This window comes from Streptomyces sp. NRRL F-2580 (genome assembly GCF_000720115.1).
Classification (GTDB): domain Bacteria; phylum Actinomycetota; class Actinomycetes; order Streptomycetales; family Streptomycetaceae; genus Streptomyces.
In genome coordinates, this window is record NZ_JOIR01000007.1 from 55,461 (window position 1) to 168,523 (window position 113,063).

General features: G+C 71.6%; 111 protein-coding genes, 2 tRNA genes and 1 pseudogene (2 of these 114 cut by a window edge). 70 read left to right on the forward strand and 44 right to left on the reverse strand.

The window, feature by feature from the left end:
• The 7 genes from fbaA to IF88_RS45310 all read left to right on the forward strand — a co-directional run.
• Positions 1–123 carry the 3' portion of a class II fructose-bisphosphate aldolase gene (gene fbaA, locus IF88_RS0109460; protein WP_030709236.1) on the forward strand. It extends 900 nt beyond the left edge of the window, so only the last 123 of its 1,023 coding nucleotides appear in the window; its start codon lies off the left edge, out of view; it ends in the stop codon at positions 121–123.
• Between the two features lie 229 nt (positions 124–352).
• Positions 353–766 (forward strand): DUF3151 domain-containing protein, encoded by a 414-nt coding sequence (locus IF88_RS0109465; protein ID WP_030012083.1) that lies wholly within the window; start codon positions 353–355, stop codon positions 764–766.
• Positions 767–932: 166 nt separating this feature from the next.
• Positions 933–1,781 (forward strand): tryptophan 2,3-dioxygenase family protein, encoded by an 849-nt coding sequence (locus IF88_RS0109470; RefSeq protein ID WP_030709238.1) that lies wholly within the window; start codon positions 933–935, stop codon positions 1,779–1,781.
• The gene (kynU, locus tag IF88_RS0109475) at positions 1,774–2,979 is read left to right on the forward strand and encodes a kynureninase (protein ID WP_030709239.1); all 1,206 of its coding nucleotides are present in this window, start codon (positions 1,774–1,776) and stop codon (positions 2,977–2,979) included. Before IF88_RS0109470 ends, kynU begins: the two co-directional genes overlap by 8 nt.
• Before the next feature lie 171 nt (positions 2,980–3,150).
• On the forward strand, positions 3,151–4,032 hold the full coding sequence (locus IF88_RS0109480; RefSeq protein ID WP_030709241.1) for an alpha/beta hydrolase: 882 nt from the start codon (positions 3,151–3,153) through the stop codon (positions 4,030–4,032).
• 186 nt (positions 4,033–4,218) lie between these two features.
• Positions 4,219–4,497 (forward strand): hypothetical protein, encoded by a 279-nt coding sequence (locus IF88_RS0109485; protein WP_199808050.1) that lies wholly within the window; start codon positions 4,219–4,221, stop codon positions 4,495–4,497.
• A 132-nt stretch (positions 4,498–4,629) separates the two neighbouring features.
• Positions 4,630–6,315, forward strand: coding sequence for a PKD domain-containing protein (locus IF88_RS45310; RefSeq protein ID WP_158754339.1), 1,686 nt, complete (start codon positions 4,630–4,632; stop codon positions 6,313–6,315).
• Between the two features lie 46 nt (positions 6,316–6,361).
• Here the strand turns inward: IF88_RS45310 and IF88_RS45315 are convergent, their stop codons facing one another.
• From IF88_RS45315 to IF88_RS0109510, 4 genes are all read right to left on the reverse strand, one after another.
• Positions 6,362–7,318: an MASE1 domain-containing protein gene (locus IF88_RS45315; RefSeq protein WP_030709247.1), complete on the reverse strand. Its 957-nt coding sequence runs from the start codon at positions 7,316–7,318 to the stop codon at positions 6,362–6,364.
• A gap of 4 nt (positions 7,319–7,322) precedes the next feature.
• Entirely contained in the window at positions 7,323–8,171 is an 849-nt protein-coding gene (locus tag IF88_RS0109500) for a PP2C family protein-serine/threonine phosphatase (protein WP_030709250.1), read from the reverse strand.
• 112 nt (positions 8,172–8,283) lie between these two features.
• Complete coding sequence (locus IF88_RS0109505) at positions 8,284–8,826, reverse strand: carboxymuconolactone decarboxylase family protein (RefSeq protein WP_030709252.1); 543 nt, start codon at positions 8,824–8,826, stop codon at positions 8,284–8,286.
• Between the two features lie 159 nt (positions 8,827–8,985).
• Positions 8,986–10,269 (reverse strand): adenylosuccinate synthase, encoded by a 1,284-nt coding sequence (locus tag IF88_RS0109510; RefSeq protein WP_030709254.1) that lies wholly within the window; start codon positions 10,267–10,269, stop codon positions 8,986–8,988.
• Positions 10,270–10,453: 184 nt separating this feature from the next.
• Here IF88_RS0109510 and IF88_RS0109515 point away from each other — a divergent pair, with 184 nt between their 5' ends.
• Both IF88_RS0109515 and IF88_RS0109520 read left to right on the forward strand, forming a co-directional pair.
• Positions 10,454–11,311 carry a hypothetical protein gene (locus IF88_RS0109515; RefSeq protein ID WP_030709256.1) on the forward strand — a complete coding sequence of 286 codons (858 nt, stop codon included), beginning with the start codon at positions 10,454–10,456 and terminating at the stop codon, positions 11,309–11,311.
• Positions 11,308–11,832, forward strand: coding sequence for a hypothetical protein (locus tag IF88_RS0109520; RefSeq protein WP_030709258.1), 525 nt, complete (start codon positions 11,308–11,310; stop codon positions 11,830–11,832). The genes IF88_RS0109515 and IF88_RS0109520 overlap by 4 nt, the downstream gene beginning before the upstream one ends.
• Here the strand turns inward: IF88_RS0109520 and IF88_RS43325 are convergent.
• The 8 genes from IF88_RS43325 to IF88_RS42015 form a co-directional block, all read right to left on the reverse strand.
• Complete coding sequence (locus IF88_RS43325; protein ID WP_078892795.1) at positions 11,829–12,068, reverse strand: hypothetical protein; 240 nt, start codon at positions 12,066–12,068, stop codon at positions 11,829–11,831. The genes IF88_RS0109520 and IF88_RS43325 overlap by 4 nt on opposite strands.
• On the reverse strand, positions 12,014–13,222 hold the full coding sequence (locus IF88_RS0109525; protein WP_030709260.1) for a cytochrome P450: 1,209 nt from the start codon (positions 13,220–13,222) through the stop codon (positions 12,014–12,016). The genes IF88_RS43325 and IF88_RS0109525 overlap by 55 nt, the downstream gene beginning before the upstream one ends.
• 25 nt (positions 13,223–13,247) lie before the next feature.
• A complete protein-coding gene (locus IF88_RS0109530) occupies positions 13,248–13,907 on the reverse strand; it encodes a response regulator (RefSeq protein WP_030709262.1) in 660 nt (219 codons plus the stop codon).
• The gene (locus tag IF88_RS0109535; RefSeq protein ID WP_030709264.1) at positions 13,904–15,235 is read right to left on the reverse strand and encodes a sensor histidine kinase; all 1,332 of its coding nucleotides are present in this window, start codon (positions 15,233–15,235) and stop codon (positions 13,904–13,906) included. The genes IF88_RS0109530 and IF88_RS0109535 overlap by 4 nt, the downstream gene beginning before the upstream one ends.
• Positions 15,236–15,341: 106 nt before the next feature.
• Positions 15,342–16,013, reverse strand: coding sequence for a response regulator (locus tag IF88_RS0109540; protein WP_030709266.1), 672 nt, complete (start codon positions 16,011–16,013; stop codon positions 15,342–15,344).
• Positions 16,010–17,344, reverse strand: coding sequence for a sensor histidine kinase (locus tag IF88_RS0109545; protein ID WP_234323467.1), 1,335 nt, complete (start codon positions 17,342–17,344; stop codon positions 16,010–16,012). Before IF88_RS0109545 ends, IF88_RS0109540 begins: the two co-directional genes overlap by 4 nt.
• Before the next feature lie 10 nt (positions 17,345–17,354).
• Positions 17,355–18,557, reverse strand: coding sequence for an acyltransferase family protein (locus IF88_RS0109550; RefSeq protein ID WP_051836656.1), 1,203 nt, complete (start codon positions 18,555–18,557; stop codon positions 17,355–17,357).
• Positions 18,550–19,605: an alpha/beta hydrolase gene (locus IF88_RS42015; RefSeq protein WP_078892796.1), complete on the reverse strand. Its 1,056-nt coding sequence runs from the start codon at positions 19,603–19,605 to the stop codon at positions 18,550–18,552. Before IF88_RS42015 ends, IF88_RS0109550 begins: the two co-directional genes overlap by 8 nt.
• A gap of 194 nt (positions 19,606–19,799) precedes the next feature.
• On the opposite strand from IF88_RS42015, the gene IF88_RS0109560 reads away from it, so the two are divergent.
• Positions 19,800–20,276, forward strand: coding sequence for an HIT family protein (locus IF88_RS0109560; protein WP_030709273.1), 477 nt, complete (start codon positions 19,800–19,802; stop codon positions 20,274–20,276).
• A gap of 52 nt (positions 20,277–20,328) precedes the next feature.
• Here IF88_RS0109560 and IF88_RS0109565 read toward each other — a convergent pair whose 3' ends face one another.
• The 5 genes from IF88_RS0109565 to IF88_RS0109585 form a co-directional block, all read right to left on the reverse strand.
• Complete coding sequence (locus IF88_RS0109565; RefSeq protein ID WP_030709275.1) at positions 20,329–20,952, reverse strand: LysE family translocator; 624 nt, start codon at positions 20,950–20,952, stop codon at positions 20,329–20,331.
• Positions 20,953–20,957: 5 nt separating this feature from the next.
• Positions 20,958–21,347, reverse strand: coding sequence for a nuclear transport factor 2 family protein (locus IF88_RS0109570; protein WP_030709277.1), 390 nt, complete (start codon positions 21,345–21,347; stop codon positions 20,958–20,960).
• Between the two features lie 80 nt (positions 21,348–21,427).
• Positions 21,428–23,002: a serine/threonine-protein kinase gene (locus tag IF88_RS0109575; RefSeq protein WP_030709279.1), complete on the reverse strand. Its 1,575-nt coding sequence runs from the start codon at positions 23,000–23,002 to the stop codon at positions 21,428–21,430.
• A 326-nt stretch (positions 23,003–23,328) separates the two neighbouring features.
• Positions 23,329–23,853, reverse strand: a complete 525-nt coding sequence (locus IF88_RS0109580; protein WP_030709280.1) for a MarR family winged helix-turn-helix transcriptional regulator — start codon at positions 23,851–23,853, stop codon at positions 23,329–23,331.
• On the reverse strand, positions 23,846–24,475 hold the full coding sequence (locus IF88_RS0109585) for a DJ-1/PfpI family protein (RefSeq protein ID WP_030709282.1): 630 nt from the start codon (positions 24,473–24,475) through the stop codon (positions 23,846–23,848). Before IF88_RS0109585 ends, IF88_RS0109580 begins: the two co-directional genes overlap by 8 nt.
• Before the next feature lie 218 nt (positions 24,476–24,693).
• Here IF88_RS0109585 and IF88_RS0109590 point away from each other — a divergent pair, with 218 nt between their 5' ends.
• The 3 genes from IF88_RS0109590 (at position 24,694) to IF88_RS0109600 (ending at position 27,652) form a co-directional block, all read left to right on the forward strand.
• On the forward strand, positions 24,694–26,055 hold the full coding sequence (locus IF88_RS0109590; protein ID WP_030709284.1) for an aspartate aminotransferase family protein: 1,362 nt from the start codon (positions 24,694–24,696) through the stop codon (positions 26,053–26,055).
• 161 nt (positions 26,056–26,216) lie between these two features.
• Positions 26,217–26,882 carry a GntR family transcriptional regulator gene (locus IF88_RS0109595; protein ID WP_030709286.1) on the forward strand — a complete coding sequence of 222 codons (666 nt, stop codon included), beginning with the start codon at positions 26,217–26,219 and terminating at the stop codon, positions 26,880–26,882.
• Between the two features lie 119 nt (positions 26,883–27,001).
• Positions 27,002–27,652: a hypothetical protein gene (locus tag IF88_RS0109600; protein ID WP_030709288.1), complete on the forward strand. Its 651-nt coding sequence runs from the start codon at positions 27,002–27,004 to the stop codon at positions 27,650–27,652.
• Between the two features lie 213 nt (positions 27,653–27,865).
• Here IF88_RS0109600 and IF88_RS0109610 read toward each other — a convergent pair whose 3' ends face one another.
• On the reverse strand, positions 27,866–28,612 hold the full coding sequence (locus IF88_RS0109610) for an SLATT domain-containing protein (RefSeq protein WP_199808051.1): 747 nt from the start codon (positions 28,610–28,612) through the stop codon (positions 27,866–27,868).
• Positions 28,613–28,891: 279 nt separating this feature from the next.
• Between IF88_RS0109610 and IF88_RS0109615 the strand changes: the two genes are divergently transcribed.
• The 7 genes from IF88_RS0109615 to IF88_RS0109645 all read left to right on the forward strand — a co-directional run bounded on the left by IF88_RS0109615 (position 28,892) and on the right by IF88_RS0109645 (position 35,046).
• Complete coding sequence (locus IF88_RS0109615; RefSeq protein ID WP_078892798.1) at positions 28,892–29,236, forward strand: YbaB/EbfC family nucleoid-associated protein; 345 nt, start codon at positions 28,892–28,894, stop codon at positions 29,234–29,236.
• A 35-nt stretch (positions 29,237–29,271) separates the two neighbouring features.
• Positions 29,272–29,871, forward strand: coding sequence for a recombination mediator RecR (gene recR / locus IF88_RS0109620; RefSeq protein ID WP_030709293.1), 600 nt, complete (start codon positions 29,272–29,274; stop codon positions 29,869–29,871).
• Positions 29,864–30,511, forward strand: a complete 648-nt coding sequence (locus IF88_RS0109625) for a DUF5063 domain-containing protein (protein WP_030709295.1) — start codon at positions 29,864–29,866, stop codon at positions 30,509–30,511. The genes recR and IF88_RS0109625 overlap by 8 nt, the downstream gene beginning before the upstream one ends.
• 157 nt (positions 30,512–30,668) lie before the next feature.
• A complete protein-coding gene (locus tag IF88_RS0109630; protein WP_030709298.1) occupies positions 30,669–31,943 on the forward strand; it encodes an aspartate kinase in 1,275 nt (424 codons plus the stop codon).
• Complete coding sequence (locus IF88_RS0109635; protein WP_030709300.1) at positions 31,940–33,013, forward strand: aspartate-semialdehyde dehydrogenase; 1,074 nt, start codon at positions 31,940–31,942, stop codon at positions 33,011–33,013. Before IF88_RS0109630 ends, IF88_RS0109635 begins: the two co-directional genes overlap by 4 nt.
• A gap of 171 nt (positions 33,014–33,184) precedes the next feature.
• Positions 33,185–33,967, forward strand: coding sequence for a SigE family RNA polymerase sigma factor (locus IF88_RS40175; protein ID WP_420710928.1), 783 nt, complete (start codon positions 33,185–33,187; stop codon positions 33,965–33,967).
• Complete coding sequence (locus IF88_RS0109645; RefSeq protein WP_051836661.1) at positions 33,964–35,046, forward strand: hypothetical protein; 1,083 nt, start codon at positions 33,964–33,966, stop codon at positions 35,044–35,046. The genes IF88_RS40175 and IF88_RS0109645 overlap by 4 nt, the downstream gene beginning before the upstream one ends.
• A 36-nt stretch (positions 35,047–35,082) precedes the next feature.
• Here IF88_RS0109645 and IF88_RS0109650 read toward each other — a convergent pair whose 3' ends face one another.
• Positions 35,083–35,844: an SURF1 family protein gene (locus IF88_RS0109650; RefSeq protein WP_030709306.1), complete on the reverse strand. Its 762-nt coding sequence runs from the start codon at positions 35,842–35,844 to the stop codon at positions 35,083–35,085.
• A 34-nt stretch (positions 35,845–35,878) separates the two neighbouring features.
• A complete protein-coding gene (locus IF88_RS0109655; protein ID WP_030709308.1) occupies positions 35,879–37,684 on the reverse strand; it encodes a prolyl oligopeptidase family serine peptidase in 1,806 nt (601 codons plus the stop codon).
• 88 nt (positions 37,685–37,772) lie between these two features.
• Here IF88_RS0109655 and IF88_RS46460 point away from each other — a divergent pair, with 88 nt between their 5' ends.
• The 4 genes from IF88_RS46460 (at position 37,773) to IF88_RS0109675 (ending at position 40,472) form a co-directional block, all read left to right on the forward strand.
• The gene (locus IF88_RS46460) at positions 37,773–37,940 is read left to right on the forward strand and encodes a hypothetical protein (RefSeq protein ID WP_158754341.1); all 168 of its coding nucleotides are present in this window, start codon (positions 37,773–37,775) and stop codon (positions 37,938–37,940) included.
• Between the two features lie 35 nt (positions 37,941–37,975).
• Positions 37,976–39,277: a cytosine deaminase gene (gene codA, locus IF88_RS0109665; RefSeq protein WP_324617189.1), complete on the forward strand. Its 1,302-nt coding sequence runs from the start codon at positions 37,976–37,978 to the stop codon at positions 39,275–39,277.
• 6 nt (positions 39,278–39,283) lie between these two features.
• A complete protein-coding gene (locus IF88_RS0109670; RefSeq protein WP_030709312.1) occupies positions 39,284–39,868 on the forward strand; it encodes an HD domain-containing protein in 585 nt (194 codons plus the stop codon).
• A gap of 88 nt (positions 39,869–39,956) precedes the next feature.
• Positions 39,957–40,472 carry a DUF5956 family protein gene (locus IF88_RS0109675; RefSeq protein ID WP_030709314.1) on the forward strand — a complete coding sequence of 172 codons (516 nt, stop codon included), beginning with the start codon at positions 39,957–39,959 and terminating at the stop codon, positions 40,470–40,472.
• Between the two features lie 48 nt (positions 40,473–40,520).
• On the opposite strand, the gene IF88_RS0109680 is transcribed toward IF88_RS0109675, so the two are convergent.
• Positions 40,521–40,991, reverse strand: a complete 471-nt coding sequence (locus IF88_RS0109680; protein ID WP_030709316.1) for a MarR family winged helix-turn-helix transcriptional regulator — start codon at positions 40,989–40,991, stop codon at positions 40,521–40,523.
• A gap of 127 nt (positions 40,992–41,118) precedes the next feature.
• Here IF88_RS0109680 and IF88_RS0109685 point away from each other — a divergent pair, with 127 nt between their 5' ends.
• Together IF88_RS0109685 and IF88_RS0109690 are read left to right on the forward strand one after the other, a co-directional pair.
• Positions 41,119–41,718 (forward strand): SgcJ/EcaC family oxidoreductase, encoded by a 600-nt coding sequence (locus IF88_RS0109685; RefSeq protein WP_234323468.1) that lies wholly within the window; start codon positions 41,119–41,121, stop codon positions 41,716–41,718.
• Positions 41,715–42,485: an SDR family NAD(P)-dependent oxidoreductase gene (locus IF88_RS0109690; RefSeq protein WP_030709320.1), complete on the forward strand. Its 771-nt coding sequence runs from the start codon at positions 41,715–41,717 to the stop codon at positions 42,483–42,485. The genes IF88_RS0109685 and IF88_RS0109690 overlap by 4 nt, the downstream gene beginning before the upstream one ends.
• Here the strand turns inward: IF88_RS0109690 and IF88_RS0109695 are convergent.
• A complete protein-coding gene (locus IF88_RS0109695) occupies positions 42,457–43,971 on the reverse strand; it encodes a SulP family inorganic anion transporter (protein ID WP_030709321.1) in 1,515 nt (504 codons plus the stop codon). The two genes, IF88_RS0109690 and IF88_RS0109695, sit on opposite strands and share 29 nt — an antisense overlap.
• A 2,300-nt stretch (positions 43,972–46,271) precedes the next feature.
• On the opposite strand from IF88_RS0109695, the gene IF88_RS43330 reads away from it, so the two are divergent.
• Positions 46,272–46,673, forward strand: coding sequence for an SPW repeat protein (locus tag IF88_RS43330; RefSeq protein ID WP_234323476.1), 402 nt, complete (start codon positions 46,272–46,274; stop codon positions 46,671–46,673).
• 583 nt (positions 46,674–47,256) lie between these two features.
• On the opposite strand, the gene IF88_RS0109705 is transcribed toward IF88_RS43330, so the two are convergent.
• Both IF88_RS0109705 and IF88_RS0109710 read right to left on the reverse strand, forming a co-directional pair.
• Entirely contained in the window at positions 47,257–47,916 is a 660-nt protein-coding gene (locus tag IF88_RS0109705) for a YdcF family protein (protein ID WP_030709323.1), read from the reverse strand.
• Positions 47,913–48,704: a GntR family transcriptional regulator gene (locus tag IF88_RS0109710; protein WP_030709324.1), complete on the reverse strand. Its 792-nt coding sequence runs from the start codon at positions 48,702–48,704 to the stop codon at positions 47,913–47,915. The genes IF88_RS0109705 and IF88_RS0109710 overlap by 4 nt, the downstream gene beginning before the upstream one ends.
• 200 nt (positions 48,705–48,904) lie before the next feature.
• Here IF88_RS0109710 and IF88_RS0109715 point away from each other — a divergent pair, with 200 nt between their 5' ends.
• From IF88_RS0109715 to IF88_RS0109765, 11 genes are all read left to right on the forward strand, one after another.
• Positions 48,905–49,375 carry a DUF3307 domain-containing protein gene (locus IF88_RS0109715; protein ID WP_030709327.1) on the forward strand — a complete coding sequence of 157 codons (471 nt, stop codon included), beginning with the start codon at positions 48,905–48,907 and terminating at the stop codon, positions 49,373–49,375.
• Between the two features lie 91 nt (positions 49,376–49,466).
• Positions 49,467–49,736 carry a DUF6284 family protein gene (locus tag IF88_RS0109720; protein WP_030709329.1) on the forward strand — a complete coding sequence of 90 codons (270 nt, stop codon included), beginning with the start codon at positions 49,467–49,469 and terminating at the stop codon, positions 49,734–49,736.
• Positions 49,733–50,650 carry a DUF2637 domain-containing protein gene (locus IF88_RS0109725; protein ID WP_030709331.1) on the forward strand — a complete coding sequence of 306 codons (918 nt, stop codon included), beginning with the start codon at positions 49,733–49,735 and terminating at the stop codon, positions 50,648–50,650. The genes IF88_RS0109720 and IF88_RS0109725 overlap by 4 nt, the downstream gene beginning before the upstream one ends.
• Before the next feature lie 14 nt (positions 50,651–50,664).
• Positions 50,665–51,045: a DUF6251 family protein gene (locus IF88_RS0109730; protein ID WP_030709333.1), complete on the forward strand. Its 381-nt coding sequence runs from the start codon at positions 50,665–50,667 to the stop codon at positions 51,043–51,045.
• A 43-nt stretch (positions 51,046–51,088) separates the two neighbouring features.
• A complete protein-coding gene (locus IF88_RS0109735; RefSeq protein ID WP_030709335.1) occupies positions 51,089–51,322 on the forward strand; it encodes a DUF6257 family protein in 234 nt (77 codons plus the stop codon).
• An 89-nt stretch (positions 51,323–51,411) separates the two neighbouring features.
• Positions 51,412–53,535 (forward strand): FtsK/SpoIIIE domain-containing protein, encoded by a 2,124-nt coding sequence (locus IF88_RS0109740; protein WP_030709337.1) that lies wholly within the window; start codon positions 51,412–51,414, stop codon positions 53,533–53,535.
• Positions 53,536–53,735: 200 nt separating this feature from the next.
• Positions 53,736–54,002 (forward strand): hypothetical protein, encoded by a 267-nt coding sequence (locus IF88_RS0109745; protein WP_030709340.1) that lies wholly within the window; start codon positions 53,736–53,738, stop codon positions 54,000–54,002.
• 82 nt (positions 54,003–54,084) lie between these two features.
• Positions 54,085–54,969, forward strand: coding sequence for a DNA primase (locus IF88_RS0109750; RefSeq protein ID WP_030709346.1), 885 nt, complete (start codon positions 54,085–54,087; stop codon positions 54,967–54,969).
• Between the two features lie 2 nt (positions 54,970–54,971).
• Positions 54,972–56,447 carry a hypothetical protein gene (locus IF88_RS0109755; RefSeq protein WP_030709348.1) on the forward strand — a complete coding sequence of 492 codons (1,476 nt, stop codon included), beginning with the start codon at positions 54,972–54,974 and terminating at the stop codon, positions 56,445–56,447.
• Positions 56,448–56,952: 505 nt separating this feature from the next.
• The gene (locus IF88_RS0109760) at positions 56,953–57,165 is read left to right on the forward strand and encodes a helix-turn-helix domain-containing protein (protein WP_030709350.1); all 213 of its coding nucleotides are present in this window, start codon (positions 56,953–56,955) and stop codon (positions 57,163–57,165) included.
• A complete protein-coding gene (locus tag IF88_RS0109765) occupies positions 57,162–58,328 on the forward strand; it encodes a tyrosine-type recombinase/integrase (RefSeq protein WP_030709352.1) in 1,167 nt (388 codons plus the stop codon). Before IF88_RS0109760 ends, IF88_RS0109765 begins: the two co-directional genes overlap by 4 nt.
• A 77-nt stretch (positions 58,329–58,405) precedes the next feature.
• Here IF88_RS0109765 and IF88_RS0109770 read toward each other — a convergent pair.
• Both IF88_RS0109770 and IF88_RS0109775 read right to left on the reverse strand, forming a co-directional pair.
• Positions 58,406–58,479: transfer RNA gene (locus tag IF88_RS0109770), tRNA-Pro, on the reverse strand.
• Positions 58,480–58,580: 101 nt separating this feature from the next.
• Complete coding sequence (locus IF88_RS0109775) at positions 58,581–59,519, reverse strand: metallophosphoesterase (RefSeq protein WP_030709354.1); 939 nt, start codon at positions 59,517–59,519, stop codon at positions 58,581–58,583.
• A gap of 68 nt (positions 59,520–59,587) precedes the next feature.
• Here IF88_RS0109775 and IF88_RS0109780 point away from each other — a divergent pair, with 68 nt between their 5' ends.
• The gene (locus IF88_RS0109780; protein WP_030709355.1) at positions 59,588–60,049 is read left to right on the forward strand and encodes a GatB/YqeY domain-containing protein; all 462 of its coding nucleotides are present in this window, start codon (positions 59,588–59,590) and stop codon (positions 60,047–60,049) included.
• 91 nt (positions 60,050–60,140) lie between these two features.
• Here IF88_RS0109780 and IF88_RS0109785 read toward each other — a convergent pair whose 3' ends face one another.
• Entirely contained in the window at positions 60,141–62,426 is a 2,286-nt protein-coding gene (locus IF88_RS0109785) for a transglycosylase domain-containing protein (RefSeq protein ID WP_030709357.1), read from the reverse strand.
• Positions 62,427–62,811: 385 nt separating this feature from the next.
• On the opposite strand from IF88_RS0109785, the gene IF88_RS0109790 reads away from it, so the two are divergent.
• Entirely contained in the window at positions 62,812–63,162 is a 351-nt protein-coding gene (locus IF88_RS0109790) for a WhiB family transcriptional regulator (RefSeq protein WP_030709359.1), read from the forward strand.
• Between the two features lie 28 nt (positions 63,163–63,190).
• On the opposite strand, the gene IF88_RS0109795 is transcribed toward IF88_RS0109790, so the two are convergent.
• Entirely contained in the window at positions 63,191–64,456 is a 1,266-nt protein-coding gene (locus IF88_RS0109795) for an ArsA family ATPase (RefSeq protein ID WP_051836668.1), read from the reverse strand.
• Entirely contained in the window at positions 64,453–65,436 is a 984-nt protein-coding gene (locus IF88_RS0109800; protein ID WP_030709363.1) for an ArsA family ATPase, read from the reverse strand. The genes IF88_RS0109795 and IF88_RS0109800 overlap by 4 nt, the downstream gene beginning before the upstream one ends.
• Positions 65,437–65,535: 99 nt before the next feature.
• Between IF88_RS0109800 and IF88_RS45320 the strand changes: the two genes are divergently transcribed.
• The 5 genes from IF88_RS45320 to IF88_RS0109825 all read left to right on the forward strand — a co-directional run bounded on the left by IF88_RS45320 (position 65,536) and on the right by IF88_RS0109825 (position 68,446).
• Positions 65,536–65,697 (forward strand): DUF4177 domain-containing protein, encoded by a 162-nt coding sequence (locus IF88_RS45320; RefSeq protein WP_007264966.1) that lies wholly within the window; start codon positions 65,536–65,538, stop codon positions 65,695–65,697.
• Complete coding sequence (locus IF88_RS0109810; RefSeq protein ID WP_030709364.1) at positions 65,694–66,167, forward strand: RidA family protein; 474 nt, start codon at positions 65,694–65,696, stop codon at positions 66,165–66,167. The genes IF88_RS45320 and IF88_RS0109810 overlap by 4 nt, the downstream gene beginning before the upstream one ends.
• 232 nt (positions 66,168–66,399) lie before the next feature.
• On the forward strand, positions 66,400–67,308 hold the full coding sequence (locus IF88_RS0109815; RefSeq protein ID WP_030709366.1) for an NUDIX hydrolase: 909 nt from the start codon (positions 66,400–66,402) through the stop codon (positions 67,306–67,308).
• A complete protein-coding gene (locus IF88_RS0109820) occupies positions 67,305–68,150 on the forward strand; it encodes an MBL fold metallo-hydrolase (RefSeq protein WP_030709368.1) in 846 nt (281 codons plus the stop codon). Before IF88_RS0109815 ends, IF88_RS0109820 begins: the two co-directional genes overlap by 4 nt.
• Positions 68,147–68,446 carry a hypothetical protein gene (locus IF88_RS0109825; protein ID WP_030709369.1) on the forward strand — a complete coding sequence of 100 codons (300 nt, stop codon included), beginning with the start codon at positions 68,147–68,149 and terminating at the stop codon, positions 68,444–68,446. Before IF88_RS0109820 ends, IF88_RS0109825 begins: the two co-directional genes overlap by 4 nt.
• Here the strand turns inward: IF88_RS0109825 and IF88_RS0109830 are convergent.
• On the reverse strand, positions 68,443–69,264 hold the full coding sequence (locus IF88_RS0109830) for a nucleotidyltransferase (RefSeq protein WP_030709370.1): 822 nt from the start codon (positions 69,262–69,264) through the stop codon (positions 68,443–68,445). The two genes, IF88_RS0109825 and IF88_RS0109830, sit on opposite strands and share 4 nt — an antisense overlap.
• A 117-nt stretch (positions 69,265–69,381) precedes the next feature.
• Complete coding sequence (locus IF88_RS0109835) at positions 69,382–70,056, reverse strand: Crp/Fnr family transcriptional regulator (RefSeq protein WP_003981529.1); 675 nt, start codon at positions 70,054–70,056, stop codon at positions 69,382–69,384.
• A gap of 253 nt (positions 70,057–70,309) precedes the next feature.
• Between IF88_RS0109835 and nth the strand changes: the two genes are divergently transcribed.
• The 3 genes from nth (at position 70,310) to IF88_RS0109850 (ending at position 73,211) form a co-directional block, all read left to right on the forward strand.
• Positions 70,310–71,176, forward strand: a complete 867-nt coding sequence (nth, locus tag IF88_RS0109840; protein WP_037805624.1) for an endonuclease III — start codon at positions 70,310–70,312, stop codon at positions 71,174–71,176.
• Between the two features lie 90 nt (positions 71,177–71,266).
• Positions 71,267–71,995 (forward strand): NUDIX hydrolase, encoded by a 729-nt coding sequence (locus IF88_RS0109845; RefSeq protein WP_107050505.1) that lies wholly within the window; start codon positions 71,267–71,269, stop codon positions 71,993–71,995.
• A 13-nt stretch (positions 71,996–72,008) separates the two neighbouring features.
• Positions 72,009–73,211 (forward strand): MarP family serine protease, encoded by a 1,203-nt coding sequence (locus IF88_RS0109850; RefSeq protein WP_030709374.1) that lies wholly within the window; start codon positions 72,009–72,011, stop codon positions 73,209–73,211.
• Between the two features lie 21 nt (positions 73,212–73,232).
• Here the strand turns inward: IF88_RS0109850 and IF88_RS47210 are convergent, their stop codons facing one another.
• The 6 genes from IF88_RS47210 to IF88_RS0109875 all read right to left on the reverse strand — a co-directional run bounded on the left by IF88_RS47210 (position 73,233) and on the right by IF88_RS0109875 (position 81,338).
• On the reverse strand, positions 73,233–73,406 hold the full coding sequence (locus tag IF88_RS47210; protein ID WP_199808052.1) for a hypothetical protein: 174 nt from the start codon (positions 73,404–73,406) through the stop codon (positions 73,233–73,235).
• Between the two features lie 199 nt (positions 73,407–73,605).
• The gene (locus tag IF88_RS0109855; RefSeq protein ID WP_030709376.1) at positions 73,606–74,565 is read right to left on the reverse strand and encodes an alpha/beta fold hydrolase; all 960 of its coding nucleotides are present in this window, start codon (positions 74,563–74,565) and stop codon (positions 73,606–73,608) included.
• Entirely contained in the window at positions 74,562–75,020 is a 459-nt protein-coding gene (locus IF88_RS0109860; RefSeq protein ID WP_030709377.1) for a phage holin family protein, read from the reverse strand. The genes IF88_RS0109855 and IF88_RS0109860 overlap by 4 nt, the downstream gene beginning before the upstream one ends.
• 55 nt (positions 75,021–75,075) lie before the next feature.
• Complete coding sequence (gene nhaA / locus IF88_RS0109865; RefSeq protein WP_234323470.1) at positions 75,076–76,509, reverse strand: Na+/H+ antiporter NhaA; 1,434 nt, start codon at positions 76,507–76,509, stop codon at positions 75,076–75,078.
• 200 nt (positions 76,510–76,709) lie between these two features.
• A complete protein-coding gene (gene acs, locus IF88_RS0109870) occupies positions 76,710–78,710 on the reverse strand; it encodes an acetate--CoA ligase (RefSeq protein WP_078892801.1) in 2,001 nt (666 codons plus the stop codon).
• A gap of 159 nt (positions 78,711–78,869) precedes the next feature.
• Entirely contained in the window at positions 78,870–81,338 is a 2,469-nt protein-coding gene (locus tag IF88_RS0109875; protein ID WP_063754772.1) for a SulP family inorganic anion transporter, read from the reverse strand.
• A 235-nt stretch (positions 81,339–81,573) separates the two neighbouring features.
• On the opposite strand from IF88_RS0109875, the gene IF88_RS0109880 reads away from it, so the two are divergent.
• Positions 81,574–82,878 carry a hypothetical protein gene (locus IF88_RS0109880; protein ID WP_030709385.1) on the forward strand — a complete coding sequence of 435 codons (1,305 nt, stop codon included), beginning with the start codon at positions 81,574–81,576 and terminating at the stop codon, positions 82,876–82,878.
• Here IF88_RS0109880 and IF88_RS0109885 read toward each other — a convergent pair.
• Positions 82,832–83,872, reverse strand: a complete 1,041-nt coding sequence (locus IF88_RS0109885; protein WP_051836670.1) for a carbon monoxide dehydrogenase accessory protein CooC — start codon at positions 83,870–83,872, stop codon at positions 82,832–82,834. The two genes, IF88_RS0109880 and IF88_RS0109885, sit on opposite strands and share 47 nt — an antisense overlap.
• A gap of 109 nt (positions 83,873–83,981) precedes the next feature.
• Between IF88_RS0109885 and IF88_RS0109890 the strand changes: the two genes are divergently transcribed.
• Positions 83,982–84,803 (forward strand): hypothetical protein, encoded by an 822-nt coding sequence (locus tag IF88_RS0109890; RefSeq protein WP_030709389.1) that lies wholly within the window; start codon positions 83,982–83,984, stop codon positions 84,801–84,803.
• Between the two features lie 405 nt (positions 84,804–85,208).
• On the opposite strand, the gene IF88_RS0109895 is transcribed toward IF88_RS0109890, so the two are convergent.
• Complete coding sequence (locus tag IF88_RS0109895) at positions 85,209–86,084, reverse strand: HAD family hydrolase (RefSeq protein WP_051836673.1); 876 nt, start codon at positions 86,082–86,084, stop codon at positions 85,209–85,211.
• Between the two features lie 491 nt (positions 86,085–86,575).
• Here IF88_RS0109895 and ssd point away from each other — a divergent pair, with 491 nt between their 5' ends.
• From ssd to IF88_RS43340, 7 genes are read left to right on the forward strand one after another with little or no spacing between them, the layout of a single operon-like run.
• Complete coding sequence (gene ssd / locus IF88_RS0109900) at positions 86,576–87,721, forward strand: septum site-determining protein Ssd (protein WP_078892802.1); 1,146 nt, start codon at positions 86,576–86,578, stop codon at positions 87,719–87,721.
• Entirely contained in the window at positions 87,718–88,866 is a 1,149-nt protein-coding gene (locus IF88_RS0109905; protein ID WP_030709395.1) for a TadA family conjugal transfer-associated ATPase, read from the forward strand. The genes ssd and IF88_RS0109905 overlap by 4 nt, the downstream gene beginning before the upstream one ends.
• Positions 88,863–89,747 carry a type II secretion system F family protein gene (locus IF88_RS0109910; RefSeq protein WP_234323471.1) on the forward strand — a complete coding sequence of 295 codons (885 nt, stop codon included), beginning with the start codon at positions 88,863–88,865 and terminating at the stop codon, positions 89,745–89,747. Before IF88_RS0109905 ends, IF88_RS0109910 begins: the two co-directional genes overlap by 4 nt.
• Complete coding sequence (locus tag IF88_RS0109915; RefSeq protein WP_030709399.1) at positions 89,747–90,526, forward strand: type II secretion system F family protein; 780 nt, start codon at positions 89,747–89,749, stop codon at positions 90,524–90,526. Before IF88_RS0109910 ends, IF88_RS0109915 begins: the two co-directional genes overlap by 1 nt.
• 52 nt (positions 90,527–90,578) lie before the next feature.
• Positions 90,579–90,776: a DUF4244 domain-containing protein gene (locus tag IF88_RS0109920; RefSeq protein ID WP_030709401.1), complete on the forward strand. Its 198-nt coding sequence runs from the start codon at positions 90,579–90,581 to the stop codon at positions 90,774–90,776.
• Positions 90,777–90,819: 43 nt separating this feature from the next.
• Positions 90,820–91,149 (forward strand): TadE family type IV pilus minor pilin, encoded by a 330-nt coding sequence (locus IF88_RS45325; protein ID WP_030709403.1) that lies wholly within the window; start codon positions 90,820–90,822, stop codon positions 91,147–91,149.
• A complete protein-coding gene (locus tag IF88_RS43340; protein WP_030709405.1) occupies positions 91,146–91,487 on the forward strand; it encodes an Rv3654c family TadE-like protein in 342 nt (113 codons plus the stop codon). The genes IF88_RS45325 and IF88_RS43340 overlap by 4 nt, the downstream gene beginning before the upstream one ends.
• A gap of 61 nt (positions 91,488–91,548) precedes the next feature.
• Here IF88_RS43340 and IF88_RS0109935 read toward each other — a convergent pair whose 3' ends face one another.
• Positions 91,549–94,044, reverse strand: coding sequence for a DEAD/DEAH box helicase (locus IF88_RS0109935; protein ID WP_051836674.1), 2,496 nt, complete (start codon positions 94,042–94,044; stop codon positions 91,549–91,551).
• A gap of 81 nt (positions 94,045–94,125) precedes the next feature.
• Between IF88_RS0109935 and bldG the strand changes: the two genes are divergently transcribed.
• From bldG to IF88_RS0109990, 11 genes are all read left to right on the forward strand, one after another.
• The gene (bldG, locus tag IF88_RS0109940) at positions 94,126–94,467 is read left to right on the forward strand and encodes an anti-sigma factor antagonist BldG (RefSeq protein ID WP_008743037.1); all 342 of its coding nucleotides are present in this window, start codon (positions 94,126–94,128) and stop codon (positions 94,465–94,467) included.
• Between the two features lie 122 nt (positions 94,468–94,589).
• Positions 94,590–95,030, forward strand: a complete 441-nt coding sequence (locus IF88_RS0109945; protein WP_030709408.1) for an ATP-binding protein — start codon at positions 94,590–94,592, stop codon at positions 95,028–95,030.
• 255 nt (positions 95,031–95,285) lie between these two features.
• A complete protein-coding gene (locus IF88_RS0109950) occupies positions 95,286–97,688 on the forward strand; it encodes a sodium-translocating pyrophosphatase (RefSeq protein ID WP_030709409.1) in 2,403 nt (800 codons plus the stop codon).
• Positions 97,689–97,851: 163 nt separating this feature from the next.
• Positions 97,852–98,418 carry a hypothetical protein gene (locus tag IF88_RS0109955; protein ID WP_037805627.1) on the forward strand — a complete coding sequence of 189 codons (567 nt, stop codon included), beginning with the start codon at positions 97,852–97,854 and terminating at the stop codon, positions 98,416–98,418.
• Between the two features lie 108 nt (positions 98,419–98,526).
• Positions 98,527–100,041 carry a DUF7059 domain-containing protein gene (locus IF88_RS0109960; protein WP_030709411.1) on the forward strand — a complete coding sequence of 505 codons (1,515 nt, stop codon included), beginning with the start codon at positions 98,527–98,529 and terminating at the stop codon, positions 100,039–100,041.
• Positions 100,042–100,155: 114 nt separating this feature from the next.
• Positions 100,156–100,353 (forward strand): hypothetical protein, encoded by a 198-nt coding sequence (locus IF88_RS0109965; protein WP_030709413.1) that lies wholly within the window; start codon positions 100,156–100,158, stop codon positions 100,351–100,353.
• A 287-nt stretch (positions 100,354–100,640) separates the two neighbouring features.
• On the forward strand, positions 100,641–103,466 hold the full coding sequence (gene topA, locus IF88_RS0109970) for a type I DNA topoisomerase (RefSeq protein WP_030709415.1): 2,826 nt from the start codon (positions 100,641–100,643) through the stop codon (positions 103,464–103,466).
• A 172-nt stretch (positions 103,467–103,638) separates the two neighbouring features.
• Positions 103,639–106,830 carry a dTMP kinase gene (tmk, locus tag IF88_RS0109975; RefSeq protein WP_030709417.1) on the forward strand — a complete coding sequence of 1,064 codons (3,192 nt, stop codon included), beginning with the start codon at positions 103,639–103,641 and terminating at the stop codon, positions 106,828–106,830.
• A 71-nt stretch (positions 106,831–106,901) separates the two neighbouring features.
• A complete protein-coding gene (locus IF88_RS0109980) occupies positions 106,902–108,113 on the forward strand; it encodes a DNA polymerase III subunit delta' (protein ID WP_030709419.1) in 1,212 nt (403 codons plus the stop codon).
• 269 nt (positions 108,114–108,382) lie between these two features.
• Positions 108,383–109,981, forward strand: coding sequence for an alpha/beta hydrolase (locus IF88_RS0109985; protein WP_030709424.1), 1,599 nt, complete (start codon positions 108,383–108,385; stop codon positions 109,979–109,981).
• Positions 109,982–110,039: 58 nt separating this feature from the next.
• On the forward strand, positions 110,040–110,486 hold the full coding sequence (locus IF88_RS0109990) for a hypothetical protein (RefSeq protein ID WP_030709427.1): 447 nt from the start codon (positions 110,040–110,042) through the stop codon (positions 110,484–110,486).
• 106 nt (positions 110,487–110,592) lie between these two features.
• On the opposite strand, the pseudogene IF88_RS47720 reads toward IF88_RS0109990, so the two are convergent.
• A pseudogene (locus IF88_RS47720) lies at positions 110,593–110,967 on the reverse strand (MFS transporter); the annotation flags it as partial.
• Between the two features lie 273 nt (positions 110,968–111,240).
• The gene (locus IF88_RS47725) at positions 111,241–111,531 is read right to left on the reverse strand and encodes an MFS transporter (RefSeq protein ID WP_234323472.1); all 291 of its coding nucleotides are present in this window, start codon (positions 111,529–111,531) and stop codon (positions 111,241–111,243) included.
• 186 nt (positions 111,532–111,717) lie between these two features.
• On the opposite strand from IF88_RS47725, the gene IF88_RS0110000 reads away from it, so the two are divergent.
• Positions 111,718–111,791 (forward strand) — tRNA-Thr (locus IF88_RS0110000).
• Between the two features lie 306 nt (positions 111,792–112,097).
• On the opposite strand, the gene IF88_RS0110005 is transcribed toward IF88_RS0110000, so the two are convergent.
• Together IF88_RS0110005 and IF88_RS0110010 are read right to left on the reverse strand one after the other, a co-directional pair.
• Positions 112,098–112,328 carry a hypothetical protein gene (locus IF88_RS0110005; RefSeq protein WP_030709428.1) on the reverse strand — a complete coding sequence of 77 codons (231 nt, stop codon included), beginning with the start codon at positions 112,326–112,328 and terminating at the stop codon, positions 112,098–112,100.
• Between the two features lie 7 nt (positions 112,329–112,335).
• Entirely contained in the window at positions 112,336–112,800 is a 465-nt protein-coding gene (locus tag IF88_RS0110010; protein ID WP_030709431.1) for a hypothetical protein, read from the reverse strand.
• A gap of 257 nt (positions 112,801–113,057) precedes the next feature.
• On the opposite strand from IF88_RS0110010, the gene IF88_RS0110015 reads away from it, so the two are divergent.
• Positions 113,058–113,063: the 5' portion of an IS630 family transposase gene (locus IF88_RS0110015; RefSeq protein WP_030709433.1), read on the forward strand. 1,080 nt of this gene lie beyond the right edge of the window; only the first 6 of its 1,086 coding nucleotides appear in the window; its start codon is at positions 113,058–113,060; its stop codon lies off the right edge, out of view.

A 113,063-nucleotide genomic window follows, 5' to 3' on the forward strand; every position in this document is an offset into this window, starting at 1 on the left:
GAGGTCGGCACCAAGTCGAAGTACGACCCGCGCACCTGGGGCAAGGCCGCCGAGGCCGGCATGGCCGCGCGTGTCGCCGAGGCGTGCGCGAACCTGCGCTCCACCGGTACCAAGCTGAAGTAGTCGGCCCCAGCGGCCACCCCGCACCACCGAAGGGCCCGGCCCCCGTCCGCGACGGAGGCCGGGCCCTTCGCGTACGTGCCCGGGCGCCGCACGGCTCGAACGAGGCGGGCGTGCGCGACGGTTCGAGGGGGCGCCGGGGGCACCGGCGGGGCCGCGGATCCGCGACTCCCGCACCGGAGCGCGGCCACCACTGCGCCGCCCAGCGGCAGCGGCCCGGCAGACTGGGGGCATGTCCATTCACCAGAACCTGCTCGGGGGCCCCGCCCCCACCCACCTCCCCGACGAGCCGGGCCGCGAGGCCATCGCCGCCGGCACCCCCGCCGTCGAGGTGGCCGCCGCGCACCCGACGTCCTCCCTTGCCTGGGCGATCCTCGCCGACGAGGCCTTCGCCGCCGGCAGCACGGTCGAGTCGTACGCCTACGCCCGCACGGGCTACCACCGCGGCCTCGACGCCCTGCGCCGGGCCGGCTGGAAGGGCCACGGCCCGGTGCCGTGGGAGCACGAGCCGAACCGCGGTTTCCTGCGGGCCCTGCACGCCCTGGCCCGCGCGGCCGAGGCCATCGGCGAGAAGGAGGAGTACGAGCGCTGCTCGACCTTCCTGCGCGACTCGTCCCCGACGGCGGCGGACACGCTGAGCGCCTGATCCCGTACGGCGGGGAGTGACGCGGACCGTATTTGTGTGGTCTGTGTCACTCTCCGCTGGAGCGCCGGCGCGCCGGTGTCCTATGCTGCGGGCAGGGGACCGGGGCTCCACTCACCTCACGGAAGGAGCGGACCGCTACCCGGAAGCACGTGTCGAGGAGACAGAAATGTCGAACACCCTTGATGCCTCCGGAGTCGGCGGGTCGGACACCCCGAACCTCGACTTCGACGGCACCACCCCGTACGAGGACTACGTCCAGGCGGACGTTCTCACCCACCTCCAGCACCTCCGCTCGGACGACCCGGGCGAGATGGTCTTCCTGGTCACGACCCAGGTCATGGAGCTGTGGTTCACGGTCATCGTCCACGAGTGGGAAACCGCCGCGAAGGCCCTGCGCGAGGACCGCATCCCGGTCGCGATGGATGCGCTGAAACGTTCCCTCCGCGAACTCGAAGCCCTCAACGCCTCCTGGCGCCCGCTCGCCCAGCTCACCCCGGGCCAGTTCAACGCCTACCGTTCCGCGCTCGGCGAAGGTTCCGGTTTCCAGTCGGCGATGTACCGCCGGATGGAGTTCCTGCTCGGCGAGAAGTCCTCCTCCATGCTGGTCCCGCACCGCGGCGCCCCGCGCGTCCACGCGGAGCTGGAGAAGGCCCTCCACGAGCCGAGCCTCTACGACGAGGTCCTGCGCCTGCTCGCCCGCCGCGGCTTCCCGGTCCCGGCCGCCGTCCTCGACCGCGACCTCTCGCTGCGCTACGAGCCCTCGGCCGAGGTCGAGGCCGTCTGGACGGGCCTCTACGCCACCCCGGACGCGCACCTGGACCTGCACCGCCTCGGCGAGGTCCTCACCGATGTCGCCGAGCTCGTCTGGCGCTGGCGCAACGACCACCTGGTCGCCACCCGCCGCGCGATGGGCGCGAAGACGGGCACGGGCGGCTCGGCCGGCGTGACCTGGCTGGAGAAGCGCGCCACGAAGAACGTCTTCCCGGAGCTCTGGACGGCCCGCAGCCATGTCTGAGACCTCCGGCCCCGCCGACCTGGCGGCCCGCGCGGCGTCCCTGGACACCGCCGACGAGCTGGCCAAGCTCCGCGGGCGCTTCACCCTCCCCGACGGAGTCGTCTACCTGGACGGCAACTCCCTCGGCGCGCTCCCGGCCGGCGTCGCCGACACGACCGCCGACGTCGTCTCCCGGCAGTGGGGCGAGCTCCTCATCCGGTCCTGGGACGAGAGCGGCTGGTGGACCGCCCCCGAGCGGATCGGCGACAAGATCGCCCCGCTCGTCGGCGCGGCCCCCGGCCAGGTCGTCGTCGGCGACTCCACCAGCGTCAACCTCTTCAAGGCCCTGGTCGGCGCGGCCCGCCTCGCCGCCCCCGGCCGGACCCGGATGCTGGTCGACGCGGCCACCTTCCCGACCGACGGCTACATAGCGGAGTCGGCGGCCCGGATGACGGGCCTGACCGTCACCCCGGTGGACCCTTCGCACGCGGCCGAGGCGATGGACGCGGACACCGCCGTGGTCCTCCTGAACCACGTCGACTACCGCACCGGGCGCCTCCACGACCTGCCCGCCCTCACCGCGGCGGCCCGAGCCGCCGGGGCGGTCACGGTCTGGGACCTCTGCCACTCCGCCGGGGCCCTCCCCGTCGGCCTCGACGCGCACGCCGTCGACCTCGCGGTCGGCTGCACGTACAAGTACCTCAACGGCGGTCCGGGTTCCCCGGCGTACCTGTACATCGCCGCGCGCCACCAGGCCGGCTTCGACTCCCCGCTCCCGGGCTGGAACGGGCACGCGGACCCCTTCGCGATGACCCCGGCCTTCGAGGCGGCCGAGGGCGCGACCCGCGGCCGCGTCGGCACCCCGGACATCCTGTCCATGCTGGCGCTGGAGTCGGCCCTCGACGCCTGGGAGGGCGTCTCCGTCGAGGCCGTACGGGCCAAGTCGCTCGCCCTGACCGATTTCTTCCTCGAATGCGTGGCGGCGTACGTCCCGCAGGGCCGGGTCGAGTCGGTCACCCCGGACGGGCACGGGCAGCGCGGCAGCCAGATCTCGCTGCGCACCGAGAACGCCCGTGAGGTCATGGGGGAACTCATCTCCCGCGGGGTCATCGGCGACTTCCGCGCGCCCGACGTCCTGCGCTTCGGCTTCACCCCGCTCTACGTCGGTTTCGCCGACGCCGAGCGCGCCGCGCGCACACTGGGTCGCATTTTCGGGTGACTCGGTAGCGAAACGTCACATCACCGGGCGGGCGGGGCTACGGCTCCGTCCGCCCGGTCACATCCCGGACCCTGCACGGAACCTCTCGTTCCAGACTGATACGGTCCCGCTCTGCCGGAACACCGGAACATCTGTCCCCGCTGTCCCACGCGTTACCGAGAGGTTGAGCCGATGACGGACCCCGCCGCCGTGGAACGGGACGCCGCCGAGGCCGCCTCGGCCTTCTCCCATCCGGCCGTCGCGCCGGACGCGACCGGCGCGTACGGGGAACACCCCGACCAGGTCGTCGACTTCTACGCCCCGCGAGCCGAGACCCCGGGCGGCCCGGTCCCGCTGGTGGCCGTCCTGCACGGCGGCGCGTGGCGGGCCCCGTACGACAGGCGGCACATCACCCCCTTCGCGGACTTCCTGGCCCGGTGCGGTTTCGCCGTCGCGAACGTCGAGTACCGGCGCGGGAGTTCCCTCCCGCACCAGCACGCCGACGGGCCGGTCGCCGGGCGCTGGCCGGAGACCTTCGACGACGTCGCCGCCGCGATGGACGCCCTCCCGGAGCTGGCCGCCGCCGCGCTCCCGCAGGCCGATGTCCGCCGCCTGGTCGTGACCGGCCACTCGGCGGGCGGGCACCTCGCGCTGTGGGCCGCTGCCCGGCACGTGCTCCCGTACGGCTCCCCGTGGAGGCTGCCCTCCCCGCCGGTGCTGCGCGGCGTGGTGGCGCTGGCGCCGATCGCGGACTTCGAGGTGGCGGAGGAGCTGGGCGTGTGCGGCGGCGCGAGCGCGCAGCTGCTGGGCGGCGAGGCGTACTTCGCGGACCGCCTGCCGTACGCGGACCCGGCGGCCCTGCTGCCGACGGGGATCGCCACGGCGGTGGTGCAGGGACGGGACGACATCGTGGTCCCGCAGCAGGTGGCCGAGGCGTACGTGGCGGCCGCGGCGAAGGCGGGCGAGATGGTGGGGCTGACGCTCCTCGACGGGATCGGGCACTTCCCGCTCATCGACCCGGCGGCGGACGCGTGCGCGGTGGTGTCGGAGGAGATCGCGCAACTGGCCTGGTAGCGGCCGACGGTCAGTGGCCGGCGGCCCGCCGGGGACCGGGGCGGGGTGCCCGTCCCGGCTGTTCCGGCGGTGTGCGAGGATCCGCGCACAGGCACCGAGCCCCGGTGGACCGAGGGCTCTTGGACCGGTCGGCGGGAGGGCGGACATGAGCAGCAGCACCCTGTGGCGGTTCGGGGAGCGCGCGTAATGGCCCGGTGGGGGCTGCTCGTCGAGCAGCACATGGGCAGTGGTGAGGGCCGCGAGTGGTCCATCAAGGTCCTGGGGCACGTCGACGGGACGCGCGAGGAGGCGGTCGCCGCACTGCGGGAACACGCCGAAGACTACAAACCCCAGCACCCGTACAGGCCGAAGCGACGGGTGCTGTACCGGGACGGCGATTCCTTCCTGTTGGTCCTGGACGGACGCTGGCAGGTCTTCCACTGCCGGTTCACGGTGGCGGAGCAGCTGAGCGACAGCGCGGGCTGAGGGGCGGCCCGGCGCGCGGGCAGGATCTCGCCAACTCCCCCTCCCTGCGGTGGTATCGGCTGATCATGCGACGAGGATCTATGTACTGTGGCCCAGACAGTTCCTGAGCATGTTCAAAAAATGGGGGGAACGGTGCGCAGTCGCCGTCTCGTAATTTCCGTTGCCGTCATAGCGGCCACGGTCGGTCTCGTCCCGGGGATGGCCCACGCGGCCGGTCCCGGCGCTCCGGTCGCACCGGTCGCGCAGGGCGCGCAGGGCGTGGCCGCTCCCGCCGTGGATCTGGGGAAGGCCGCGGCGCCGAACTTCAAGACCTTCAAGAGCCCCGCCGAGCGCTCGGTCCGCAAGGACCTGCCCGGCGGGAAGGCCGGGGCCAGCGCCTCGCAGGCCGCCGGCAACCCGGACCTGGCCATCGTGCTGAACGCGGCGAGCACCACCGCGCACGCACTGGACCTGGAGACCACCGTCATCAGCGCGGACTCCACGCTGAAGGTCACCGTCGACTGGGGCGACGGGAACACCGACGGGATGGACGCCTACGGCTCCACCGTCCTCAAGAGCAGCCACACCTACGCCGAACTCGGCGAGTACACCGTCAAGGTCACCGTGACGGACCCGGCGAACCAGGCCGAGGTCGTCAACGAGTTCCAGGTCATGACCGCGGGCTCGGACTTCGTCCCGTACGCGCCCACCCGCCTCCTCGACACCCGTGACGGGACCGGCGCGGCCAAGGGCAAGGTCGCCCCGTACGGCTCCACCCGCGTGAAGGTCGGCGGCAACGGCGCCATCCCCGCCGGGGTCACCGCCGTCGTCCTCAACCTGACCGTCACGAACACCACCGCGGGCGGGCACGTCACGGCGTTCCCCGAGGGCACGGAGCGTCCGACCACGTCGAACGTCAACTTCGAGGCGGGCCAGAGCGTCCCGAACCTGGTGATCGTGCCGGTCGGCAAGAACGGCTACGTGGAGCTCGCCAACCGCGGCGAGGCGTCGGTCGACCTGATCGCCGACGTGACCGGCTACTTCACCCGGACCGAGGCGAGCGGCTACGCGCCGATGACCCCGGCCCGTTTCGTCGACACCCGCGAGGGTCTCGGCACGAACAAGGGCCAGCTCGGCGGGCGGAAGACCTTCTCCACCCAGATCGGCGGCCTGCGCGGCGTGCCCGAGGGCATCACCGCCGTGGCGCTCAACGTGACGGTCACCAACCCGAAGGAGGCCGGCCACCTGTCGGTCTTCCCGGGCGGCGGCGCCATCCCGACCGCCTCCAACCTGAACTTCACCCCCGGTCAGACCATCGCCAACTCGGTGATCGTGCCGGTCGGTGCGGACGGCAGGATCAGCGTCTTCAACGGCGCCTGGGCGGGCACCGACGTGATCGTCGATGTCGTCGGCCACTACAGCAAGGACAGCAAGGCGTCCTTCATGCCGCTCCAGCCGGGCCGCATGATCGACACCCGTGACCCCGCCTGGCCCTACGGCCCGTTGCGCGCCCGGAACTACATCTACACCTACAACGGGATCTCGCCCGGCGAGGTGGGCATCGACGGGTACGTGCTGAACACCACCGTGACCAACACGACCGGCACCGGTTTCCTGTCGGTCGCACCGGACCCGAACTCGGTCCAGCAGTACAAGGACAAGACCGCGGTCTTCCCGCCGCGCCCCGGCTCCTCGACCCTGAACTGGACGGCCGGCAAGACCGTCCCGAACCTGGTCCAGGCGAGCTCCGGCAACAACGGAATCGTCGACTACTGGAACCAGGGCTGGGAGGACGTCGACCTCGTCGTCGACATCTTCGGCTACTACGAGTCCAAGTGATCCACCGCTGAGCGCCCCGGGGACGGTCCGCCGTCCCCGCGGCGCCCTAGCGTTCCGGTCTGCCCCGCGCGAGGTGTTCCACCAGTTCGGCGAGGTCCTCGCAGACCTGCTCGATCTTCAGGCGGACGTTGTTCTGTTCGGTGACCATCGCCGACAGGAGCAGCCCGGTCAGGGCCGCCGCCCCGTTGAGGGCCTGGAGGTTGATCATGATGGCCAGCAGGCCCTGCCCGTCGAACGGCCCCGTGCGGTCGCTCGCCGCCGAGATCGCCAGGACGGACACGAGCAGGGTGCACGGCGCGCTGCCGGCCAGCTGGAAGCGTACGGCCGCCCAGATGATCACCGGGAAGACGAGGAACAGCAGGGACAGGGAGCTCCGGGTGGCCACGACGGTGACGACGACGGACGTGAGCACCAGGGCCGACACCTCGGCCACGCGGTAGCCGCCCTCCCCGGGCCGGCGGATGCGGCGCAGGACGAGCAGGAGCGGCGTCACCACGAGCACACCCATCGCGTCCCCGGCCCACCAGGCCGACCACACCGGCCAGAACCGCGCCGAGGGCAGGTCGCCGCTGAGCACCAGCGTCCAGGTCCCGATGGTGGCGCTGATCAGCATCGGCAGCAGACCGCCCAGGAAGACCAGCGCCAGGGCGTCCCGCAGCCGGTCGACCTCGCTGCGGAAGCCCACCCGGCGCAGCATCAGGTACGCGCACACGGGTGCGAGGGTGTTCCCCGCGACGATGCCGAGGCCGGAGAGGTTGAAGTCGCCGATCCGCTCGATGGCGAGGTACGTGCCGAGGGCGATCCCCGGCCAGGTCCGCAGCCCCAGCCAGAGCAGGGCGGCGAGGGCGATGCCGGTGGGCGGCCACAGGGGCGTGACCTCGGCCCCGTTGACGATCACGGACTGGTGCAGGCCGATCCGTCCGCCCACGTAGTAGGCGAGGGCGACGGCGAGGATCAGCAGGACAGCTGTGGACAGACGTCGCCATTCCTCGGTGCGCACCACAGCATCAGACAACAGGCCCGCGCCCCGGCGGGGCGTGACGCGCCGCGTCGTGGGTCAGGACGAGCACTGCGGCGTCATCGGCATGGCCGGTGGAGTCGGCCACCTTCATCACCTCGGCGGCCAGCTCGTCGGGATCGGTGCCCGCCGCCTCCCGCACGACGCGTACGACGCGCTCCAGCCCCACCTCGATCGGGAACCTCGGGCCCTCGACGACGCCGTCGGTGAGCAGGACGATCGATCCCGCCGTCGTCAGACGGCGCCGGGTCACGCCGTACCCCGATCCGGACTGCAGGTTCAGCGGCAGTCCGCCGTCGTCCTCGGTGATCCCGTACTGGCCGTCGACGGTGGCCCAGACCGAGGGCACGTGCCCGGCCCGGGCGCTCTCCAGCTCCCACGTCCGCGGATCGAAGCGGAGCAGGCTGCAGGTCGCGAAGAGATCGCGGTCCATGGAGAGCAGCACCTCGTTGGCCCGGCCGAGCACCTCGCCCGGATCGGCGACCACGGCAGACACGGCCCGCAGACAGATCCGGATCTGCCCCATGAAGGCGGCCGCGTCCACGTCGTGTCCCTGGACGTCGCCGATGCAGAAGGCGAGGGCGCCCTCGGGCAGCTGGAAGCCGTCGTACCAGTCGCCGCCGATGTCCAGGCCGTGCCGGGCGGGCGCGTACCGGGCCGCGGCGCGCAGCCCCGGCAGCACGGGCAGGGCGGTGGGCAGCATCTCGCGCTGCAGCGCCTCGGCCAGCTCGACCCGGGCCTGCTGCAGCTCGACCCCTTGCCGCGCCTGGGCGGTGAGCCGTCCGAGCATGCTGAGGAGGTCGGCGCTCGCCACGCGCGGGGGGCGGCGCGGGCTCATGGAACGCTCCGAGGTGCATCCATTCGTCCCTGCTTCCGCTCCGTTCACGAGCCCGTGCACATCATATTTCCGGGCACCCGGAACGCGCCCCCCGAGACGGCCCCGGGGGGCTTCAGTCCCACTGCGCGTCGGCCAGCGAGGCGACCGGCTGCGGCTTGCCGATGACCGCCAGGGCGATGAAGAAGTTGATCTGGCCGATCGCGATGGTGAGGGTGGCCAGCGCCTTCTCGCCGTAGTGCTCCGCCACCTCGGCGTACAGCTCGTCGCTCACGCGCTCCCGGCCGTGCGGGGCGGGCTGGAGGGTGGCCTCCACCAGGGCGAGCGCGGCGCGCTCGGCCGCGGTGAAGTACGGGGCGTCCTGCCACGAGGAGACGGCGGTGATGCGCTCCTCGGACTCCCCGGCCTTGCGGAGGAAACCGGTGTTCAGGACGGTCAGGTAGGTGTTGTGGACGATCTGCCCGGCCCGCAGGTGGACCAGGCTCATCGTGGTGCGCGGCACCGAACGGTTGCCCGTCGCCCGGAAGAGGGCGGCGCTGATGTCGTTCAGCTCGGGCACGAACTCCGCCGGGTTCGGCATCCGTGAGAGGGAAGCGGAGGTGGTGGCGGTGGTGGCGGTGGTGGCGGTGGTGTTCGAGGTGTTCGAGGTGGTCGTCATGACTGCTCTCCTTCAGGCCGCGTCGGCGTCTACACAGCACTGACGGACGGGCCCGCCCGGATGTGACCGGATGCGGAAGGATTCTTTTCCCGAAAACGCGGAGGGTCCTGCCCGGACTTCCGTCCGGGCAGGACCCTCGCTCGGTGGTGCGTCTCCTGCCTACAGGAAGGAGTTGATCTCGATCGTCTCGGTGCGGCCGGGGCCGACGCCGATCGCGGAGATCGGGGCGCCCGACATCTCCTCCAGGGCCTTGACGTAGGCCTGGGCGTTCGCCGGCAGGTCCTCGAAGGTCTTGGCCTTGGTGATGTCCTCGGACCAGCCGGGGAGGTATTCGTAGATCGGCTTCGCGTGGTGGAAGTCGGTCTGCGAGTAGGGGAGCTCCTCGACGCGCTTGCCGTCGATCTCGTACGCGACGCACACCGGGATCTGCTCCCAGCCGGTCAGCACGTCCAGCTTGGTGAGGAAGAAGTCGGTCAGACCGTTCACCCGGGTGGCGTACCGTGCGATCGGCGCGTCGAACCAGCCGCAGCGACGGTCACGGCCGGTGGTCACACCGCGCTCGCCGCCGATGCGGCGCAGGTCCTCGCCGTCCTGGTCGAACAGCTCGGTCGGGAACGGGCCGGCGCCGACGCGGGTCGTGTAGGCCTTGAGGATGCCGATGACACGGCTGATCTTCGTCGGGCCCACGCCGGTGCCGGTGCAGGCGCCGCCCGCGGTCGGGTTCGACGAGGTGACGAAGGGGTAGGTGCCGTGGTCGACGTCGAGCAGGGTGCCCTGGCCGCCCTCGAACAGCACGACCTTGTCCTCGTCCAGCGCGTCGTTGAGGATCAGGGTGGTGTCGGCGACGTACGGCTTGATCTGCTCCGCGTACTGGAGCATCTCCTCGACGATCTGCGCGGCGTCGATCGCGCGACGGTTGTAGAGCTTCGCCAGCAGCTGGTTCTTGCCCTCCAGCGCCGCTTCGACCTTCTGGATGAGGATCGACTCGTCGTAGAGGTCCTGGACGCGGATGCCGATGCGGTTGATCTTGTCCGCGTAGGTCGGTCCGATGCCGCGGCCGGTCGTACCGATCTTGCGCTTGCCGAGGAAGCGCTCGCCGACCTTGTCGAGGGTGACGTTGTACGGCGTGATCAGGTGCGCGTTGCCGCTGATGAGCAGCTTGGAGGTGTCGATGCCGCGCTCGTTCAGGCCGCGCAGCTCGGAGAGCAGGACGGCCGGGTCGACGACGACGCCGTTACCGATGACAGGGGTGCATCCGGGGGAGAGGATGCCGGACGGGAGAAGGTGCAGCGCGTACTTCTGGTCGCCGACGACGACCGTGTGGCCGGCGTTGTTGCCACCCTGGTAGCGCACTACATAGTCAACGGATCCACCGAGCAGGTCGGTGGCCTTTCCCTTGCCCTCGTCACCCCACTGAGCTCCGAGCAGCACAAGAGCGGGCACAGGCGTACACCTCTTCCGGATGGGGCATGTCCAAGGTCAGGGGGCGTACGACGATGTACACCGCAGGCTGAGCCGTCGGACCGGTACCCCGGAATAGACGAAGGCCCTGGCGCAATAGCGCAAGGGCCTCTTGCACAAAGATGCTACCCGAGGAAGGACCGAGGTGTCGGCTCCAGAGCCCACCATGAGCCATGCGGGCGCGCCGGTAGGCGGCCTGCTCGTGCTCGTCGACCCGGTCGCCCGCCGTCTTGACGGCGAGTCCGTGCGGATCGCGAAGGATGTGTTGTCAGCGGGCGCGGCGGCGAAAATCTGCCTCCCGGAGTCGCAGGAGGAATTTGCGCGGGCTCTCGCCCGCCGGGGTCATCGGCAGCCGGTGATCGTGGGCGACGACCGGGCGCTGGTCCGGGCCGTGGGGCTGCTGTACCGGGAGCGGGCGCTGGGCGAGGGCGCCCTCGCGCTGGTTCCGGTGGGACCTGTGGAGTCCCTCGGGCTGGCGGGTTCCCTCGGCGTTCCGCTTTCGGCCGTGTCCGCGGCCCGGGCGGTGCTCGACGGGGCGGTGCGGACGTGCGACCTCCTGGTCGACGACAGCGACGGGGTGGTGCTGGGCGCGCTGCGGATCCCGCCGGTGCGCGGGATTCCGCGGCCGGCCGGGCCGTCGGTGTGGAGCGCGTACCGCTCGCTGGTCCGGACGCTGGTCCGCCCGGTGGCGGCGGGCGGCGGCGGGAGCGGTGGCGTGGGCGGGGGGTACCACCGGCTGCGGGTCGAGGCCGACGGGCTGCTCCTGGCGGACGTGGACCAGCCCGTGGAGGACGTGTCGGTGCGCACGTGCGACGACGGAGGTCCGGCGGAGGTCGTGGTCCGCACGGCCGGCGGCGGCCCGGCCGGCTCCGGCTCCGGCTCCACGGTGACGGCCCGGGCCAAGACGGTGACGGTGTCGGGCGCGGACTTCCGCTACCGCGCCGACGCGGCGATGACCGGGCCGGTCCGCCGCCGTACGTGGACTCTGCGGCCCGGGGCATGGACGCTCACTCTGCCCCGGTGACGGAGGCGGGGGCGGGGGCGGGGGCGGCGACGGAGGCGCTGGGTGACGCGCTGGGCGACTGGCGGCGGGAGGGGCTGCTGCTCTGCCTGCTGCCGGTGTTCTGGTGGCCGGCGGTGGTCGCGGCCGTGCTCACCCGGCCGCCGGTGCTGGTGGTGCTGCTGAGCCCGGTGGTGCTGGGGGTGCGGGAGCTCCGCGCCGTCCGGCGGGCCCGGTGCGCGCTGCGGGACCCGGCGGTGCGCTGGACCCCGTACGAGGCCGTGGTGGTCCGCGCCCGGTGGCGCCCGCCGGTGCTGGTCCTGGCGGACGGGCGGTACGCGCTCACCTTGGGCGTGCTGGGCCGGCGGGTGTTGCCGCTGTGCCCGTGGCCCCGTACGGCGCCGGAAGAGCCGGCCGCGTCGGCCGCGTCGGGGCTGGTGGTGCGGCTGGCTGGGGATCCGGCCACGGGCGGAATCCTGTGGGCCCCGCACTCCGGCGGCCTGGGCCGCGCCCGTCCCGTACGCCGCCGCGCCAGGCGGCCTTAGCCGAGGCCGAGCTTCTCCCTGTGGTCCCGCCAACGGTCCATCATGGCCAGCATCTCGCCCTGCAGGAACTCGAAGAAGGCCGCCGTCTCGGCGACCCGCGCGCCGGCCGGCGAGTCGGTGCCGAGGGTGGCGGCGCCGTCGCGCAGGGACTTCTCCCACAGACTTACGAGTGGTCTACGGGCTAGAACTCCACGAGCAGCCGCTCCAGCCCTCGGATGACGTACCCGTCCCGCCACCGCGGCTCCTCGACGAGCCGCAGTGGCGGGACCCCGTCCGCCAGCAGCGCGCCGAACGAGGCCTCCAGCTCCCGCCGCGCCAGCGGAGCCCCCAGGCAGTAGTGGATCCCCGCCCCGAAGCTCAGGTGCGGATTGTCGGGCCGTACGAGGTCCAGTGCGTCGGGCTCCGCGAACCGCGCGGGATCCCGGTTCGCGGACCCGAAGAGCAGCGCGACCTCGGCGCCGCGCGGGACGTCGGTGTCCCCGATCCGGATGTCGTCGAGCACCCACCGCTCGAACATCTGCAGAGGTGTGTCGTACCGCATGAGTTCATCCACAGCTGTGGACAACTTTTCGGGATCGCGGCTCTCGCGGAGCGCGGCGAGCTGCGCGGGATTGCGGAACAGCGCCCACCATCCGTTCACGGTGGTGTTGACGGTGGCCTCGTGTCCGGCGTTCAGCAGGAGCACGCAGGTGGAGATCATCTCCTGCTCGCTGAGCCGGCCCTCCTCGTCGTGGGCGGCGATCAGGCCGGAGATCAGATCCTCGCCGGGGCGCGTGCGGCGCTCGGTGATCAGCTCCCGCAGGTAGGCGCTGAACTCGACGCTCGCCCGCACCGCGCGCCGTGCCGTCTCCTCGTCCGGCCGGAGCTCGAACATCCCGCAGATGTCCGCCGACCACGGGCGCAGGAGCCCCCGGTCCGCCTCCGGCACGCCCAGCAGCTCCGCGATCACGGCCACCGGCAGGGGCTCGGCGACGGTCGCGAGCAGATCCCCGCCCCCGTCCGCGAGCAGCCGCCCCACCAGCCCCTCGGCCATCCGCTGCACGGCGGGCACGAGCCGCTCCACCGTCCGCGGGGTGAAGGCCTTCGCCACCAGCCTGCGCACCCGCGCGTGCGCCGGATCCTCCAGGTCCAGCAGGCCGTTGCCGTTGAGCACATGGAAGGGCTCGTGCTCCGGCGGCGGCGCCTCGCGCCCGAACTCCTCGTGCGAGAACCGGTGCAGGTAGGTCCGCCCCAGCCGCCGGTCCCGCAGCAGCGCGCTCACATCGGCGTAGTGCGGCACCAGCCACTGCCCGGTGGCCTCCCACCACACGGCCCGCCCCTGCTCCCGCAACTCCCGGTACGCCGGATACGGATCGGCGACGAACGCGGCATCCCACGGATCAAAGCCCATCCCCGCACCCTAGGGGGTGTCCCGCCTACGCCGGTGTCACCAGCCGGGTCTCGTAGGCGAACACCGCCGCCTGGGTGCGGTCGCGCAGGCCCAGCTTCACCAGGATCCGGCTCACATGGGTCTTGATCGTGGACTCCGCGACGATCAGTCGGGACGCTATCTCCGCATTGGACAGCCCCTGTGCGATCAGCACCAGCACCTCCGTCTCCCGCTCGGTCAGCTCACCCACTCCCGCCGGATCCGCCAGCTTGCGCGTCTCGGAGATCTTCGAGAACTCCGCGATCAACCGCTTGGTCACCGAAGGTGCCAGCAGGGCCTCCCCTGCCGCCACCACCCGTACCCCGTCCGCCAGCTGACGGGCCGACGCGTCCTTCAAGAGGAACCCGGAGGCCCCGGCCCGCAGCGCCTGGTACACGTACTCGTCGAGGTCGAAGGTCGTCAGGACCAGCACCTTCGCGTCCGTGTCCGCGGCGACGATCTCCCGCGTCGCCTCCAGGCCGTTCATCTGCGGCATCCGGATGTCCATCAGCACCACGTCCGGCCGCAACGCCGCCACCTGCGCGATGGCCTCCCGGCCGTCGACCGCCTCGCCCACGACCTCGATGCCGTCCATGGCGTTCAGCAGGACGGAGAACCCCTCTCGCACCATCATCTGGTCGTCGACGATCAGCACCCTGATCGTCATGCCGCCCCCTCCGCCGCCACCGGCTCCGGCGCCTGGCGACTGCGCACCGGTATGAACACCGCCACCTCGTACCCGCCCGCGGCCGTCGGCCCGGCCGTCATCTCCCCCTCCAGCATGGCCACCCGCTCCCGCATTCCGGTGATCCCGTGCCCGGCCCCCGCCGAGGGCCGCACATCGCCGGTCGCCGCCTCATTGACGATCCGTATCCCCAGACCGCCCAGCACGTACGAGACCTCCACCCCGGCCGCCGCACCCGGCGCGTGCCGCAGCGTGTTGCTCAGGGCCTCCTGGATGATCCGGTACGCCGACAGCTCCACGCCCTGCGGCAGCTCCCGCACCGCGCCCGTGATCGTCTTCTCCACGCTCAGCCCGGCCTCCCGCACATTGCCCAGCAGCCCGTCCAGCGAGGCCAGCGTCGGCTGCGGGGCGTCCGGAGCCTCGTAGTCCGCGGAGCGCACCACACCCAGCACCCGCCGCAGCTCCGTCAGGGCCGCCACGGCGTTCTCCCGGATGGTGACGAACGCCGCCTCCAGCTCCGGCGGCGGGTTCTTCACCCGGTACGGCGCGGCCTCCGCCTGGATCGCCACCACCGACATGTGGTGGGCCACCACGTCGTGCAGCTCCCGCGCGATCGTCGTCCGCTCCTCCAGCAGCGTCCGCTTGTCCCGCTCGAAGGCCGTGACCTCCTGCTGCGCCGTGACCTCCTGCCGCGCCTCCTTGCGGGTGTTGCGGACGGTCACCGCGAGGAGGGAGACCGCGGACAGGAAGGCCATCGGTCCGGGTTCGAGGGGCTGGCCTATCAGCGAGGGCAGGAAGGACCCGGTCGCCACGGTGATCAGCCACAACCAGCCGGCCACCCGCGGCCGGCTCCGCAACGCCACGATGGTGATCACGACGAGGTGGGCGAAGAAGGTACCCGGAGACCACGGCCAGGTCATGCCGGTGCTCTCCACCATGGCCAGCGGCAGCGTCACAGCGAGCACCACCCACACGGCGCCGATCGGCCGCACCAGCGTCATCAGCACCGGCGCCGCGGCCAGCAGTCCCAGCAGCAGCGACAGCCCGGAAGGGACCATCCTGTTGTTGATGATGGTGACGAACACCGTGATCACGGACAGCAGGACCACCACGGCATGCGGCAGGAACGCCGCCCTGGGGCGCAGCGCCCGCGGAACCCACCGTGCGAGCCGCCCGTCCGTGCGTATCGGCGGCAGCGGCCGGTAGGCGAACGCATCGGTGATCAGGTCGTCGCGGAGGTTCTTGAAGAGCCCCGAAGCGAGTCGGAACTCAGGCGGCCGGGCTGTCCCCCCGGTGGTCGTCTCGGTCATGCCCCCACCGTAGGGCGGTGGTCCCGTCGTCCGCGTCGCCGCTGAAGGGGATATCCCGGCATCCCCCTCAAGTACTACGAGGGCCGCGAAGACCACCCGGGCCGCCTCAGTACCCCGTCGGCCGGACCAGCCCCGTCTCGTACGCGAACACCGCCGCCTGCGTGCGGTCGCGCAGGCCGAGCTTCACCAGGATCCGTCCGACATGCGTCTTCACCGTCTGCTCCGCCACCGTCAGATGGGACGCGATCTCCGCGTTCGACAGGCCCTGGGCCACGAGCGACAGGACCTCGGTCTCCCGCTCGGTCAGTTCGTCGATCCGGGCCCGCGACGGCGCCCGCGGCGCCCCCAGCCGGGAGAACTCCGTGATCAGCCGCTTGGTGATGTTCGGGGAGAGGAGCGCCTCGCCGGCCGCCACCACCCGCACCGCCTCGGCGAGCTGGTCGGCCGAGGCGTCCTTGAGCAGGAACCCGGAGGCCCCGGCCCGCAGCGCCTCGTACACGTACTCGTCGAGATCGAAGGTGGTCAGCACGAGCACCTTCACGGTGGCGTCCGGGACGCCGGTGATGACGGACGTCGCCTCGATGCCGCCCATCCCGGGCATGCGGATGTCCATCAGCACCACGTCCGGATCCAGCTCGGCGACCTTCGCCACGGCCTCGGCCCCGTCCACCGCCTGTCCCACGACCTCGATGTCGGGCTGCGCGTTGAGGAGCACGGTGAAGCCCTGCCGCACCATCATCTGGTCGTCGGCGATCATCACCTTGATCGGGGTGCTCATGAAGCCTTCTTCGTCTCGGGGGCGGTGCCGGCGGGCGGATGCTGAGGGTCCATCGGCAGTACGGCGCTGACCTCGTACCCGCCGTCGGGACGCGGGCCGGCGGCCAGTTCACCCCCCAGCATGCCTGCCCGCTCCCGCATCCCCAGCAGCCCGTGTCCCGCTCCCTGCGACGGCAGGACCGGCCGGGTCGGCGCGGTGTTGGCGATGCACAGGTGCAGCTCGCGCGGCCCGTACGCTATGCCGACCTCCACCCGCGAACCGGGCGCATGGCGCAGACAGTTGCTCAGCGCCTCCTGCACGATCCGGTACGCGGTGAGCTCCACGCCCGGCGTCAACGGCCGCCGGATGCCCGCCGTCTCGGTGGTGACGTCCAGCCCGGCCCCCCGCACGTTGTCCACGAGGCTGTCCAGCTCGGCCAGGGTGGGCTGCGGATGTTGCAGCGTCGCGGGATCGTCGGGCTGTTCGGAACGCAGGACGCCCAGGACCCGCCGCAGCTCCGTCAGGGCCTCCAGCGCATTGGCCCGGATGCCGGCCAGGTTCTCCTTGAGCTCCTCGGACGGGTTCTCCACCAAGTGCGGGGCGACCTGCGCCTGGATGGAGATCACCGACATGTGGTGCGCCACGACGTCGTGCAGCTCGCGGGCGATCCGGCTGCGCTCCTCCAGCAGGGTGCGCCGGGCCCGCTCCTCCTCGGTGAGGGTCTCCTGCTCGACGAGCTTGCCACGCGCCAGGCGCGTCGCCCGGAGCGCGTAGCCGAGGACGCCGACGAAGGCGAAGAGGATCGCCACGCCCCCGATGATCGTCTGGCTCCCGGGAGGTCTGAGGACGACGTCGGCCAGTCCGGAGAGGGTGAGCGTGATGCCGATGACCCAGACGGTCACCCGCGGCGGCACCCGCAGGGCGACCATCAGGATGAGGGGCGCGAACGTGAACGGCCCGGCGGCCGTCCAGTGCCACGACTGTCCCTGACCGACGTGGTCGTGGATGGCCCATGCGATGAGGCCCGTGGTGAGGAGGCCGAGCCACCAGGCGGCGATCGGCCGGAACATGCTGAGCAGGACGGACGCGGACGTCAGCAGCGACAGTCCCAGCACGGCCGCGCCGAAGACCCCGTAGTGGTCGTTTAGCTGCATCCCGGTCAGGACACCGCAGGGAATCGCCGCGTAGCCGAGGACCACATGCGGCAGCCAGGCCAGCCAGCGAGGCCGGGACATCTTCGGAAGGGGATCCCGCCTGAGGGTGAACAGCTCCTGGGCCAGGCCGCGCTGCGCGGGACGGCCGTCGCCGCCTTTTATGGTGTCGGGTGCCGGGGACTCGCTCGGATCGCTCACGGGCTCCAGCCTAGGCATGGGTGATCTCCTCGCTGGGGGCCGTCGTCCGGTGGGAGCCGACGACAATGCGGGCGGTGCCTTCCCGCCTCGGACGGCGGGAGCCCCGCTCGTACGTGCGGAACGCGGCCCAACACACCGTCAGCGCGGCCGCGAACACCGGCAGCCACAGCAGCCGGGCCGCTATCCAGTCCACGGAGTCGGGCACGGTGTGCAGCCCGGGAAGATCGGCCGAGAGCAGCAGCCCGAGCGCGGTGACGGCCATCATGGCGGTCTGGTGCCACAGGAAGACCGTCATGGCGGACAGGTTCACCAGGGCCACCTTCGCCCAGGCCGAAGGCCGCCGCATGGCCCGGGCCAGCGGTTCGCGCACCAGCAGGGCCAGCCCGCACTGGGCCAGTCCGAACGCGGCCGCGGCCAGGGTCGGCGGGTTCAGGTTCGAGACCGTGGCCCCGGGGACGCCCACCATGGACGCCGGGTACCCGCCCCACAGGACCAGCGCGACCGTGGCCAGGGTCCCCGCCCCGAGCAGGAGCAGCGCCGGCCGGCGCCGGGCGAAGGCCCCGCGGGACCAGGCGGCACCCAGGGTGAAGGGAACGAGCCAGCCCGCGGCCACATTGACCCAGCCGATCCACTCGGGGCCGCCGAGGCCGAAGCGCCAGACGTCGACGCCGGCCACCACGGCCAGCGGCCACAGCGGGTTGAGCCGGGCCACGAGCGGGGTCGCGGCGGTGAGCGCGGCGAACACCAGCAGGAACCACATCGGCGACAGCACCAGCTTGACCAGCGCCCGGACGGTGTCCAGCTCCGCCCCGCCGACCAGCATCCCGCCCGCCACGACGGCCCACAGGACGAGCACCGCGGCCACCGGACGGAACAGCCGGCCCAGCCGCTGCCGGACCCACGTGCCGTACGAGACCTGCCGCTCGCGCGCCGCGGCATACCCGCGGGCGGCGACGTGCCCGCCGACGAGGAAGAAGACGGCGAGGGTCTGGAACAGCCAGGACACCGGGGCCAGCCAGGGCATGTGCGCCAGCGGGCTGGTGGTGCTCAGCCGGCCGTCGGTCGCGGTGAGGGCGGTGACCAGCCAGTGCCCGAGGACCACGCCGAGGATCGCGAAGGCCCGCAGCGCGTCCACGGTCCGGTCCCGGCCGGCCGGAGTGGCCGCGTCGATGCCCGTCGCGAGGGCGGACCAGCGGGCGCGGAGCTTACGCATGAGGGGCCTCCGAGGCGGGGGTGGTGCCGAGGACGATGGCGGCCAGGCTCTTGAGGGACTCGGTGCCGGGCTTGAGGTAGTCGCTGTGGCCGGCGGCGCCGGCGGTGAAGGCACGCGCCCCGAAGGCCGGGTCGACGGGGTCGGTGCCGAAGCCGAGCCCGCCGAGCCGGACATGCGGGACGTTCGCCACCCAGTCGCCGCTTCCCCGGCCCGCCCAGACCCGGGCATTTGTCGGCAGGTCCCGGGCGGCCGAGGCCCCCGTACCGGGGCTGCCGAAGAGGGCCATGTCACTGACCGCGGGCCCGGTCGTGGTCCGGGCGCAGACCACGGAACCGTAGGAGTGGCAGAGGAGGGAGAGCTGGGCGCCGGGCCCCGCCATGGCCCTCAACCGATCCAGGAAGGGCGCCAGTTCGGTGGCGGCCACGTCGGCGCGGGCGGCGGTCAGGACGGTCGTGCTGACCGTGCCGGGCGTGTCGTACCCGAGCCAGGCGACCACGGCGGAGTGCGGATGCTCGGCCTGGAGGCGCTGCTGGAGGGCGACGGCCCCGGCCCGGAACCTCTCGTAGGTGTCGAGCGTGGTGTCGGAGCCGGGCACCAGGACGGCGACGCGGTCGGCAGTCTCCAGCTGGCCGAAGACCTCGACCGCGCGGCCCTTGCCGCGGCCGTCGAAGGCGAGGAACTGTGCGGCCCCGGCCGCCTCCATGGTGCGGAGCCTGGCGGCCCGGCCGGTGCGGTCGCCTTCCTGGGCCATGCGGGCCGCCTCGGCGAGATTGGCGCGGTTGGCGGCATACCGGACCTGGGGCGCGGCGTCCTCCACGAACGTGACGGGCGCGGGGGCGGGGGCCTGGGCGGAGGCGGCGGCGGATATGGGGAACACCACGGCCGCCGCGACCAGGGCCGCCAGCAGGGTGCGGCGCATCCGGCCGCCACCGCCTCGGCCCCCTGTCCCGGCCGACCCGGTGGCGAGAGCCGTCCCCGCCCCGCCGGTCACGCCCGCCGTCCCCCTCGTGCCGCCCGCGCCGGCCGCCCCCGTGGTCCCCGTCTTCATGGTGTGTTCCCCCGATATCCGGAAGAGCCGTCAGCGCTCTTCTCTGTTACCGAAGTTAGAAATCCGACCCCGTGGTCGGCGTCACGCCATGGAGCCGTATCCGCACGTAGCTCTCAGGTATGACATGGGTTACCTGCGAGGCGCGAAGAGCGGTGAACAGCCCTGCAACTGCGCTCGGTTAAGGTCCGTACGTGATCGACGAAGACTGGCGCGACGACCGCATCGGCAGCGCGCACCGCGGGGAGAACCCCACCGTGCTCCGCCGTCTCGACTCCGGCTTCGCCGTCATCGGCGACCGGCAGTTCCTGCCCGGGTACTCGGTGCTCCTGACCGACGACCCGGCCGTGACCCGGCTCTCCGACCTGCCCCGGGCGCGCAGGGCCGCGTACCTCGCGGACATGGAGCGGCTCGCCGAGGCCGTCGAGCGGGCCTGCGCGCGGCTCGACCCGGCCTTCCGGCGCGTGAACATCGAGATCCTCGGCAACACCGACCCGTATCTCCACGCCCACATCTGGCCCCGCTACGACTGGGAGCCCGCCGACCGCGTCCGGCTGCCCGTGTGGCTGTACGAGGAGGAGTACCGGCGCGGTGAGCGGCATGCGCTCGGTCCCCGCCACGACGTCCTGCGGGCCGCCATCGGGGTGGAGCTGGACCGGCTGCGCGAGGTCTGAGGGCCGCCCGGCCGCTGTCGCACGTCACCCGTCACCCGTCACCCGCCACCCGTCAGGTCGTCGCCACCCGCACTCCGAAGCCGATCAGGACGACCCCCGTCGCCCGGTCCAGTGCCCTCCGCACGCGCGGCCGGGCGAAGAACCGCCGGGCGCGCGAGAGGACGTACACGTACGTGCCCAGCCAGGCCAGCGTCAGCAGCACGTGGACCAGGACCAGCAGCGCCATCCCCGCCGCCGGGCGCAGGCCGGGCGGGGCGAGGGCGGGCAGCAGGCCGGTGTAGAAGACGGCGATCTTGGGGTTGAGGACGTTGGCGACGAGGCCGGTCCGCCAGGCCCCTCCGGTGCGACGCGCCCCCGGCCGGTCACCCTCCGGGAGCTCGGCCTCCGGGTCCGCGCCCGGCCGCCACAGGGAGCGGATCCCGAGCCAGCAGAGGTACGCGGCGCCCGCGAGCTTCACCGCCAGGTACACCTCGGCCGAGGCGGCGAGCAGCGCCGCGAGCCCCGCCACGGTCAGGGCGCCCCAGATCAGCAGCCCGACGGCGATGCCGGCGACGGTGCGCAAGCCGTCGCCGCGCCCGCGGGTGACGGCCCGCTTCGTGACGATCGCCATGTCCGGGCCGGGGACGAGGGTGAGGAGCGCCAGTACCCCGGTCGCGCCGAGAAGAGCGGTGAGCACGCGGCTCAGTCTGCCACCAGGGGTTCGACGTAGCCCGCCCGCCAGCGTGGGGCGGGGTCCTGGCCGGGGCTGGTCCAGTACTCCCTCGCCTCCACGATCTCCCCGTCCCGCACGGTCCACAGGGAGACGGCCCGGTAGACGACGTGGTCCTGGGGTATCTCCACCTCGGTGACGACGAGGTCGCCGTCGGCCAGGATCCGGATCAGTTCCACGGATCTCTCGTCCGCGTCGCCGTCGTCGCTGTTCACGGCGATGAAGTTGGCGCGCCCCACGATGCGTTCGCCGCTCACGGGCCACTCGATGACCGCGTCCTCGGCGATGAGCCCGCCCACGCCGTCCCAGTCCCGCGCCTCGATCCGCTCCCACAGCTGTGCCACTACCTTCGACGGCTCCATGTGCCGCAGTGTCCGACAGCGCCGTTACACGCAACAAGCTTTGATTGCAGGCTTATTGACCTCGACACAATCGCTGCCCGTCACTGCCGGCGGTAGCCGAGCGGAGGGTTGTCGCTGCCCGCCAGCTCCCGCTGCAGGGTGCCGTCGGGCAGCAGCCGGAGCCGGCTCCAAGCGCCCGCCGTGCAGGTCGGCGGGGCGCCGGAGGTGACGGTGGAGGCGTCGAGCGCCACGGGATCGGGGGCGTCGCGCAGGGGCGCCGTCCAGGCGCAGGCGAAGCCCGGGTCCTCGACGGAGAGGGACATCACCGGGTCGCCGACCGCGCCGCGGGTGAGGGTGAGCCGCCAGGTCTGGCTGCCGTGGGTGGCGTACCAGGTGCCGAGGTACGCCTCGGGCAGTCCGCCGGCCGCGGAACCGGAACCGGAACCCGAAGCGGAAGCAGGACTGGGAGTGGACGGGGACGGGGTTCCGGGCGTCGACGCGGTCGGCTTACGGGTACTGCCGACGGGCGGTCGGGGATCCTCGGCCCCGCTCATCACCGCGTACACCGTGCCGGCGGACAGGACGGCGACGACCGCCGCCACCGCCAGGAGCAGGGCGGTCGACGCCGTCCAGGGCCGGGGCGTGGGCTCCGCCGCCACCGGTGCGTACGCCGAGTAGGCGGGGGGCATCGGCGGCGCCATCGGCATCCGGGCCGGGGCGGCGGGCGTCGGCCGGTCCGGGCCGGCGTCCTCGCGGTCCAGCAGCTGTACGGCGTGCCGTCCGAGCCGGGCCACCAGCGGGCCGGGAAGCCAGGGCTCCAGGGCCCTGCCGTCGGCTACGGTGTCGCCCGCGCCGACCCTTGCCAGTACCTCGGCGGGCCCCGGCCGCGCCGCGGGATCGCGGTGCAGGCAGTCCCGTACGAGGTCGTGCAGTTCGGCCGGTACGCCGGCCAGGTCGGGCTGCGCCTCGGTGCTGCGGAGCAGCAGCCCCGCAAGGCCGCCGGGCTGCTCCGCGTCGCCGAAGGGCAGCCGGCCGGTGGCCGCGTACGCCAGGACCACGCCGAGGCAGAAGATGTCGCAGGCGGCGGTCACGGGCTCGCCGCGGATCTGCTCGGGCGCCATGAATCCGGGGGAGCCGATGAGTTCGCCGACGCGGGTCAGGCCACCGCCCGCCGCGTCGCCGGGCTCCGCCGGGGCGCGGGCGATGCCGAAGTCGATGACGCGCGGGCCGTCGAGGGTGAGCAGGACGTTCGACGGTTTCAGGTCGCGGTGGACGATGCCGGCGCGGTGGATGTCCTGGAGGGCGTACGCGAGGCCCGCGGCCAGGATCCGTACGGAACGGGCCGGCAGCGGGCCGAAGTCACGGGCCACGACCTCGCGCAGGCTCGGCCCGGCGACGTAGCCGGTGGCGACCCAGGGGGTCGCGGCCTCGGTGTCGGCGTCGAGGACCGGGGCGGTCCATTCGCCGCCGACGCGCCTGGCGGCGGCTACCTCGTGGCGGAACCGGATGCGGAACTCCTCGCGGGTGGCGAGGTCGTGGTGGACCAGCTTCACGGCGACGGTGCGGCCGCGGTCGGAGCGGGCGAGGTAGACCTGGCCCATGCCGCCGGCGCCCAGGCGGGAGAGCAGGCGGTAGGGGCCGATGTGGTGGGGATCGTGCGGATGCAGGTGTTCCATGCCGGGGTCCCTCCCGTGCCGAGCACTGGCCGAACGGCTCCGCAGGGAAGGACGGTTGGGGGTGCCGGGCGGTTGCTCGGGCCCGGGCGCCGCCGCCGCTTGGCTCGGGCCCGGGGTCGCCCCGCGCCTCGGCCGACGCGGCTCAAGGATCGGGGCTCCGCCCCGGACCCCGCGGCTCAGGCGCGCGCGGGGGAGGGTGCGGCGGGGTCGGACCGTGCGGCTGAAGGATCGGGGCTCCGCCCCGGACCCCGCGCCTCAAACGCCGGCGGGGCTGGATTTTCTGCGGCGCCGCTGGATGTGCCCCCTGCGGGGCTGGATGGTGCGGCTCAAAGATCGGGGCTCCGCCCCGGACCCCGCGCCTCAAGCGCCGGCGGGGCTGGATTTTCCGCGGCCAGGGTGTCCAAGGCCTTGGCCAGGCGTTCCAGGACCTGGGCCGTTTCCGCGAAGGCGGTGTCGCCCAGTTCTGCTGCGAGGCGGGTGGCCAGGGAGGCGTGGCCCGGGCCGATGCGGGCGACCGCCGCGTGCCCCTCCTGCGTCGGGCGCAGCAGTTTCGCGCGGCGGTGGGCGGGGTTCGGGGCGTATTCGGCCAGGCCCTTGGCGACGAGCAGGTCCGCGATGCGCTGCACGCTCTGCCGGGTGATCCCCATGGTCCGGGCGATGCCCGCGACGGGCAGCGGCTCCCGCAGCACCGCCCCCAGTACCTGCCACCAGGCGGCGGTCAGCCCGGCCGGCCGGGCCAGTTCCTCCGAGACGGAGAGGAACTGGCCGTTCAGCCGGAACACCCCGAGCGCGGTGCGGCTCAGCAGGTCCTGGCGGGCCCGGGCGGAGCCGGCCGGCTGCGGTTCAGGCATCGCCGGCCTCCGCCGCCGCCATCAGGACCGGGTACGCGCTCGCGTCCGAGTCGTGGAAGAGCCGGTACCACGCGTCCAGGACGTCCGGTTTGTAGACGTCGAGGCGGGCGAAGACCTCACGGGCGAAGGCCACCGGTTCCGTCGGCCCCGCCGTGATCAGGTCGCCGTCGGTGACCGCGTCGGCCTCGACGTAGCTCTCGGCGCCCCCGTAGCCCGGCTGCGAGGCCAGGTAGAACGAGGCTCCGCTGGTATGGGCCCGGCCGTCCAGCAGGCCCGCGCGGGCGAGGCCGGCGGTGGCCCCGCAGATCGCCGCGACCGGTACGCCGGCGGCCAGGAACTCCTTCGCCTTCGCCGCGAAGGGCGCCAGGTCCTCGCTCGTGTCCCACAGTGCGGCGCCGGTGAGGATCAGCAGCGAGGAGTCCTGCGGCCGCAGGTCGGCCAGGACCTGGTCGGGCAGGACGCGGACGCCGCCCATGGTGGTGACCGGCTGGTCGGCGGCGAGGCCGACCGTGCGTACGACGTGGCCGCGCTGGGTGAGGTGCGCGGTGGTGTGTCCGGTCTCCCAGTCCGCGTACGTGTCGTAGACGGCGAGGTGGACGGGCTTGCGCGAGGTCTCGCTCATGGTGGTCGCCTCCAGCGTCGAATCGAATCCGGCTGCTCTGATCGGGCCCGCCCGGCGAGCCCTTATGACAAGAGGCTGTCATGTGGACAGCATGCTGTCAACGATGTGACCGGGGCATCCGCGTGAGCGGAGGGGCCGACAGACTGCCGAGACCGGCCCCCCACCCGCATACAGTCCGCCGATATCCCTCCCCACCTGCGCACTTCTAGCGTGACGCCATGACCCCTCATGTCACCTCGCACACCCTTGCCGCAGTGAAGGACGCAGACCGGAAGCATGTCTTCCACTCCTGGTCCGCCCAGGCCCTGATCGACCCGCTCGCCGTCGCCGGGGCCGAGGGGTCGTACTTCTGGGACTACGACGGCAAGCGCTACCTCGACTTCTCCTCCCAGCTGGTCAACACGAACATCGGCCACCAGCACCCCAAGGTCGTCGCCGCGATCCAGGAGCAGGCCGCCCGGCTCTGCACCCTCGCCCCCGGCTTCGCCGTGGACGTCCGCTCCGAGGCCGCACGCCTCATCGCCGAGCGGACACCCGGCGACCTGGACAAGATCTTCTTCACCAACGGCGGCGCCGAGGCCGTCGAGAACGCCGTCCGCATGGCCCGTCTGCACACGGGCCGGCAGAAGGTGCTGTCCACCTACCGCTCCTACCACGGGGCCACCGCCGCCGCGATCAACCTGACCGGCGACCCGCGCCGCTGGCCCTCCGACACGGCCGCCGCCGGCGTCGTGCACTTCTGGGGCCCGTACCTCTACCGCTCCGCCTTCCACGCCACCACCGAGGCCGAGGAGTGCGCCCGCGCCCTCGCCCACCTCGCCGACACCATCGCCTTCGAGGGACCGCAGACCATCGCGGCGATCATCCTGGAGAGCGTGCCCGGCACCGCCGGGATCATGACCCCGCCGCCCGGCTACCTCGCGGGCGTGCGCGAGCTCTGCGACCGCCACGGCATCGTCTTCATCCTCGACGAGGTGATGGCGGGTTTCGGCCGCACCGGCAAGTGGTTCGCCGCCGAGCACTGGGACGTCACCCCCGACCTGATCACCTTCGCCAAGGGCGTGAACAGCGGCTACGTACCGCTCGGCGGCGTCGCGATCTCGGCCGCCATCGCCGAGACCTTCGCCACCCGCCCCTACCCGGGCGGACTCACGTACTCCGGGCACCCCCTGGCCTGCGCCGCGGCCGTCGCGACGATCAACGCCATGGAGGAGGAGGGCATCGTCGAGCACGCCGCCCACCTCGGCGAGAACGTGATCGGCCCGGCGCTCGCCGAGATCGCCGAGCGGCACCCCTCGGTCGGCGAGGTCCGCGGCCTGGGCGCCTTCTGGGCGCTGGAACTCGTACGGGACAGGGAGACGCGCGAGCCGCTCGTCCCGTACAACGCGGCCGGTGCGGACAACGCGCCGATGGCCGAATTCGCGGCGGCCTGCAAGGCGTCCGGCCTGTGGCCGTTCGTCAACATGAACCGCACCCACGTCGTCCCCCCGTGCACCATCACGGAAGCGGAGGCGAAGGAGGGTCTGGCCCTGCTGGACGAGGCGCTGACGGTCGCCGACCGCCACACCACGGCCGGCTAGGACCGCCGGGGGCGTACGGGGCCCGGCGAACGGGATGACTGGCCGGTTCGCGCTCGTATGACGGGTCGGTGTAGATCCGCATACCGACCGTTAACCGTTCGGTTTCGGCCGCGCTGTCTGGCCTATGGTGTCCGGAGTCCTACGACAGGAGACGGACCCCTATGCCAGGCAGCGGAGCTGTCACCCGCAACACACTTCGCCAGCAGATCGCGGACGCGCTGCGTGACGAGGTGCTCGCGGGACGCCTGCCTCCGGGGACCGAGTTCACCGTCAAGCAGATAGCCGAGCAGTACGAGGTCTCCGCGACCCCGGTGCGCGAGGCGCTCGTGGACCTCTCGGCCCAGGGGCTGCTCGAACTGGTCCAGCACCGGGGCTTCCGGGTCCGGATCTTCTCCGTGGACGACTTCAGGGGAATGATCGAGGCCCGCTCGCTGGTCGTGGACGGGATCTTCCGCCGGCTCGCCGAGCGCGGCACCGTGCCCGGATCCGGCGAGATGCTGGTGTCGGTACGGCGCCGCGGCGAAGAGGCGCGCAGGGCCGCGCAGAGCGGTTCGCTCGAAGTGCTGATCGGCTACGACCTGCGCTTCTGGCGGGAGCTGAGCGAGCTGGTCGCGAACACGTACATCTCCGAGTTCCTGCACCGCATCCGGGTGCAGTGCTGGGTCTTCGCCGTCCCCCACCTCCAGCGCGAGCCGCAGCTGCGGGAGGCGCTGTGGGACGGGCACGGCGATCTGGTCGACGCGGTCACACTGGCGGACGCCGACGCGGTGCGGCGGATCGTGCAGGGCTACAACGAGCACGCGCTGGCCTGGGCGTCCCGCATCTGAGGGTCCCGAGGTGCCCGGATACGCCCGCACCGTGACCGCAGGTTCTGCGCACCCCTTCGCGGAGGGTGTTCGGCGCACTACGCTGGCCGGATCGGCGACAACGACTGATCGGAGGCCGAGTGGCCTGTGACCTGTGGCTGGTCCCCCTTGTCGACGTGCTGTGCCACAGCCCCGACAACCCCTTCGCGGAAGAGATCGCCTCGTACGACAAGGCGCTGAGCGCGGCCGGACTGCCGTCCGTGCCCGTGTTCGCCTACATGCCGGGCCTGAGCGGGGACGTCGCCCCGGTCGCCGGCTTCGACTACGACGCCCTGCATTTCCTGAGGAGGGCGTACCTGCTCCAGCTCTGCGGGCTGCCGGTGACCCCGGTGGACGAGCTGGGCGGGGACTACGAGCAGCTGCTGGAGATGTTCGAGCCCACGGCGCAGCAGTCGCACCTGGTGTGGCACTACGACCACGCGGGCGCGTACGTGCCGGTGGACTTCGCGGCTCCGCTGGCGAACGAGGAGCTGCTGGCCGGGGGCGGTCCGCTGGGGTCCGCGCAGGGGTTGCTGCGGGAGCTGGCGTTCGTGGCTCCTGCCATCGGGATAGACCCGGGGAACCCGCCGGCCGCGCCGGCTCCGCCGGGGCGGCCGACGTTGCTGGAGGAACCGGCGGGGCCGATTCCGTACGACGACAGTCCCTTTGCGCGTGAGCGGCACGTGTGGCTCGGGTTGCACGCGGCGGCGACCCGCAGTCTGGGTCAGGGCTCGATGATCATCTTCAGCTGACGCCGGTGGGTGGGGGCCGGTGCCGGTGCGAGTGCCGCTGCGCGGAGCCGGTCCCCGCCCGTTTCCACGGGGCTCCGCCCCGGACCCCGCGCCTCAAGCGCCGGCGGGGCTGAAGGATCGGGGCTGCGCCCCAAGCCCCGCGCCTCGAACGCCGGCGGGGCTGGAAGAGCGGGGCTGGAAGAGCGGGGCTGGGTTTGTGCCGGCGGGGCCCGGTCAGCGGGGTTGTTCCGGGGGGCGCTGGCGGGGCATGTTCGGTCGGGTGCCCGGGGGGAGGGGGAAGCGGGCCGGGGGGATGTTCGTGTCCGCGCGGCCCCCGGAGGCGCCCAGGGACTGCATCACCAGGGGGGCGGGGCCCGAGCTGAACTCCACCATCCACTCCGCGGTCTCCGAGCGCACCAGCTCCGTCACGTCCTCCGAGAAGCGCCGCAGCACGGTCAGGCACCGCTCGGCGGCCTCGCTGGCCGTGCCCTCGGTGGGCCCGAGCACCTCGCGCACGTTCTCCGACGCCCAGTCGAACTGGAGGGTCTGGAGTCGCCGCTGCACCGCCTGGGCCGTGGCCACGTTCCGCATCCAGCCGGACGTCAGCCCGAAGAACCGGTCGCAGGCCAGCGCGGCCGCGCCCAGCAGCAGCGCCAGGTACCCGTACGTCGAGGCGCCCGGCGCCGAGCCCGTCAGCTCCAGCAGCGGCATCGCGGCGCCCGTGACGGCGCCCACGGCAGCGGCGACGCGCAGCACCCGCGCGCCCCGGCGCTTCCACGCCCGATCGGCCAGGTACCACTCCGCGGTGCGCAGCGCATCGGCCTCGACCCGCCGGTAGAGCTCGTCGAGCCGCTCCGCGGGTTCGCCCCAGTCCCCGAGGGGGAACGGCCGGCCGGTCAGATCGCCCGCCGCCATCGGTCCGCCGCCCTCCTCCCGGGGATCCCGGGGTGGCCCCTCGGGCTGCATCTCCGGCTGGCTCACCCGGCACTCCCTCTGCCTGCGCTGACGTGTGGTGGTGCGCGTGTGCGCAATGATGCGCATGCTCTTCCTACCTTCGAATGACGGGCGATGGGCGCCGAATCCCGGGATTTCCGCCCGCAAGGAGGTCTCCAGCAGGTACGCGTACGCCCCGTCTCTCACTCGAAAGAGTTGGTCCTCACGGCGTAGGGCGCAGCGCGCGGGGAGCACGTAGGCTCGGATTGACCAAGCGTTGCGAGGTCCCGAAGGCCTGATGGTCCCGACGAATGGAGTGAGTGTCCTGTGATTCCCGGTGGTGGCCAGCCCAACATGCAGCAGCTGCTCCAGCAGGCCCAGAAGATGCAGCAGGATCTCGCGGCCGCCCAAGAGGAGCTCGCACAGGCCGAGGTCGAGGGCCAGGCCGGCGGCGGCCTGGTGAAGGCGACCGTCACGGGCTCCGGCGAGCTGCGCGCACTGGTGATCGACCCGAAGGCCGTGGACCCCGAGGACACGGAGACGCTCGCCGACCTGGTGGTGGCGGCGGTCCAGGCGGCCAACGAGAATGCACAGGCGCTCCAGCAGCAGAAGCTGGGCCCCCTGGCCCAGGGACTGGGCGGCGGCAGCGGCATTCCCGGGCTCCCGTTCTAGCACCCGCAGTACCCAGACAGAGAGAAGGCAGTCCGTTGTACGAAGGCGTGGTTCAGGACCTGATCGACGAACTGGGCAGGCTGCCCGGCGTCGGGCCCAAGAGCGCGCAGCGGATCGCCTTCCACATCCTGCAGGCCGAGCCCACCGACGTCCGCCGCCTCGCGCACGCGCTGCTGGAGGTCAAGGACAAGGTCCGGTTCTGCGCGGTGTGCGGGAACGTGGCGCAGGAGGAGCGGTGCAACATCTGCCGCGATCCGCGCCGCGACCTCACGGTCATCTGTGTCGTCGAGGAGCCGAAGGACGTCGTCGCGATCGAGCGGACGCGTGAGTTCCGGGGCAAGTACCACGTCCTCGGCGGCGCGATCAGCCCGATCGAGGGCGTCGGCCCCGACGACCTGCGCATCCGTGAGCTGCTGGCGCGGCTGGCGGACGGCGAGGTGACCGAGCTGATCCTCGCCACCGACCCGAACCTGGAGGGCGAGGCGACCGCCACCTACCTCGCCCGCATGATCAAGCCCATGGGCCTGAAGGTCACCCGCCTGGCCAGCGGGCTCCCCGTCGGGGGAGATCTGGAGTACGCGGACGAGGTCACGCTCGGGCGGGCCTTTGAAGGAAGGCGACTTCTCGATGTCTGACGCAACGCTGCACGCCCTCGGCCAGGATCCGGACGACTTCGCCGCCTCGATCGCGGACCAGATCGAGTCGTTCATCGTTGCGGTCACCGAGGTGGCCAAGGGCGAGGATCCGGACAGTGCGGTGCCGTTCCTCCTGCTGGAGGTCTCGCAGCTGCTGCTCGCGGGCGGCCGGCTGGGCGCGTACCAGGACGTGATGCCGGACGAGCGCTACGAGCCCGACCTCGGTCCGGAGCCGGACGTGGACGACCTGCGCGAGCGGTTCGCGATCATGCTGGAGCCGGTGGACATCTACTCCGAGGTCTTCGACCCGTACGAGCCGCGCAAGACCCCGGTGGCACACCGGATCTCCGACGACCTGGCCGATGTGGTCGCCGACCTGCGGCACGGGCTCATCCACCACCAGTCGGGCCGCATCACGGAGGCCCTGTGGTGGTGGCAGTTCTCGTACTTCACCAACTGGGGCCCGACGGCCTCGGCCACCCTGCGCGCCCTGCAGTCGCTGATCGCGCACGTGCGGCTGAACCAGCCCCTCGCCGCCCTGGACGGCCTGGACACGGACGAGGACCTCACCGAGGAAGACCTCGCGGAGCAGGCCGGGCAGGTCATGGCGGAGGAGCTGGGCGGCTTCAGCCGCAAATGAGGCCGGGCCGGCAAAGCCGCAGGCCCACGGCAAGCAAGGGCTCGGTGCGGGAACCGGTTCTCTGATCTTTTCGTCTCATGATGTGGTACGAAGCGGTCGGATCACGGTCGCTCGTTACACTGCACCAGCAATGAGACGGACTGAGCGAGGAGCGCACGTGGGCCTTGTCGTGCAGAAGTACGGAGGCTCCTCCGTAGCCGATGCCGAAGGCATCAAGCGTGTCGCCAAGCGGATCGTGGACGCCAAGAAGAACGGCCACCAGGTGGTCGTCGTGGTTTCCGCGATGGGCGACACGACGGACGAGCTGATCGATCTCGCCGAGCAGGTTTCGCCGATGCCTGCCGGGCGCGAATTCGACATGCTGCTGACCGCCGGAGAGCGGATCTCCATGGCCCTGCTGGCCATGGCGATCAAAAACCTGGGCCACGAGGCCCAGTCGTTCACCGGTAGCCAGGCAGGCGTGATCACCGACTCGGTCCACAACAAAGCGCGCATCATCGATGTCACGCCGGGCCGTATCCGCACCGCGCTGGACGAGGGCAACATCGCCATCGTCGCCGGCTTCCAGGGCGTGTCCGCGGACTCCAAGGACATCACCACCCTCGGCCGGGGCGGCTCGGACACCACGGCGGTCGCGCTCGCGGCGGCCCTGGACGCCGAGGTCTGCGAGATCTACACCGACGTCGACGGCGTCTTCACCGCGGACCCCCGCGTCGTGAAGAAGGCGAAGAAGATCGACTGGATCTCCTCCGAGGACATGCTGGAGCTCGCCGCCTCCGGTTCCAAGGTGCTGCTGCACCGCTGTGTCGAGTACGCACGCCGATACAACATCCCGATCCACGTCCGCTCGTCCTTCTCAGGACTGCCGGGCACCTGGGTCAGCAACGAGAATCCGCAAGGGGACGAGCAGGTGGAGCACGCCATCATCTCCGGAGTCGCTCACGACGTCTCCGAAGCCAAGATCACGGTCGTCGGCGTCCCGGACAAGCCGGGCGAGGCCGCGGCGATCTTCCGCGCCATCGCGGACGCCGAGATCAACATCGACATGATCGTGCAGAACGTCTCGGCGGCCTCGACGGGCCTCACCGACATCTCCTTCACGCTCCCCAAGACCGAGGGCCACAAGGCCATCGACGCGCTGGAGAAGGCGAAGGGCCAGATCGGCTTCGACTCCCTGCGCTACGACGACCAGATCGGCAAGATCTCCCTGGTCGGCGCCGGCATGAAGACGAACCCGGGCGTGACCGCCTCGTTCTTCCAGGCCCTGTCCGACGCGGGCGTCAACATCGAGCTGATCTCCACCTCCGAGATCCGCATCTCGGTCGTCACCCGCCAGGACGACGTCAACGAGGCCGTCCGCGCCGTGCACACGGCGTTCGGCCTCGACTCCGACAGCGACGAAGCCGTCGTCTACGGAGGCACCGGACGATGACCGCGACCCGGTCCTCCACCCCGGCACTCGCCGTGGTCGGGGCGACCGGAGCAGTCGGTTCGGTCCTGCTCCAGATCCTGTCCCAGCGGGCGGACGTCTGGGGCGACATCCGCCTGATCGCCTCCGCGCGCTCGGCCGGCCGCAGGCTGGCCGTCCGCGCGGAGGAGACCGAGGTGCTCGCCCTCACCGAGGACGCCTTCGACGGCCTCGGTCCGGGCGACGTCGCGCTCTTCCTCACCCCGGCCGAGGTCTCGGCCCGGTGGGCGCCCGTCGTCACCGCGCGCGGCGCGGTCGTCGTCGACCAGTCCGCCGCCTTCCGGGCGGACCCCGAGGTCCCGCTGGTGGCGCCCGAGGTCAACGGGCACGCCGTGCGGAACCGGCCGCGCGGGATCGTCGCCGGGCCGGACTGCGTGACCGCCGCCATGATCGCGGCCCTGGGCGCGCTGCACGCCGCGTACTCCCTCACCGGGCTGGTGGTCTCCTCGTACCAGGCCGCGAGCGCCGCCGGCCGGCCCGGCTCCGAGGCGCTGCGCCGCCAGCTGTCGCTGGTCGCGGGGACCGCCCTCGGGGAGCAGACCGGTGACGTCCGCCGTGCCGTGGGTGAGGACACCGGCCCCTTCGCCGGTCCCCTCGCCCTCAACGTCGTGCCCTGGTCCGGAGACCTGCGCGAGGGCGGCTGGTCCTCGCACGAGCTGGCGGTACGGGCCGAGACGCGCCGGATCCTGCAGCTGGAGCAGCTCCCGGTGTCGGTGACCTGTGTCCAGGTGCCGGTGCTGACCGGGCATTCGCTGACCGTGCGGGCCCGGTTCGCGAACGAGGTGGGGGCCCCGCACGCGCGGGAGATCCTGGAGGCCGCGCCCGGCGTGGTGCTCGTGGACGATCCCGCGGCGGGGGAGTTCCCCACCCCTGCGGACGCCGCCGGAACGGATCCGGCCTGGGTGGGGCGGGTGCGGGCCTCGCTCGACGATCCCTGCGTCCTGGAGTTCTTCGTGTGCGCCGACAATCTCCGCAGGGGCGCCGCGCTGAATGCCACGCTGATCGCGGAACTGATCGCAGGTGAATTTGCGTAATTCGCTTTGTAGGATCGGTGCTGATCCCTTGATCAAGGTGATGGCCCGACTGCCGTCTCGATAAGACGGGGCAAATCGGGAAGAGCGGGTACGCATGAGGGCAATGGGGATATGGCTGGTGAGGCTGCCTCGCGCGTACAACCCTGACGGGGGGACGCGTGTCCTACAGGCGTGGCAGAGGCACTGCTCGAATCGGCCCTCCTCCCGGCGCACCTCGGGATCATCCCGCCGCGCCGGGGTTTCCGTGCGTCCGGCGGCGGTCTCCCCGTGATCGTGCCCGTCCCGCCGGCGGGGCCGTCCGAGGCGCCCGTACTCACTGCCGCACCGATCCCGGGCGGTCTCGTGCCCGCGCCGCGCGACAGCGCTGAGGCGGCGGGGAGCAGCCGGAATGAGCCGTCCGAGGTCACGGCCGAGGCGACGGCTGAGGCGACGGCCGAGCCGACGGTCGAAGTGGTGGCGGGGACCACCGTCGACCACCTCACGGCGACCTACCAGGCGCACTACCGCTCCCTGCTCGGCCTGGCCGCCCTGCTCCTCGACGACACCGCCTCCTGCGAGGACGTGGTCCAGGAGGCGTTCATCCGCGTGCACTCGGCGCGGAACCGGGTGCGCGACCGGGAGAAGACCCTGGCGTACCTGCGCCAGACCGTCGTGAACCTCTCGCGCTCCGCCCTGCGCCGGCGCATCCTCGGCCTCAAGCTGCTGTCGAAGCCGATGCCGGACATGGCGAGCGCCGAAGAGGGCGCGTACGACCAGCTCGAACGGGACGATCTGATCAAGGCGATGCGCGGACTCCAGCGCCGCCAGCGCGAGGTGTTGGTGCTGCGCTACTTCGCGGACATGACGGAGGCCCAGGTCGCCGAGACGCTCGGGGTATCGCTCGGCTCGGTCAAGGCGTACGGATCGCGGGGCATTGCCGCGCTGCGGGTGGCGATGGAGGCTGCGCAGTCATGATGGACGACCACACTCCGCCGGGCGGACCGAGCGAGGAAGAGGCGCTGCGGGGCCTGCTGCACGGCGCCGTCGAGGGCCTGCAGCCCTCCGCGGGAGCCCTGGAGCGGCTGCGGCACGCCGTTCCCGCGCGCCGCGCCCGCAAACGCCGGGCCCTGGTCGGCGCCGCCGCGGTGGCCCTGCTCGCGGGGACCGCCATCCCGGCCCTCATGCACCTGGCGGGCGGCGAGGGCGGGGCCACGGACCACCCGGCCATGGCCGGGCACGGTGAGCGCACCGGCGACAAGCCGGGCGCGGTCGCCTCCGACCCGCACCAGAACGGATACGGGAACCAGCCGAGGTCCACCCGCTCCTCCGGGGGCTCCCCGGCCGGGGGCGGCGCCACCGGGCATCCGGACGCCACGCTGGGCGGTTCCCCGGTGGGCGGTCTGACGGCGGGCCCCACCGGCACCGGGGGCGCGTCCTCCGGTACGGCCGGTTCGGCGCCCGGCTCCGGCCCGATGCCGCCGGTGGCCGCGCCGGGCGTGCCCGGATGCGGCGCGGACCAGCTCGGGGTGGTGGGCTCGGCCCGCGCCCCGGAGACCGACGGCCGGGTCTACGGCAGTTTCCGGGTCACCAACGTCTCCGCGCAGGGCTGCGCCGTCACCGGCCAGGACACCGTCTCGGCGGCCCCGGCGCCCGGGGCGTCGTCCGGCCAGGGCCCCTCGGTCGCGGTGGTCGGCCACACGGCGGGGGACCCGGCGAGCGGGCTGCTGCCGGATCCGTCGGCGGAGGCGCCGGCGCTGGTGCTCCCGCCGAACACGGCGTACGAGGTCCGCTTCGCATGGGTGCCCTCGAAGGAGTCCTGTACGCCGACGAACCCGGACACGGGTGGCAAGCCGCCGCAGACGGACTCCTCGGGCAGCTCGGGCGCTCCGGCGCACGGGGCGGTCACCGAGCCGCAGACGGGTACGCCCCCGGTGACGGCGGGCGTCTCGGTGTCCCACACCCCGCAGCCGGGAGCCGCGACCACGCGGACGACGCTTCCCGAGGCCTGCGGCGGAACGGTCTACCGGACGGGTGCGATCCCGCTCGGCGAGTAGTTCGTCGAGGGTCGAGCGGGGACCGGGGCGCCCGCCCTACGCTGCGGGTTCGAGGAGCCCCGCCTCGGCGTCGCGCAGGCTCTCCACCTCGCGGCGGTAGAGCCGGAACCACATGAAGAGCACGAAGGCGACGAAGACGAACCACTCGCCGGTGTAGCCGAGGTTCTGGAAGGCCTTCAGGTCGAGCCCGGTGTTGGCCGGCGCCTGCGCGGGCACCGGAACCATCCCGTCCGCCGGCGTCTGCACGGTCAGCCAGGCGTCGTACAGGTCGTACGGGACGAGGTTGACCAGCGAGGCCGCCCCGATCACGCCGAGCTGCCCGGCCGGCAGGCCGCCCTGGGAGTGGACCCCCTTCGTGCCGGAGTTCTCCGGGGCCTGCAGGGCGCCGGTGACCTCGACCCGGCCGCTCGGCGGGGCCGGGGCCTTCGCCGGGTCCGCCGCCCCCGGCAGCCAGCCCCGGACCACCGGGACGGTCTTGCCGGAGTCGGTCTTCAGCAGGGTCAGGACGTAGAAGCCGGACTCGCCGTCGAGCCGCCGCTCGGGCACCAGCATCTGATCGGCGTACTCCCCGGCCGTGGAAGCCAGCCTTCCGGAGGTCTTCGTGTCCACCGGAAGCAGCGAGTCCAGGGGCGCGGCCGTCTGGTCGGCGGGCTGCCCGGCCGTCGCCTCCCGGTGGCTGTCGACACGGTCCTCGAACCGGCCGAGCTGCCAGGACCCCATGAACAGACAGAAGGGGACGGCGAGCGCGACGAAGACGTTGATCCCCCACCAGCGCGGGGTCAGGAGAAACCGGTGCACCCCACCACCGTACGGGGGGTGCACCGGAGCGGGACTAGCGGGGCAGGTGCTTCAGCGCGAACTCCAGCTCCATCCGGACCTGCTTGATCCGCTCCTCCACGACCAGCGAGCCGTGCCCGGCGTCGTACCGGTACACCTCGTGCTCCGCGCCGCGCGCCACCAGCCGGTCCACGTAGTTGTCGATCTGCCGGATCGGGCAGCGCGGGTCGTTGACGCCCGCCGCGATGTGGACGGGTGCCTTCACCGCGTCGACGTAGGTGAGCGGCGAGGAGACCTCGAACCGGTCCGGGACCTCCTCCGGAGTGCCGCCGAAGAGGGTGCGGTCCAGGGCCTTCAGCGCCTCCATCTCGTCGTGGTACGCCGTCACGTAGTCCGCGACCGGTACGGCGGCCAGGCCCACCGCCCAGGCGTCGGGCTGCATGCCCAGGCCCAGCAGCGTCAGGTACCCGCCCCAGGAGCCGCCCGACAGCACGAGGCGTGCCGGGTCCGCGAGGCCGGAGGCCACCGCCCACTCCCGGACCGCCGCGATGTCCTCCAGCTCGATCAGACCGACCCGGTGCTTGAGGGCGTCCGTCCAGGCGCGGCCGTAGCCCGTCGAGCCGCGGTAGTTGACCCGCACGACCGCGAAGCCGTGGTCCAGCCAGGCCGCCGGGGTCGCCGCGAAGGCGTCGCTGTCGTGCCAGGTGGGCCCGCCGTGGATCTCGAAGATCGTCGGGAAGGGGCCCTCGCCGTGGCCGGCCGGGCGCTGGGCGAGCGCGTGGATCCGCCCGCCCGGACCCTCCACCCACACGTCCTCCACCGGCACCGACCCGGGTGCCTTGAAGCCGGGCGGGTCCAGGACGACCCCGCCCGCCGTGGACCGTACGGTCGAGGGCTCGGCCGCCGAGGACCACAGGTACTCCACGGTCCCGTCGGGCCGCGCCCCGGCCCCCGACACCGTCCCCGGCGGCGTGTCCACCCGTACGAGCTCCCGCGCGGCCAGGTCGTAGCGCCACAGCTCGCTGCGCGCCTCGAAGCTGTGCGCGACGAGCAGCGCGGTTCCGTCCGGGTACCACTCGGCGCTGACGTCGCCCGGCAGGTCGATCGCGAGCTCCTCCTCGGCGCCGGTGGCCACGTCCCACACCATCGGCTCCCAGCGGCCGCGCCGCTGGTGGCCGACGAGGAGGCGGGTGTCGCCCGCGACCGGAGCGAAGCCGAGGACCTCCAGGCCGAGCTCCTCGGTGCCGCCGCGGGAGTCGTCCAGCTCGGCGATGGTGGACCCGTCGAGGGTCAGCACGCGCAGGGAGGAGTGCATCGCGTCGCCGTGCTCGGTGTGCTCGACGGCCACGAGCGTCCCGTCGTGGGACAGGTCGCCGACGCCCGCCGACTCCCGGTGCCGGTAGATCACGGTGGGCGCGGAACCGTCCGGGCGGACCACGTGGACCGTCGAGCCCTCCTCGTCCGTGGAGCGCCCGACGACGGCGGTGCCGTCGCGGCCGATGGCCAGACCGGCGGGGTACGAGGGCTCCAGGCCGGGGGTGGCCGGCTCGTCCGGGCCGCCCCCGAAGGGCTGGCGCACCCAGGTGCCGAACTCGTCGCCGTCCGTGTCGGAGAACCACCAGATCCACGCCCCGTCGGGGGAGAGGGCGCCGTCGGTGGTGCCGTTCGGGCGGTCGGTGGCCTGCCGCTGGACGCCGGTGGTGCGGTCCCAGGCGTAGAGCTCGAAGGTTCCGGTCGCGTTGGAGACGAAGAGCGAACGGTCCGGGGCGTCCTCGGCCCAGTCGGGCAGTCCGACGCGCGGTGCCCGGAACCGCTTCTCCCAGTCGGGCGTCTCGGGGGTGATCTCGCTGTCGCTGGTCATGCGCCCCATTGTGGCCGCAGGGGTCCCCCAGATGCCGACTGCTCCGAACGGGCGCAGAGTGGAACCCGTAGCCCAAGGAGGAACGATCATGGCCAAGAAGGCGCACACCGGCCACCACATCCACCAGGACTCCGAGCGCGCGCTGGCGAAGAACACGGCCGCCGAGGCCCGGGCCAAGGCCGCGACCAGGGACGTGCAGTCGTCCGCCGCGAAGACGCGGGGCATGCAGCAGAAGGCCCAGGCCAAGCGCGGTTGAGCCCGGGGGCCTGCGGAGGTCCGTAGGCTGGCGCCATGCGGATGATCGTCCGGGGCGCCCGGCTGCTGCACACCTCAGGCCTGTCCGACGTCGAGGTCGCGGAGGACGGCCGGATCGCGCGCGTGATCCCGCACGACGACCAGAAGGAACCGCCGGCCACCGGCATCCTCGTCGAGGCCCACGGCGCCCTGCTGACCGCGCCCTTCGTGGAGCCGCACATCCACCTCGACACGGCGCTGACCGCCGGGGAGCCGCGTCCCAACGTCTCCGGCACGCTGTGGGAGGGCATCGCCTGCTGGAGCGAGCGCAAGCGGACCCTGACCCGTGAGGACGTGATCGCGCGGGCCACCGAGGTGCTGCGGTGGCAGGCGGCCCAAGGGGTGCTGCACGTGCGCACCCACTGCGACATCACCGACCCGGCCCTCACCGCCCTGGACGCGCTGCTCGAAGTGCGCGACCGGGTGCGGGACGTCATGACCCTGCAGATCGTGGCCTTCCCGCAGGAGGGCATCGCCTCCTTCCCGGACGGCGAGGCGCTGTTGCGGGAGGCGATCGCCCGCGGGGCCGACGTCGTCGGCGCGATCCCGCACTTCGAGGACACCCGCGAGGACGGGGTCGCGTCCTTGAGGACGGCCTTCGCGCTGGCCGAGGAGCACGGGCTGCGGGTGGACGCGCACTGCGACGAGATCGACGACGAGCAGTCCCGGTTCGTGGAGGTGCTGGCCACGCTGGCCCTGCGCTCGGGCCTGCGCGAACGCGCCACCGCCTCGCACACGACGGCCATGGGCTCCTACAACGGCGCGTACAGCTTCAAACTCCAGCGGCTGCTGTCCCGTTCGGGCATCAACCTGGTCGCCAACCCCTTCGCCAACCTCAACCTCCAGGGCCGCTTCGACGCCTACCCCAGGCGCCGCGGCCTCACCCAGGTCAAGGAGATGCTGGCGGCCGGGGTCAACGTGGCCTTCGGCCACGACGACGTGATGGACCCCTGGAACGCCCTCGGCACCGCCAACCCCCTCCAGACCGCCCTCGTCGGGCTGTACGCCGCCCAGCTCACCGGCGCGGACGAGATCCCGGTGGCCTTCTCGATGGTGACGGACCGTGCGGCGCGCGTCCTGGGCCTGTCGGACGCCGAGTACGGCATCACGGAGGGCGCCCCCGCCTCCTTCGTCCTGCTCCCGGCCCCGTCGCCCGAGGAGGCGATCCGCCGTCAGGTCCGCCCCCGGTACGTCGTCTCGCGCGGCGCCGTCCTCGCCGAGACCCCGCCCGCCCCGGCCCGGCTGAACTGGCCGGGGGAGGCCCCCTCGGAGGTGGACTTCAGCCGCCGCCTACGCTGACGACCCATGACGTGGACACTTGACACCAACTCGGCCCGCACCGCCCTTCAGATCGCGTCGGAGTACGCGGACCCGGCGCTGCTGAACCACTCCGTACGCTCCTACGCCTTCGGCGCGCAGTACGCGGACCAGCACGGCCTGGCGTACGACGAGGAGCTCTTCTACGTGGCGGCCCTCCTCCACGACCTGGGCCTGACCGCGCCCTTCGACAGCCACACCCTCCCCTTCGAGGAGGCCGGCGGTCATGTCGCGCGCGTCCTGACGGCGGGCCTGGGCTGGCCGGCCGCCCGCCGGGCCCGCGCCGAGGAGGTCATCGTCCTGCACATGCGGGACGACGTGACGGCGGCCGAGGACGTCGAGAGCCACCTCCTGCAGGTCGGCACGAGCGCCGACGTCTCGGGCCTGCGCCTGTCCGAGTTCGACCCGGCCTTCACGGCCGCCTTGCTCGCCGCCCACCCGCGGGCCGGCTTCGGCGCCGCCTTCACCGCCCTGGTCGAGGACCAGGCGAAGCGCAAGCCCGACTGCGCGGCCGCCGCCTACGTCGCCGGCGGCGCGGCGACCCGCATCGCGGCCAACCCTTTGGGGGCGTGAAGGCCGGTGCCTGAGCCGTGACCGCGGCCGCCCTTCCGGGGCGGCCGAGGTCACGCACATCCGCCACCGCGTCGGATAGCGTGCCCGCATGTCGTGGGACGAGGACGGAACGCCGCACCCGCTCGCACTGCGCCGCACCGGCCGCAGCGAACTGGAGCCGGACCGGCTGCCCGAGATCCGGGAGCTGGAGGTGCTCGGTTGGGAGCCCGCGCCCGAGGACCTGCGCTGGGTGTTCCTCCCGTACGTATGGCCCCCGGCGGCCCGGACCTGGATCCCCGACCGCTCCACCCACTGGGCGGTGGACACCTCGCTCGACGGGCACGGCCACATCACCGGCGTGGAGTGCGCCGCGCTCACCGAGCCGGACCTGCACGGCCTCGACCAAGAGGCCGACGCCGCCCTCGCCGGCCTCGGCCTCCCGCCCCGCCCCGGGGGACGCCTCTGGCTGCTCCGCCCGGTCGGCCCCTTCACCACCGTCGGCTCGGTCCTCGACCACCTCGACACCCTGGCCGCGCAGCGCGCCGTGGAGGCCCTGCCCTCCGCGGCCTTCCTCGCCCTCGTGCGCACCGAACTCTCGGCACTCTCCGCACCCGACGCTCCCTAGCCCCGTGACCGGAAAGGCCCACCGGCACGCGGCGCCGGGGTCACCGGCCTACCGGCCGCCCTTGCGCTCCTGCGTCGTGGCCCGGATCTCCTCCGTGGCCTCACGGAACGCGGGGGCCGCGCGGGAGAAGTAGTCGAAGAGCAGCTCCAGTTGGTCCGGGGCGTATCCGGCGAGCACCTCGCCGATCCGCTTGCGGGCCGGCCCCACGGCCGCCTCGACCCCGGCCAGCGCGTCCGGCACCGCCTCGACCACGACCTTGCGCCGGTCGGCCGGGTCGGCGGTACGGCGTACGTACCCCGCGCGCTCCAGCCGGTCGATCAGCCGCGTCGTCGCCCCGGTCGTGAGCCCCGTCCCGGCCGCGAGTTCGCCGGAGGTGAGCCCGCCCGCCAGGGTGATGCGGCTGAGGGCGTACCACTCGGACGCCTGGAGGCCCGCGGCCTCCGCGCCCGCCATGCCGTGCAGCCCCACGGCATCGATGTAGTCCCGGAAGACCGCCCGCCGGTCGTCCTGCTCCGTCATCGCGAAACCCTTCCCTTGCCATTTATCTGCACACGTGCAGATAATGCATGCATGCAGTTGTTGCGCCAGTGTAGTCAACGCGGCGGCTGCCGTCATCCGTCCGTTCCGCCGATCGAGAGGCACTCCTGTGAACAAGAAGACCGTCAAGCGCGCCGCCCTCGCCACCGCCGCCGTGCTCGCACTCGGCGCCGTCGGCGCGTACCTCTACCTCGACACCACCTCCGGCATCCGGCGCACCGGCACCGAGAACTGCGCCGACGTGATCCCGGCGGGCGCGGACCGCGCCGACGGCGAGGCCGTCTGCGCCACCCTCGACGCCCTCACCGACGCCTGGGCCCGCGGCGACGCGGACGCGTACGGCCGCCAGTTCACCGAGGACGGCACCTACACCACCTACGTCGGCAGCCACTACGAGGGCCGCGCCGACATCACCGAAGGCCACCGCGCCCTCTTCGAGGACTTCGTCAAGGGCAGCAAGCTCGCCGCGAGCTACCTCGACCTGCGCTTCCTCGGGAAGGACGCCGCCATCCTGACCGGCCGCGGCGACGACTACACGGGCTCCAAGCCCGGCCTCGCCGAGCTGTCCAAGGTCCAGACGTACACCCTGGTCCGCGACACCGACGGCGCCTGGCGCATCGCAGCCTTCCACAACACGCAGCGCCGCAACGTGATGGAGCGCTTCTCCTTCCTCTACTCGCCCGCCACGGCCCCCAAGGCGGAGAAGTGACCGCCCTGATCACCGGCGCCACGGAGGGCATCGGCCGCGCCTTCGCCCGCGCGCTGGCCGCCGAGGGCCGCACCGTGACCGCCGTCGCCCGCACCGAGCGCCATCTACGCGCCCTCATGACCGAACTCGGCCCCGGCGGACCCGGCGGCGAACACGCCTACCTCGTCGCCGACCTCGCCACCCCCGAAGGGGTGCGCACCGTGGCGGACGCGCTGACGGCCGCCCCGTACGAGCTCCTGATCAACAACGCCGGCCTCGCCGGCCCCGGCCCCTTCGCCGACACCCCCCTCGACCAGGCCCTGCCCGCACTCCGCCTGAACTGCGAGGCGGTCGTCACCCTCGCCCACGCCTTCCTCGCCACCGCCGGTCCCGGCGCCGCCCTGATCAACGTCGCCTCCACGCTGGCCTTCGCCCCCCGACCCGGCCAGGCCGTCTACAGCGCGACCAAGGCCTTCGTCGCCTCCTTCTCCGAAGCGCTCTGGTACGAGCAAAGGCCGCGCGGGATCTACGTGATGGCCCTGTGCCCCGGACCGACGGCCACCCGCCCCGGCCTGCACGCCGACACCCCGGCCGTACTGGTCCAGCCGCCCGAGGCGGTCGTCGCCACCGCCCTCACGGCCCTGCGCCGACGCCGCCGCCCCACCGTCGTCCCCGGCCGCGCGAACACCCTCTTCGCCGCGGCGACCCGCATCCTCCCCCGCCCCACCACCCTCACCCTCCTCGCCGGCGGGTCCGGGGTCACTGCCCCGCGGAGAGTTCGCCGCTGAGCGTTCCGTGCAGGCGGGCGCTGGGGCCGTTCAGTCCGGTGATCTCCACGCTCTTGCCGCGCTGGGCGTACCGGTGTTCGATCGCGTCAAGCGCGGCCACGGAGGAGGCGTCCCAGATGTGGGCGGCCGAGAGGTCGATGACCACCCTGTCCGGGTCACCGGCGTAGTCGAACTGCCCGACCAGGTCGTTGGAGGAGGCGAAGAACAGCTCGCCGGTGACGCAGTAGACGACCTGCCCGCCGTCCGGGTCGAGCACGGAGGTGACGTTCGCCAGGTGCGCGACGCGCTTGGCGAAGATGACCGTCGCGCAGAGCGAGCCCACGACGACGCCCACGGCAAGGTTGTGGCTGACGACCACGCAGACGACGGTGACGACCATGACGGCGACCTCACCGGCGGGCATCCGCTTGAGCGTCTTCGGCGCGATGGAGTGCCAGTCGAAGGTCGCGAGGCAGACCATGACCATGACGGCTACGAGCGCGGCCATCGGGATCTCGGAGACGACCGGCCCGAAGGCGATGCACAGCACCATCAGGAAGGCGCCGGCGAGAAAGGTCGACAGCCTCGTCCGGGCCCCCGACACCTTCACATTGATCATCGTCTGGCCGATCATCGCGCAGCCGCCCATGCCGCCGAAGAGACCGGTGACGATGTTCGCGACGCCCTGGCCGATGGACTCCCGGGTCTTGGAGGACCGGGTGTCGGTGATCTCGTCGACCAGCTTCGCGGTCATCAGCGACTCCATCAGCCCGACGAGTGCCATGGCCAGCGCGTACGGCGCGATGAGCGTCAGCGTCTCCAGGGTCAGCGGTACGTCCGGCAGGCCGGGCGCGGGCAGCGCGGCCGGCAGGGCGCCCTTGTCGCCGACGGTCGGGACGGCGATGCCCGCCGCGACGGTGACCGTGGTCAGGATGACGATGGACACGAGCGGTGCCGGGACCGTCTTCGTCACCTTCGGGAAGAACACCATCAGTGCCAGGCCGGCCGCCATCAGCGGGTAGACGGCCCAGGGGACGCCGAGCAGTTCGGGGACCTGGGCCATGAAGACCAGGATGGCCAGCGAGTTGACGAAGCCGACCATCACCGACCTCGGGATGAACCGCATCAGCTTCGCCACGCCGAGTGCGCCGAGCAGGATCTGGAAGACGCCGGCCAGGATCACTGCGGCGACCAGGTGGCCGAGCCCGTGTTCCCGGTTCAGCGGGGCGATCACGAGAGCAACGGCGCCCGTCGCGGCGGAGATCATCGCGGGTCGGCCGCCGACCACGGAGATCACCACGGCCATCGTGAACGAGGCGAACAGCCCGATCGCCGGATCCACTCCGGCGATGATCGAGAACGAGATCGCCTCGGGGATCAGTGCCAGCGCGACGACCAGGCCGGCGAGGACCTCGGTCCGGAACACCTTCGGCGAGAGCCAGACCGGCGGCGTCGGACGAAGGACGTCACGCAGCCGCGCGGATATGGGTGCAGGGGAAGCGGGCACGGGCACGGACCTCGGGCTCGGGCACACCCGAACAGGCCGGCGGGCGTGCGGAGAAGACACGAAGGGCAAGACCGCCCGGACCCCCGGAAAAGCCGGCCAAGCCTTTCTTCCAGGTTCTCCCGAACGATCTCCGGGGACGCAGGAAGGGCCTGATCCACTGAGTGGATCAGGCCCTCGACCTGGTCTTACGAAGTCGGGGTGGCGGGATTTGAACCCACGACCTCTTCGTCCCGAAGCATTCCGGGGCAAGGGGCGAGCTGCCCATTCTACGGTGCTGACCGGCGGCGAAGGTCCGTGATCGTCCGTGGACGTCCGCCAGCCTCCGCCCCGGTTGTCACTCAGTTAGACACCCACCCGCCGGTCCTGACCGGACCAGCTGCGGCACAGGCCAACCCCGCACGTTTCCTCCGCTCGATCCGCCCAAGCGCATCCCTTGTCATGCTGCGCGCCACCGGCGGGCTCACACGACTCCGGAGGCCCCGTGTACGCCACGCGTATAGCGAGGCCAAGGGCTTGGAGGCGACATCCGCCACCTCGCCAGTCCGCGAATAGGCCGCAGAGCTGGGCGGAGTAGGAGTGTTGGCCGCCGGTCTGTACCCCGACCGCCCCACGGCGGCCGGGGAAGTCCCGATTCTGATGTTCGGCTGCACCGGTGGGCCAAGGTTTGATGTGATCTGAGGGTGAGTGGAGTAGTAGAGACCATCATCCCCTCGGCCTCGTCATTTGCGGCTGCCGGCCTTGCCGCCTGGTTGGCTGTGCGAGGGGTACGCCATCAGGCGAACACCCAGCACGCGCTAGCGGCAGGTACCCAAGCCGCGCAACGAGAGTCTGAGGCCCGCGCAGCGAGGCGGGAGGCGTACGCGAAGTTCATTTCCGCTGCTGTGCGCACAGCGGGGCTGCTTGTCCGCGTGAGCGAGGCGGGCATCACCGAGGATGAGTACCGAGATCGCCGTGAGGGTGCGCAACAAGCTCTGCATGAGGTCATCGAGCATGAGGCAATCGTCAGCGTCGAAGGGCCGGCGGGCGTCGCTCTTGCGGCTGCTCAAGCGCGCCGAAGCCTCGACCACGAGCTGGCTGTCATCGTGGCGCACCGTCAGGCTCAGGGATCTCGGGAAGCCGTTGAGCAAGCTGGGAGCGCCCGACTGGAGGCGGTCGGGAGAATGACCACAGCCGCGCGCCGCGTCTTCAACGGGGAGAGCACCTTCGCGGCTCCGGCTCCCTGCAGGGCGGGATAGCCGCTCCCGTTGATGTCAGATTTGGATGCAGAGTCCGCCGGGATCGGCGGGGGCCTTCGTTCTGGTGGGCGCCGACGGTTTCGAACCGCCGACATCTGCTTTGTAAGCTCCCCCAGCCGCCCGATGCGCCACTCGCGGCCGAGGAGCCAGCCACGACCGCCGTGCAGGGTGCTCTGACGACATCCGCCGCCGTTGATGTCAGCGACGGATGTCAGGGGCTGCACAGACCCGCGGTCGTCCTGGCGGAGGGGAGTATCAAGCTCAGGCGACGCTCGCGTCGCCCGTACTGCCTCCAGCGCACGGTTCAAGTACCGGGCTAACCGTAGCCCAAAGGAAGTAACAATTAATGTCGCTTCCGACTCATCGGTTCACCGTGCCTTAGAATCGCATAGGCACTCGATGGTGCGAGAACGTCAAACCTGGCTGGCACAGCGGAGCGCGAATGGGGCAAGCCAAAGACTTCACCGTGACGACATTCGGCCTCGTGATTGCTTTTTTCCTGCCAGGACTACTAGGGCTTTACGGTTTTAGCCTTTGGAACCACCAGGCCGCGGAAACATTCAGGACGTTCAAAACCTCCGGCTCAAATATCGGCCTCTTTCTATTGCTCCTAATGGCTTCACTGGCAGTCGGGCTTACCCTTACCCCAGTCCGAGCCCTGGTATACGAGGAGATCATTTGCAAGAATCATAAACCCCAAGGCAATCTATACAAGAACCTTCCCCGCAATAACCGACACGAAGGTTTTCGCACACTCATTGACGAGCAGTACAGGTATCACCAATTTTGGGGGAACGCATCTCTTGCGGCCACGCCCCTAATCATCCGTGTAACCCTTAACCAATTTTCGGCATCCACACTGTCGGGATGCCTTACGATACTGGCCTTCGCGGCGGCTGAGGCCGTTACGGTCTGGGCCGCCATTGAGGGTTACCTCAGGTACGTAATGAAGGTCAATGCACTTTTGCGGTAGAAATACCGTATCGACGAAGGAGGGCGCAGATGCCGAACGGGATTCCGCATTCTCCGGGCACAGTGTCCGAGCATCACCCCGACCTATTGGAAATGAGAGCACGGTTCGAACGAGCGACCACCAGCCCAGTTTTCCAAGTAACGACATGCCTAGGGCTCATCGCGGGACTGTATCTCGCGGTTTCGCCTTGGGTTGTCGGGTTTCACGATCTCGACACGCTCACCATAAACAACCTTGTACTCGGAATCGGATACGTGTTACCAATGACCGGACTGAGTCCAGCATACGACCGCACACACAGCATGGCGTGGATGCAAGCCATTGTCGGCGTCTGGACAATCGTCGCACCGTGGGTAGTGAGCGGCGAGGTCGCGACCATGGGAACTATCGCCAACAATTCTACTGTCGGAGCAATCGGCCTATTTCTGGCCCTGTCGGTCGCGGCATTAGGAAGGCATGCGTCATATACGCATCCCCACACCTTCCAGCGCTAGGTTTCATCGGCCGCCAGCCCTGCCATTCCGGTCATAGGGTCCACCTTCTCCAGCCGGCCTCTGCTGTCATCCCGTCTGCCGTCGACCCACACGGAGTGATAGCGGGGCAGGCTTCTGGGGCCCAGGTGGAGCGCCCCGCTGGACGAACGACCTGGGCCCCAGAAGCCTGGTCTGCTATGGCTTGCCTGGGTCGACGGCAGACGGGATGACAGCTCCCCACCCCCACCACAAACCGGCCCGCAGTCGCACGGCTGGCCCCGGTCATCCCGGAGCCTGAGCGCCCCCGCCGGAGGCATGTCTTTGAGCGGCTGGTGATGTCGGGCTTTGGGATCCCGCTGCTCGGCTCCTGGTGGCTCGCCGCGTTCCGCTGGGGCCCTGCGTCAGGGGTTGGGCCTGGTGGTTCTGGGCGGAGTCGTGGTTTCGCTCGGCTCGGGTGCTTCGTGGTCAAGGGCTGGCTTCGTGGGCTCGGGTACGTCAGCCGTACCGCGGGTCTCCCTCCATCGAACCCGTGCCGTCTGGCGCGCTCGCCGCGCTGTGCGCGGCGGGTGCCTTGATCGAGTAGGGCAACCCTCGGCGCAGCAGCTTAGGGCGCAGGAGCAGCGACGAGCCTGCTGGTGAAGCCCTTGTCGCGCAGGCGGTGATAGGCGGCGAGCACGGGGGCTGGCACCGGCATTTGAATCATGAAGCCCTGAGCCGGGTAGAGCTGGAGCCGCTGGAGGGCGCCGACGAGCATGTCGATGACGAGCTTTGGATCGCCGATGGAATCGACGTACTCCGTAAACGTCATCGGGGTGGACGCGCTGATTACCTCCACCTGCGGCCACAGCTTCCCCGCTGTGGCGTACGCGCGCCGCTCCTCGTACGGCTTGCTGATCAGCAGTACGGATTCGATGCGGCGTCCGGCGTCCTCCAGCAGGGCCCGGGTAAGTCGGATGTTCTCCCCGGTGTTGCGGGCGTTGGGCTCCACGAGGACGTCCTCAGGCGGGACCCCCAGCTCCAACGCTCGCTCGCGATAGTGCACCGCCTCCCCGCGCGGCATCCGGGCGCGGGTCGTCGGGCTGGTGGCGCCCGTGAACACGATCAAGGGCGCCATGCCCCGCCGGTACAGCTCGACCGTCATGTCAGCCACGCCGAGGTCGTGGCTGCCGAGACCGACCGCGACTGAGCAGGGGCGCGGCTCGTGGTGCATCTGGTGGAAGTCCCAGATGAGTTCCGCGTCCGCCCACGCCTGCTCAGAGATCACTGCTGTTCGCCGCCTTCGGCCGAGTCGGGGACCTTGAACTCATACTCCCAGGCGAACCTCGATGCAGCGTGCACCCCAATGGCGAACTCGACGACAGTCCCATCTGCGGTGAAGGTCGTACGGTGCAGCTCGACTACCGGCTCGCCGGCGGGCAGCTTGAGGAGCTTGACCTCATCGGCTGTTGGGACGCGAGCGAAGATGCGTTCCTTCATGTGGTCGATCTCGTAGCCGGCGTCGTACAGGACCCGGAAGCCGCCGCCGCGTCCTGCTGGCCCTGGCGTGGGGTCCACGATGCGCGTGCCCTCGACGTGTTCAGGCCGGTAGTAGCTGGTCAGGGTGTGCGTAGGCTGCTCGCCCTCTTTGACCAGGCGTGCACGCGCGTACACCTGCGCGCCCGCAGGCAATCCGTGTGCGTCGGCCACTGGCGCGGGCGCCTCGATGAGGCTGACGGACTGGGTCTGCTCCCCGCGCTGGTAGGTGCGGCCGGAGGCGACCCGATCCGCGATGAATGCGACCTCGTCCCCGTCGCGCCACTTCGCCTTGTCGTATCGGCTGATCCCGATGCGCTTGAGGGGTGTCTGGGGGCGGACCATCGTCCCTACGCCGCGCGATGACGTGACGAGCCCTTCGGCCTCAAGGGCCCTGTAGGCGGCGTGGACGGTTGCCTTGGAGCCTTCACCCGCCTCGACGAGGTCGCGGATTTGCGGCAGTAGTTGGCCAGGGGTGTAGTCGCCGTTCTTGATCTGCTCGGCCAGCCTGTCGGCCAGCTCTCGCCACTTCGGTGCCACCGGGCACTCCTCTCGACATGGCCAGTTTCCCACAGTCCTAGGACATTGACAGTCCTAGGACTGGAGTGTCATGGTCTACCTAAGTGGCGAACAGTCCTAGGACAGGACGCCGCTCCTCCGGGGGTCTTGTTTGGCCTGCCCGAGTGATCGACCACCGGCCGGTTTCACGACGCTTTCGACTGCTCTCGTCTGGAGTTCTCGTGCACGCTGCAACATTCGCTGCTGTCTTCGCTGCTCTGTACGTCGCTCACAGCGTGGGTGACCACTGGGTGCAGTCCTCCTGCCAGGCCGCCGACAAGGGCAAGCCCGGTTGGGTCGGCCGCCTGGCCGACACCCGCCACGTCGCCGGACTGACCATCACCAAGCTGGTGGTTCTCCTACCCGTTGCCCTACTGCTCGACCTGCACCTGACCGCCGCCGGCTTGCTGGCCGGTTTGGGCGTGGACGCGCTCACCCACTGGTGGGCGGATCGCCGCAGCACGCTCGCCTGGCTCGCCAAGGTCACCGGCAAGGCCGAGTTCTACGGTCTCGGAACGCCGGCCCACCCGGTGCACCCGGTCACCGCCGCCGGTGCCCCGGCGGCTCACCTCGGCACCGGGGCCTACGCCCTCGACCAGTCCTTCCACCACGTGTGGCTGCTGGTCGCCGCGCTGATCATCGCCACCGTCTGACCCCTTCACCGCCGAACGCAGCGCGGCCCCCGGCGCTGGAACGCCGGGAGCCGCTGTTCGGGCCCGTTCCTCTCTCGAAGGAGCAAGACCTATGAAGTCCATCGCCGCACTTCAGAACCTCGTTACCCCGTGGTCCGACGGCCTTGAGCCGACGGACGCAGAGCTGAACGCGATCGAGATCGAGCTGCCGCTGATCCTGGCGGAACGCGACCTGCTCGATGCGCAGATCATGACGCTGGACCGGATGCCCACCGAGGTGGACGAGCAGCGGCTCCGCCGGGCCCGCCGGCAGGTGCTCGCCGCCCGGACCGCGCTGGAGAACCGGGCAGCCCACCTTCCGTCCTCCGGTGGCGCGGCATGAACCGCAAGGCGAAAGCCGCGCTCGTCCTGGCCCTGGTCGTCGTGGTCGCCATGGCCTTCCGGGTCTCCTGGAACGCCCTGCGGGACGTGGCCAAGGCGATCGGCGCGGACGCGACGGCGGCGACGCTCTACCCGTTCGTGGTCGACGGCCTGATGGCCCTCGCCCTGGTCGCCGCGCTCACCCTGACAGGCGACGCCCGCCGATTCGCCCTGCGGGTGCTGGCCGCGTACACGCTCGCGTCGCTGGTCCTGAACTACGTCCATGGGCTGCTGCCCGAGCTGCACTCCGAGTCGATCGGCTGGACCCGGCTGGCCGACGGGGACGTCACGAACTGGGCGCTCGTGTTGCTGGCGACGTCGCTGCCGGTTGGGTCGATCTACTTCGGCTCCGACCTCGTCGCCAAGGTTCTCCACCACCGACCGACGATCGAGCCGCGCATGCAGGAATCGACTGACATCGTCGTAAATCGGTCGATGCCTGACCTGGGTGAACCGGTGGTCGAGGAGGCGGCACCCGGGACGGAGACGGGCTCTTCCCCCGTGCCGGTGGTCGAGCTGATCGAGGCCGAACCGCTCAAGGTATCGGCAGCCGCGCCTACGCCTCCGGCGACTGCTCGTGAGCGCGTTCTGAAGGGTCTTGGACTCCCCGACTCCCCGTTGCTCGAGGCGAGCCGTCCGTCTCGTCGGCCGACTGGTCGGGTGCCGCAGGCTGCTCGATCGAGTCGACCGACGCGCACGGAAGTCGAGTTGCTGGCGGAGGCGCGGAGCCTGACGGAGTCGTGGCCGATCGAGAAGTTGACCGGTGAGGGGATCCGTAAGGCGCTGCGTACGTCTGCGGCGAAGGCCCGGGTCGTGCGTGAGGCGCTGAAGGCTGAGCGGGAGCGGGACACCGCTGCCGTGGCGGTGGCCGGATGAGCCAGGAGATGACCGTGAACCACCTGCCCGAACCCATCCGACCGTCTGGCGTCGTGCAACTGCCTGATGGCACCTACGTCTACGCCGAGAACGCGCCCGCCACGTACGCCGGGCCGCAGGTCGTGCACCAGCACATCCACCAGGCAGCCCCGGACAAGACCGTGCAGCGCATCGCGCTCGGCTCAGGGGTCGGCGCCGGCGCGGTCGCGGCCGGCGTGTACTTCGGGCCGTTGCTGGTGGCCGCTCTGACCTCCATCGCCGCGAGCTTCGCGTTCCTGGCGTTCCTCGCCCTGGTCCTCGGCTGGGGCGTCCACACAGTCGTGAAGTCGGTCGGCAGCCCGGAAGGTGCGGCGGCCGTGAAGAACGCGCGCAAGACACGCCGCAAGCGCGGCTGACCCCCAAAGCCCTGACATCCCCAGCTATTCGAGGAGTTCTGTGATGGCGAAGGACCCGAAGTTCACCGCTCGCGAGATCACGCAGATCGGCTGGTACACGGCCCGGATGGCCAAGCGCGGTATCGCTGGGGAGCACGTCCACCTCGGCGACCTGCAGAAGAAGGTCGATCGGATCATCGACGGCGCCCGCGAGCGCGAGAAGCAGCAGGCCGCCGACGCGGCGGAGGCCGAGAAGGCCGCCCGCAAGGCCAGGGCCAAGAACCTCAAGACGAAGTAGCTGTGCCCCGGGGCGGCCTTCCCGGCCAAGGAATCAGGCCGCCCCGGGCCCTACCCACCCGCTTGTCAGCGAGAGCAGGAGTTCTCAGCATGACCGACAACGTCGTCCCCCTCTTCAAGGACCCCACCACCGGCACCTACGCACTCCCCGGCGACACCCCGACCAGCCCGGCCACCACCGCCCCGGATGCGGTGCGGCCGGTGCGGGTGTGGAAGCGCTCCGCACGCGGCCTGCGTGCGGCCGTCACCCACGAGCGGACCCGTACGGCGGTGCGGGTGGTGGCCCGCCACGGCATGTACGTCATCGGCGGGACCCGGATCACGGCCAAGCGGGCGTGGGACGGGCGGACCGGATCCCGATACGAGCGGATGATCCGGGCGGCTGAAGCCGCGGGGAACTTCGAGGAGGCCAAGGAGTGGGAGGACCGCCTCACCCGCTTCCGGGCAGCCCGCCACCACCGCCGCATGGACCTCCTCAAAGCCCCCCAGGACGCGGTGAAGAGCGCCGCCTACGGGATCGGCCTCACGGTTGGTGGGCTGCTCCTGCTGGGGATCGTGCTGGCCATAGCCAACAAGGACGCGAGCTGGATCCTCGCCCCGATCGCCGCCGTCATCGACGCGATCGGAGCAGTCGTCCACGTCGCCACCGTCGTATGGGGACCGGCCGTCACGGTCGGTCCGTGGCTCGCCTTACTCGCCCTGTGGGGAGTCGGCCGCCAACGGCAGACCGCACCTCAGTGGGCCCTTCCCGCGCAGCAGCGCGACGACGCCGGCGCGCCGATCACCCCGTCGATCGTCGTCACCGCCCTGCGCGACCTCGGTATCGCGCCGATGCGCAAGGCCATCAAGGAGATGGGCGACGCCGGCGCCGCGATGCTCGGCCCGATCAGGATCGCCGGATGCGGCGTAGAGGTCGACGCCACCCTCCCCTCGGGGGTCTCGACCAAGGAAGTCCAGGAGCGTCGCCGCAAGCTCGCCGAGAACCTGGGCCGGCACGAACACGAGGTGTTCATCACCCTCCCGGCCGCCGCGCGCACGGTGCGGCTGTGGATCGCCGATTCCGGCGCGCTCGACGAGCCGATCGGTCCCTCCCCGCTGGTCACGGACCAGAAGGCGGCCGCGAACTACAAGACGGGCAAGGCGCCGTGGGGCCAGGACCTGCGCGGCGACGCTGCCGCCCTGAGCCTCTACCAGCGCCACATCCTCGCCACCGGGCTCTCGAACCAGGGCAAGACCGCCGCACTGAGGGCTCTGGCTTTGTGGCTGGCCCTGGACAAGACGGTGGAGTTCCGGATCGCCGACCTCAAGGGCGTGGGCGACTGGGGCATGTTCGACGGCCTGGCCACGACCCTGATCCAGGGCCCGACCGACGAGCACGTCATCCAGGCGACCGAGATGGTCGAAGAGCTGGTCGCCGAGATGGAACGCCGCATCCAGATGCCGCCCGGGACCGTGTTCACCCCGCTGATCGGCATCGTCGACGAAGCGCAGGTCGCGTTCATGTGCCCGGCCGTCGGCGACGACAAGCGCCCCTACGGCGGATCCAAGGCCACCAGCCGGTACTTCATGGCCGTCCGGAAGATCCACAACCAGGGGCGCGCTGTGGACGTGCTGCTGTGGGAGGGCACGCAGGACCCCACCGACCAGAACCTTCCCAAGCTCGTCCGCGAAGGCGCCCACACCCGCATCTCCCTGGTACTGGGCACCGAATCCCAGGCCCGCATGGCCCTGGGCGACAAGGCCGTCGACGGCGGCGCCGCACCCCACCTGCTGCGCCAGGACCTCGACAAGGGAACCCTCGTCGTCGCCTCCGGCGGCATCACCATCCCCGCCGGCCAGACATCCATCACGGTACGGACGCACTACATCGACGACGCACAGGCCGCCGAAGTCGCCGACCGCGCCAAGGCCCTCCGCGACGGCATCACCACCGTGCACACCGTCGCGGCGGCGGAGGAGCACGACCCGCTCGCGGACATCCTCACCGTCCTCGGCACCGAGACCCGCGTCCTCACCCAGGACGTCCTCAAGCGGCTCGCCACGCTGAACGGCAAGGCCTACGGGCGCTGGTCGTTCATCGACCTCAAGCGCGTCCTCGACGGCACCGGCGCCGAACCGTACAAGTCCGACGGCCGCATGGTCATCGGCCGCGACCGCATCACCCGCGCCCTCACCAACCGCCCCGACGAGGGTTCCGCTTCCGCCGCCGAGTAGAGGGAGCCGACCCCACACACGTCAGGGAGGCAGGGAGAACTCCCTGAGCCCCTCCCTCAGCCACCTCCCTGGATCTGACCTGCGGAAATGATGGGCCAGGGAGGCAGGGAGGCTCCGCAGGTCAGCCCCCGAAACCCCCTCCACACGCACCCCGCCAGGGTGCGCCCACGCCTCCCTGACCAGCCCGCTGAAGGAGAACCGTGCGATTCCGCATCCACCACACCACCTGGCCCCGCCCGGCCCTGGTCCTGACCGACACCCCCCGGCCCGACTGCCCCGACTGCGACGGGAACGGCGGCCACAACCACGACTACGGCGACTACGAGACCGGGGAGTACGCCGGCACCGAGTGGGAGCCATGCCACTGCTGGGACGAATCCCGTCGCTGGGTCGTCCTCCCCGTCCCGCGCCTGCACCGGCGCCGCCGTGACAACCCGGACCCGTGGGGCGACGAACCCCCGTTCTAACAAGCCGAAGGCGGCCCCCGTCTCGCCAAAGCCTGGGGCCGCCCTCATCCCAGCACGCTGACAGCAACTGGAGGCATCCAGCATGACCCACTCCACCGACATCCCGCGAGACCACGCCCGAGCGGCCTTACCCACCCACCTCCGTACCGCGCTTCAGCTCGCCGAACTGGGCCTGCCCGCCCTGCCGCTACGGGAGGGCAAGCGACCCTTCGGGAACTGCCGCACCTGCACCCGCTCGGCATGCGGCGACCGCCCCCACATGAAGGCCGCCGGCCCGTGCGAGTGCCCCGCCCCCTGCCACGGCTGGGCCGCCGCCACTACCGACCCGGACATCCTCACCTCGCCCGCGTGGGCCGGAGCCTGGCGGCAGGCTGCGGCCGTCGCCTACCACCCCGGCGGCGGCGCGCTCACCGTCGTGGATCTCGACGACGCGGACGCCATCGGGTGGGCCCGCGAGAACCTCCCCGCCACCAAGACTGTGACCACGACCCGGGGGGAGCACTGGATCTACCTCGGCACCATGACCTCACACAACGGAGTCCGGCCCGGCGTGGACATCAAGTCAGCGTGGTCCTACGCCCGCTGGCTCGGCGCCGGCACCGGACGCATGGCGCTGCTGCCCGATGCCGTGCGCGCGCTCGCCGTGAAGGAGGCACCCGAGGCCGCGCCGGCACCGTCCGCCGTTGTGGTGCCCGCTCGGCCCGGGGATGCGGTGTGTCGCCACCGCTCGGCCGCCTACCTGGAACGCGGCATCGCTATGGCCGAGCAGCGCATCACCGAGGCCGCCAGCGCGGTCCACGCCACCGTGTACCGGACGTTCCTCGCGGTGCTGTCCGCGCACGGCTGGTGCGGCTGCCTCACCGAGACGCACATCATCCGGCTGTTCACCGCCGCGCAGGCCAAGGGCGAGTCCCTGCGGCACTGCGAGATCGCCTGGACCAACGCCCGCATGAAGCTGGGGATGTAGCGATGCCCGAGGACGAGAAGAACCCGGCCCGGCAGATCATCACCGACTACGCGCAGCGGCACTTCCGGTACTTCCGCACCACCGAAGGCACCGTGTACGCGCAGAAGAACGGTCACCCCGTCGCCCGCCCGATCCGCTCCCAGGGCACGACAGGCAGCCACCGGCAGGAACTCATGGTCGGGCTCTTCAACGACGGGCTCGGCGTATTCAACGGCAGTGCGCTCAAGGAGGCGTTGGACTTGATCGAAGCACTCGCGCTCAGCCAGGACGTACAGGCCACCCACATCCGCGTCGCCCCTGGATTCGACGGCGCGACCTGGCTCGACCTGGGCCGCAACGACGGACAGTCGATCCGTATCCACCCCACCGGCTGGGACATCCTCACCCCCGACCCGCGCGAGGTGTGCTGGCGCCGCACCCAGCTCACCGGCGAACTCCCCCTCCCCGAGAAGGACACCGACGGCAAGGGCATCGACGCTCTGCTGCGGCTGTGCAACTTCGCCAACGCCGAAAGCGAATGCCTCGCCGTGGCGTGGCTGATCGGCTGCCTGGAACCGTCCGTCCCCGTCCCCGCTCCGTTCCTGACCGGCCCGCAGGGTGCTGGCAAGTCCACGGCCGGCCGGATGCTCGTGAGGATCATTGAAGGCATGACAGGCGACCTGCGTCGGGCTCCGAAGGACGAGGAGAACCTGATCACGGCCGTGGCCGCCGGATGGGTCACCGCCCTGGACAACCTCTCCCACCTGCCGCCGGACCTGTCCGACCTGATGTGCTGCATCGTCACCGGCGCCGAAAGCATCAAACGCGCCCTGTTCACCGACGGCGACGTCGTCCGCTCCCGCTACCGCCGCCCGCTCCTGCTGACCGGCATCGACGTCGGGGTGATCCGCCCCGACCTCGCCGAACGGCTCCTGCCACTGCGGCTGGTGCGGCCCCGGGTCCGGCGGACGGAGGCGGAGTTGTGGGCGGAGTTCGCTCAGGTGCTGCCGGTCATCCTCGGCTCGCTGCTGGACCTCACGGTAAAGGTGCGGGCCACCGAGGCCGAGATTCCCACGGACCTGCGGATGGCAGACTTCGCCCACCTCTGCGCCCAGTTCGACGCGGCGGACGGGCTCGGCTCGCTGGACGCCTACCGGGCCAGCCTCGACGACCTCAACGACGACGTCATCGAAGGCGACCTGCTGGCCCAAACCGTCCTCAAGCACGCCGCGGGCCTCGAACCCGGCGAGGAAGTGCGGATGACCTCCACCGAGTGGCTGCATGCCCTCACCCAGCTCTACAGCGGTGAGGAGTTCCGTGCCCTGCCCAAGGGGTGGCCCACCACCGGGAAGGTCTTCTCCGACCGCCTCAAGCGGCTCCAGCCGACCCTTGCCGCGCGGGGTGTCCTCGTCGACTGGGGCCGCACCCGGACGGCTCGCTACATCGAGATGATCCGGGCCGCCGGCCCAACGCCCGGCGAGCAGCAGGCCGCGTTTTAACCGGCGCCACCGCTACCGGTACCGGCACAAGCAAGAAGAGCACCCGCCACCCGGGGGTGCGTGCTCCTCTTGCTGTTCCGGCGGCTTGCCGCCGCTGCAAGGGACGCGCCGCGCAGCGGCCCCGCTCTTCGCTCGAAGACGCATCCCACCACAACAGAAACACCCTCTCTTTTTCCTAAGAGAAGAGACCCTGCGTCACCCGTGTCACCACCAGCTACAAACCGCCCCTGAGCTGCGGATACAGCGGTGACGCAGACGGCCCACGGCTGCGTCACCGCGCGTCATCCACGTCACCTACCCACGTCACCCGGGGACGCGGGTGACACAGGCGGGTGACACACCACCACCCGCTACGTCACCGAAAACCGCAGGTCAGACCGGCAAATGACACAGACGACGCGATGACGCAGAAATCCGCGCCTCGGACACGTACGACACCTGCCCCAGCACCGCGACGCCTGCGGCCAGCAGGACACCGCCGCCCGCACGCCTCGGAGGAGAACCAGTGAGCGCCACGACCACGCCGCCCGCAGAACCCGTCCTGCTCAAGGTCGAAGCCGCTGTACACGCCCTGAGCCTAAGCCGCTCCGTCATCTACGAACTGATCCGATCCGGCCGCCTTCGCACCGTCAACGAGGGCCGGGCCCGACGTATCACCCGATCCGCCATCAACGAGTACGTCGCGCTCCTGGAGCGCGAGGCAGGGGAGAGCAAGTGACCAAGCGCCGCAGCAGGGGAGACGGCGGTCTCCACTGGGACGAGAAGCGGCAGCGGTGGATCGCCACCGTGACGCTGGGGTTCGACGCGAGCGGAAAGCGCGTCGTGCGGAAGGGGAGCGGCAAGACCAAGACCGAGGCCAAGGCCAAGCTCAAGGAGGTGCTGCGCGACCATGAGGACGGGTTGGCCGTCGCACCGACCAACTACACCGTGGCGAACGCGGTGGACGACTGGCTCATGTACGGGCTGGCCGGCCGCGACGCGAGGACCGTGGCGACGTGTACGTCGCTCAGCCGGACCCACGTGATCCCCGCGCTCGGCGCCCGGAAGCTTCGGGAGCTGAGCGGCGAGGACGTCGACAAGTGGCTGGGGGAGAAGGCCAGGACGCTCAGCACCCGCACGCTTCAGGCGATCCACTCGTGCCTGAACCGGTCCGTCAAGCGAGCCATGGTCCGGGACAAGGTGAAGCGGAACATCGTGGAGCTGTGCGCCATCCCGACGGGGCAGCCCGGCCGGCCGTCGAAGGCGCTCAGGCTGGCTGAGGCCGAGGCGGTGCTCAAGGCCGCCGAGGGTACGTCCGCGCACGCGTACATCGTCGTCGCCCTGCTCACCGGTGCCCGGACGGAGGAGATGCGGGCGCTCACCTGGGATCACGTCTTCCTGAAGGGGGACCCGGACGCGGTGCCGCCCGTGCCGCCGCACATCGCGGTGTGGCGATCGGTCCGCTCCACCGGGGACACCAAGACCAAGAAGTCACGTCGGACGATCGCCCTGCCGGCCAGATGCGTGGATGCTCTCTGGCAGCAGTTCGAGGAGCAAGGGTGGGACCGGCTCGCCGCCGGTGATCAGTGGCTCGAGAAGGGACTGGTCTTCTCCTCCGCCATCGGGACGGAGCTGGATTCCACCAACGTCCGTCGCGCCTTCCGGCAGGCGATCACCGGTGCGGAGGGGGTCGACGCGAAGGAGTGGACTCCGCGGGAGCTCCGGCACAGCTTTGTCTCGCTGCTCTCCGACAAGGGGGTCCCGCTCGAAGAGATCTCCAGGCTCGTCGGGCACTCCGGGACGGCCGTGACCGAGGCGGTCTACCGGAAGCAGATCCGGCCCGTGATCCAGACCGGGGCGACGGCCATGGACGAGATCTTCAAGGACGCTCGGAAGCCGTAGTCACTCAGTTAGTCACTCAACAGAAACAGGTCAGCAGTCCACTCACGTGAGTGGACTGCTGACCTGGTCTTACGAAGTCGGGGTGGCGGGATTTGAACCCACGACCTCTTCGTCCCGAACGAAGCGCGCTGCCAAGCTGCGCTACACCCCGATCGCCGCCTTGCAGCACTTGCTGTCCTGGCGACATCGATTACTTTAGCGGACCTCACGCCGGAGACGAAATCCGGTTTTCGCGGAGCGGGCCCGCGGGCGCTAGGCCCGCGGGGTCAGCGTCAGGAGCGTCGCCTCCGGCGGGCACGCGAAGCGGACCGGGGTGAAGCGGTTGGTGCCGCAGCCCGCCGAGACGTGCAGGTACGCCTGCTGCCCCGCCGCCTCGTGCGTGGACAGGCCCTTCACCCGCTTGGTGTCGAGGTCGCAGTTGGTGACGAGCGCCCCGTAGAAGGGGATGCACAGCTGCCCGCCGTGGGTGTGTCCGGCGAGGATCAGCGGGTACCGGTCGGCGGTGAAGGACTCCAGGACGCGCAGGTACGGGGCGTGCACCACGGCCATCGAGAAGTCCGCGTCCTTCTCCGGGCCGCCGGCGACCATCTCGTAGCGGTCCCGCTTGATGTGGGGGTCGTCGAGCCCGGTGAAGGCCAGCTCCAGGCCTTCAAGCTTCAGCCGCCCCCGGGTGTTGGTGAGGTTCAGCCAGCCCGCCGCATCGAAGGCGTCCCGCATCTCCTCCCACGGGTTGTGGACGGCGCCGACGACCGGCTTGTTGCCGTTCAGCCCGTGCCGGCCCTGGGCCTTCTCCAGCAGGTAGCGCCCGGGGTTGCGCAGCCGCGGCCCGTAGTAGTCGTTCGACCCGAAGACGTACACGCCCGGGAAGGACATCAGGGGGCCCAGCGCGTCGAGCACCTCGGGGATGCCCTCGGTGTCGGAGAGGTTGTCGCCCGTGTTGACGACGAAGTCGGGGCGCAGGCCCGCGAGGGACTGGAGCCAGGCGCGCTTCTTGCGCTGTCCGCCCACCATGTGGATGTCGGACACCTGGAGTACGCGCAGCGGGCGCATCCCCCGGGGAAGGACCGGCACCGTGACCCGGCGCAGGCGGAAGGACCTCGCCTCGAAACCGGCGGCATAGGCCACACCCGCGGCCCCCACCGCAGCGATTCCGGCAGCCGCTTTCAGGGGTACTCCGTAACGCGCACGCATGGACCCATCGTCGCAGACCCGGAAAACCGGTGAGCGCCACTGCCCCCGTACCTGGCAGACTCACATCCATGACCACGCTCAAGGCCAAGCTCCAGGAAGACCTCACGACCGCCATCAAGGCGCGTGACGAGCTGCACTCGTCCACGCTGCGCCTGACCCTCTCCGCCATCACCAAGGAGGAGGTCGCCGGCAAGGAGGCACGTGTGCTCTCCGACGAGGAAGTCCTCAAGGTGATCGCCAAGGAGGCGAAGAAGCGCCGCGAGGCGGCGGAGGCCTTCGCCCAGGGCGGCCGTGCCGAGCAGGCCGCGCGGGAGACCGCGGAGGGCGAGTTCCTCGACACGTACCTGCCCAAGCAGCTCACCGACGACGAGCTCGTCGCGATCGTGGCGCAGGCCGTCGAGGAGGCCAAGGCCACGGGTGCCGAGGGGCCGCGGGCCATGGGTGCCGTCATGAAGATCGTGAACCCGAAGGTCGCCGGGCTGGCGGAGGGCGGGCGCGTCGCCGCCGTCGTCAAGCAGCAGCTCTCCTAGATCCGGGATCCGGGAACAGAGAAAGAACAGAGAAAAGGGAGGGCCTCAGCCGGTTCCGGCTGGGGCCCTCCCCTGCGTGGCTCGCCGACCGCTACTGGTCGTCGCGGCCGCCGATCACGGCGCCCGGGTCGATCGTGATCCCGGGGAACGGGCGCTGCGGATCGCCGCCCCCCGTGGCTCCCTGGGTGGCTCCGGCGGTCTGACCGCCGGGCCGCCCGCCGGGCTTTCCGTCGCCGCCCGGCTTGCCGTTGCCGGGCCTGCTCGGGGTGGTGCTGGGCGGCTTGTTGCCGCGGGGGCCGCCGGACGGAACATTCGATTCCGGGATGCTGACCGTGACGAAGCGCAGGGCCTCGCGACCGTCCAGCGCGCCCGTGACCGCGTCCTTCCAGATCGGGCCGGGCAGACCGCCGCCGAAGACCTTCAGGTAGGGCTTGCCGCCGATCACGATGTTCTCCATCGTGATCTTCTTCGCTCCGCCCGAGCCGACCCACACCGCGCCGGAGATGTTCGGGGTGTAGCCCACGAACCAGGCGTTGTAGCGGTTGTCCGTCGTACCCGTCTTGCCCGCGCTGTCGCGGTCGGTCAGGCCGGCCCGCTCACCGGTGCCGGAGTCGATCACTCCGCCCAGCAGGGTGTTAATGGTGTCGGCCGTCGACTCCGACATCGCCCGATCACACTTGCTCTTCGGCACCGAGAGGGCCTTGTTGTGCGCGTCGGTGATCGACTCGATGGCGACCGGGGTGCAGTAGACGCCGCGGTTGGCGAAGGTCGCGTACGCGTTGGCCATCGTCAGCGGGGACATCTCCTCCGAGCCGAGCGCGATGGCGGGGCCGTCGGCCAGCTTCGCCCCGCTCGCCGGGACCACACCGAGCTTCGCCGCCATCTCCGACACCGGGCACAGGCCGATCTCGGAGATCATCTCGACGAAGTAGGTGTTGATCGACTTCTCCATCGCCGTACGCAGCGCGTAGGGGCCGATCTCGTCCTCGGTCTCGTTCTCCGCCGATTCGTTCCTGACGTTGACGTACTGGGACCCGTCGCAGCGGGGGATCCCGCTCGGGTAGTCCATCTTGTTCGGCGCCGGGTACACCTTCGTCGGCGGCAGGCCCCGCTCCAGCGCGGCGGCGGCGATGAACGGCTTGAAGGTCGAGCCGACCTGGAAGCCGAAGTTCGAGCCGCCCATCCGCTTGTCCACGGAGTAGTTGATCTGGGTCTCGTTCTTCCCGAAGCCGTACGGCTTGGACTGACCCATCGCCAGCACCCGGCCGGTGCCCGGCTGGACCATGGTCACCGCCGTGGCGATCGAGTCCTCCTGGTAGACGTGGTCCTTGATCGACTCGTTGGCCGCGTCCTGCGACTGCGGGTCCAGGGTCGTGCGCACGGTCAGACCGCCCTGGTTCCAGACCTTCGCGCGCTCCTCGCGCGTCTTGCCGAAGGCGGCGTCGGTCAGGAAGGTGTTGCGCACGTAGTCGCAGAAGAAGCCCGCGCCATTGACCGCGGTGATGCAGCCGTTCTTGGGCCTGGTCACCTTCAGGGTGACCGGCTTCGCCTTCGCCGCGTCCGCCTCGGCCTGCGAGACGTCCTTGGTGTCGGCCATCCGCTGCAGGACGATGTTGCGGCGCTTCGTCGCCTCCTGGGTGTCGTTCACCGGGTCGTACCGGCTCGGCGACTGCACGACGCCCGCGAGCAGCGCGGACTCCTCCAGGGTCAGGTCCTTGGCCGGCTTGCTGAAGTAGCGCTGGGCCGCGGATTCGATTCCGTACGCCTGCTGGCCGAAGTACGTGATGTTGAGGTAGTTCTCGAGGATCTTCTTCTTCCCGAGTTCCTCCTCGACCTGGATCGCGAACTTCAGCTCGCGGATCTTGCGACCGAGGCTCTTCTCCTGGGCCTCGCGCACCTTGGTCTCGTCGTCGCCGGCCTCTTCGACGAACACGTTCTTCACGTACTGCTGGGTGAGCGTGGAGGCGCCCTGCGCCGCGCCGCCCTCCTGCGCGTTGCGGTTGACCGCGCGCAGGATGCCCTTGAGGTCGACGGCTCCGTGTTCGTAGAAACGGGAGTCCTCGATGGCGACGATCGCCTTCTGCATGTACGGGGAGACCGCCGTGAGCGGGACCACTTGACGGTCGCGTGAATAGACGGTGGCGATCAAGCCACCCTCGGCGTCCAGAATCGTGGTCCGCTGGCTCAGCGGCGGGGTCTTGAGATTGGCCGGGATCTCATCGAATCCCTCGACCGTGCCCTTGGCCGCCAGCCCCAGGGCGCCTGCAGCCGGAATCGCCATGCCGGCCAGCACAACTCCGGAGAGAACGGACACCCCGAGGAACTTGGCGGCCTGCTGGCTCCCCGTGAGCCCGCCGCCCGAGCGCTTCTTTCCCATAGAGGGCAGCCTACGTTCTCATTCACCGGACACACGCGAATGCCTTGGCCTAAGCTGTCCCCAACTGTCACAGCAGTGCGGTGCGACATCAACCCCTCGGCTTGATTTTCACCCTTCCCGAATGGGGTGGACACATGTCCGAATCTCGCCCCTCAGCTGAAGCTCATCCGCCGATTCCACCCGAATTGCCGGAATGGTCGGGCATGTCGTCGGATCACTCCGTCGGGTGATCTGCCGCTTACCCATAGTCCGTTCGGACCATTCAAGATTGGGCCCGTCGGGGGTGTTGCACGGTGCCCGCCTTCCGTAACGTCCTCAACTGGCAGCGGTGAATATGCCGCTACCGCCGTGGGGGAGCCTCGATTCGGGAGAGGACGGCGCCGGGATGGGCTGGGTTACCGACTGGAGTGCGCAGGCAGCCTGCCGCACTACCGATCCGGATGAACTGTTCGTTCAAGGAGCGGCACAGAACAGGGCCAAGGCGGTGTGCACCGGATGTCCGGTGCGGACCGAATGCCTTGCCGATGCGCTCGACAATCGCGTCGAGTTCGGCGTGTGGGGCGGAATGACCGAGCGGGAACGACGTGCGCTACTGCGCCGGCGTCCCACCGTCACCTCGTGGCGACGGCTGCTCGAAACCGCCCGTACGGAGTACGAGCGCAGCACGGGCATCCTCACCATGGATGCAGACGCGGAGATCGACGTTCCGTACGAGACATACGCGGCAGTCGGGTAGATCCTCCGACGCCACGACGTACGAACGCCTACGCTCCGGCCGGTACCCCGGCCGCGAGTCGCTCTCCGATGGCCCGAAGCCCGGCGAGGTCGTGCACATCGCCGGGCAGGGCGGCCACTTCGGCCACCGCCACCTCGGGGTGCAGTGAGGTGAAGCGATCGCGTGTCCGCTGTTCACGCGCGATCACCTGCATCCGTTCGGCATGCAGGCGCAGCAGTCCTGCCGTGATCCGGTCGACGACCGCGGTATCGCCTTCGGTGCCGGGGGAGCCTGTCTCGGGAGGGGCGGCCGTGTCACGAAGTCCAGCTTTCCCGGACTCCTGATCGACAATGCCGCCTTCTTCAAGATTCTCTGCGGCGGCCAACGCCCGTTCGGCGGACAGCTGGTCGGCGCCGCTGCCGTGCACCCGGTTCAGTACCAGCCCGGCCAGCGGCATGCTCTCCGCGGCCAGCCGCTCCACGAAGTACGCCGCCTCGCGCAGGGCGTCCGGTTCGGGCGCCGCGACCACCAGGAAGGCCGTACCGGGCGCCTGGAGCAGCCGGAAGGTCGCGTCGGCGCGCGTGCGGAAGCCGCCGAACATCGTGTCCATCGCGGCCACGAAGGTCTGCACGTCCTTCAGCAGCGAGGCCCCCATCAGCTTGCTGAGGGTGCCGGTCATCATCGACATGCCGACATTGAGGAACTTCATCCCCGCCCGGCCGCCCACCTTCGCCGGGGCCATCAGCACCCGGATGAACTTCCCGTCCAGGAAGGACCCGAGGCGCTTCGGCGCGTCAAGGAAGTCCAGCGCGGACCGGCTCGGCGGGGTGTCGACGATGATCAGGTCCCAGTCGTCCCGGGCCCGCAGCTGTCCCAGCTTCTCCATCGCCATGTACTCCTGCGTGCCCGCGAAGCCGGCCGACAGCGACTGGTAGAAGGGGTTGGCGAGGATGGCCCGGGCCCGCTCGCCGTCCGCGTGCGCCTCGACGATCTCGTCGAAGGTCCGCTTCATGTCCAGCATCATCGCGTGCAGTTCGCCGCCGCCGGCGCCCACGCCCGCCACTCTGCGCGGGGTGTTGTCCAGCGAGTCGATCCCCATCGACTGCGCGAGCCGGCGCGCGGGGTCGATGGTGAGCACGACCGCCTTCCGCCCGCGCCCGGCCGCCCGTACGCCCAGTGCCGCGGCCGTGGTGGTCTTGCCGACCCCGCCCGCCCCGCAGCACACGACGATCCGGGTCTCCGGGTCGTCCAGCAGCCGGTCGACCGCCAACCGCGGCGGAGTGTCCAGCCCCACGGTGTCCACCCCCTCGCTCATTCGGCCACCGTCTGCTTCCGCAGTTCCTTGGCCAGCTCGTACAACCCGGCCAGATCCACCCCCGCGCCGAGCAAGGGGAGTTCGTACGTCGGCAGGTCCAGGTCCGTCAGTACGGTGCGCTGCGCGCGCTCCAGCTCCACCCGGCTCGCGTGCTCGGCGGCCTGCGTGAGCAGCGGGTCCACCAGCCGCTCGGCCAGACCACCGCGGCGCGCGCCGCCGAGGCCCGCCCGGGACAGCGCCCTGGCGACCTCGGTGCGGTGGTCGCCGGCCGCGGCGCGCAGGGTGTCCTCGTCCAGGTGATGCGGCCGCACCATGTTGACGACGACGCGGCCGACGGGCAGCCCGGCCTGCCGCAGTTCCTCGATGCCGTCGGCGGTCTCCTGGACGGGCATCTCCTCCAGGAGGGTGACCAGGTGGACGGCCGTCTCGGGGGACTTGAGCACCTTCATGACGGCCTGCGCCTGGTTGTGGATCGGCCCGAACCGGGCCAGGCCCGCCACCTCGTCGTTCACGTTCAGGAACCGGGTGATCCGTCCGGTCGGCGGCGCGTCCATGATCACGTGGTCGTAGACGTACCGTCCGGCCTTGTCCTTCCGCCGTACCGCCTCGCACGCCTTGCCGGTCAGCAGGACGTCGCGCAGTCCGGGGGCGATGGTCGTGGCGAAGTCGATGGCGCCGAGCTTCTTGAGGGCGCGGCCTGCCGAGCCGAGCTTGTAGAACATCTGGAGGTAGTCCAGCAGCGCCCGTTCGGCGTCGATGGCGAGCGCGAAGACCTCACCGCCCCCGCCGGGCGCGACGGCGATCTTCCGCTCCTCGTACGGGAGTGCCTCGGCACCGAAGAGCTGCGCGAGCCCCTGCCTGCCCTCGACCTCCACCAGAAGAGTCCGCTTGCCCTCGCGTGCGAGGGCAAGCGCGAGTGCCGCGGCGACCGTGGTCTTGCCGGTGCCGCCCTTGCCGCTGACCACCTGGAGCCTGCTCACAGCGTCCGAGCCTAACCACTCGCCTCCCGGAACACGCATGAGCCTCCCCCGACCCGGCCCTGGGGGAGGCTCGGCACCGCAGGCACTACCCTCGCTCCCATGACCAAGAAGTTCGAATACGCGACTGTCCCGCTGCTGGTTCACGCCACCAAGCAGATCCTGGACACCTGGGGCGAGGACGGCTGGGAGCTCGTCCAGGTCGTGCCCGGCCCGAACAACCCCGAGCAGCTCGTGGCCTACCTGAAGCGGGAGAAGGCATGAGCGGCGTTGTCGACGCGAAGCTGGCCGAGCTCGGCCTGACCCTGCCCGAGGTCGTCCCGCCGCTGGCCACGTACCAGCCGGCCGTGCGCTCGGGCGTGTACGTCTACACCGCGGGCCAGCTCCCGATGGTGAAGGGCAACCTGCCGGTCACCGGCAAGGTCGGTGCCGAGGTCTCGCCGGAGCAGGCCAAGGAGCTGGCCGCCACGTGCGCGCTGAACGCCCTGGCCGCCGTCAAGTCGGTCGTCGGCGACCTCGACAAGGTCGCGCGTGTCGTGAAGGTCGTCGGCTTCATCGCCTCGGCCCCCGACTTCACGGGCCAGCCGGGCGTGCTGAACGGTGCGAGCGAACTCCTGGGCGCCGTCCTCGGCGAGAAGGGTGTCCACGCCCGCAGTGCGGTCGGCGTGGCGGTCCTGCCGCTGGACGCCCCGGTCGAGATCGAGATCCAGGTCGAACTGGTCGCCGGAGCCTGACCCTCCGGGCCCTCCGGGGAGGGTTCCGCTCTTTCTGCCGGTGCGGCGCCGCTGCCGGGGGCCCTGCCCCCGGGCCCCCTCGCCTCGAACGCCCGCGGCTGGATCTTTCAGCCCCGCCGGCGTTGGAGGCGGGGTACGGGGCGGATCCCCGGAAAGCCGGCCGCAGGCCGGGACGAGGCGTCGGCGACGGGTGACCCTCGAACATCGGGCCGGATGGCCGTAGCATCCGGCCATGCCGAATGGTCAGCACGGTCAGCAGCAGCCTCCCGCCGGAGGCCAGTGGTACCCGCCGGAGTGGCCCGACCGCATCCGCGCGCTCGCGGACGGTTCCCTCATCCCGGTGCCACCACGCCGCGCCGCCACCGTCATGCTCCTGCGCGACACCCCCGCCGGTCCCGCCGTGCACATGCTGCGCAGACGGGCCTCCATGGCCTTCGCCGGGGGCGCGTACGCCTATCCGGGTGGCGGCGTCGACCCCCGCGACGAGGAGCACCAGGTGGGCTGGGCGGGGCCCTCGCAGGAGGACTGGGCGGCCCGGCTCGGAACGGACGTCCTGACCGCCCAGGCCATCGTCTGCGGCGCCGTACGGGAGACCTTCGAGGAGGCGGGCGTCCTGCTCGCCGGGGAGACGCCGGACACCGTCGTCGGCGACACCACCGGTGACGACTGGGAGGCCGACCGGCAGGCCCTGGTCGCCCGTGAGCTGTCCTTCGCGGACTTCCTCGACCGCCGCGGCCTGCGGCTGCGCTCCGACCTGCTCGGGGCGTGGGCGCGCTGGATCACCCCCGAGTTCGAGCCGCGCCGCTACGACACCTGGTTCTTCGTCGCCGCCCTCCCCGAGGGCCAGCGCACCCGCAACGCCTCCACCGAGGCCGACCGGACCGTCTGGATCCGCCCGGCCGACGCGGCCGCCGGCTACGACAAGGGCGAGCTGCTGATGATGCCGCCCACCATTTCCACCCTGCGCTCCCTGGAGCCGTACGGGAGCGCCGCCGACGCGCTCACCGCGGCCGCCGCCCAGGACCTCACCCCGGTGCTGGCCGAGGCCGTGCTGGAGGACGGCGAGGTCGTGCTCAGCTGGCCGGGCCACGACGAGTTCACCAAGCGGGTCCGCCTCGGCCGTCCGGGGGGCACCGCATGAGCGACGCCGTCGCACTGCCCGGACACCCCCGCGGAGTCGTCACCTCGGGGCCGGCGACGGCCCGCGCGGTGAACGTCCTGGCCCCCAACGCCTCCGCGATGACCCTGGACGGCACCAACACCTGGCTCGTGTCCGAGCCCGGCTCCGACCTCGCCGTCGTCATCGATCCCGGCCCGCTGGACGAGGGACACCTGCGGGCGGTCATCGCCGCCGCCGAACAGGCCGGCAAGCGGATCGCCCTCACCCTGCTCACCCACGGCCACCCCGACCACGCCGAGGGCGCGGGGCGCTTCGCCGAGCTCACCCGCACCAAGGTCCGTGCCCTGGACCCGGCCCTGCGGCTCGGCGACGAGGGCCTGGCCGGCGGGAACGTGATCCGCACCGGCGGCCTGGAGCTGCGCGTGGTCCCGACCCCGGGCCACACCAGCGACTCGCTCTGCTTCCACCTGCCCGCCGACCGGGCCGTGCTGACCGGCGACACCATCCTCGGCCGCGGCACGACCGTGGTCGCCCACCCCGACGGGCGCCTCGGCGACTACCTGGACTCCCTGCGCCGGCTGCGCTCGCTCACCGTGGACGACGGGGTGCACACCGTCCTGCCGGGGCACGGACCGGTCCTGGAGGACGCGCAGGGGGCCGTCGAGTACTACCTGGCCCACCGCGCGCACCGGCTCGCCCAGGTCGAGACCGCCGTCGAGAACGGCTTCGTGACCCCCGAGGCGGTCGTGGCCCAGGTCTACGCGGACGTGGACCGCTCCCTGTGGCCGGCGGCGGAATGGTCCGTCCGCGCGCAGCTCGAGTACCTTCAAGATCACGGACTGATCCCTGGAGGGCCCGAATGAACACCGTGTTCCTGCTCGTCATGCTGATAGCCACGGCCGGATGGATCACGTCGACGGTGTCGTTGCGCGTGAAGAGCCTCCAGATGCAGGCGGACCGGGCGGAGCGCCGCCTGGCCCTCGTGCTGGAACACCTCGGCATCGAGGAGCCGGAGCCGGCCGGCATGGACGAGGTGCGCGCCCTGCTCGGGGAGGACCGGCAGATCTCGGCGATCAAGGCCTACCGCCGGATCACCGGCGCGGGCCTGGCCGAGGCCAAGCTGGCCGTCGAGGCCCTGGCCGAAGCCCGGAAGTCCTAGGTCCCTCCCCCTCCGGCCACCCGCGGGGTCTTCGTGCCGTGCCGGGCCGTGTACTCGTCCGCGAGCCAGGGCCCGAGGTCCTCGACGTACGCGCGCAGCACGGCCGGGTCGGCCACCGGGTCCAGTGCCGCGGCGGCCGCGGCGCGCATCTGGTCCGCGCGCTGCGGGTAGTAGCCGCCGAAGACCTCCGCGGACTCGGTGAGGTCGCTGGTCCAGCCGCCCCACCGGGGCATGACCAGCGTGAACCCGGTGCGCACCAGGCGCCGTGAGAAGAGCCGGCACAGCCTCCGGTACTCGTCCGGGGTCGATGCCTCCCGCATCCGCCGGCGCCACCGGGGCAGTACGTCGGCCAGGTCGCCGTTGGTCTCGCGCGCGAGCAGGCTGTCCGGACGGTAGCGCGGCAGGTGCTCGGCCAGGTCCGCGCCGAGCAGCGGCGTGCACAGGCAGGCGAGGAACCAGCCCAGGTCGAATCGTTCCGCCTCGCTCAGCAGGGTGTCCTTGCCGTACAGCAGGATGCCGACGCCGTCGACCTCCGGGAAGTCCTCGTCGAGCCCGCGCGCCAGCACCTCGGCGGCGTCGCGGTCGTCGCCGGCGGGCTCGTGGTGCAGGGCCAGCAGGAGGTCGAGGCCGGAGCGCCCGGGGCGGGCCGTCCCGCGCGGCACGGACCCGTACAGGTAGGCGCTGTGCAGCCGTCGCCCGTACGCGTCGCGGATCCGTCCGCGGGCGGCCGCGACGACGCCCGCGAACGCGCCCGGGACCTGCCCGAGGGAGCCCTCGCGCTCGAAGCAGCCGTCCGTGTCCAGCCCTCTGTGCTCCATACCTCCACTGTGCCTCGTGCGGCCCCGCCGGTGCCCGAGGCGCGGGGGCTCGTCCCGGACACGCGAAAGGGGCCCCGCCCCCTCGGGCAGGACCCCTCCGAACAGCCGGGACCGGCGTCAGCGCGAGCGCTTCGCCAGGCGCTCCACGTCGAGCAGGATCACCGCGCGCGCCTCCAGGCGGAGCCAGCCGCGGCCCGCGAAGTCGGCCAGGGCCTTGTTCACGGTCTCGCGGGAGGCGCCGACGAGCTGCGCGAGCTCCTCCTGCGTGAGGTCGTGCACCACGTGGATGCCCTCCTCCGACTGCACGCCGAAGCGGCGCGACAGGTCGAGGAGCGCCCGCGCCACACGGCCGGGAACGTCGGAGAAGACCAGGTCGGACATCTGGTCGTTGGTCTTGCGCAGGCGCCGGGCGACGGCGCGCAGCAGCGCGGTCGCGACCTCGGGCCGGGCGTTGAGCCAGGGCTGGAGGTCGCCGTGGCCGAGGCCGAGCAGCTTGACCTCGGTCAGGGCGGTGGCGGTGGCGGTGCGCGGGCCGGGGTCGAAGAGCGACAGCTCACCGATCAGCTCGCCGGGGCCGAGGACGGCCAGCATGTTCTCGCGGCCGTCGGGGGAGGTGCGGTGCAGCTTCACCTTGCCCTCGGTCACCACGTACAGCCGGTCGCCGGGGTCGCCCTCGTGGAACAGGGCGTCACCGCGTGCGAGGGTCACCTCGCCCATGGAGGCGCGGAGCTCCGCGGCCTGCTCGTCATCGAGCGCCGCGAAGAGCGGGGCGCGCCGCAGAACGTCGTCCACGAGTCTCTCTCCTATGTCGACCAGCTCACGGGGACCGTGCTCCCCATTTTGCCGGACGGCTCAAACAGTGCGATCAATCACAAGGATGCCGGACGGACGGGCGTGCTGTGCGGCGGGAGGTCAATCGGAGTGGTGTTACCTGAGGTCCGGGCGGGGTGTCAGTCGCCGGCCTTAGGCTGGCCGGGTGTCCAATAAGCCGGTGAGAGCACAGGCCAAGGGGTCCGCAGGAGTGACGGCGCCCCACAATTCAGCCGTGGGCGAACAAGCCTCCGAGGTGGCGTCCACGGAGGGGGCAGGCCCCCCTCAGGGCAAAGTTTCGGCCAAGAAACCGAAGGTGGCCAAGCCGGAATCGCGCCTGGCCATGGTGCGCAGGGCGCGGCGCATCAACCGCGAGCTGGCCGAGATCTATCCGTACGCCCATCCGGAACTCGACTTCCGCAATCCCTTCGAGCTGCTCGTCGCGACGGTGCTCTCCGCGCAGACGACCGACCTGCGGGTGAACCAGACGACCCCGGCCCTCTTCGCCGCCTACCCGACCCCCGAGGACATGGCCGCGGCCGCTCCCGAGCACCTGGAGGAGCTGATCCGGCCGACCGGGTTCTTCCGGATGAAGGCCAAGTCCCTGCTCGGCCTCTCGCAGGCCCTGCGGGACGACTTCGGCGGGGAGGTGCCGGGTCGGCTCGAAGACCTGGTGACCCTGCCCGGAGTGGGCCGCAAGACGGCGAACGTGGTCCTCGGCAACGCGTTCGGCGTCCCCGGGATCACCGTCGACACCCACTTCGGCCGCCTCGTGCGCCGGTGGAAGTGGACCGAGCAGCAGGACCCGGAGAAGGTCGAGGCGGAGATCTGCGCGATCTTCCCGAAGAGCGAGTGGACGATGCTCTCGCACCGCGTCGTCTTCCACGGCCGCCGGATCTGCCACTCGCAGCGGCCGGCCTGCGGGGCCTGCCCGATCGCCCCGCTCTGCCCGGCGTACGGGGAGGGCGAGACGGACCCGGAGAAGGCGCGGAAGCTGCTCAAGTACGAGAAGGGCGGTCAGCCGGGCCAGCGGCTGACCCCGCCCCCGGACTACCCGGGCCTCCCCGCGCCGCCCCTGGGGGGCGCTCCGGCGCCGTCCTGAGCGGTCCGGGCGGACCCGCGGTGGCGCAGCACCTGAGGAACCAATCAGTACCCGCACCGCGTTTGGCGGTGTGGGAGATCACGGACGGGGATGCCTATGACGCGCGGTAGCGGAACACGGGACGAGACGGCGGCGGGAGCCCGCGAGGGCGACGGCATCGCGCTCAGCGCGCAGGGCCTGCCCGCCTGGCTCGACCCCGTCGTCGAGGCCGCCCGGACCGTGCAGCCGCGGCAGCTGAGCCGGTTCCTGCCGCCCGAGGACGGCCGCGGGCGGCAGTCCGCCGTGCTCGTCCTCTTCGGAGAGGGCCCCCGCGGCCCCGAGCTGCTCCTCATGGAGCGCGCCGGCACCCTGCGCTCGCACGCGGGGCAGCCGTCCTTCCCCGGTGGCGCGCTGGATCCGGAGGACGGCGATCCGCACACCACCGGCCCGCTGCGCGCCGCACTGCGCGAGGCCGAGGAGGAGACCGGACTCGATCCTTCCGGTGTCCAGCTCTTCGGGGTGCTGCCCCGGCTCTACATCCCGGTCAGCGAGTTCGTGGTGACCCCGGTCCTCGGCTGGTGGCGCACGCCCAGCCCGTTCGGCGCCGTGGACCCGGCCGAGACGGCCCGCGTCTTCACGGTTCCCGTGGCCGATCTCACGGATCCCGAGAACCGGGTCATGGTCGTCCACCCGGCCGGTCACCGGGGGCCGGGATTCACCGTCGAATCGGCTCTGGTCTGGGGTTTCACGGCCGGGGTGATCGACCGGATCCTGCACTTCGCGGGCTGGGAGCGCCCCTGGGACCGCACGCGCCAGGTCCCGCTCGACTGGCGCGCATGAGACGGTGGCCCACGTGAACGTGCTGGACATCCTGTTGTTGCTCGCCGCGGTGTGGTTCGCGATCGTCGGCTACCGCCAGGGGTTCGTCGTCGGCATCCTGTCGGTGATCGGATTCCTCGGCGGTGGCCTCATCGCCGTGTCCCTGATCCCGCTGCTCTGGGACCGGGTGACGGACAACGGCACCCAGGTGTCCACCACCGTCGTCGTCATCGCCGTCGTCGTGATCATCGTCTGTGCCTCGATCGGCCAGGCCCTGACCACCCACCTGGGCAACCGCGTCCGCCGTCAGATCACCTGGTCACCGGCGCGCGCCCTCGACGCGACCGGCGGCGCCCTGGTCAACGTGGTCGCGATGCTGCTGGTGGCCTGGCTGATCGGCCTGCTGCTCGCCGGGACCTCGCTGCCCACCCTGGGCAAGGAGGTCCGCAACTCCAAGGTGCTCCTCGGCGTGACGCGGGTGCTGCCCGACCAGGCGAACACCTGGTTCATGGACTTCAGCTCCACCCTCGCGCGCAACGGCTTCCCCCAGGTCTTTACCCCGTTCTCCAACGAGCCGATCACCGAGGTCAAGGCGCCCGACCCGGCGCTCGCGATCAGCCCCGTCGCCGAGCAGGCCAAGCGTTCGATCGTGAAGGTCGTCGGCACCGCGCCCAGCTGCAGCAAGGTGCTGGAGGGCACGGGCTTCGTCTTCGCGCCCGGCAAGGTGATGACCAACGCGCACGTCGTCGGCGGGGTCGGCGAGCCGACCGTGCAGGTCGGCGGCGAGGGCAGGCTGTACGACGGCAAGGTCGTGCTCTACGACTGGGAGCGCGACATCGCCGTACTGGACGTGCCCAAGCTGAAGGCGCCGGCGCTGGAGTTCACCGACAAGGACGCGACGAGCGGCGTCGACGCGATCGTCGCCGGCTTCCCGGAGAACGGCGCGTACGACGTGCGCGCGGCCCGCGTCCGCGGCCGGATCAATGCCACCGGACCGGACATCTACCACCGCGGTACTGTCCGACGGGACGTCTACTCCCTGTTCGCGACGGTCCGTCAGGGCAACTCCGGCGGCCCGCTGCTGACCCCCGAGGGCAAGGTGTACGGGGTCGTCTTCGCGAAGTCCCTCGACGACCCGAACACCGGCTACGCGCTGACGGTGGACGAGATCCGCGACGACATCCAGACCGGCAAGGTCGCCGACCAGCGGGTCCCCAGCCAGGGTTGCGCCCTCTGAGCGACCGCGCCCGTCGGGGCCCTACGTCCGTTGATGGCGCAGGCGCGCCGAGACCCAGCGGGCCCGGCGGCGCAGGATGCGCGGAATCCCGAGATGGAGGTCGTGGCCGTGCCGGCCGGCCCTCTCGTGGGTGCCCGGCGTAGCTGCCGAGCGGCGTTCGTGCGCGGTGTCACCGTGGTCGTGCGTCCAGCTCATACTCCGAGCTGTGCCCGTGCCCCAAGGTCGGTAACCCCGTCAGAGGCGGCCAATTGGCCTATGCGCCAGGCAATTGAATGCTCGTAAGACGAGCGTATGAGCGAACTGCCCGACTTTCACAGGGTGATCGGGGGCCGCTCCGGGGGAGGGGCGGCGGCCGTCGGGAGGGCGGCCCGGCCGTCCCGTTCCGTGGTCCGGCTCAGCGGTCCGGCTCGGGGTCCTTGAGCCAGTTCACCAGCTCCGTGGAGAAGGCCACGGGGTCCTCCTCGTGCGGGAAGTGCCCGAGCCCGTCGAACAGCCGCCACCGGTACGGGGCTTCGACGTACTCCCCGGACCCGGCCGCGCTCCGCGTCCGCATCACCGGGTCGAGCGAGCCGTGCAGGTGCAGCGTCGGGACCCGCACCGGGCGCTTCATCCGCCGGTTGAACTGCAGCCCGTCGGGCCGCGCCATGGACCGCATCATCCAGCGGTACGGCTCGATCGAGCAGTGCGCGGTGGACGGGATGCACATGGCCCGCCGGTACACGGCGAGGTCCTCCTCCTCGGGCGGCCGCGGCCCCGACCAGTCCCGGATCAGGTCCCCCACGAGGGCCCCGCCGTCGGCGACGAGCTGACGCTCGGGCACGAACGGCCGCTGGAAGCCCCAGATGTGCGAACTGGCCCGCGCCTGCCCGAAGTCCGACAGCATCGCGGAGCGCCAGCGACGCGGGTGCGGCATGGAGGAGACGACGAGCCGGCGCACCAGCTTGGGGCGCATCACGGCCGCCGTCCAGGCGAGGTACCCGCCCAGGTCGTGCCCGACGAGGGCGGCGTCCGGCTCGCCGAGGGACCGTACGACCCCGGTGATGTCGAGGGCCAGATTGGCCGGGTCGTAGCCGCGCGGGGTGCGGTCGCTGCCGCCGACCCCGCGCAGGTCCATGGCGACCGCCCGGTACCCGGCGTCGGCGAGCGCGGTCAGCTGGTGCCGCCAGGTCCACCAGAACTGCGGGAAGCCGTGGAGCAGCAGCACGAGCGGCCCGTCACCGACCTCGGCGACGTGGAAGCGGGCGCCGTTGGCGGCGACGTCCCGGTGCGTCACCGTCTGCCCGCCGGGGAGGTCGAGCCGTACCGCCGTGGCAGCCGTGGGGGGAACGCTGGAGTCCGGCGTGGGCGCTGTCATGAGGACGAGCGTGCCACACCCACAGCCTTGTCACTCACCGGCCGCGGGTGCGGCTTGACGGTCCCGACCAGCGCGGCGGTCTGCTTGACGGAGGCGATGGACTTCTCCGGCGGCTTGATCTTCTTGAACTTCCGCACCGCGATCAGCACGAGCACACCCGCGATGAGCAGGAACGCACCGCCCACGATGAGGAAGGACCAGGCGAGCCCGAGCCCGAGGTTGTGGATCCCGTACGCCGCGGCGAAGGTCAGCACCGGAAGCGAGAAGACCGCGAACACACCGGCGGCGGCGAGGGAGGCGGAGCCGCTGCCCACGCGCTTGACGTCCTCGCGGAGCTCCGCCTTCGCGAGGGCGATCTCGTCGTGAACCAGGGCGGACATCTCGGCGGTGGCCGAGGCGACCAGCTGGCCGAGTGTGCGCTCGGCTCCCTGCGCCTCTTGGTCCACTGCGCTCATCGCTCTCTCCCTCTGTCGTCTGCTGCCGTGCGGCTGTCCTGCGTCGTCAGTCAGATCATGCCGGACGGTCGCCCTCGGTGGTGGACCCGGCCGCGCTTTGGAGCGCCGCGGCAGCCGCGCTCTCGGCCTTGCGGCGGTGTTCCGCGGCCCGGTCCTCGTAGATCTTCGCCATCCGCAGGTGGTACTCGGGGTTGTGCTCCTCGTAGATGTCCGGGATGCCGTCGAGGTCCTCGTCCCGCTCCTCGGCCTCGGTGAGCGCCAGGTACTTGCGGTTGCGGAGCTTGAGCATGACGCCCGCGATCACGGCGGCGATGAGCGAGCCGATCAGTACGGCCGCCTTGATCTCGTCGGTGAGGACCGGGTCGCCGGCGAACGCGAGCTCACCGATCAGGAGGGAGACGGTGAAGCCGATGCCGGCGAGCGAGGCCACGGCGAGTACGTCGGGCCAGGCGAGGTCGTCGTTCAGTTCGGCCTTGGTGAACCGGGCGGCGAGCCAGGTGCCGCCGAAGATGCCCACGGCCTTGCCGACGACGAGGCCGAGGACGACGCCGAGGGTCTCGGGACGGGTGAACACCTGCGCGATGGCCTCGTCGGAGAGCGAGACCCCGGCGGAGAACAGTGCGAAGAGGGGCACGGCGAGACCGGCCGAGATGGGCCGGACCAGGTGCTCGATGTGCTCGCCGGGGGACTGCTCCTCGCCTTCCCTGCGGGTGCAGCGGAGCATCAGGCCCATGGCGACGCCGGCGATGGTGGAGTGGACGCCGCTGTTGTACATCAGGCCCCAGATGATCAGCGCGAGCGGGACGTAGACGTACCAGCCGCGGACTTCCTGGCGGAGCAGGAACCAGAAGAGAGCCAGGCCCACGAGCGCGCCGCCGAGCGCCAGGAAGTCGATCTCGCTGGTGAAGAACACCGCGATGATCATGATGGCGAAGAGGTCGTCGACGACCGCGAGCGTCAGCAGGAAGGCGCGCAGGGCCGAGGGCAGGGAGGTGCCGAGGACGGCGAGGACGGCGAGCGCGAAGGCGATGTCGGTGGCGGTCGGGACCGCCCAGCCGTCCATCGCGCCGTTGCCGAGGGAATTGACGAGTACGTAGACCAGCGCGGGCACGGCCATGCCGCAGACGGCCGCGATCACCGGGAGGGCGGCGGCCTTGGCTTCGCGCAGGTCGCCCGCGACGAGCTCGCGCTTGAGCTCGATGCCGGCGACGAAGAAGAAGATCGCGAGGAGCCCGTCGGCCGCCCAGTGCTGGATGGACAGGTCCAGACCGAGGGCGCTGGGGCCGATGTGGAAGTCCCGGACCGACTGGTAGCTGTCCGCCAGCGGCGGGGTGTTCGCCCAGATCAGCGCGGCGATGGCGGCCGCGAGCAGGAGCACGCCGCCGACGGTCTCGGTGCGCAGGGCATCGGCGACGAAGCGGCGCTCGGGGAGCGAGAGCCGGCCGAGCAGCTTGCGATTCTGGTGGTCGGTGGGGCTGGGCGCGGCCACGAGGTGACACCTCCGGGGTCGGTTGGACGGCATGGCGAAGCTCATTGCCGACCAGACTTCCCGGCGCACCCTGTGGTGTTTCTTTACGCTCTCAATATTTTACAGGGAGCACGCGAGGGCGAATCCGGTGATCATCACTTTATGTGCGAAACGGGCACCCGGCGCGTCGCGGCCGAGTGCCCGTTTCGGTGAGCCCGGGGTCAGTCCTCGCTGCCGGCGGCGCCCGGGAGCTTGCTCTGGATCAGGTCCATGACCGAGGAGTCGGCGAGCGTGGTGACGTCACCGACCGCGCGGTTCTCCGCCACGTCGCGCAGCAGACGACGCATGATCTTGCCCGAGCGGGTCTTCGGCAGCTCCTGGACCGGCAGGATCCGCTTCGGCTTGGCGATCGGGCCGAGCGTGGCGCCCACGTGGTTGCGCAGGTCCGCGACCAGGCCCTCGGTCTCGGAGGCGCTGCCGCGCAGGATGACGAAGGCCACGATGGCCTGCCCCGTGGTCTCGTCGTTGGCGCCGACCACGGCCGCCTCGGCGACCGAGGGGTGCGAGACGAGCGCCGACTCCACCTCGGTGGTCGAGATGTTGTGGCCGGACACCAGCATCACGTCGTCCACCCGGCCGAGCAGCCAGATGTCGCCGTCGTCGTCCTTCTTGGCGCCGTCGCCCGCGAAGTACCTGCCCTCGAAGCGAGACCAGTAGGTGTCGATGAACCGCTGGTCGTCACCCCAGATGGTGCGCAGCATCGACGGCCACGGCTCGGTGAGGACCAGGTAGCCGCCTCCGCCGTTCGGGACCTCGTGCGCCTCGTCGTCCACGACGGTGGCGGAGATTCCGGGCAGGGCGCGCTGCGCGGAGCCCGGCTTGGTGTGCGTGACGCCCGGCAGCGGGGAGATCATCATGGCGCCGGTCTCGGTCTGCCACCAGGTGTCCACGATCGGGCAGCGGTCGCCGCCGATGTGCTTGCGGTACCAGATCCAGGCCTCGGGGTTGATCGGCTCGCCGACCGAGCCCAGCACGCGCAGGCTCGACAGATCGAACTTCGCGGGGATGTCGTCGCCCCACTTCATGAACGTACGGATGGCCGTCGGCGCCGTGTAGAGGATGGTGACGCCGTACTTCTGCACGACCTCCCAGAACCGGCCCTGGTGCGGGGTGTCCGGCGTGCCCTCGTACATCACCTGGGTGGCGCCGTTGGCGAGCGGCCCGTAGACGATGTAGGAGTGCCCGGTCACCCAGCCGATGTCGGCGGTGCACCAGTAGACGTCGGTCTCGGGCTTCAGGTCGAAGACCGCGTGGTGGGTGTACGCGGTTTGGGTGAGGTAGCCGCCGGAGGTGTGCAGGATGCCCTTCGGCTTACCCGTGGTGCCCGAGGTGTAGAGGATGAAGAGCGGGTGCTCGGCATCGAAGGGCTGCGGGGTGTGCTCGGCGGACTGCCGGCCGACCACCTCGTGCCACCAGACGTCGCGGCCCTCGGTGAAGGCGGTGTCCTGACCGGTGCGGCGCACGACGAGCACGTGCTCGACCTGCGGACACTTGGCGACGGCCTCGTCGATGGCGGGCTTCAGGGCGCTGGGCTTGCCGCGGCGGTAGCCGCCGTCGGCGGTGATGACCAGCTTGGCGTCGGCGTCCTGGATGCGGGAGGCGACGGCGTCGGCGGAGAAGCCGCCGAAGACCACGGAGTGCGCGGCGCCGACGCGGGCGCACGCGAGCATCGCGACGACCGCCTCGGGGATCATCGGCAGGTAGACGGCGACGCGGTCGCCCGCCTCGACGCCCAGCTCGGTCAGGGCGTTCGCGGCCCTGGAGACCTCGTCCTTGAGCTCGGCGTAGGTGATCGCGCGGCTGTCCCCGGGCTCGCCCTCGAAGTGGATGGCGACGCGGTCGCCGTTGCCGGCCTCGACGTGGCGGTCCACGCAGTTGTACGCGACGTTCAGCTTGCCGTCCGCGAACCACTTCGCGAAGGGCGGGTTCGTCCAGTCGAGCGTCTCGGTCGGCTCGGTGGCCCAGCTCAGCCGCCGGGCCTGCTCGGCCCAGAAGCCCAGCCGGTCCGCGTCGGCCTGTGCGTACGCAGCCTCTGTCACATTGGCGGCGGCGGCCAGATCGGCAGGCGGTGCGAACCGCCGCTCCTCCTTGAGCAGATTGGCCAGGCTCTCATTGCTCACGACATCTCCCTTTCCCAGGGTGTCCGTTGTGTCCCCGGGCATAGCTCATCAGTCAGCGGCCCAGGTGACAAGGGGTAGCCGAGAATTGGTTTAGACCTATATCACGATCGGCCCGCACGAGAACGGCGTGCGAATGGCCCCCTCCCGCTGCAGGGTGCGGGAAGGGGCCAAACGATTGCACGGACAGGGGAGGGTATCGGTTCAGGCGTGCTGGCCCACGGTGTCGAAGACCCGGCAGTCGAAGAAGTCCTCGCCCTCGGACAGCAGGTAGGCCTGTGCCTCGCCCACGTGGAAGTACATGCCGTGCAGTTCCAGCGTGCCCTCGGCGAGCCGTCTGGCCACCGATTCGTGTGCCCGCAGGTGCTCCAGCTGCTGGACCACATTGGTCAGGCACAACTGCTCCACCGCGTCCGCCGGGAGCCGGCCGGAGATCCGGGCCCAGCGGTGGTGGCGACTGGCCATCCGCTCCAGGCTCGGCAGCCCGTGCCGCAGCCAGCGGCGCAGCGGGGTCATCGGAAGCCCGGGCGCGGAGCTGAGCAGGGCCTGCATGGCCCCGCAGCCCGAGTGCCCGCACACCGTGATGCTGTCGACCTTCAGCACGTCCACGGCGTACTCGATGGCCGCGGCGACGGAGTCGTCCGTGGACTCCGCGCCGGGCAGCGGGACGAGGTTGCCGACGTTGCGGACCGTGAACAGGTCGCCCGGGCCGCTGGCCGTGATCATGCTGGTCACCAGGCGGGAGTCCGCGCAGGTGAGGAAGAGCTGGGAGGGCCGCTGCCCCTCGCGGGCCAGCCGGGCCAGCTCGTCCCGCACGTGGGGGGCGGTGTCCCGCTGGAAGGCGCTGATCCCGCTCGCCAGTTGGCCGGCGCCGCGCCGCCGGGGCGCCGGCGGGGCCTCGTCTGCGGAGGTCTCGGCCGCGGAGGTCTCGGCCGCTGCCATCGCCGCGGCCGTGGGCGTACGGGTCCCGGCGGGGCGGTGGTCGCAGTGGTTCTGCCAGGGGGTCCAGGGCCGGCAGCACTGGTGGACTCCGCGCTGGGCCGCGCGCCGGGACCGCTCGGCGCCGCGGGCCGCGTGGATCGCTTCCGCGGTCCCGGCGCGGGTGCCGTCGGAGCCCCCGAAGCCGTCGGGACCGTCCGGGTCGTCGCCCGGGTCGGTGCCGGAGCTCAGGGTCGTCGAGCCCGAGCGGCCGGTGACCTCCAGCGAGCCCCCGTGCGCCAGATGGGACTCCTGCCAGTCGTGCAGCGTCTCGTAGGCCGCGTGGTCCATGAAGGAGCCGTCCAGCTCGATCACCACGTGCCCGTCGTGCGGAATCTGGTTCAGCACCCGGCTCAGCCGCGGCACCGCGAGGAAGGTCAACTGCCCGCGAGCCCGCACCCGGTGGACCCCGCTGTCCAGCCGCTCCACGGTGATCCGGGTCCGGGCGAGCCGGTGCAGGGCCAGCGCCACGGCCACGGCGATGCCGACGGCCACGCCCTCCAGGACCCCGCCGAGCACCACGGCCACGATGGTCGTGGCGTAGACCGGGATCTCCCGGTGCCGGGTGACGCTGCGCAGGTGCGTGATGCTGACCATCTGCACGCCCACGGCCATCACCAGCGCGGCCAGTGCGGCCAGCGGGATCAGGTCGAGGACCGGGACCAGCAGCCCGGCGGCCAGTGCCACCCAGAGGCCGTGCAGCATGGTCGATCTCCGGCTGACCGCACCGGACTTGACGTTGGCCACGCTCCGGACGGCCACACCCGAGACGGGCAGTCCTCCGAGCGCACCGGAGACGATGTTCGCCGCACCCTGCCCCCACAGCTCGCGGTTGAGGTCGGTGCGCGGGGGACGGTTGTCCGTACGCCGCTCGGAGGCGATCAGCTTGTCGGTCGCGACCGCGGAGAGCAGGGACTGCACGCTGCCGACCAGGGCGATGGTCAGGACGGCGGCGAGGATGCCGAGGACGGGGCCCTCGGGCAGCTCGGGCAGGGCGTGGCTGCGCCAGGACGGCAGGTCCACCCGGGGCAGGGCGAGCCCGGACAGCGCGGCGGCGGCGGTGGCCGCGGTGACCGCCGCCAGTGCGGCGGGGGCCTTGCGCAGGAACCGGCCGGCCCGTCCGGGCAGCCACGGCCAGGCGAGCAGGACAGTGAGGGTCAGCGCGCTGACGCCGAGTGCCGCAGGATGCAGCGCGGCCAACTGGGCTGGCAGACCGAGGACATTGGCCATGGTGGAGCTCTGCGGGTTGCCGCCGAGCACGATGTGCAGCTGGGCGAGTGCGATCGTCACGCCGATCCCGGCGAGCAGGCCGTGCACGATGGCCGGGCTGACCATGAGCGCCGACCTGGCGGTGCGCAGTGCGGCGAGGCCGAGCTGGCAGACGCCGGCGAGCACGGTGATGGCGCATGTCGTGCGCCACCCGTAGTGCTGGATCAACTCGGCGGTGACCACGGTCAGTCCGGCGGCGGGCCCGCTGACCTGGAGCGGGGCGCCGCCGAGCCACCCGGCGACGATTCCGCCGACCGCTGCGGCGACCAGCCCCGCCTGGAGGGGGGCGCCGGTGGCCAGGGCGATGCCGAGCGAGAGCGGCAGGGCGATCAGGAAGACGGCGATGGAGGCGGAGAGGTCGGCGGGGAGATCTTTGCGGATCTCCCCGATCTCTCGGGTCGGACGCGTGCGGGAGGTGGCTGTCATGGGTTCCCGTCTCCTCTGGGGAGGGATGAAGCGGCGGGAGTCTCAACACTCGGTAAATGGATGGTAATGGAGAGTAAAGGTAAGCGGTGAATAATGCGGGCAAATGGCCTATAAATTACCCCTCAAGAGTGATTAAGCATTTTGTACGGCTTGTCATACCTTCCTCAAAGCTGACTGCGTGGGACGTTGCGGCGCGGAAGTCCTGCGACGGAACTGCGAGGGAGAGGTGGGGCGGATGATCGCCGCCACGAAGAAGATCGCCGGCGGCCTGGTCGCCTCGGCACTGGTCCTGGGAGTTGCCGGGTGCAGCACCTCGGGGCCCGCCAAGTCACCGGCTCCCGGGGCGCCGAACGCACGGAAGGGTGCCGAGGCGGAGGCCCCCGGCAGCGTCAACCGGCCCATCGGCGACGGTTCGACCGCGTACACCGGCCCCCAGCCGAACGTGCAGAAGCCGCAGAAGCTGAAGCCCGGCGAAAAGCCGCCGCAGTTCGTGGTCTTCTCCTGGGACGGGGCCGGCGAGGACAGCCAGAAGCTCTTCTCGCACTTCCGTGAGGTCGGCAAGCAGTACAACGCCCGCATGACGTACTTCCTCAGCGGCGTCTACATGCTCCCGGAGGAGAAACGTTCCCTCTATACGGCGCCGCAGCACTCGCCCGGCCGCTCCGACATCGGCTTCGGCGACCTCCAGGGCATCAAGGACACCGCCACCCAGGTGCGCGCGGCCTGGCTGGAGGGCAACGAGATCGGCACCCACTTCAACGGGCACTTCTGCGGGCCCGACGGCGGCGTCGGCACCTGGTCCGTGGGCGAATGGAAGAGCGAGATCAACCAGGCCAAGTCCTTCGTCAAGAACTGGAAGACCAACGCGGGCCTGAAGACCATGGAGGCGCTCCCCTTCGACTACGACAAGGAGCTCATCGGCGCCCGCACCCCCTGCCTCGAAGGCCAGAAGAACTTCATGCTGGCGGCGAAGGACATGGGCTTCCGCTACGACTCCAGCGGCATCAGCAAGCAGATCTGGCCCAAGAAGACGGACGGGCTCTGGGACGTCCCGCTCCAGCTGGTGCCCATGCCCGGCCGCGCCTTCGACACCCTGAGCATGGACTACAACTACATGGTCAACCAGTCCGGGACGACCTCGCAGGGAGACCCCTCGCAGCACGCGTACTGGGGCGACCAGATGCGCGACGGCCTGCACGAGGCCTTCGACCGCGTCTACCAGGGCAACCGTGCGCCGCTGATCATCGGCAACCACTTCGAGTCCTGGAACGGCGGCACCTACATGCGTGCCGTCGAGGAGTCCATCAAGTCCATGTGCACCAAGCCGGAGGTCCGCTGCGTGCCGTTCCGCGAGCTGGTGGACTGGCTGGACGCCCAGGACCCGAAGGTCCTGGAGTGGATGCGCACCCTCGACGTCGGCGAGGCGCCGAAGCAGGGCTGGGCGAAGTTCCTGACCGCGGGGCCGCCGGCGCGGCCGGCCGCCCCCGCGGGCGTCAAGCCGGCTGCGGAGCCGGCTGATGAGAGTGCGGACGAGGGCTGACGAAGGACTCGCCCGCGGCGGTGCCCGCGACGCCCTCGCGCAGGGTGAAATCGGGGTCGACCTGGTTCGCCAGGTCGACCCCGGTCTTGGCGTTGCCCCAGCTCTCCGCGTTCTTGAGGTGGAAGCGCACCATCTGCTCGGTGTACCGGTCCCAGTCGCGCTGGGCGTATGAGTCGTCGGCCGCGTCCTGGAGCGCCTGGAGCGCGAACCGGTTGGTCGCCTCCAGCAGCTCGAAGGCGGCCGGACGGCCCTTCTCCATCGCCCGTACCCAGTCGGAGTGCCCGACGGTGACCAGCAGGTCCTCGCCCACCTCGTCCTGGAGGAACTCGATGTCCTCGGGGCCCTGCACCTTGTTGCCGATGACCTTCAGCGTGACCCCGAAGTCCCGCGCGTACTCCTTGTACTGGCGGTAGACGGAGACCCCCTTGCGGGTCGGCTCGGCCACCAGGAAGGTCATGTCGAAGCGGGTGAACATGCCCGAGGCGAAGGAGTCGGATCCGGCCGTCATGTCGACGACCACGTACTCGTCCGGGCCGTCGACCAGGTGGTTGAGGCACAGCTCGACCGCCCCGACCTTGGAGTGGTAGCAGGCCACGCCGAGGTCGGCCTCGGTGAACGGCCCGGTGGCCATGAGCCGTACGGGCTCCCCGTCGAGCAGGAGCGTGCGCGCGCAGGCCTCGTACACCGGGTTGTCCTCGGTGACCCGCAGCAGGCGCGAGCCCCGGCCGGGCGGGGTGGTCTTGATCATCGTGTCGGCGGACGCGATGCGCGGGTTGGAGCCCCGCAGGTACTCCTTGATCAGGGGCAGGTGCGCGCCCAGGGCGGGCAGTTCGGCGGCCTCGTCCTCGCCGAGACCGAGCGCGGCGCCCAGGTGCTGGTTGATGTCGGCGTCCACCGCGACGACGGGGGCCTCATTGGCGGCGAGGTGGCGGATGAAGAGGGAGGACAGCGTCGTCTTGCCGCTGCCGCCCTTTCCCACGAAAGCGATCTTCATGTTCACCAAACGTAGTGGGTAAGTAGCACAGTGTTGTCAAGGCGAGTGAAGAAGACCACTCCAAGGAGGGGTCGGTGCTATGGGTGCGCAGTGCGTAGGCTCCCTACTTATGAGTAGCGCTTCTGACCCGTTGGTCGCCCTGGGCGGGCTGCCGGGTGTCGCCGAGTCCGTGGATTCCGTACGCAAGGCCGTGGACCGGGTCTACGGGCACCGGGTGATGCGCCGCCGCGGCGGTGAGATCACCTCGGAAGCCGCCCTGCGCGGGGCCCGCGGGAGCGCGGCGCTCTCCGGTGCGGACTGGGCGCTGGAAGAGGTGCGGCGCCGCACCGACTTCGGATCGGAGCCGGAGGCGCTGACCGTGGGCGCGGCCCTGCGGCTCACCGCGGAGGCCGGGCAGCTGCTGAGCATCTGGCGGCAGTCGCCGCTGAGGGTCCTCGCGCGCCTGCACCTGGTGGCCTCGGGGTCGACGGCCGAGGGTGACGTGGTGGGCCGCCCCCGTCTGGCGGGCGAGCAGGTGGTGGAGCCGCTGGTGGACCTTCCGCTGCCGAGCGCCGAGGAGGTCGCGGGCCGGCTGGACGGCCTGTCCCGCCTGATCATCGCGGGTGGCTCCGCCCCGGCCCTGGTCACGGCGGCGGTGGTGCACGGCGAGCTGCTGGCCCTGCGCCCGTTCGCCTCGTACAACGGGCTGGTCGCGCGGGCGGCCGAGCGCATCGTCCTGATCAACAGCGGTTTGGACCCGAAGGCGATCTGTCCGGCGGAGGTCGGTCACGCGGAGCAGGGGCGCGAGGCGTACCTGGCCGCTTTCGAGGGCTACGTCTCCGGCACCGCGGAGGGGATGTCCGCGTGGATCGCCCACTGCGGCCGGGCGATCGAGCTCGGAGTGCGCGAGTCGACGGCGGTCTGCGAGGCCCTGCAGCGCGGCGCGGCCTGACGCGGGAGGGTGGAAGCGGGGGCCGGGGCGGACGTCGGTGAGGCGGATCGGCCCCGGACATGGGTTGCGGCGACACCGTACTGCTTTGGTGTCGCCGCTGGCATTCACGCCCAGTTACCAAGCGTCCTCGATAGTTGCCCATCAGGTCGGGAACTTTGCCCGTTACCTGGTGCGGCTGGCCCGTAATCGACGGGTCGACGTCGCGTGGGTGCTCGGCGTTCATGCTTCGGTCCGTGGGCCTTACTGCGTTTTAAAGATGATCCTCTCGGATGTTCTTTGGTCTCGCGGGCCGTTGCTTTATTTGTACTCCGCTTGGGAGCCATGCGAAACCCCTGACTCCACTTTTTACTATCCGGGACGAGTGCGGGTGAACCGGACAGCCCGTATCGGCGCAGGTCGGGACATTCAGGCGGACGCGGCGGCGGCGAGCGCATTGGCCCGGCGCCGGCTCGCGTACCAGACCAGCCCCGCCGTGGCGGCTGCCGCGCCCACGGCGGCCGCGGCGACCAGGGCCGGGCGCGCGGGCATCGACAGCCCGGGCAGCCGCTGCTTGAGCCGCACGGGCCGGCTGAACACCAGCACCGGCCACTCGCGGGCCACGGCTTCCCGCCGCAGCGTCCGGTCGGGATTGACCGCGTGCGGGTGTCCCACGGCCTCCAGCATCGGGATGTCGGTGGCCGAGTCGCTGTAGGCGTAGCAGCGGGCGAGGTCGTACCCCTCGGACTCCGCGAGCTCGCGCACGGCCTCCGCCTTGGTGGGCCCGTAGGCGTAGTACTCGATCTCGCCGGTGAAGCAGCCGTCCTCGCCCACGACCATGCGCGTGGCGACGACCCGGTCCGCCCCGAGCATCTCCCCGATGGGCTCGACGACTTCCGCGCCGGAGGTCGACACGATCACCACGTCGCGGCCCGCGGTGTGGTGGGCCTCGATCAACGAGGCGGCCTCGTCGTAGATGATCGGGTCGATGAGGTCGTGGAGGGTCTCCGCGACGATCTCCCGTACCTGCTGCACGTTCCATCCCTTGCAGAGGCCGGACAGGTACTCCCGCATCCGTTCCATCTGGTCGTGGTCGGCGCCGCCGGCCAGGAAGATGAACTGCGTGTACGCGGTGCGCAACACGGCTCGCCGGTTGATCAGGCCGCCTTGGTAGAAGGACTTGCTGAACGTCAGGGTGCTCGACTTCGCAATGACCGTCTTGTCCAGGTCGAAGAAGGCTGCGGTGCGAGGCGAGGAGTGCGGCAAGGGCTGATTTTCCACGCCCCGAGCATATGCGCCCACCATTCGGCGTAAGGTGTGGCGCGTGGGTTTGCCTGAGAGGGCTCTCGGGTACACCATGGAAGTCACGGATCGTTCGCGACCGTGCTAACCCGGTCTGGCTCCTCCCCCCCCCGAGTCGGACCGTGGGGACGACCCCCGCTCTCCCCCCCGGCGGGGGTCGTCGCATGTCCGGACGCGGTTCGCGTCCCTTCCTTCGGCCCCAAGTGACCATCTTCCCGGCCCCCCTTTTCTGCGGGGCCGACGCGGCGAAGGCCCTCACCCCCTCAGACTCGTGACGGTGCGTAGTGGTTCCGGCGCGCTCCGGAACTCACCTGGGAGGGTGACCGGGTTATTCACAACCGATGGGTTGTCCACAGTTATCGAGCAAGATCCACTTGTTTTTCCTGATCGCTGCACGGTGATTCCAGCCGCGAAGTCCGCGGTGCTGGATTTGCAGTGAGAAGGAGGCGGAGATCGTGGCTCGATCTAAGTCGTGTGAAACGCCGGAGTCCGTGGTGGCGGGGGCCGGAGCGGGGGCCGCGGCCGCGCCCGGTGGCGGGCGGCCGCTGATCATCACCGAGGACCCCGTGCTCCTCGACGACCTGCTGAGGCTGTGCGCCGCCGCGGGCGCCGAGCCGCACGTGCACCACGCGGTACCCGAGCACGGCGGTGCGGGCGGTTCGGCCGGCGCAAGTGAAGGGCGCGCCGGGGGTGTTGGCTGGGATACGGCGCCGCTCGTGCTCGTCGGGGACGACGCCGCGGGGCGGGTGCGAGGAGCGCCGCGCAGGACCGGCGTGTTCCTCGTCGGCCGGGACCTCGACGACCCCCTCGTGTGGCAACGCGCGGTGGAGATCGGTGCCGAGGAGGTGCTGCGCCTCCCCGACGCCGAGAGCCTGCTCGTCGACCGCATCGCCGACGTCGTGGAGGGGGCCGGACGGCCCGCCCTCGCCGTCGGGGTGATCGGAGGCGCCGGCGGGGCCGGAGCCTCCACCCTCGCCTGCGCGCTCGCCGTCCGGGCCGCCCGCGCCGGGGAGCGGACCATCCTCATCGACGGCGATCCGCTGGGCGGGGGCATGGACGTGCTGCTCGGCGGCGAGAGCGCCGAGGGGCTGCGCTGGCCGGACTTCGCGGCGTCGCGGGGGCGGGTCGGCGCCGGGGCCCTGGAGGAGTCCCTGCCCGAGCTGCACGCCCTGCGGGTGCTCAGCTGGGACCGCGGGGACCGGGTGGTGGTGCCGCCCGCCGCGATGCGGTCGGTGGTGGCCGCGGCACGCCGCCGGGGCGGGGTCGTCGTGGTCGACCTCCCGCGGCGGGTGGACGAAGCCGTGGCCGAGGTGCTGGCCCAGCTCGACCTGGTGCTGATGGTGGTGCCGGGCGAGCTGCGGTCGGTGGCCGCCGCGGGCCGGGTGGCGGCCGGCGTGCGGATGGTGGCCCGGGACGTGCGCGTCGTCGTACGGGGCCGCTGCCCGGGCGGTCTGGATCCGGAGGCCGTGGCCGGGCTGCTGGGGGCGCCGCTGGCCGGTGAGGTGCCGGTCGAGGTGGGGCTTCCGGGGCGGGTGGCCGAGGGGGAACCGCCGGGGGCGCATGGGCGCGGCGCGTTGGCCCGCTTCTGCGACGGCTTCTGGCAGCGGGCGCTCGGACCGGCCCAGGGGGTGCCGGCATGAGCACGGTACTGCTGGACGCGGTGCGCCGCCGGCTCGCCGAGAGCGGGGCGGAACCGACCCCGGCGCGGGTGGCGGCGGCCCTGCGGGCCCAGGGCCGGCTGCTCGGGGATGCCGAAGTGTTGGGTGTGGCCGCCGAGTTACGGTCCGAGCTGGTCGGCGCCGGCCCGTTGGAGGCGTTGCTGGCCGACCCGGAGGTCACCGATGTGCTGGTGGCGGCCCCTGATCGGGTGTGGGTGGACCGGGGTGGCGGGCTGGAGCTGACCGGGGTGACCTTCGCCGACCCCGAGGCCGTGCGCAGGCTCGCCCAGCGGCTGGCCGCCGTGGCGGGGCGGCGCCTCGACGACGCCCGGCCCTGGGTGGACGCCCGCATGCCGGACGGCACCCGGCTGCATGCCGTGCTGCCGCCGGTGGCGGTCGGCTCGGCCTGCCTCTCCCTGCGGGTGGTGCGGCCCCGGGCGTTCACGCTGGAGGAACTCGTCGTGGCGGGCACGCTGCCGCCCGGCGGCCACCGGCTGCTCCGGGACATGGTCGAGGCCCGGCTGTCGTTCCTCGTCTCCGGGGGCACGGGAACCGGCAAGACCACCCTGCTCAGCGCCCTGTTGGGGCTGGTCGGGCCCGGTGAGCGGATCGTGCTGGCCGAGGATTCGGCCGAGCTGCGCCCCGACCATCCGCACGTGGTGCGGCTGGAGGCCCGGCCGGCCAATCAGGAGGGGGCGGGCCTGGTCACGCTGGCGGATCTGGTCCGGCAGGCGCTGCGGATGCGGCCCGACAGGCTCGTGGTCGGCGAGGTGCGGGGTGCCGAGGTGGCGGATCTGCTCGCCGCGCTGAACACCGGACACGAGGGGGGATGCGGCACGGTCCACGCGAATGCCGCCGCCCATGTCCCGGCCCGGCTGGAGGCGCTCGGGACGGCCGCCGGGCTCGACCGGGCCGCCCTGCACAGCCAGTTGGCCGCCGCGCTGACCCTGGTGCTCCACCTGGTCCGGGACCGTGAGGGGCGCCGCCGGCTGGCCGAGGTGCACGTGCTGGAGCGGGACGCCGCCGGACTGGTGGTCACCGTACCGGCGCTGCGCTGGTCTGCCCGGGGCTTCGTACGGGAGCAGGGCTGGGACCGGCTGCGTCCACTGCTGCGAGGTGTCCGGTGAGCGCCGAGGCGGGGCTGCCGGTGCCGGTGTTCGCCGGGGTGATCTGCGCCGGGGCGGCCGCCTGGGGGCTCTCCGGGGGCGACCGCGTGGCCCGGCGGGTCCGGGTGGTGCTGGCCGGGGGCGCTCCGGCGGTTCCGGGCGGGCCGCTGCACTGGGAGCGGCTGCTGATCGCCGTACGGGTGCGGGCGGCGAGGTGGCGGGAGTGGGCCTGCCTCGGGGCCGGTCTCCTGGTCGCGGTGCTCGGCGGGTCGGTGATCCCGTTGCTGGCGGGCGCGGCGGCGCTGCCGTTGCTGCGGCGCTGGCTGCGGGTACGGGCGCGGGAGCGGGCCCGGGCGGCGCGGGCCGCCGAGGTGGTGGCCCTGTGCGGGGCGGTGGTGGGCGAGCTGCGGGCGGGGGCCCAGCCCGGGCAGGCGCTGACGGCGGCGATGCGGCGCACTGCCGCGGTCCCGGGCGGGCCGGGTGCGGCCGAGGCGGGCGTCCTGGCCGCCGCGGCGTTCGGCGGGGACGTGCCGGGAGCGCTGCGCCAGGCGGCGAAGGAGTCCGGCGCGCAGGGGCTGGCCGGGATGGCCGCCTGTTGGCGGGTGTCCGTGGACGGCGGTGCGGGACTGGCCGCCGGGCTGGACCGGCTGGAGGGGGCCCTGCGGGCGGAGCGGGACCGGCAGGAGTCGCTGCGGGCCCAGTTGGCGGGGGCGCGTTCGACGGTGCTGGTGCTCGCCCTGCTGCCGCTGGTGGGCCTGCTGATCGGCACCGGACTGGGGGCGGATCCGCTGCGGGTGCTGCTGCACACCCCGATGGGCTGGGGGTGCCTGCTGACGGGCGCGCTGCTGGAGGCGCTGGGGCTGCTGTGGTGCCGGCGGATCGTACGGGCGGGGGAGCGGTGATGGGCGGCGTCCTCGTCCACAGGCTGGGGATGGCGCTGTGCGTCGCGGCGGCGGCCCTCTGGGTGGTGGGGTCGGCGGTGGTGGCGCGGGTCCGGGAGCGGGCGGCCCGGCGCAGGATCGCGGCGCTGCTCGGAGTGGAACAGGTTCCGCGCGGGCCGGCGTTCGCTTCCGCGGTGCGGGGTGTTCTGGCGGCGTGGGCCGGGCCGGCCGGGGCGCTGTTGGCGGGCTGGGTGCTCGTCGGCGGGTCTGCGGGTGCGATGGTCGGCGCGCTGGCCGCGCTCGGCGTGTGGCGGTGGCGGGCCAGGGCGCGGCCGCCGGCCGCGGTGGATCCGGGGGAGGCGGAGCGGCAGCTGCCGTTCGCCGCCGATCTGTTGGCCGCGTGTCTGGCGGCCGGGGCGGGACCTGTGGAGGCCGCGGAGGTGGTCGGGGAGTCGCTGGGCGGCCCGGTGGGCGAGCGGCTGGCGAGGGCCGGGGCGGAGCTGCGGCTCGGCGGCGAACCGGGCGCCGGGTGGGGGAGGTTGGCGGAGATACCGGGCGCCCGGGCGCTCGCGGAATGCCTGGAGCGGGCCGCTCGGACGGGGGCGCCCGCGGCCGAACCGGTCTCCCGCCTCGCGTCGGGCCTCCGGGAGGACCGGGCCCGCCGGGCGGGAGCCAGGGCGCAGCGGGCGGCGGTACTCGTCACCGCGCCGGTGGGGCTGTGTTTCCTCCCCGCTTTTCTCGCGATCGGGGTGGCGCCGGTGGTGATCGGAATGGCCTCGGGACTTCTCTCGAACACCTGACGTCGCATTGACCACACACACATCAACAACGGAAATCAACAGGAGGTATGCCATGAGGATCATCTGGTTTCGGCTGCGGACGGCACTGACCCGTCGCGGGGACGACGCGGGGATGTCCACCTCGGAATACGCCATGGGCACGATCGCGGCCTGCGCATTCGCGGCCGTTCTCTACAAGGTGGTGACGAGCGAAGTCGTCGCGACGGCCCTTCAGTCGACCATCGGGAAGGCGCTCGATGTGCCCTTCTGAGGGGAAGTCGTCGGCGCGCCGGAAAATCGGGGACCGGGGATATGTGACGGCCGAGGCCGCCCTCGTGATCCCGGCGCTGGTGCTGTTCGCGGCGCTGCTGGTGTGGGCCCTGATGGCGGCGGCCGCGCAGATCAGGTGTGTGGACGCTGCTCGGGCCGGCGCCCGGGCGGTGTCCCGCTCGGAGCCGGCCGGGGTGGCCGTGGCGGCGGCCAAGGAGGCAGCGCCGCCGGGGGCGCGGGTGGAGCTGGAGCGGGTGGGCGACCTGTGGCGGGTCCGGGTGGCGGCGCCCGCGCCGGGGCCGGGCGGGCTGCCCGTACGGCTCGGGGCGCAGGCGGTGGCCCTGGCCGAGGACAGCGTGGGGCCGCCGCCGTGAGCCGGGACCGGGGCTCCGCCACGGTCTGGGCGGCCCTGGTGGCCACGGTGCTGGGGGCGGTGTTCGGCGGGGTGCTGCTGCTCGGCCAGGCCGTAGTGGCCCGGCACCGGGCGGCTTCGGCCGCGGATCTCGCGGCCCTCGCGGCGGCGGCCACGTGGGCGCACGGACCGGAGACCGCCTGTGCCACGGCGCTGCGGGTGGCCCGGGCTCAGGAGGCGGCGCTCGCCGGCTGCCGTCTCCACGGAGAGGTCGCCGAGGTGACGGCCCGGGTGGCGGCGGGCCCCTTCACCCCCGCCGTCGCGGCCCGTGCGGGCCCGCCTCGGGCGTCGCCGGAGTGAGGCCGGGCCAGGGGCCCGGGCCGGACCCCACGAGGCGCCAGGGCCCGGTTCAGGGCCTGCGTCAGGGCCGATGGGCGGAGTCAGTGGGTGGCTCGGTGGGCGGGGGCGGTGGGGATTCGGCGAGGAGCCGGGTGAGGAGGCGGATGGCACCGCGTTTGTGGAGGGGGTCGTTGCCGTTGCCGCATTTGGGGGACTGGATGCAGGAAGGGCAGCCGGCCTCGCACTCGCAGGCGGCGATCGCGTCACGGGTCGCCGTCAGCCAGGCGGCGGCGGTGTGGAAGGCCCGCTCCGCGAAGCCGGCGCCGCCGGGGTGGCCGTCGTAGACGAAGACCGTGGGGAGGAGGGTGTCGGGATGCAGCGGCACGGAGACGCCGCCGATGTCCCAGCGGTCGCAGGTGGCGAACAGCGGAAGCATGCCGATGGAGGCGTGCTCGGCGGCGTGCAGGGCTCCGCCGAGGATCTCCGGGTTGATCCGGGCCTCGTCGAGCTGGTCCTCGGTCACCGTCCACCACACGGCCCGGGTGCGCAGGATGCGGGGCGGCAGGTCCAGTTTCGCCTCGCCCAGGACCTCGCCGGTGATCAGTTTGCGGCGCAGATAGGAGACGACCTGGTTGGTGACCTCGACGGAGCCGAAGCAGAGCCGGGCCGAGCCCCACGGGATCTCGGTCTCGGTCTCCAGGATGGAGATGGAGGTGGTGTCGCGGGCGGTGGTGGAGAAGGGCGGATCGGCCTCCTCCACGAGGGCCGCCGAACCCTCCAAGTCCAGGTGTTTCACGAGATACGTGCGGCCTTGGTGGAGGTGGACGGCCCCGTCGTGGACGGCGGTGTGGGCGGCGGACTCGTCGACCGTGCCCAGCAGCCGGCCGGTGGCGGCCTCGACGATCTGCACCGGGCGGCCGCCGCCGCCCCGGATGTCGGTCAGGTCCGAGGCCCGTTCCCGGCGGGTCCAGTGCCAGGCGGTCGCCCGGCGGCGCAGCAGCTTCGCCGCTTCCAGCTGGGGGAGGAGTTCTTCGGTCGCCGGGCCGAAGAGGTCCAGGTCGGCTTCCGTCAGCGGCAGCTCGGCCGCCGCAGCGCACAGGTGGGGGGCGAGGACGTACGGGTTGTCGGGGTCCAGGACGGTGGCCTCCACCGGTTGGCGGAACAGCGCCTCGGGATGGTGGACGAGGTAGGTGTCCAGTGGGTCGTCGCGGGCGATCAGCACGGCCAGGGCGCCCTGGCCGGCCCGCCCCGCGCGGCCGGCCTGCTGCCACAGGGAGGCCCTCGTGCCGGGGTACCCGGTGATCAGTACGGCGTCCAGCCCGGAGACGTCCACGCCCAGCTCCAGGGCTGTCGTGGCGGCCAGCCCCAGCAGCTCGCCGGAGTGCAGGGCCCGCTCCAGGGCCCGGCGCTCCTCGGGCAGATAGCCGCCCCGGTAGGCCGCGACCCGCCGGGCCAGGGAGCGGTCCACCTGGGCGAGCCGCTCCTGGGTGATCACCGAGATCAGCTCCGCGCCGCGCCGGGAGCGGACGAAGGCGACCGTGCGAACCCCCTGGACCACCAGGTCGGTCAGCAGGTCGGCGGTCTCCGCGGTGGCCGTACGGCGTACGGGAGCGCCCTTCTCGCCGCGCAGCTCGGTGAGGAGCGGCGGCTCCCACAGGGCGAAGACCACCTCGCCGCGCGGAGAGGCGTCGTCAGTGATCTCGATCACCCGTACGCCGGTCAGCCGGGACGCGGCGGCCGCGGGGTCGCTGGCCGTGGCGGAGGCCAGCAGGAAGACCGGTTCGGAGCCGTAGCGGGCGCACAGCCGCCGCAGCCGGCGCAGGACCTGGGCCACGTGGGAGCCGAATACCCCGCGGTAGGTGTGGCACTCGTCGATCACGACGTAGCGCAGGGCCCGCAGGAAGGAGGACCAGCGCGGGTGGGCCGGGAGGATCCCGCGGTGCAGCATGTCGGGGTTGGTCAGGACGTAGTTCGCGTACTGGCGCACCCACTCGCGTTCCTCGACGGGCGTGTCCCCGTCGTAGACCGCGGGGCGTACGGCGTTGCCCAGTGGGGCGGCCAGTTCCCGTACGGCCCGCCGCTGGTCGGCCGCCAGGGCCTTGGTGGGGGCCAGGTACAGGGCGGTGGCGCCCCTGCCGTTCGGGGCCTCGGCGCCGTCCGCGAGGGCGGAGAGCACGGGCGCGAGGTAGGCCAGGGACTTGCCCGAGGCGGTGCCGGTGGCGACGACCACCGACTCGCCGTCCAGGGCGTGCTCGGCCGCCGCGGCCTGGTGCTCCCACGGATGGTCGATGCCTGCGGCCTGGATCGCGGCTACGACATCCGTTCGGATGCGATCGGGCCAGACTGCATGACGGCCCGCTCGAGGGGGCAAGTGCTCCGTATGGGTGATGCGCGCAGCTCGGGAAGGCCCCCGTGACAGGCGGTCCAGGACCTCGCCGGGAGTGGGTCTTGGGTCCACGGGTGGCTTGGGCCGTCCGGGACCGTGAGTATTGGCCATTGGAACCGAGTGTGTCACCGGCGTGCGGGACAATGGTCCGAAGGCGTCGTGCGCGCCTGCCGGTAAGTGATTGAATGCCATCGCGGCAGCCAATCCCTCGCCTACCTTCGGGTGGGGAGGCCCCTAGGGGGCGCCGCTCGATAGCAAGGTGCTGGAGGATCCGTGGACCTGTCCCTGTCGACTCGCACTGTCGGCGACCGTACGGTCGTGGAGGTCGGTGGCGAGATTGATGTGTATACCGCGCCCAAGCTGCGCGAGCAGTTGGTCGAGTTGGTGAACGACGGCAGCTACCACCTGGTTGTCGACATGGAGCGAGTGGACTTCCTCGACTCCACCGGACTTGGTGTGCTGGTGGGAGGTCTCAAGCGCGTCCGTGCGCACGAGGGTTCGCTGCGCCTGGTGTGCAATCAGGAGCGCATCCTGAAGATCTTCCGCATCACCGGTCTGACCAAGGTGTTCCCGATCCACACCACGGTGGAAGACGCCGTCAACGCCACCGACTGACGTCTCCGGGCGGCTCCCGGCAGCCTTCGGGCGGCCGAGAGCCGGCAAGGAGAGCAGGGGTACCGGGCCATGGATGGCCCGGGCCCCTGTCAAGGCACGCCCGTAGTCCGAGGGGGACGCGCATGGCCACCGTTGAACTGCGCTTCAGCGCCCAGCCCGAACACGTCCGGACGGCCCGCCTCGTCGCGGCCGCCGTGGCGCGCCGGGCCGGTGTGGAGGAAGCCGTCCTCGACGAGGTCCGCCTCGCCGTGGGCGAGGCCTGCTCGCGTGCCGTCGGACTCCATCGCAGTTACGGGCTGACCGGGCCCGTCCGGGTGATCCTGACCGAGGAGGACAAGTCGTTCTCCATCGAGGTCGGTGACGAGGTGCCGGCGCCGGGCGGCGGCTCCGGCGAGGCCGTGTCCGGACTCGACGCCGCCCTGGACCCCGACACCGACACGGAGGACGAGATGGGCCTCGCCGTGATCAGCGGGCTCGTCGACGACGTCGAGGTGACCAGTGGCGAATCGGGCGGGACGATCCGGATGAGCTGGCCCGTCTCCGGGTCCTCCGACCTTCCGTAAGATCCCCGGGCGACGGCCCGTCATATCTTCCGATCTTTATCAAGGCCCTGCTGAGCAGGGCCTTTTTCATTTCGCTGGATCAATGACCGGCCGTCAATGCCTTTGCCCCATTACCACTTTCGAGGGTAATGGAGTGACGCGATCTATTGCTGAGGAGCAAGAGCACGCCAATTGCGTTTCCTGCCCACTGTTTTGATCGGGGTGCGCTCCCTACAATCCGTCCACATCTTGAGCTCATCACGTCAAGGAGGACGAATGACGGGGCTCTTCACCCCTATCGCGCCGGATCGCACCACAGATCTGGCATCCGCAGTACTCACCGATGACAATCGGCTCATCGTGATCGTCATTGCGGCCGTGGCACTCGCCGCACTCGTCGTCGCGCAGATCCTGGTCCGCCAGGTCCTCGCCGCCGACGAGGGAACCGACAGCATGAAGAAGATCGCCGCGGCCGTCCAGGAAGGCGCCAACGCCTACCTCGGCCGGCAGCTGCGCACCCTCGGCGTCTTCGCCGTCGTGGTCTTCTTCCTGCTCTTCCTGCTCCCCGCAGACGACTGGACGCAGCGGGCGGGACGTTCCGCCTTCTTCCTCGTGGGCGCCCTCTTCTCGGCGGCCACCGGCTACATCGGCATGCGTCTCGCGGTCCGCGCCAACGTCCGCGTCGCCGCCGCCGCGCGGGAGGCGACCCCGGCCGAGGGAGAGCCCGCCAAGGACCTGACCGAGGTCTCCCACAAGGCGATGAAGATCGCCTTCCGCACGGGTGGCGTGGTCGGCATGTTCACCGTCGGCCTCGGCCTGCTCGGCGCCTCCTGCGTCGTGCTGGTCTACGCCGCCGACGCCCCGAAGGTCCTGGAGGGCTTCGGTCTCGGCGCCGCCCTGATCGCGATGTTCATGCGCGTGGGCGGCGGCATCTTCACCAAGGCCGCCGACGTCGGCGCCGACCTGGTCGGCAAGGTCGAGCAGGGCATTCCGGAGGACGACCCGCGCAATGCCGCGACCATCGCCGACAACGTGGGCGACAACGTCGGAGACTGCGCCGGAATGGCGGCCGACCTCTTCGAGTCCTACGCCGTCACCCTCGTGGCCGCGCTCATCCTCGGCAAGGCCGCCTTCGGCGACCTGGGTCTCGCCTTCCCGCTGATCGTCCCCGCGATCGGCGTCATCACCGCGATGATCGGCATCTTCGCGGTCTCCCCGCGACGCTCCGACCGCAGCGGCATGACCGCCATCAACCGCGGCTTCTTCATCTCCGCCGTGATCTCCCTGGTGCTGGTCGCGATCGCCGTCTACGCCTACCTGCCGGCCACCTACAAGGAGCTCGTCGGCGTCGAGGACCCGGCGATCTCCAATCACTCCGGTGACCCGCGGATCCTGGCCGTCGTCGCCGTCGCCATCGGCATCGTGCTGGCGGCCCTGATCCAGCAGCTGACCGGCTACTTCACGGAGACCAACCGCCGTCCCGTCCGGGACATCGGCAAGTCCTCCCTGACCGGCGCGGCCACCGTCGTCCTCGCCGGCATCTCCGTCGGCCTGGAGTCCGCCGTCTACACGGCGCTGCTCATCGGTCTCGGCGTCTACGGCGCGTTCCTGCTCGGCGGTACGTCGATCATGCTCGCGCTGTTCGCGGTGGCCCTGGCCGGCACCGGCCTGCTCACCACCGTCGGCGTCATCGTCGCCATGGACACCTTCGGACCCGTCTCCGACAACGCCCAGGGCATCGCCGAGATGTCCGGAGACGTCGAGGGCGCCGGTGCGCAGGTCCTGACCGACCTGGACGCCGTGGGCAACACCACCAAGGCCATCACCAAGGGCATCGCCATCGCCACGGCCGTGCTCGCCGCGGCCGCGCTCTTCGGCTCGTACAACGACGCGATCGCCACCGCGGTCAGGGAAGTCGGGGCCAAGGCCGGGGAGATGAACCTCAGCCTGGACATCGCGCAGCCCAACAACCTGGTCGGGCTGATCCTGGGCGCGGCGGTCGTGTTCCTGTTCTCCGGCCTGGCCATCAACGCGGTCTCCCGCTCCGCGGGCGCCGTGGTCTACGAGGTGCGCCGCCAGTTCCGCGAGCACCCCGGGATCATGGACTACACCGAGAAGCCCGAGTACGGGCGCGTCGTCGACATCTGCACCAAGGACGCGCTGCGCGAGCTCGCCACGCCCGGCCTGCTCGCCGTCCTCACCCCGATCGCCGTGGGCTTCTCCCTCGGCGTGGGCGCGCTCGGCTCCTTCCTCGCCGGCGCCATCGGCACGGGCACGCTGATGGCGGTCTTCCTCGCCAACTCCGGCGGCGCGTGGGACAACGCGAAGAAGCTCGTCGAGGACGGCCACCACGGCGGCAAGGGCAGCGAGGCCCACGCCGCGGTCGTCATCGGCGACACGGTCGGCGACCCGTTCAAGGACACCGCCGGTCCCGCGATCAACCCGCTGCTCAAGGTCATGAACCTGGTGGCGCTGCTGATCGCCCCCGCGGTCGTGCAGTTCAGCTACGGCCCGGACACCAACCCGACCGTGCGGGCGATCGTCGCGGTCCTCGCGATCGCCGTCATCGTCGGCGCGGTGTACGTCTCCAAGCGCCGCGGCATCGCGGTCGGCGACGAGACCGAGGGCGGAGCCGCCGAGCGGGTGGCCCAGCCGGCCGACCCCGCGACGGTCTCCTGACCCGAGGTCCCGGCAGCAGGACGGGCGGGGCCGGGCAGGGCCGGCCGTACGCCCGAAGGGCGGACAGGCAGCGCGGACTGACGCGTCGTCTGTCCGCCTTTGTGCGTGCCCGGATGGCAGACGTGTATCTTCCGGGCCGAGAGCCTTCGAAGGGACCAATCCGGTGAACAAGAAGCTTGCGGCCGCATTGTCGGGCGGTGCGGTGCTGATGCTCGTCCTGTCCGGCTGCGGCGGGGACGAGACCGACGAGAAGGCCAGCGCCTGGGCCAAGAAGGTCTGCGACAAGTGGCAGCCCGAACTCAAGAAGATCGAGACCGCCAACGCCGACATCAAGCGCGTGGCGACGGAGAGCAGCAAGCCCGAGGAGGTCCAGCAGACCGATTCCGCGGCTTTCGCGACCATGTCGGAGTCGTACAAGACCATGGGGGCCGCCCTGCAGTCGGCGGGAGTTCCGCCGGTCAAGGACGGCGCGGCGACCCAGGAGGCGGCCGCCAAGGGCTTCGAGGCGACGTCCAAGGGGTACGCCGACCTGAAGACGAAGATGGACGCCCTCGACCCCAAGGAGCAGACGAAGTTCGCCGACGGCCTGAAGGAGGTCGCCGGCGGCCTCCAGGAGGCGACGAAGGGCGGCCAGGACGCCCTCGCCACGCTCAACGCGGGCGGCCTGGACAAGGCGATCAACGCCCAGAAGGGCTGTCAGGTCGCGGCGCCGTCGCCCACGCCGAAGTAGGGCGTCCGATCAGGGCGGCCGGGGTCCCGGAAGGGGCCGCGGCCGCCCTTTCGTACGTACGGGGCCCGGCTGATCGGCAGGACGGGCCCCAGCGGACACAATGGACGCGTGAGTACCACCAGCCTCCCCACGTCCGCCCATGCCGCCGAACTCCGCAGTGCCCTGCTGGCCGCCGGTTTCACCGCCGACGGACTGCTCGACCTGCTCGGCGCCCCCGCCTACGCCGCCCTGGCCCGCAGTGAGACGGTCCCCGCCCTGCGCGCCACCCGTGGCGCCGGCGACGGCCCGCTCGCGAGCCTGGTCCGGCTGTTCCTGCTCCAGCAGCCCGAGCCGTACGTGCACGCCGCCGCCGCGCTGCCCGTCGACGCGGCCCTGGCCGACGGCTGGCTCCGGCTGGAGGGCGACGAGGTGCACGCGACCGTCGACGTGCGCCCGTACGGCGGCCCGGACGGCGAGGACTGGTTCATCGTGTCCGACCTCGGCTGCGCCGTCGGCGGGGCCGGCGGGATCGGCAGCCGCGAGGAGGGGGTGGTCCTCGGCGTCGGCGGTGCCTCCACGACGCTGGCCGGGATCACCGTCCGCACCCCCGTCGACTCCGCCCTCGACGTCGGCACCGGATCGGGCATCCAGGCGCTGCACGCCTCCCGGCACGCCACCCGGGTCACCGCCACCGACGTCAACCCGCGCGCCCTGGCCTTCACCCGTCTGACGCTGGCCCTGTCGGGCGCCCCGGAGGCCGAGCTGCTCACCGGGTCACTCTTCGAACCTGTCGGCGAGGCGACGTACGACCTGATCGTGTCGAACCCGCCGTTCGTGATCTCCCCGGGCGCCCGGCTGACGTACCGGGACGGCGGAATGGGCGGCGACGACCTGTGCCGGACCTTGGTCCAGGAGGCCGGAGCGCGGCTCAACCCGGGCGGGTACGCGCAGTTCCTCGGCAACTGGCAGCACGTCGAGGGCGAGGACTGGCGCGACCGGCTGCGCTCCTGGGTGCCGCGCGGCTGCGACGCCTGGATCGTGCAGCGTGACGTGCAGGACGTGACGCAGTACGCGGAGCTGTGGCTGCGCGACGCGGGCGACCACCGGACCGACCCCGAGGAGTACGCGCGGCGGTACGAGGACTGGCTGGACGAGTTCGAGGCCCGCAAGACGAAGTCCGTCGGCTTCGGCTGGATCACCTTGCGCCGGTCGGACGCCGCCGAGCCCTCGATCGTGGTCGAGGAGTGGCCGCACACGGTGGAGCAGCCGCTCGGCGAGGCGGTGCTCGCCCACTTCGCCCGCCAGGACTACCTGCGGGAACACGATGACGCGGCTCTGCTGGAGGCGTACTTCGTGCTGGCCGAGGAAGTGGTGCAGGAGCAGGTCGGCGCGCCCGGCGCGGAGGACCCCGAGCACGTCGTGCTCCGGCAGAACCGCGGGATGCGGCGCGCCACCAAGGTCGACACGGTCGGCGCGGGCTTCGCCGGAGTGTGTGACGGCTCACTGACCGCGGGCCGGATCCTGGACGCGATCGCGCAGCTGGTGCAGGAGGACCCGGTGGTGCTGCGGGACCGGACGCCCGGGTCCATCCGGATGCTGGTCGAGCAGGGATTCCTGGAGCCGGGGCGGGGCCCCGCGCGGTAGCGGCACCGGGATGTAACCCGGGGTTCGCCCGCCGTACCCCCGGGGCCGGCAGTCTCCTGCGCAGCGGGGTTCCGGGGGGAATCCCGAGGGTGGCCCAGGGGTAAGGGGAGCGGCGTGGAGAACGGTCCGGCGATCTTCGCGGCGGCCGTGTTCCTGCTGTTCGGGGCCGCTCTGCTGGCCTGGACGGGGGCGCGCGCCCTGCACCGCGAGCCGGTGGCCGAGGGCGTGCGCCCCGTCGTGGCGGTACCGCTGATCCTGCTCGCCGGCGGGGGCTCGCCGGCCCTCGGGGCGTGGTGCCCCGCCCGGCTCTGACACCGGAGTGCGAGGGTCCGTACGAGGGCCCGGTCCAGCCCCGATCCGGCCGGAAAAGCCGACGTGGGAAGGGGTGCGGGAGCGGGGCCAGACGGCCCCGCGGCCACCCGGCCCGGTGATCGGGAACGCCCCGGCGCGGCATCCGGGCGGCAGAAACGGCACTTGTCGGGTTACCGTTCGAGTGGCCGTTGCGGGCTTCTGCCGTTTGACACGGGGGCGGGTTGTACCGTCACACTCCGCAGCGTCGCCGTACTGCGACCGAGTGCCGACCGGAGAGAAGAGCCAAGTTGTCCCCGACTAGCGAGACCGCAAAGGGCGGCCGCCGACTCGTCATCGTCGAGTCCCCAGCCAAGGCGAAGACGATCAAGGGCTACCTCGGCCCGGGATACGTCGTCGAGGCGAGCGTCGGGCACATCCGCGACCTCCCGAACGGCGCGGCCGAGGTTCCCGACAAGTACACCGGCGAGGTCCGCCGTCTCGGCGTGGACGTCGAGCACGACTTCGCGCCCATCTACGTCGTCAACGCCGACAAGAAGGCCCAGGTCAGGAAGCTCAAGGAGCTGCTGGCCGAGTCCGACGAACTCTTCCTCGCCACCGATGAGGACCGCGAGGGCGAAGCCATCGCGTGGCACCTGCAGGAAGTCCTCAAGCCCAAGGTCCCCGTCCACCGGATGGTCTTCCACGAGATCACCAAGGACGCGATCCGCGACGCCGTCGCCAACCCGCGCGAGCTGAACCAGCGCATGGTCGACGCCCAGGAGACCCGCCGCATCCTCGACCGCCTCTACGGCTACGAGGTCTCGCCGGTCCTGTGGAAGAAGGTCATGCCTCGGCTGTCGGCCGGGCGCGTCCAGTCCGTCGCCACCCGCCTCGTCGTCGAGCGGGAGCGCGAGCGCATCGCCTTCCGCTCCGCCGAGTACTGGGACCTGACCGGAACCTTCTCCACCGGGCGCGCCGGTGACGCGTCCGACCCCTCGACGCTGGTCGCCCGCCTGAACACGGTGGACGGCAAGCGCGTGGCGCAGGGCCGCGACTTCGGCTCGAACGGGCAGCTCAAGAGCGAGGTGCTGCACCTCGACGAGGCGAACGCCCGGGCGCTCGCCGCGGCGCTGGCGGACACCTCGTTCGCCGTCCGCTCGGTCGAGTCCAAGCCGTACCGCCGTTCCCCGTACGCCCCCTTCCGTACGACGACGCTCCAGCAGGAGGCCTCGCGCAAGCTGGGCTTCGGTGCGAAGGCGACGATGCAGGTGGCGCAGAAGCTGTACGAGAACGGCTTCATCACCTATATGCGTACCGACTCCACCACGCTGTCCGACACCGCGGTGTCGGCGGCGCGGGCGCAGGTCACCCAGCTGTACGGGGCCGACTACCTGCCGGAGAAGCCGCGCGTCTACGCCGGCAAGGTCAAGAACGCGCAGGAGGCGCACGAGGCGATCCGGCCTTCGGGTGATCGTTTCCGCACGCCGGCCGAGACGGGTCTGACGGGCGACCAGTTCCGCCTGTACGAGCTGATCTGGAAGCGGACCGTCGCCTCCCAGATGAAGGACGCGGTCGGCAACAGCGTCACCGTGAAGATCGGTGGCCGGGCAGCCGACGGCCGGGACGCCGAGTTCACCGCCTCCGGCAAGACGATCACCTTCCACGGCTTCATGAAGGCGTACGTCGAGGGCGCGGACGACCCGAACGCCGAGCTCGACGACCGCGAGAAGCGGCTGCCGCAGGTCGCGGAGGGCGACGCGCTCGCCGCCGAGGAGATCACGGCGGACGGGCACTCGACCAAGCCGCCGGCCCGCTACACCGAGGCCTCGCTGGTCAAGGAGCTCGAAGAGCGCGAGATCGGCCGCCCGTCGACGTACGCGTCGATCATCGGCACGATCCTCGACCGCGGGTACGTCTTCAAGAAGGGCACGGCGCTCGTGCCGTCCTTCCTGTCGTTCGCCGTGGTCAACCTGCTGGAGACGCACTTCGGCCGGCTCGTCGACTACGACTTCACCGCGAAGATGGAGGACGACCTCGACCGCATCGCACGGGGCGAGGCCCAGTCCGTGCCGTGGCTGAAGCGCTTCTACTTCGGCTCGGAGGACGCCACCGAGGTCGTCCCGGCCGACGGTGACGCGCTCGGCGGTCTGAAGGAGCTGGTCACGGACCTGGGCGCGATCGACGCCCGGGAGATCTCCTCCTTCCCGGTCGGCGAGGGCATCGTGCTGCGGGTCGGCCGCTACGGGCCGTACGTGGAGCGGGGCGAGAAGGACGCGGAGGGCCACCAGCGGGCCGACGTGCCGGACGACATGGCTCCGGACGAGCTGACGGTCGAGTACGCGGAGGAGCTGTTCGCGAAGCCGAGCGGCGAGTTCGAGCTCGGCAAGGACCCGGTCAGCGGCAACGAGATCGTGGCCAAGGACGGCCGCTACGGGCCGTACGTGACGGAGATCCTGCCCGAGGGCACCCCGAAGACGGGCAAGAACGCGGTCAAGCCGCGCACGGCCTCGCTCTTCCAGTCGATGTCCCTCGACACGGTGACCCTGGACGAGGCGCTGAAGCTGATGTCGCTGCCGCGCGTCGTCGGCGCGGACGCGGAGGGCGTGGAGATCACGGCCCAGAACGGCCGCTACGGCCCGTACCTGAAGAAGGGCACGGACTCGCGGTCCCTGGAGACCGAGGACCAGCTCTTCTCGATCACGCTCGACGAGGCGCTCGCGATCTACGCGCAGCCGAAGCAGCGGGGCCGCGCCGCGGCCAAGCCGCCGCTGAAGGAACTGGGCACGGACCCGGTCAGCGAGAAGCCGGTGGTCGTCAAGGACGGCCGCTTCGGGCCGTACGTGACGGACGGCGAGACGAACGCGACGCTGAGGCGGGACGACGACGTCGAGACCATCACGCCGGAGCGGGGCTACGAGCTGCTCGCGGAGAAGCGCGCGAAGGGCCCGGCCAAGAAGACGGCGAAGAAGGCCCCCGCCAAGAAGGCCCCGGCGAAGAAGGCGACGGCGACGAAGACCGCCGCGAAGAAGACGACTGCGGCCAAGACGACTGCGGCCAAGAAGACGACCGCGAAGAAGACGACCGCGAAGAAGACGGTGGCCAAGAATGCCGCCGTCGCTCCCGCGGACGAGTAGTCGGTCGCACTGAGCCCCCCGTGCCTGGCACGGGGGGCTCTCGATTTCAGCCCCGCCGGCGTTTGAGGCGCGGGGGCTCGGGGGCAGAGCCCCCGGAAGGTGGGTCCGGAGTCACACCCGGCCTCGTCCACAGGCTTCCGCACCCGCCAAGCGCAGCGGATAGGCTGGGCGGATGACGCGAGCCGAGCAGCCAACGGTCGTGACCGCCCCGGCGAACCCCACCTACGACGAAGCCCTAGCCGCGGATTCCCGCGAGCGTGCGGTGCGCGCACTGCTGCGCACTCCCAGGCTGCGCCGGCTGTGGAGCGCCCAGCTGGTGAGCGGCATCGGAGACGCCCTCGCCCTGCTGGTGCTGGTGCTGCTGGCCCTCCAGGCCGCGGCCACGGAAGGCGCCTTCGGCGGCGGATACCGCGGCGCGGCCCTCGCCGTCGCCGCCGTCTTCGGGGTGCGGATCCTCGCCACCCTGCTCTTCGGCGCAGTCCTCCTCGGCCCCTTCGCCGGACTCCTCGGCTCGGGCGGCAAGCTGGACCGCCGCTGGACGATGATCGGCGCCGACGGAGTCCGCATCGGCCTCTTCGTCGTCGCCCCGCTCTGGCTCGACTGGATCCCCGCCCACGCGCTCACCGCGCTGCTGGCCACCGTCTTCGTCTCCGGCGCCGCCGAGCGGCTGTGGACCCTCGCCAAGGAGAGCGCGGCGCCCGCCCTGCTGCCCGCGCCGCCCCCGGAGGGGGCGAGCGTACGGCCGCTCCCGGACCACCTGGACGCGCTGCGGCGGCTGACCCTGCGTACGGCTTTCGCGGCGCTCCCCGTCGCGGCGGCCGCGCTGCTCGCCGCGACCCTGGTGGGCAAGGCGCTCGGCCTCGGCGTGGACTGGTTCGCCGCGAACCAGGCCGCCCTCGGCTCGTACGTGGCCGCCGGACTGTTCGCCGCGTCGGTCTCACTGCTGCTCCCACTGGTGCTGCCCACCGGGGCGACCCCGCGCCCGCGTTCCCCGCTGGAGGGCCTGCGCGCCCCCAAGGCGGGCGACCGGCCCGACAAGGGCCGTACGGGCGCCGTCCCCCTGCTGGTCCTCAGCTGCGCCGCGGTCGCCGGAGCGGTGTCCTGCGCCGTGGCCGTGGCCGTCCTGCACGCCTTCGACCTGGGCGGCGGCCCGGCCGCCTTCGCGCTGTTCGTGCTCGCGCTGGTCGGTGGCACCGCCGTCGGAATCCGCGCCACCCAGGCCGGCAAGGTGCTGCCCGGCCTGTCCCGGCGCCGGCTGCTGGCCCTCGCCATAGCGGTGACCGGGCTCGCGCTGCTGCTGACCGGCCTCGTCCCGGACACCGCGACCGTGCTCTTCCTCTCGCTGCTGGCCGGCGTCGCCGCGGGCATCGCGGCCAACGCCGGCCACACACTGCTGGACCAGGAGACCGAGGAATTCCGCCGGGCCCGGGTCACCGAGCACCTCCAGGCGGTCGTACGGGTGGCCGTGGCGCTCGGCGCCGTCGGCGCCCCGGCGCTGGCCGCGGTGATCGGCCCGCACCGGCTGACCGGCGCCGAGGTCGTCTTCGCGCACGGCGGCGCCGCCTTCACCCTGATGCTGGTCGGCGCCCTGCTGCTGCCGGTGGCCGTGGTGGTGCTCACCAAGGCCGACGACCGCAGCGGCGTACCCCTGCGGCGCGACCTGCGCGAGGCGCTGCGCGGCGGGGAGCCGGTGCAGGCCGCGTCCGACACCGGGTTCTTCATCGCCCTGGAGGGCGGCGACGGCGCCGGCAAGTCCACCCAGGTCGAGGCGCTGGCCGCCTGGATACGGGACAAGGGCCACGAGGTCGTCGTGACCCGCGAGCCCGGGGCGACCCCCGTGGGCAAGCGGCTCCGCTCGATCCTGCTCGACGTGTCCTCCGCCGGACTCTCGAACCGCGCCGAGGCGCTGCTGTACGCCGCCGACCGCGCGGAACACGTGGACACCGTGGTGCGCCCGGCCCTGGAGCGCGGCGCGGTCGTCATCTCGGACCGCTACATCGACTCCTCGGTGGCCTACCAGGGCGCCGGCCGCGACCTCTCCCCGACGGAGATCGCACGGATCTCGCGCTGGGCGACCGACGGGCTCGTGCCGAACCTGACCGTCCTGCTCGACGTGTCGCCGGAGGCGGCGCGGGAGCGCTTCACGGAGGCGCCGGACCGGCTGGAGTCGGAGCCGGCGGAGTTCCACCAGCGGGTGCGGTCCGGGTTCCTGACGCTCGCCGCGTCCGACCCCGGGCGCTACCTGGTGGTCGACGCGGGCCAGGACCCGGACTCGGTGACCACCGTCGTACGGCACCGCCTGGACCGGATGCTCCCCCTCTCCGAGGCCGAGATTGCCGCCCAGGCGGAGGCCCGGCGCCTCGCCGAGGAGGAGGCCCGGCGCAAGGCCGAGGAAGAGGCGGCCCGCAAGGCCGAGGAAGCGCGGCTCCGGGCCGAGGAAGAGGCCCGGCTGGCCCGCGAGGCCGAGGAAGCACGGATCAAGGCGGAGGCCGAGGCCGCGCGCAAGGCCGCCGAGGAGCGGCAGCGCGCCGAGGAGGAGGCCCGGGCCCGGGCCGAGGCCGAGCGGCTGCGCGCGGAGGCCGAGGAGAAGGCCCGCGCGGCGGAGGCCGAGCGGCTGCGCCGGCAGGCCGAGGAAGAGGCACGGCTGCGGGCCGAGGCCGAGGAGCGGCGGCTGGAGAAGCAGCGGCGGGCCGAGGAGGCCCTGCTGAAGGCCGAGGAGGCACGCCGGCTGGTGGAGGCCGCGTCGGCCGAGGCGGCGGCGAAGGCCGCGGCCGCTGCGGCTTCGGCGGCGGCTCCCGCGCCCGCCCCCGCACCGGCTCCGGCTCCGGCGCCCGCTCCGGCTCCCAAGGTGCCCATGACGAAGGAGCCGCACCCGGACGACGCGGTGACGGTCGAGACCCCGGTGGTCAAGCGGGTCGTCCAGCCGGATGACGTCACCCAGACCGTCCCGGTGCCGAAGGTCGACAGGGCGTCCGCCGAGGAGACGGCCGTACTGCCCCCCGTTCGCCCGGTCGACGAGACGGCGGTGCTGCCGCCGGTCCGTCCGGCGGCCGCCCCGCAGGGCGGCGCAGGCGCAGGCGCAGGTACCGGTCGGGCCCGGTCCGCTTCGCGGCCTACGGCCCGGCGCCCCGAGGAGGACCCGGCCGACCGGGTGCCGTCGGGCATCTTCCGGGACTCGGCCAACGACCGGACGCGGGAGCTGCCCGTGCTCGGCGAGGACGGCCGGCCGCAGCGGCAGCGCCCGGACTGGGCCGAGGAGACCCCGCTGGACGATCTGCCGACGCTGGCGGACGAACTGCTGGGCCGCCACCGGGACGACGAGGACGGCGACGAGGGCGAACGAGGACCGCGCCGCCGCCGCTGACCTCGGCGGGACGGGATTGTCAGTGGCGCCCGCCACAATGGGTGCACGGAGAGTGAAAGGTGGTGGGCGGGATGCCCGTATGGGACGACCTGGTGGGACAGGAGCGGATCCAGACGCAGCTGGCCGCCGCCGCCCACGACGCCGACGCCCTGGTCACGGCCATCACGAACGGCACCGCCCCGCCCGCGGCGTCCAAGATGACCCACGCCTGGCTGTTCACCGGGCCGCCCGGAGCCGGGCGGGTCACCGCCGCCCGGGCCTTCGCGGCCGCCCTGCAGTGCACCAGCCCCGACCGCGCCCTCGGGGGTGAGCCCGGCTGCGGGTTCTGCGACGGGTGCCACACCACGATGGTCGGCACGCACGCGGACGTCTCCACCGTCGTCGCGGTCGGCAGCCAGATCCTCGTCGCCGACATGCGGGACACCGTCCGCAAGTCCTACACGTCCCCCGCCACGGGCCGTTGGCAGGTCATCCTGGTCGAGGACGCCGAGCGGCTGAACGAGAAGTCCGCCAACGCGGTGCTCAAGGCGGTGGAGGAGCCCGCGCCCCGTACGGTCTGGCTGCTGTGCTCGCCCTCCGTGGAGGACGTGCTGCCCACCATCCGCTCCCGATGCCGCCACCTCAACCTCAGCACCCCCTCGGTCGCCGCCGTCGCCGACATGCTCGTGCGGCGGGACGGCGTCGAGCCGTCGTTGGCCCTGGCCGCCGCCAGGGCCACGCAGGGGCACGTCGACCGTGCCCGTCGGCTGGCCACCGACGAGGAGGCCCGGGCGCGCAGGGCGACGGTCCTGAAGCTCCCGCTCCGGGTGGACGACGTCGGGGCCTGCCTCAAGGCCGCCCAAGAGCTGGTGGACGCCGCCGCCGAGGACGCCAAGCAGGTCGCGGAGGAGGTCGACACCAAGGAGACCGAGGAGCTGCGGGCCGCGCTCGGGGCCGGAGCGGGCGCCGGCAGCCGGATGCCGCGCGGCACGGCGGGCGTGATGAAGGAGCTGGAGGACCGGCAGAAGCGCCGCCGCACCAGGACCCAGCGCGACACCCTCGACCTCGCGCTGACCGACCTCACCGGTTTCTACCGGGACGTCCTGGCCCTGCAGCTCGGCTCGTCCGTGGCCATCGCCAACGAGGAGATACGGCACGACCTCGACCGGATCGCGCGGGCCTCGGGTCCCGAGCGGACCCTGCGCCGGATCGAGGCGATCATCGCCTGCCGGGAGGCCCTCGACCGCAACGTGGCTCCCCTCCTCGCGGTCGAGGCGATGACGATGTCCCTGCGCGCGGGCTGACCGCTGTCGGGCCGCTGTCGGGCCGCCGTCGGGTCACCGCTGGGCCGCCGCCGGGCCGCTGTCGGGCCGCCGCTGGGCTGCCGTCCTTCCGCTGCCCGGCCGTCGCCCCGGGTCCACACCCGGTTGACGGACTCACCCGTATGGGCGGACCGACCGCCGCGGCCGGGACGGGCCCGGTCCGTGCGGCGCCGGGCGGGGGCCACGGAAGGCCGCAGCCGTCCGCCGCAGAAGAGCCTCCCGGCCTCCTCCGGCAGCCGTACGCTCCGGGGATGGACACCAGCCGCCTGCTGCGTACGACAGGGACCGTGATCGCAGCCGCCGGGCTGCTGCTCTCCGGGTGCGCCTCGGGCGGTCTGGACGCCACCCGCGCCGCCGCGGGCGGATCGGACGCCCCGCACGCCGACGAGTCCTCCGGGGCGGCGTCCGGCAAGCGGTCGGCCCGGCCGGCACCCGACGCGGCCGAGCTGCGCCCGTACTACGAGCAGAAGCTGACCTGGCGCCAATGCGGTGTCCCCGGATTCCAGTGCTCCACGATGAAGGCCCCCCTGGACTACGCGAACCCCCGCTCCGGCCAGGACGTCGACATCGCGGTGGCGCGCCGTGTGGCCACCGGTCCCGGCAAGCGGCTCGGCTCGCTCGTGGTCAACCCGGGCGGCCCGGGCGGCTCGGGCATCGGCTACCTGCAGGCGTACGCGGGCATCGGCTACCCCGCGCCGGTCCGCGCCCGGTACGACATGGTCTCGTTCGACCCGCGCGGGGTGGACCGCAGCAGCCCCGTCGAGTGCCTGACCGGCCCGGCCATGGACGCGTACACGCAGGTGGACCAGACGCCGGACGACCAGGCCGAGCGGGCCGCGCTGGTGGCCGCCTTCAAGAAGTTCGCGGCCGGCTGCCACGAGCGCTCGCAGCGGGTGCTGCCGCACGTCTCCACCGTCGATGCCGCCCGCGACATGGACCTGCTGCGCGCCGTGCTCGGCGACAAGAAGCTCAACTACGTCGGGGCCTCGTACGGCACCTTCCTCGGGGCGACGTACGCGGACCTGTTCCCGGACCGCGTCGGCCGGCTGGTCCTGGACGGTGCGATGGATCCCTCCCGGTCCGCGATCGACCTGAACCGGGATCAGACGGCCGGGTTCGAGACGGCCTTCACCTCCTTCGCCACGGACTGCGCGAAGCAGCCCGACTGCCCGCTCGGCAAGGGCGACCCGGACGCCGTGGCGGCGCGCCTGAAGGAGTTCTTCCGCAAGGTCGACGCCCAGCCGGTGCCCAGCGGGGACGCGAACCGCCCGCTCGGCGAGTCCCTCGCCACGACCGGGGTGATCGCGGCGCTGTACGACGAGAGCGCCTGGCCGCAGCTGCGCGAGGCGCTCACGTCGGCGATGAACGGCGACGGATCGGGCCTGCTGAGCCTGGCCGACAGCTACTACGAGCGCGACGCGGACGGCAAGTACGCCAACCTGATGTTCGCGAACGCCGCCGTGAACTGCCTCGACCAGCCCCCGGCCTTCCAGGACCCGGCCGCGGTCGATGCCGCGCTGCCCTCCTTCGAGAAGGCCTCCCCGGTCTTCGGCGCGGGTCTGGCCTGGGCCTCGCTCAACTGCGCGTACTGGCCGGTGGCGGCCACGGGCAGGGCGGAGAAGCTGACCGCGAAGGGCGCCCCGCCGATCGTGGTAGTGGGCACCACGCGGGACCCGGCGACCCCGTACAAGTGGGCGCAGGCGCTGGCCGGCCAGCTCGATTCGGGCACCCTCCTCACCTATGACGGCGACGGCCACACGGCGTACGGGCGCGGCAGCGACTGCATCGACACCGCGATCAACCGCTACCTGCTGGAGGGCAAGGCGCCGGCGGACGGCAAGAAGTGCTGAGGCCGCCGCCCCGGTAATGGACTTGCCCGTGCCGGGCCGTGGACGGTGAAATCCGGCCATGAGCAGAATGGCGCAGGTCCTCGTGCTGGCCCGGTACGAGGACGAGGTGATGGAGCCGCTGACGCGGTACGACGAGTCGCGCGGCTGGCGCGGCCGGTTCGAGCGGATACCCGGCTGGTTCGTCGGCGGGTGGTTCCTGGAGTTCTACCGGGAGAGCCAGCGCACCGGGATCCTGAAGGACCTGGAGGCACTGCCGTGGAACTCGCCCGAGTGCGTGCAGGTCATGCTCCACGACGAGGAGGACGACTGCTTCGGGCTGTGGATGTTCCGTGAGGGGCGGCTGGTGGAGGTGCCGCTTCCGGGCACGGAGCGCTTCCACAAGCCGGCCCCGGCCACCACGGAGTACGCACCGAGCCCCGGCTTCCTGTGGCGTACGGACGTCGGGCACACCTGGCTGCCCGAGCAGACCCCGAAGGAACTGCGGGACCCGCGTCCGGCCTGGTAGGGACCGCCCCGCCGATCGACTCCGCAGCCTGGGCCGGCGCACCGGCCGTCCGTGCGGCGTAAGCGGCCGCGTGGACGGACCCGAGGAGCGCGACGCCGAGGCCCACGCCGAGCTCGTACGAGGTCTCGGACACGGCCCCGGCCTGCCCGGCCCGCTCCGCAGGGGCCGCCGAGACGAGCACCGAGGCGGCGGTGGTGACGGCGAGGCCGTCGCTGAAGCCGAGGGTGACCAGGAAGACGGCGCCGTAGGCGTACGAGGTCGGCTGCGGGGCCAGGGCCGGCAAGGTGAACCCGGCCACCAGCCCGGCCAGGCCGATCGCCATGCAGGCCCGTACGCCGATTCGGTGCATCAGCGTCGGAGTCAGGAGGGAGCTGCCGAGCATGGCGAGGGCGGTGGGAAGGGTGCGCAGGCCGGCTTCGAAGGGGGAGTAGCCGTGGACGTACTGGAGCCACAGCGAGACCAGGAACCCCGAACCGGTCACCGACGGCGGCGGTGAAGGGCCGGTTCCGGAAGAGCCGTACGTCGAGGAGCGGATCCCCCAGCCGCAGCTGGCGGCGGGTGAACCAGGCGAGCAGCCCGATCCCGACCGCCAGGACCAGCAGGTCCGCCGCCGCGGGGCGGCCCTTCGCCCCGTGCTTGATGCCCCAGGCGAGGGCGACGATGCCGGTGACGGAGAGCGCGGCGCTGAGCACGTCGAGGGCGTGCTGGCCGGGGTCCTTGAACTCGGGGAGCAGCCACAGGCCGGCGACGACGGTCACGACCACCCGGCGGTCGCGGCGGGCACGGAGGCCACGCCGAAGAGCACGAAGCCGATCAGGAACAGCTTCCGCCGCCCGAACCGGTCACCGACGGCGGCGGTGGTGACGAGCAGCCCGCCGAGGACCAGCCCGTAGATGTCGATGATCCACAGCTGCTGCACGCCGCTGGGCCGCAGGTCGTCGATGAGGGAGGGGAGCGCGACGTTCAGGATGGTGGCGTCCATCGCGACGAGCAGCAGGCTGGCACACAGCACGGCGAGCATCTTCCAACGCCCGGCAAGGGCCACGGGACATCTCATCCCTTCGTGGGACGCACGGCAGACGATGCCCCGAATGCGGCGCATCCGTCCCAGTATGTGAGCTCCGCCTCACCCCCGCAGAACCCGGTTCAGGGCACACGTCGACACCCTGTAGACTTGGCGCCGCTGCTGATGAGCGCCCCTCTCCGAGGGAATACTTGTCTGACCAGCGGTGCCGCCTTAGCTCAGTTGGCCAGAGCAACGCACTCGTAATGCGTAGGTCTCGGGTTCGAATCCCGAAGGCGGCTCTGTAAAACCCCCAGGACTCACTCGCCGTGACCTGGGGGTTTTGCTATTTCCGGCTGAGCAAGCCCCCTCCGTCGTGATGACGGAGGGGGCTCTTGCGTGACCGCGTGGGCTGGATACAGGCGACCGACCGAGAACATCGTCAGTGCTGCCCCAACGGCACGCAGCGCCAACTGCCGTTTCCGGGTCGGCTCCGGGAGTTCGAGCCAGTGGGCCGAGCGGGGACGGACGGGCCGTGCTCTCCATGTCGGCGGCCTGGTGCGTGGTCGGCCCCGTGCTTCGAGATTTCCCGGACGCTCAGTGGGTCTCTACCTGAGGGCGGTGTGCTTCCTCGTGATGTGAGACTGCCACGCCCAGCGGGTGAGCCCGCCGATGGCCAGGGAGGCGACGATGGCGCCCCAGTCGATGACGTGGGGGAGGCCGGGGAAGAAGGCCAGGAAGGCGAAGGTAGCGGCGGTGCCGATAAGGAAGGCGGCGATGCCGGCGCGTCGGCGCTTGGCTTCCCAGGCGGGGTCTTCGGGCGTGGGCTGGGTGGTCATGCGCGGCTCACTTCGTGATGTGGTGGCACTGGCTGACCCGGCGCACGCCATTGATGTTGAGGTGTGCGCATGCCTTGCCGTAGCGGGGCAGTGTCTGTGGCTTGTTGTCGCGCAACGGGTGGATCTCACACTCGGTGTGCGTCTTGCCGGGCGAAGTGCGGTAGATCTTGTTGTTGGTGTCCGCGTAGGTGAAGTCGATGCGCCAGTTGCAGAAGCCTGCGTTGAGGGCTCCGACGAAACCGCAGTCGACGCCGGCGTTCTGGTAGGTGATCTTCTTTCCGTCGCCGCGGATGACGTGGGTGAACATGCAGCCTGTGGGAACGGTCATGGTGATACCTCCGACTTGGTAGTCGAAGCTGGCGACGGGCGTTGAGCCGATGGCGCCGGCGTGCGCCTCGGCGGCAGGTAAGACGGCCAGCATGGCCGTCGTGGCGAGCGTGGCAATGATCCGGGCGACTGCGAGCTTCCCCACGGGTGTCCCTTCTGGCGGAGTGTGTCTGCCGATCGGAACTCCTCTTGTCGGCTCGGAGGTTCTGCCCAGGGGGGTAGTCCACTGCGAAGAGTGATCAGCAGATTGGCATGCTGACCACCCGTAACCACCGTCCTGGAACGCCACGAGTCCTGCTAGTGATCTGGTTTGGAGGTCTGGGCTCGCCTCGTGAGTCGTGTTCTGTTTCAGATCTTGGGGTTCGCCTGACGTGACCGGCTTGCGGCCGGTGTCCTGGACGGATGGGT

Bases quoted from the DNA above. Each gene is read 5' to 3' on its own strand.
- IF88_RS0109465 (WP_030012083.1), top strand. From the start codon at position 353: ATGTCCATTCACCAGAACCTGCTCGGGGGCCCCGCCCCCACCCACCTC.
- IF88_RS0109470 (WP_030709238.1), top strand. From the start codon at position 933: ATGTCGAACACCCTTGATGCCTCCGGAGTCGGCGGGTCGGACACCCCG.
- kynU (WP_030709239.1), top strand. From the start codon at position 1,774: ATGTCTGAGACCTCCGGCCCCGCCGACCTGGCGGCCCGCGCGGCGTCC.
- IF88_RS0109480 (WP_030709241.1), top strand. From the start codon at position 3,151: ATGACGGACCCCGCCGCCGTGGAACGGGACGCCGCCGAGGCCGCCTCG.
- IF88_RS0109485 (WP_199808050.1), top strand. From the start codon at position 4,219: ATGGCCCGGTGGGGGCTGCTCGTCGAGCAGCACATGGGCAGTGGTGAG.
- IF88_RS0109500 (WP_030709250.1), bottom strand. From the start codon at position 8,171: ATGAGCCCGCGCCGCCCCCCGCGCGTGGCGAGCGCCGACCTCCTCAGC.
- IF88_RS0109505 (WP_030709252.1), bottom strand. From the start codon at position 8,826: ATGACGACCACCTCGAACACCTCGAACACCACCGCCACCACCGCCACC.
- IF88_RS0109515 (WP_030709256.1), top strand. From the start codon at position 10,454: ATGAGCCATGCGGGCGCGCCGGTAGGCGGCCTGCTCGTGCTCGTCGAC.
- IF88_RS0109525 (WP_030709260.1), bottom strand. From the start codon at position 13,222: ATGGGCTTTGATCCGTGGGATGCCGCGTTCGTCGCCGATCCGTATCCG.
- IF88_RS0109530 (WP_030709262.1), bottom strand. From the start codon at position 13,907: ATGACGATCAGGGTGCTGATCGTCGACGACCAGATGATGGTGCGAGAG.
- IF88_RS0109535 (WP_030709264.1), bottom strand. From the start codon at position 15,235: ATGACCGAGACGACCACCGGGGGGACAGCCCGGCCGCCTGAGTTCCGA.
- IF88_RS0109540 (WP_030709266.1), bottom strand. From the start codon at position 16,013: ATGAGCACCCCGATCAAGGTGATGATCGCCGACGACCAGATGATGGTG.
- IF88_RS0109550 (WP_051836656.1), bottom strand. From the start codon at position 18,557: ATGCGTAAGCTCCGCGCCCGCTGGTCCGCCCTCGCGACGGGCATCGAC.
- IF88_RS42015 (WP_078892796.1), bottom strand. From the start codon at position 19,605: ATGAAGACGGGGACCACGGGGGCGGCCGGCGCGGGCGGCACGAGGGGG.
- IF88_RS0109570 (WP_030709277.1), bottom strand. From the start codon at position 21,347: ATGGAGCCGTCGAAGGTAGTGGCACAGCTGTGGGAGCGGATCGAGGCG.
- IF88_RS0109575 (WP_030709279.1), bottom strand. From the start codon at position 23,002: ATGGAACACCTGCATCCGCACGATCCCCACCACATCGGCCCCTACCGC.
- IF88_RS0109580 (WP_030709280.1), bottom strand. From the start codon at position 23,853: ATGCCTGAACCGCAGCCGGCCGGCTCCGCCCGGGCCCGCCAGGACCTG.
- IF88_RS0109585 (WP_030709282.1), bottom strand. From the start codon at position 24,475: ATGAGCGAGACCTCGCGCAAGCCCGTCCACCTCGCCGTCTACGACACG.
- IF88_RS0109590 (WP_030709284.1), top strand. From the start codon at position 24,694: ATGACCCCTCATGTCACCTCGCACACCCTTGCCGCAGTGAAGGACGCA.
- IF88_RS0109595 (WP_030709286.1), top strand. From the start codon at position 26,217: ATGCCAGGCAGCGGAGCTGTCACCCGCAACACACTTCGCCAGCAGATC.
- IF88_RS0109625 (WP_030709295.1), top strand. From the start codon at position 29,864: ATGTCTGACGCAACGCTGCACGCCCTCGGCCAGGATCCGGACGACTTC.
- IF88_RS0109635 (WP_030709300.1), top strand. From the start codon at position 31,940: ATGACCGCGACCCGGTCCTCCACCCCGGCACTCGCCGTGGTCGGGGCG.
- IF88_RS0109645 (WP_051836661.1), top strand. From the start codon at position 33,964: ATGATGGACGACCACACTCCGCCGGGCGGACCGAGCGAGGAAGAGGCG.
- IF88_RS0109655 (WP_030709308.1), bottom strand. From the start codon at position 37,684: ATGACCAGCGACAGCGAGATCACCCCCGAGACGCCCGACTGGGAGAAG.
- IF88_RS46460 (WP_158754341.1), top strand. From the start codon at position 37,773: ATGGCCAAGAAGGCGCACACCGGCCACCACATCCACCAGGACTCCGAG.
- codA (WP_324617189.1), top strand. From the start codon at position 37,976: ATGCGGATGATCGTCCGGGGCGCCCGGCTGCTGCACACCTCAGGCCTG.
- IF88_RS0109670 (WP_030709312.1), top strand. From the start codon at position 39,284: ATGACGTGGACACTTGACACCAACTCGGCCCGCACCGCCCTTCAGATC.
- IF88_RS0109675 (WP_030709314.1), top strand. From the start codon at position 39,957: ATGTCGTGGGACGAGGACGGAACGCCGCACCCGCTCGCACTGCGCCGC.
- IF88_RS0109680 (WP_030709316.1), bottom strand. From the start codon at position 40,991: ATGACGGAGCAGGACGACCGGCGGGCGGTCTTCCGGGACTACATCGAT.
- IF88_RS43330 (WP_234323476.1), top strand. From the start codon at position 46,272: ATGAGAGCACGGTTCGAACGAGCGACCACCAGCCCAGTTTTCCAAGTA.
- IF88_RS0109720 (WP_030709329.1), top strand. From the start codon at position 49,467: ATGAAGTCCATCGCCGCACTTCAGAACCTCGTTACCCCGTGGTCCGAC.
- IF88_RS0109725 (WP_030709331.1), top strand. From the start codon at position 49,733: ATGAACCGCAAGGCGAAAGCCGCGCTCGTCCTGGCCCTGGTCGTCGTG.
- IF88_RS0109735 (WP_030709335.1), top strand. From the start codon at position 51,089: ATGGCGAAGGACCCGAAGTTCACCGCTCGCGAGATCACGCAGATCGGC.
- IF88_RS0109740 (WP_030709337.1), top strand. From the start codon at position 51,412: ATGACCGACAACGTCGTCCCCCTCTTCAAGGACCCCACCACCGGCACC.
- IF88_RS0109750 (WP_030709346.1), top strand. From the start codon at position 54,085: ATGACCCACTCCACCGACATCCCGCGAGACCACGCCCGAGCGGCCTTA.
- IF88_RS0109755 (WP_030709348.1), top strand. From the start codon at position 54,972: ATGCCCGAGGACGAGAAGAACCCGGCCCGGCAGATCATCACCGACTAC.
- IF88_RS0109775 (WP_030709354.1), bottom strand. From the start codon at position 59,519: ATGCGTGCGCGTTACGGAGTACCCCTGAAAGCGGCTGCCGGAATCGCT.
- IF88_RS0109780 (WP_030709355.1), top strand. From the start codon at position 59,588: ATGACCACGCTCAAGGCCAAGCTCCAGGAAGACCTCACGACCGCCATC.
- IF88_RS0109785 (WP_030709357.1), bottom strand. From the start codon at position 62,426: ATGGGAAAGAAGCGCTCGGGCGGCGGGCTCACGGGGAGCCAGCAGGCC.
- IF88_RS0109790 (WP_030709359.1), top strand. From the start codon at position 62,812: ATGGGCTGGGTTACCGACTGGAGTGCGCAGGCAGCCTGCCGCACTACC.
- IF88_RS0109795 (WP_051836668.1), bottom strand. From the start codon at position 64,456: ATGAGCGAGGGGGTGGACACCGTGGGGCTGGACACTCCGCCGCGGTTG.
- IF88_RS45320 (WP_007264966.1), top strand. From the start codon at position 65,536: ATGACCAAGAAGTTCGAATACGCGACTGTCCCGCTGCTGGTTCACGCC.
- IF88_RS0109810 (WP_030709364.1), top strand. From the start codon at position 65,694: ATGAGCGGCGTTGTCGACGCGAAGCTGGCCGAGCTCGGCCTGACCCTG.
- IF88_RS0109815 (WP_030709366.1), top strand. From the start codon at position 66,400: ATGCCGAATGGTCAGCACGGTCAGCAGCAGCCTCCCGCCGGAGGCCAG.
- IF88_RS0109820 (WP_030709368.1), top strand. From the start codon at position 67,305: ATGAGCGACGCCGTCGCACTGCCCGGACACCCCCGCGGAGTCGTCACC.
- IF88_RS0109825 (WP_030709369.1), top strand. From the start codon at position 68,147: ATGAACACCGTGTTCCTGCTCGTCATGCTGATAGCCACGGCCGGATGG.
- IF88_RS0109830 (WP_030709370.1), bottom strand. From the start codon at position 69,264: ATGGAGCACAGAGGGCTGGACACGGACGGCTGCTTCGAGCGCGAGGGC.
- IF88_RS0109845 (WP_107050505.1), top strand. From the start codon at position 71,267: ATGCCTATGACGCGCGGTAGCGGAACACGGGACGAGACGGCGGCGGGA.
- IF88_RS47210 (WP_199808052.1), bottom strand. From the start codon at position 73,406: ATGAGCTGGACGCACGACCACGGTGACACCGCGCACGAACGCCGCTCG.
- IF88_RS0109855 (WP_030709376.1), bottom strand. From the start codon at position 74,565: ATGACAGCGCCCACGCCGGACTCCAGCGTTCCCCCCACGGCTGCCACG.
- IF88_RS0109860 (WP_030709377.1), bottom strand. From the start codon at position 75,020: ATGAGCGCAGTGGACCAAGAGGCGCAGGGAGCCGAGCGCACACTCGGC.
- acs (WP_078892801.1), bottom strand. From the start codon at position 78,710: ATGCCCGGGGACACAACGGACACCCTGGGAAAGGGAGATGTCGTGAGC.
- IF88_RS0109875 (WP_063754772.1), bottom strand. From the start codon at position 81,338: ATGACAGCCACCTCCCGCACGCGTCCGACCCGAGAGATCGGGGAGATC.
- IF88_RS0109880 (WP_030709385.1), top strand. From the start codon at position 81,574: ATGATCGCCGCCACGAAGAAGATCGCCGGCGGCCTGGTCGCCTCGGCA.
- IF88_RS0109885 (WP_051836670.1), bottom strand. From the start codon at position 83,872: ATGAAGATCGCTTTCGTGGGAAAGGGCGGCAGCGGCAAGACGACGCTG.
- IF88_RS0109890 (WP_030709389.1), top strand. From the start codon at position 83,982: ATGAGTAGCGCTTCTGACCCGTTGGTCGCCCTGGGCGGGCTGCCGGGT.
- IF88_RS0109895 (WP_051836673.1), bottom strand. From the start codon at position 86,084: ATGGTGGGCGCATATGCTCGGGGCGTGGAAAATCAGCCCTTGCCGCAC.
- IF88_RS0109905 (WP_030709395.1), top strand. From the start codon at position 87,718: ATGAGCACGGTACTGCTGGACGCGGTGCGCCGCCGGCTCGCCGAGAGC.
- IF88_RS0109915 (WP_030709399.1), top strand. From the start codon at position 89,747: ATGGGCGGCGTCCTCGTCCACAGGCTGGGGATGGCGCTGTGCGTCGCG.
- IF88_RS0109920 (WP_030709401.1), top strand. From the start codon at position 90,579: ATGAGGATCATCTGGTTTCGGCTGCGGACGGCACTGACCCGTCGCGGG.
- IF88_RS0109935 (WP_051836674.1), bottom strand. From the start codon at position 94,044: ATGGCATTCAATCACTTACCGGCAGGCGCGCACGACGCCTTCGGACCA.
- IF88_RS0109945 (WP_030709408.1), top strand. From the start codon at position 94,590: ATGGCCACCGTTGAACTGCGCTTCAGCGCCCAGCCCGAACACGTCCGG.
- IF88_RS0109950 (WP_030709409.1), top strand. From the start codon at position 95,286: ATGACGGGGCTCTTCACCCCTATCGCGCCGGATCGCACCACAGATCTG.
- tmk (WP_030709417.1), top strand. From the start codon at position 103,639: ATGACGCGAGCCGAGCAGCCAACGGTCGTGACCGCCCCGGCGAACCCC.
- IF88_RS0109980 (WP_030709419.1), top strand. From the start codon at position 106,902: ATGCCCGTATGGGACGACCTGGTGGGACAGGAGCGGATCCAGACGCAG.
- IF88_RS0109985 (WP_030709424.1), top strand. From the start codon at position 108,383: ATGGACACCAGCCGCCTGCTGCGTACGACAGGGACCGTGATCGCAGCC.
- IF88_RS0109990 (WP_030709427.1), top strand. From the start codon at position 110,040: ATGAGCAGAATGGCGCAGGTCCTCGTGCTGGCCCGGTACGAGGACGAG.
- IF88_RS0110005 (WP_030709428.1), bottom strand. From the start codon at position 112,328: ATGACCACCCAGCCCACGCCCGAAGACCCCGCCTGGGAAGCCAAGCGC.